Genomic DNA, 96,682 nt, shown 5'->3' on the forward strand with positions numbered 1-96,682 from the left:
CGTCGGCGAGGCCATCTTCACCCTGACCATCACCGGGTGGGACCGGCCCTGAGGCGAGCCGGTCCCGGTCGGACCTGCTAGTCCGGCCACTCCCACCGCACGCACAGGATCCCGGGACCGAAGTCCAGGGCCACGGCGTGCGCCTTGCCGTCCAGGGTGACGTCCAGCTTGCGCCGGTTGGTCACCTGGTCGTCCATGTCGACGGTGTACTGCTCCAGGTACGCGGGCAGCGCCCTGGGGTCGAAGCGCAGCTCGAGGACGAACTCGCGGACCGGCCCGGGGAACTTGCGGCAGTAGCTGTCGTCGCCGCGCGAGTACGGCGGTCCCGGGTGGCGCAGCGCGTAGTCCACGATGGTGGTCTCGCCCCGGTTGAGCGGCTGGTCGAGCAGGATCTCGCCCGCCAGCAGCCCCGCGGTGGCGTCCTGGGCGACCCGGCCGATGCGGCAGGTGTCACCCGCGACGATCTCGGGGAACGGCCTGCCGGGCACCTCCAGGTCGTACACCAGCAGCGTGCGATCGGCCCCGTCCCGCTCGGCGCGGAATACCTGGCGGATGTTGAGGGCCTTCTCGCCGCGGTCGACCGCGATCTCCATCTTGTCGTGCTGGCTGATCTTGGTCAGCGCGCTGTCGCTGGTGAAGTCGATGCGCTTGAGCAGGTGCGAGACCGGCTCGCTGTTGCCCCACAGCGCCTCGACGGTCAGCCGGGAGGACTCCCGGTTGACCCGCCCGCGCGGCCGAGGTGGGCCGAGTAGGGCGATCAACGAGCCGGTGGGCACCCCGAGGACGTCCTCCAGATGGCCGAGCGCGGCCAGCGACTCGGCCCGCTCGGGCCTGCGCCGCCCGGACTGCCAGTAGCTCAGCGCGGTGACGCTGATCGACACCCCCCTGGCCCGCAGCCGGTACTGGATCCGGTCGAGGCTCAGACCGCTGGCCTGGATCGCCGACCGCAACGCCGTGGGGAACGCGTCAGCCGCCAGCGACTCGGGCTGCTCGGCTGTCAACGCATGGCGGACACTCCCGTTCTGGTGAAGCTCACGAACTGGCTCGCGGGTGATACCGCTACCCATGTTCACTCCCTGGGTTACCCCTTACGCCCTGACGGTCACATTACGTCTTAGGGGCCCCGCTGGGTAGCGTCAGTGTTAATTCATGGGTAACCAGATCACTCCTGGCGGTCACCGGATAGCCTGAATGACGCCGGTGCTATACCCCCGAACGGTCCATGAGCACCCTCCATAGGGTCCACCGGGACCGTTCCCGTTCCCAGATGGCGCACCCGTGGGAGACCCCGGGGTCGGTAAGCATAAACCTGCTGGACAGCGGCCTCTGATCGTTGGCTAGCCTGGCTGCCACAACCACGGGTCCGCACCCGCGCACCCGCACGCCAGCACCCTGATCGCGACAGGAGAGCGCACACCGTGATCCGCACGCACGAGGCCGGAACCCTCCGCGCCGAGCACGCCGGGCAGACCGTCACCCTCACCGGGTGGGTGGCCCGCAGGCGCGATCACGGCGGGGTCATCTTCATCGATCTGCGCGACGCCTCGGGCGTGTCGCAGGTCGTCTTCCGCGAGGGCGAGATGGCCGAGCGCGCCCACCGGCTGCGCGCGGAGTTCTGCGTGAAGGTCGTCGGCGAGGTCGCCGCCCGCCCGGCGGGCAACGAGAACCCGGAGATCCCCACCGGCGCGATCGAGGTGCTGGCCACCGAGCTGCACGTGCTCAGCGAGTCAGCGCCGCTGCCCTTCCCGCTCGACGACCACCTCACCGTCGGCGACGAGGTCCGGCTCCGCTACCGCTACCTCGACCTGCGCCGCAGCGAGCCCGCCAGGGCCATCCGGCTGCGCAGCGAGGTCAGCCGGATCGCCCGCGAGGTGCTGCACGCCGAGCGCTTCGTCGAGGTCGAGACCCCCACGCTGACCCGCTCCACCCCCGAGGGCGCCCGCGACTTCGTCGTGCCCGCCCGGCTGCGGCCCGGCTCCTGGTACGCGCTGCCGCAGTCGCCGCAGCTGTTCAAGCAGCTGCTCATGGTCGGCGGCCTGGAGCGGTACTACCAGATCGCCCGTTGCTACCGCGACGAGGACTTCCGGGCCGACCGCCAGCCCGAGTTCACCCAGCTCGACATCGAGATGAGCTTCGTCGAGCAGGACGACGTGATCGCGCTCGGCGAGCGGATCATCGGCACGATCTGGCGCGAGCTGGCCGACCACGAGATCAGCGCGCCGCTGCCCAGGCTGACCTACGCCGACGCCATGTCCCGCTACGGCTCCGACAAGCCCGACATCCGCTTCGCCGTCGAGCTGACCGAGCTGACTGAGTACTTCGCCGAGACCCCGTTCCGGGTGTTCCAGGCGCCCTACGTCGGTGCCGTGGTCATGCCCGGTGGCGCGAGCCAGCCGCGCAAGCAGCTCGACGCCTGGCAGGAGTTCGCCAAGCAGCGCGGCCACAAGGGCCTGGCCTACGTGCTGGTCCAGGAGGACGGCACGCTCGGCGGCCCGGTCGCCAAGAACCTGTCCGAGGTCGAGCGCGAGGGCCTGGCCAAGGCCGCGGGCGCCGAGCCGGGCGACTGCGTGTTCTTCGCCGCGGGCAACCCCAACGACGCCCGCGCGCTGCTGGGTGCCGCCCGCCAGGAGATCGGCCGCCGCTGCGGCTTGATCGACGAGTCCGCGTGGGGCTTCGTGTGGGTGGTCGACGCGCCGATGTTCGAGGAGGCCGCCGCGGCCACCTCCGCCGGTGACGTCGCCGTCGGCGCGGGTCGCTGGACCGCGCTGCACCACGCCTTCACCTCGCCCAACGCCGAGTGGATCGACCGGTTCGACCAGGACCCGGGCAACGCCCTGGCCTACGCCTACGACCTCGTGCTCAACGGCAACGAGATCGGTGGCGGCTCGATCCGTATCCACAACAAGGATGTCCAGGAGCGGGTGTTCGGCATCATGGGCCTCGACCAGGCCGAGGCGCAGGAGAAGTTCGGCTTCCTGCTCGACGCCTTCGCCTTCGGCGCGCCCCCGCACGGCGGCATCGCCTTCGGCTGGGACCGGCTGGTCATGCTGCTGGCGGGCCTGGACTCCATCCGCGAGGTCATCGCCTTCCCCAAGACCGGTGGCGGCTACGACCCGCTGACCGCCGCGCCCGCGCCCATCACCGCGGAGCAGCGCAAGGAGGCCGGGGTCGACTTCAAGCCGGTCAAGCCCACCGAGGCGGCCGCGCCCACCGCGGGCTGAGGTGCTGCACCTGAGGGTCGTCTGCCCGCCCGCGAGCACCGAGCGGGCGCTGGCGGTGCTGCGTGAGCACCCCGGCGCCACCCACCTCGTGCTGTTCGCGGGCGCGGCGATCGACCCGAAGGGCGACGTGCTCGAGGCCGACGTGGCCCGCGAAGCGGCCGACGAGGTCCTGGCCGCGCTGTGCGACCTGGGCATCGACCGCGACGGCGGCATCACCCTCGAGCAGATCGACACCTCGCTGTCGGACGCCGCCGACCAGGCGGAGGCGTCCGCGCCCGGCGACGGGGCCGACGCGCTGGTGTGGGAGGAGTTGGTCGCCCGCACCGGCGAGGAGTCCCGGTTCACCGGCACCTACCTGGCGTTCCTGGTCATCGCCTGCCTGCTCGCCGCGGCCGGGGTGGTCACCGACTCCGCGGTGACGATCGTCGGGGCCATGGTCGTCGGCCCGGAGTTCGGGCCGCTCGCGGCACTGGCCGTCGGGCTGGTCTGCCGCCGGGGCGACCTGGTGCGCCGGGCGGTCACCGCGCTCGCCGTCGGGTTCCCGGTGGCCATCGCGGTCACCGCCGGGTTGACCTGGCTCGGCCACCGGGCCGGGCTGCTCGACGTCGGGGCGATCAGCGGCGACCACGACGTGGACTTCGTCTACCAGGTCGGGGTGTGGTCGCTGGTGGTCGCGGTGCTGGCGGGCGCGGCCGGGATGCTGTCGATGACCTCGGCGAAGTCGGCGGCGCTGGTGGGCGTGTTCATCTCGGTGACCACCGTGCCCGCCGCCGGGTACATCGGGGTCGCCGCGGTGCTCGGGCAGTGGACCAAGGTGGCGGCCTCGGCCGGTCAGCTGGCGGTCAACCTGGTCGGGATCGTGCTCGCCGCTGCCGTCGTGCTGCTCCTGCGCCGCCGCTCGCGGGCCCGCACCCGGCCGCTCTCGCGCGGCTGATCCGTCCCACCCGCTGGGACGCGCCGGTGGGTCGCACACCGAAAACGGGGTGCTCACCGTTATTTCTTTGCGGGTCCCTCGTCGCGACCCGGGTTCGACCACTACGGTCTTCTCGGCGGGATAGCTGACCGGGCCGGTTCGGCCCCCTACGATCGGGAGCAGGGTCAGAGGAGATGAGTGTGGAGATCGCCGCCGATCCGCCGGGCACCGGCGCACCGGACGGCCCCGGCGAATCCGATCAACTCGCGAGCGCGGAGGTGCTGGCCACCGTCGTGGCCGCCGAGTCCGTGCTGAGCAAGCGCTTCGGCGCGCGCATCCACCTGGCCGAACCGGAGGACCTCGGCGGCAGCGAGCGCTCCATCGTGCTGCGGGTGAAGGTCGCCGCCAGCCCGTTCTCCCTGCCGCGCACCCTCGCGGTCAAGCGCTACGTGCGCCCGGCGGGCGGGGCGACCCGCGACAGCTGGGTCCGCGAGGCGGTCAGCTACCAGCTGTTCACCGCGCTGGCCGCCGAGGACCGGATGTGCCCGGAGCTGTTCGCCCACGACAGCGGCACCAACCTGCTGGTCATGGAGGACCTGGGCCGGGCGCCGACGCTGGCCGAGAAGCTGCACGGCGACGACGCCCGCGCCGCCGAGGGCGCGCTGCTGTCCTGGGCCCGCTCGCTCGGCCGCCTGCACGCCTCCACCGCGGGCCGCGAGGCCGATTTCGACGCGCTGCTGCGCAGGCTCAGCCCGCCCAAGTCCAAGGACCCGCTGACCGTGGATGGCCCGGTCGCCATCGAGGCGCTGCCGCTGCTGCTGGCCACCGAGTTCGGCGTCGACACCGACCCGACCGCCCACGACGCGGCCAGGCGCACCCTCGCGCTGCTCGACACCGCGCGGCACCGGGCGTTCAGCCCGTCGGACTCGTGCCCGGACAACAACCTCATCACCAACCGCGGCGTGCGCTTCCTGGACTTCGAGGGCGGCTGCGTGCGGAACATGATGTTCGACGCCGCGTACCTCACCGTGCCGTTCCCGTCCTGCTGGTGCGCCTACGCGCTGCCGCCGGGGATGACCGACGCCATGCTGGCCGCCTGGCGGGCCGAGGTGCGGGTCATGTGGCCCGACCTCGACGACGACGCCGTGCTCGGCCCCCGGCTGCTCGACGCCCAGTTGTTCTGGGTGTGGCTGACCACCTGGCAGTACCTCACCGTGCCCGACGTCGAGCAGTTGGGCTCCGGCGGGTCGGTCGCCAAGCCGCACCAGGCCGACGTGCTGGTGGCCCGCTGGGTGGCGTTGGCCGCCTCGGCGCGGCTGGCCCGCGCGGCTGCGGTCGCCGAGCACGCGCAGGCGGTCGTCACGGCGCTCCAGTCGCGGTTCGGCGCGCGTTCGCTGCCGCTCTACCCCGCGTTCGACTGATACCGAAGTCTTCTCCGGTCCGACCCCGGGCGGACACCGCGATCTCACCGCCGGTGAGTCCTCGCGCCGCATCGTAGTCCGCGTGACCGCGCTGGGGATCGAACGCAGCACACCGCCGACCCGACCAGACCCGCACGCGACCTGGACCGCGAGGACCCTGGCCGTCCTCGGCGACTCGACCGCGGTCGGCATCGGCGACCCGTTGCGCGGCGGCGGGTGGCGCGGCTTCGGCCCGCTGCTGGCCGCCGCGCTGGGCGCGCAGGAGCACAACGTGTCGGTCAACGGCGCCCGGCTCGCCGACGTGCGCGCCGTGCAGTTGCCGCGCGCGCTCGCCGTCCGACCGGACGCGGCCGTGCTGATCGCGGGCATGAACGACACCCTGCGCTCGGACTTCGACCCCGAGGCGATGCGCGCCGACCTCACCGACATCGTCACCTCGCTGCACGCGGTCGGCACCGAGGTGGTGCTGGTGCGCTTCCACGACCACGCCCGCGTGTTCCGGATGCCCGCCTCGCTGCGCCGCGCGCTGCGCACCCGCATCGACCGCCTCAACGCCGTGATCGAGGCCGTCGTGGCCGACACCGGCGCCGCGCACCTCGACCTGGACGCGATGCCCGGCGCCTACCAGACGGCGACCTGGAGCGTCGACCGGCTGCACCCGTCCGAACTCGGTCACCGGATGCTGGCGAAGGCGTTCGCCGAACAGCTGGTCGGCCGCGGCTGCGTCCAGCCCGCCCCGGTGAGCCTGGTGTGCGAGGGCGGCCTGCGGGTCGGCCCGCTCGCCCACCTGGCCTGGCTGGTCCTCAAGGGCATCCCGTGGCTGTGCAAGCGCGGCGGCGACCTGGTGCCGTACGCGCTGGGCATCATGCTGCGCGGGCACCGCGAACCACCCTGTGGACAACTCGCGGCGGAGCCGGTGGCCCGTCCGTAGAGTTCTCGCCATGGCATTGATCGACCGCACCCTGCTCGGCCCAGGACCGTCCAACCCGTACCCCGAGGCGACGGCCGCCCTGTCGGCGCCCCTGCTGGGGCACCTGGACCCGGAGTTCCTCCGCGTGCTCGACGAGACCTGCGCCCGCCTGCGCCGGGTCTGGGGAACGGCAAACGACCGCACCCTCCCCTTGTCGGGCACCGGGTCCATCGGCATGGAGGCGGCGTTCGCGAACTTCGTCCGCCCCGGCGACGTCGTGGTGGTCGGCGTGAACGGGCTCTTCGGCGAGCGCATGGTCGACGTGGCGGGCCGCTACGGGGCGGACGTGGTCCGGGTGGACCACGACTGGGGCACGCCGATCGACGTGGAACGGGTCCTCGCCGCGCACCCGGAGCCGTCGCTGGTGGCCGCCGTGCACGCCGAGACCTCCACCGGCGTGCGCAGCGACATCCGGGCGCTGTCGCTCGCCGTGCACAAGCGCGACGAGCGGGCCCTGGTCCTGGCCGACTGCGTGACGTCCCTGGCGGGCATCGAAGTGGCCATCGACGCCTGGGACGTGGACCTGGCCTACTCCGGAACCCAGAAGTGCCTTGGCGTCGCGCCCGGTCTCGCCCCGTTCACCGTGTCCCCGCGAGCCTGGGACCGGAGGGTGAAGCGCCCACCGACCTGGTACCTCGACCTCAACCTGATCGGCGCCTACGTGGACGGCTCCAGCGGTGGCCGCACGTACCACCACACCGCGCCCGTGGCGATGATCTCCTCCCTGCACGCCGCGCTGGGCCGGGTGCTGGAGGAGGGTTTGGAGCAGGTGTGGGAACGCCACCGCGCCGCCGGTGCCCTGCTGCAGGAAGGCTTGGTGGACCAGGGCTTGGAGCTCTTCGCCGCCGAGGGCCACCGCCTCCCCGAACTCACCACAGTCCGAGTCCCCGACGGCGTCGACTCCGCCCGAGTCCGCCAGATCCTGCTCACCGAGTACGGCATCGAGATCGGCGCAGGCGCTGGCGCCTTCGCCAGTTCGGTGTGGCGCATCGGCCTGATGGGCCACAACGCCCGCCCAGACCGCGCCGAGTTGGTCTTGTCGGCTTTGCGTTCGGCGATCGCCAAGGTCTAAACGCACCATCCACCTGCGACTGTCTACTGTAGATAATTCCGACGAGCGAATGTGCTGCTGCCGGGCGAAGTGTGGGTGCAGGTGTACTTGCTCGCCCTGCTGTCGGCCCTCGCCACCCCGGGTAACACCGTCGTGGTGTCCGGGGTCGGCGCGGTCGGTCTTTGTGCTGTCCTGGCCGCCGCCCGCCTCGGTGCCTCCCGCGTCGTCGCCATGTCCCGCCACGCGGCCCGGCAGGCCCTGGCGGACCGAATCCATGGACCAGTCCCTGCGTTCGGTCCGCCCCGGCGGCCGCCTCGGATATGTCGGTGTCCCGCGGGCGGTCCGGAGTTCCAGGGTCGCTGACGCCTAGGCGGACATGGGCGACCGAAAAGTCGTCAAATCCCTCCTGCGCCCGTAAACGCGAAAGGGTCCCGCGGAAAGAACTCCGCAGGACCCCTGGTGCGCTAACTGACCGGCACCGGTAATACGCGCGAGAAAGTGTCGACAACCGACAACAGCGGCGCTTCCGCGTCCGGGTGCAGCACCACCCCCGTTTCGGAGACCTCGATGTGCCGATCCAGCACGAACCACCCCGGCACGATGTGGTGCGCCCCGAGCGATGACAGCACCGGCCGCAGGGCGTAGTCCAGGGCCAGCACGTGCGCCGGGCTTCCCCCGGTCAGCACCGGCAGCGCGGTCTTGCCCGCGAGGGCGAACTGCGGCAGCAGGTCGAGCAGTGTCTTCAGCAGGCCCGAGTACGCCGCCTTGTACACCGGGGAGGCGACCACCACCCCGTCCGCCGCGTCGATCGCGGCGGTGACGTCCGCGATGGCCGGGTCGGTGACGTCGGCGTGCAGGAGGGCGGCCGGGGGGAGGTCGCGGACTCGGACCAGCCGCACCTCGTGGCCGTGGGCGCGCAGCCGGTCGGCCAGGTGCGCGGTCAGCGCCGCGGTGCGGGAGGTGGCCGACGGGCTGCCGGACAGGACGACGATCGAGGACAACGCTACCTCCGGGGTTCAGGAGTACCAGGTGGGCTCGGGGATCTCGTCGCGCAAGACGAAGGCCCCCACCTCGCGCCGCTTATAGGCGACCGGGTCGTGCAGGGTGTGCGTGCGGACGTTGCGCCAGAACCGGTCCAGGCCCTCGCGGGCGGTGGTGGCGCGGGCGCCGGTGACCTCGAAGACACCGCTGGTGATCTCCAGCGCCACCTCGGTCGCCCTGGCCTTCACGGCGGCGACCCGCACCTCGTGCTCGCCGCGTTCGCGTTCGGTGACCACGTCCGGGTGCTGGTGGATGGCCCACCCCTCGGCCGCGACCTGGTCGGCCAGCGCCTCGACCGCCCACAGCTTCGCGGTCAGGTCGCCGTAGAGGTCGAGCACGTAGGGCTCGTCCACCGCGCGGTCGTGGCCGCCGTGCAGCCAGGCCCGGGACTTCTCGACGGTGTACGCGCGGGCGGTCTCCAGCGCGCCGCGGGCGATGCCGAGGTAGAAGTTGACGAACACCAACTGGATGGTGGGCACGTTGAGCGTGTTGTAGACCCGCGGCGTGAACACCTTGTCGACGTAGCCCGCCGCCGAGGCCCAGTCGACCCGCACCCCGGAGATGGTGACGCTGCCGGACTCGGTCAGCCGCTGCCCGATGTTGTCCCAGTCGTCGTGGAAGGTGAGTCCCTCGGTGGTCGAGGGGACGATGGCGAAGATGTGCTTGTCGGTGCCCGCCAGCACCCCTTCCAGCACGGTCAGATCCGACACCTTGCTGCCGGTGGAGAACGACTTCCGTCCGTTGTAGACGATGGAGGAGCCTTCGTCGGTGATGACGACGTCGTCGTCGCGCGGGTTCACCGCCCCGCCGAAGAAGAAGCGGTTCTTGGTGGCCAACTCCTCTACCGCCAAGACCTGCTCTGGTGTACCGACCAGCCTCGCGGCCCAGAACCAAAGGTAGTGGTACCCGAGCAGTTGGCCTATGGACCCGTCGGCCTTGGCTATCTCGCGCACGATCCGGTACGCGGTGGGCCAATCCTGGCCGCCACCACCGTGTTCGACCGGTCCGAGCAACGTGACCAGGCCGGAGTCCTTGAGGAGTTGGACCTCGGCGTGCGGGGTCTTGCCTTCCCTGTCGCGCGCGACAGCGTCAACCGCCAGCAGGGCGGAGACTTCCGCCGCACGGGCCAACCACCCCGTGGCGGTGGTGGGAGCGGACTTGGCCCAGTCGGCCTCGGCGATCGTCATCAGTCCTGCCTCTCAGTGGGTCGCTGGTTCGGGAACGCCTGCGCCGCGGTCGGCGTCGGCCTCCAGGGCGCGCACGATCGGGAGCACGTGGGTGCCGAAGTACTCGACTTCCTCGTGGTAGTGCAGAAATCCGAGCAGGGCCAGGTCGACGCCGCGGGCGCGGTAGGCGACCAAGCGGGTGGCGATCTGCTCGGGGGTGCCGATGAGTTTGCTGCGGAACCCGTCGTTGTACTGGACCAGGTCCTCGAACGACGAGTCCGCCCACATCCCCTTGCCGTCGGCGGTGGAGCTGCCCGCCTGCTGGACCGCGTCGCGGAACCCGCGCACGGCGTCGGGGTTGGCCTTGGCCACGATCTCGCGCAGCGTCTCACGGGCCTCGGCCTCGGTGTCGCGGGCGATGAGGAACCCGTTGAGCCCGAACCGGACCCGCCGACCGTGCTCCCGGGCGGCGGCACCGACCTCGGCGACCTGCTCGCTGACGCCGTCGAAGTCCTTGCCGTTGCTGAAGTACCAGTCCGAGACCCGCCCGGCCATGGCCCGGGCCGCTGTCGAGTTGCCGCCCTGGAAGATCTCCGGGTGTGGTCGATCCGGACCGGTGAGCGGCTTGGGTTTGAGGTCGAACCCGCGCAGCCGGTAGAAGTCCCCGGCGAACTGGGTGTCGTCGGTGGTCCAACTGGCCCGCAACACCCGGATGAACTCCTCCGCGCGGCGGTAGCGCTCGTCGTGCTCCAGCCACGGTTCACCGAGGGCGGTGAACTCGCCCTTGAACCAGCCGGAGACCACGTTGACCGCGGCCCGGCCGCCGGAGAGGTGGTCGGCGGTGGCGATCAGCTTGGCCAGCACGGCCGGGTGCCACAGCCCGGGGTGCACCGCGGCGATGACCCTCAGCCGCTCGGTGGCCAGCAGCAGCGCGAGGCTGAAGCTGGTCGATTCGTGCTGGTAGGCCGCGCCGTAGCTGGCCAGGTAGCGGACCTGGCTCAGCGCGTAGCTGAAGCCGTTGTTCTCGGCCAGCACCGCGAGGTGCCGGTTGTACTCGTAAGACCAGTCGGTGCGCTGCTCTATGTCGCTGACTACGAGGCCGCCGCTGACGTTGGGCACCCAGTAGGCGAACTGCAGCGGATCGGGCACTCGGTGTTCGGGCTCGGGTGGGCGGGGTTCGGACACGGTGAACTCCACGGGTCGGCCGGGCGCGCTGAAGGGGACCGGCCGCGGTGGCGTACCGGTCGTGGGGCAGTGGCTTCAGCGGCGACAGGCCTGGCTGCAGACCCGGGCGAAATCCACGTGCCTGCGCCTGGTCAGGCTGTGGGCGGGATTCGCGGTGGACACCCACCTATCCGAACACCGGCCACGCACGCGGTCAACCGGACCAGCGGGTGCGTCCAGCGGGTGGGACTACCGGAACAGGTGACCGGGTCAGGCCGTGGCGGGTAGTAGCGCCGGGTCGGTGGCCGCGGCGCGCAGCAGCCGCAGGATGGCCGCGCGGGAGCGGTCGTAGACGGCGAGGTCGTCGTTGAGCACCGAGTTGGCGTTGGCCGTCTCCATGAACGCGATCAGCTCGAAGGCCAGCTGCTCGCTGTCGACCTCGCCGGTCAGCTCACCGGCTTCCCGCGCCTGCTCGAGCGTGTGCGCGATGAGCGCGGCCCACTTGGCCGACAGGGCGGCGAGGGTGTCGCGCACCCGGCCGGGCTGGGCGTCGAACTCGGCGGAGACGGCGAAGAAGAAGCACCCGCCGGGGAACACCCGCCCGCACGAGTAGTCCTGCCAGCTCAGGCACAGCCGCCACACCTTGTCTACGCCTGCGGGCAGGTCGAGCACCGGGGTGACCACGGTGTCGACGTAGATCCGCAACGCCGCGTCGATGGTGGCCAGCTGCAGCTCCTCCTTGGAGCCGAACAGGCCGAAGACGCCGCTCTTGCTGATTTCGAGGTCGCTCGCGAGCCTGCCGAGCGACAGGCTGGTGAGCCCCTCGACCGAGGCGATCTCGACCGCGCGCGCCACGACGAGACCGCGGGTGTGGTTGCCCCGCTGGACACGACCGTCCACTCGAGCCTGGGTCATCGGTGCACCCTCACGGAAGCTGGCACGGGCAAGGACATCTCGGGCGACGGCCTCGTGCGGGTGGTGCCTGGTGGGCACCGCCGCGGTCGGCACTTCCCGGTGGAAGCCGTTGGGCCCGCTGGGAGTCGCGCGGTGTCAGTCGATCTTACCCCTGCCACCACGCGTTTCCGTCATGGTAGCGCGCAGTTTCCGGTTGTCCGCCACCGAAGTGTGTCCGAACGGGAGCATTCGGTGACCGTCCGGGCCGCTACCAGCCGGTACGGTGTACCGAAAATAACCGCACGACCGATCGGACTCTGTGTTAGAGTCGACCCCGTCCGGCCGCCGGGCTGTGACGGGGGACAGCGAGTCGAACCGGTACCCGAGGAGCGTCGTGTCTTCAGACCAAGCCACCAGCAAGTCCTTATCCGAGCGGCCCGCCGAGGACGTGCTCGTCTTCGGCGCGTCGGACATGCAGGACCCGCACGCCGTGTACGACCGCCTGCGCGCGGAGTCGCCGGTGCGCGAGGTGCTGATGCCCAACGGGCTCAAGGTCTGGATGGTCACCAAGCACGCCGACGTCCGCACGGTCATGGCCGACCGGCGCTTCTCCAGCGACCTGGTGCACGGGCGCAAGCTGGTGGAGACCGGCTCCGACGTCCGGCCGACGCAAGAGGACTACGGTTCGCAGTTCGGCAGGCACATGCTTAACGTCGACCCGCCGGACCACACCCGGCTGCGCCGCTTCATGGCCAAGGCGCTCACCCCGCGCCGCATGGAGGGGCTCAAGCCCAACGTGCTGGCCCTGGTCGACGAGCTGCTCGACGCCTTCGACCCCTCCGGTGAGGTCGACCTGATCGGGCAGTTCGGCAGCCCGCTGCCGCTCACGGTCATCTGCGACCTGTTCGGCGTTCCGGCCAGCGACCGCTCCGACTTCCACCGCTGGGCGCTGGCCATCGGCACCGACTCGGCCCCGGTCGCGCTCACCTCCGACAACCGCTCGGACGAGGCCAAGTCCTCGGCGGCGGCGATGGCGGGCTACCTGCTGGAGCTGATCGACCACAAGCAGCGCAACCCCGGCGACGACCTGCTCACCGCGCTGATCACCGCCCGCGACGAGGGCCAGGAGCTCACCGCGATCGAGGTGGTCTCGATGGCCTTCCTCACCCTGTTCGCCGGGCACGAGACCGTGGTCCACCTGATCGGCAACGGCACCCTGGCGCTGCTGACCCACCCCGAGCAGCTCGACCTGCTGCGCGGCGACCTGTCGCTGCTGCCCAACGCGGTCGAGGAGTTCCTGCGCTACGACGGCCCGGCGAACACCTCGATGATGCGGTACTCGATCGAGGACGTGGAGATCGGCGGGGTGACCATCCCGGCTGGCTCGTTCGTGGCCACCATCCTCACCTCCGCCAACCGCGACGACGAGTTCTTCCCGCACGCGGCCACGATGGACATCACCCGGCCGATGGGCGGGCACATGACCTTCGGCCACGGCATCCACTACTGCGTCGGCGCGCCACTGGCCCGCATCGAGGGCAGGGTGGCCTTCGAGCGGCTGCTGACCCGCTACCCCAAGCTGCGCCTGGCCGTCGACCCGGAGCAGTTGGTGTGGCAGTCCAACACGCTCATCCGCGGTTTGAGCAGATTGCCCGTCCTGGTCGGCTGATCCGACCACCACGACACGAAGAAGCGGGTTCATGACACACGATGTGATCGTCGTCGGCGCGGGCGCAGCGGGCTGCGTGGTGGCCAGCAGGCTCTCCGAGGACCCGACCCGCTCGGTCCTGCTGCTGGAGGCCGGCCCGCACTACGCCACCGAGTCGAGCTGGCCGACCGACCTGCTCGACGGGCTCGGCTTCCCGCGCAGCCACGACTGGGGCTTCGCGAGCGCTCCGCTGACCCACGGCGGTCACACCTTCCCCATCCCGCGCGGCAAGGTCGTCGGCGGCTCCACGGCCGTCAACTACTGCGTCGCCCTGCGCAGCAGGCCCACCGACCACCGGGCGTGGGCGGCGCTGGGCCTGCCGCGCTGGGGGTGGGACGAGGTCCTGCCCGTCTACCAGGCCCTGGAGGTGGACCACGACAGCGAGCCGCGCACCCCGCCGGGGCGCACCCCGATCCGCCGGTACCCGCGCGAGGAGCTGACCGACTCCCAGGAGCGCTTCCTCACCGCCTGCGAGAAGGCGGGCTACGCGCTCGTCGACGACCACAACGCCCCCGACTCCCTCGGCGCCGGGCTCACCCCCCTCAACCAGGTCGGCGGCAGGCGCTACAACTCGGCTCTGGTGTACCTGGCCGACGCCGCAGACCGGCCCAACCTCACCATCCGCTCCGGCGCCGACGTCGATACCGTGCTGATCCGCGACGGCCGCGCGGTCGGCGTGCGGCTGGCCACCGGTGAGGAGTTGGCCGCCGAGCAGGTCGTGCTCAGCGCGGGCGCCTACGGCAGCCCGGCGATCCTGCTGCGCTCGGGGGTCGGCCCGGCGGAGCACCTGCGCGAGGTCGGTGTCGACCTCGTCGCCGACGTGCCGGGGGTCGGGGCGAACCTGCTGGAGCACCCGTCGACCCCGGCGATCTTCGCCACCGCCGGGGAGACCCCGGCGCGGCGGCCCGCCCCGCTGCGCACGATGCTCTCGATCAAGACCAGCCGCGACGAGCCGGACGTGGACGTGCACATCCACGCCATGGCGACCATGCCGACGCGGTCCCCGCAGGGGCACCCCACCGGCTACGACCTGCTGATGACCTCGGCCCTGGTCGCCCCGCACTCGGTCGGCTCGGTCCGCTTGCGCTCCCGGGATGCTGGCGAGCTGCCCGTGGTCGACACCGGCATCTACCGCGACCCGCGCGACGCCGCCCGCGTCGCCCAGGGCCTGCGGGTGATCCGCGGGCTCGCCGAGCAGTCCCCGCTGGCGAGCCTGCTGGTCGGCGAGCGGCTGCCGGGGGCGTCGGTGGCCGACGCGGACCTCGTCGACGTGGTGCACGCGACGGTCGGCACCTACAACCACCCGGTCGGCACCTGCCGGATGGGCCGAACGGGTGATGTCGACGCGGTGCTCGACGAGACCTGTCGGGTGAGCGCGGTGCGCGACCTGCTGGTCATCGACGCGTCGGCGATCCCGGTCAGCCCGCGCTCGACCACGACGCTGCCCGTGCTGATGCTGGCCGAGCGGGCCGTGGCGCTCAACTGGCCGAACCCGTGACTCTGTGCACCCGTGCGGTCACCACCCGAACCGTGGGTGAGCGTCGCTAAACCGCTGTCTGGGGAGAAAAACGTACGAACGATCGGCCTTGTTGGGTACACTGACGCCCGAGGTCGACCGGCGGGGCAGGGTCCCGACCGGAGGGCATCGACCACCGGGCGCTGTGGTTGGGGGACTTTCGTGGCGGAGAGTCAGGGGATGGGCGACTTGCTGTGCCTCGAGGACTGGCAACGGGCCGCTCAGGCCCGATTACCGGGGCCGACCTGGGGTTTTCTGGAGGGCGGCAGCGGCGCTGAGGTCACCGTCGCGGCCAACCGGGTCGCCTTCGACCGGCGGGTGCTGCGGCCGAGGGTGCTCGTCGACGTGACCAAGCCGGACCTGGGCACCTCGCTGCTCGGGGACCCGGTGCGCGCCCCGATCGCCATCGCGCCGATGGCCTACCACCGCCTCGTGCACCCCGACGGCGAGGTGGCGACCGCACACGCCGCGGGCGTGTGCGGTCTTCCGTTCGTGGTGAGCATGTTCGCCAGCCGCACGCTGGCCGACATCGCCGCCGCCACCACCGCGCCGCTGTGGCTGCAGCTGTACTGGTTGCGCAAGCGCGACGCGCTCGTCGACCTCGTCCGCCGCGCCGAGGCCGCGGGCGTGCGCGCCCTCGTGCTGACCGTCGACGCGCCGCGCGTGGCCACCCGGCCGCGCGACCTGCGCTCCGGCTTCACCCTCCCGGCCGGGGTCACGGCCGCCAATATCGACCCCGCCGCCATGAACGTGATGGCGCGAACGGGGGAATCCGGTTCGTCGATTCAGAGTCATTCCCGCGAGCAATTCGACGCCTCGATCACCTTCACCGATCTGGCCTGGTTGCGGGAACTGACGCCATTGCCGCTGCTGCTCAAGGGAATTCTCACCGCCGCCGATGCCGGGCTGGCCCTCGACCACGGGGTGGACGGGATCGTCGTGTCCAACCACGGCGGACGCCAACTCGATTCAGCCATACCGGCTATTGACGCGCTCGAAGAGGTGGCCGAGGTGGTTTCCGGTCGGGTACCGGTGTTCGTGGACGGTGGCGTGCGCCGGGGCACCGATGTGCTCAAGGCGCTCGCGCTCGGCGCGGACGCGGTGCTGCTCGGCAGGCCGGTGCTGCACGGGTTGGCCGTCGCCGGTGCTGGTGGCGCGGCCGCGGTGCTCTCGACGCTGCGCGACGAACTGGAAGAGGCGATGGTGCTCTCCGGTGCGCCGCGACTGTCCGATGTCGACGCCGGGCTCGTCCGTTAGCACCTGTCGCGGCCGTACTGTCCCCATTCGACGGATACCACACGATTGGGTTTTTCCGTGTTCGGATCGTCCGATGTATCTACTGCTCGGTACGCGACTCCTGTTGGCAATCGTTGCGCGTTCACGTATTTTCTCGCTGTTCATTCGATCATTGTGTTGTGGTGTGACCGTACCGACGAAACCAGTTGCGCGAATCGCTTGCGGGATCGGGATTGCGCGCAGTAACGTGGTTGTGAGGGGTGAGTTGCCGGGGGCGCTGCCGCGCGGGCGCCGACGGTTTCATCGTCCGATGTAGACATGTGCGCCGGTGTTCGCCGCTGGTGCGACGCGATTGTTCGTCCGCAGACGATATGCGCTGATCTGTCCCATAAGCGATCTTCATTCCCATTGTTGGGCATCGACGTTCGAATGAGGGGGAAACACCATGCCGGGCGAGACCCACTTATCCCTGGTCGCCGAGGCGGCCGGGGCTCCCGCCACCGGGGAGTGGGTGGACGAGCTGCTGCTGGCCGGGGCCGACGGCGAGCTCGCGCTGTGGTTCGGCGCCCCGGTCGAGCGCCGGGCGCTGCGCGCGCTGGTCGACCAGCGCGAACAGGAGCTGCTGGCGGCCGGGCTGGCTCCCGGTGGGAGTGTCTCGCTGCGACTGCCACCCTCGCTCGGCTTCGTCAGCGTGCTGCTCGCCGCCTGGCGCACCGGTGCCCAGGTGTCCCTTTTGGACTACCGGCTCACCCAGCACGAGATCGACCAGGCGGTGGCCAGGCTGCGCCCGCAACTGCTCGTGCAGCCGAGCACGCCGGTCTCCGGTGCGCTGCGCGCGCTGTTCGACGTGGAGCCCGCGTACGTGCCCCAGGCGGGCGGTGAGCGCGCGGCCACCCCGCACTCGTTGATCCAGCTCAGCTCCGGGTCGACCGGCCCCTCGAAGATCATCGGCCGCACCGCGGCCGACGTGATCTCCGAGCTGGACCGCTACAACCGGATCGCGGGCATCCCGCAGCGCGGCGAGCGCGCCGTCGTGCTCGCGTCCATGGTGCACGTCCTCGGCCTGGTCGGCGGGCTGCTGCACGGCCTCAACGCTGGCGTCCCCATGGTGGTGCCGACCAGGGCCACCGTCGACGGCATCCTCAAGGCGCTGGCCGACGGCGACGAGCCGACCACGCTGATCGGCGTCCCGTCGCAGGCCGAGATCCTCGCCGCGGTCGCCGAACCGCCCAAGCTGCCCGGTTTCCGCCGCATGATCACCGGCGGTGAGCTGGTGCGCGCCGAGCTGTGGCGCGCGTTGACCGAGGGCTACGGCATCACCCTGGGCAACATGTACGGGATGACCGAGCTCGGGGTCATCGCCACCGACATCGACGGCGAGCACCGGCCCGCGCTCACCCCGGCCCCCGGCATCGCCGTGCGGGTGGAAGGCGGCGAGGTGCTACTCAGCCGGGAGAGCTCGCCCTACCTCGGCCTGGTCGACCCGTCCCGCTGGGCCGACGGCTGGCTGCACACCCGCGACGCGGGCGAGTTCGACGAGGCCACCGGCCGGGTCACCATCAAGGGCAGGCTCGACTCCCAGGTGTCCATCGGCGGTCTCAAGGTCGACCTCACCGAGGTCGAGCAGACCCTGGCCGAGGCGCCGGGGGTGGACGCCGCGGTGGTGCTCTACGACGAGGGGATCCAGGCGTACGTGTCGGTCTCCGCGCTGGTCGGCCCCGGCGAGATCGACTCCTGGCTGCGCGAGCGGCTGGCCGCCTACAAGCGACCGCGCGCGGTGCACGTGCTCGCCGCGATGCCGCGCACCTCCAGCGGCAAGCTCCTGCGCGACCGGGCCGCGTTGCGCTCCGCGGCCGCCAACAACGACTAGCCACACCGGTCCCCGCCAGGCGCGGCCCCGCCCCGGGTCCGCGCAGGCGCGACCGCGCCCGCACCAGGGCCGGTCGCCAGTTCTGCGACGAGAGGAAAGCCATGAGCAGCAAGGAAGAAGTCCGCGCGTTCGTCATCGAGGCGCTGGTCTCCCTGCAGTACGCGACGCCCGATGTCGCCGGGGACACCCAGCTCGGCCCGGCCGGGTTGGACCTGGAGTCGCTGTCGATGGCCGAGCTGACCGTGCAGCTCGAGGACCGCTTCGGCGTCAAGATCGACGAGGACGAGATCGAGCAGGTCTCGCTGATGACCATCGACGAGTTCGTCGCCGACGTCGCAGGCAGGCTCGAGCCGGTCGCCGAGGGCAGCGTTCGTGAGTGAGACCACCGCGGCACCCACCCGCCAGGACGTCGTGGAGATGATCTCCGGCTACCGCGCCCAGGTGTCCAAGGCCGACACCGAGGACCTCGACTCGCTCGAGCTGGCGTGGCTGCTGCACCAGGCCGAGCAGCGCTACGGCGTCGAGCTCGACCTCGACGACGCCGACCTGTCGCGGATGTACACGGTGGCCGGTGCCGCCGAGGTGCTCGCCGACCTGGTGGGTGGGCGCCGCGATGGCTGAGGGCGGGGTCGGCGTGGTCGTCACCGGGGTGGCCGCGCGCGCGGGCACCGGGTGGGACCTGGCCGCGTTGGGCGAGCGCACCGCGGCGGGTGACCCCGCCTTCACGCCGGTGACCCGCTTCGACGCGAGCCGCTACCGCACCGACCTCGCCGCGCAGTTGCCCGGGGACCCGGTGCTGGCCGACGAGCTGGTCTCGATCGTGGGCGCCGCCTGCGAGCAGGCCGGTCTCGGCGCGGCCGACCGCGTGGTCAGCCCGCTGCTGGTCGCCGTGCACGGCGACCCCGCGGTGGCGCGGCTGCCCGAGTCGGAGCGCACCGGCCCGGGCGCCATCGCCGCCTCGATCGCCCACCGGGCCGGGCTCGGTCCGACGCCCCGGGCGTACATGACCGCCTGCGTGGCGGCCAGCACCGCGGTCGCCGACGCGGCCACGATGATCACCCACGGCCGCGCGCAGCGGGTTGTGGTCGCCGCGGGGTACCTGGTGGAGGAGGACAACTTCGCCCTGTTCAACGCCGGGCGCTCGTTGGCGGGCGACGGGCAGGTGCGCCCGTTCAGCGCGGGTAGGCAGGGCATGCTGCTCGGCGACGGGCTCGCCGCGGTGGTGCTGGAGTCGGCCGAGGAGGCCGACCGGCGCGGCGCGACCCCGCTGGCCCGGATCGCGGGGTGGGGGCGGGCGGGTGACGCCTTCCACATCACCCAGCCCGATCCCGAGGGCGGCGGCATGACCAGGGCCGTCACCGCGGCGCTGCGCAAGGCGGGCCGCGCGCCCGCCGACATCGGCTACATCAACGCGCACGGCACCGGCACCGCGCAGAGCGACGCCGCGGAAACCGCCGCGCTGCACCGCGCGCTCGGCGCGGACGCGGCCCGGATCCCGGTGAGCTCCTCGAAGTCGGTGCACGGCCACACCCTGCAGGCGGGCGGTCTGCTGGAACTGGCGGTCACGGTGCACGCGCTGCGCACCGCCCGGCTGCCGGTCAACGCCGGGTACGTCGGCCCGGACGACAAGTGCGGGCTGAACCTGGTCCTGGACCGACCGTTGGAGCGCGAGGTCGACTACGCGCTCACCGTCAACTCCGCCTTCGGCGGCGCGAACACGGCATTGGTGGTGGCGCGGGTATGACCGGCACCCTGACCTCCACTGTGGACTTGTCCACTGTGGACCTCGTGCTGCTCGCCGAGGCGCGGTGGCCGGGCGCGGACCCGACCGCCGAGCCCGCACCGCTGCCGGGGTTCGTCAACTCGTCCTTCGCCCCGCTGATCGCCCAGGCCGCAGACGACTGCCTGCGCCAGGTGCACGGCGAGGCCCCCGCCCCCGCCGACCGCGGCGACCGCACGGCGGTGGTCGTGGTGAGCACCCGCGGCGACCTCGGCACCGCGAGCGCCGTGGCGGCCGCGGTCGACGGCGGCAAACGGGTGCCGCCGATCCTGTTCTTCCAGTCGGTGGTCAACTCCGCGGCGGGCCGGGTCGCGCTGACCTGGGGCCTGCGCGGACCCGTCGTGTGCACCAGCCCGGTCGACGACCCGGTCGCCGACGCCGTTTCGGTCGCCGACCTGCTGCTGGCCGACGACGCCGCCGACGAGGTCCTGCTGGTGCTCGTCGAGCAGGGCGCCGAAGAGGCGACCGCTCTGCTGCTGGGCAGGGCAGCACCACCAGCAACCGCAGCGCCCACGAACGAGCAGAGGAGTTCGCAGTGACCGTCAAGACAACCCGGGCGCAGCTGGCCGCCGACCCCGACCTGGGCATCGGCAACGTGCTCAGCACGCTCGTGCGCAACGGCTACGGCCTCGACGAGCCGACGCTGAGCTTCGACACCGAGGTCGACGGCCACCCCGCGTGGGAGCCGCTGACCCTGCGGCAGCTGGAGTTCCAGGTCGCCTCGCGCGCCTCGATCTTCCACGCCAAGGGCATCGTCTCGCGCGACCCGGTCGCCATCTACGTGACCGACTCCGCCGACCTGGTGCTCAACTACCTGGCGCTGGCCCGCATCGGCGCGATCCCGGCGCTGGTCAACAAGAACCTGCCCGGCGAGACCGCCGCGCTCTACATCACCAGGGTCCGCCCGGTCGCGGTGATCACCGACGCCGACCACCTGGCCCGCCTCGACGGCCGGGTCGAGGGCGTCGACCTGTTCCTCGATGTCACTGACGTGCTCAACGGCGACCCGTCGGCGGCGCCGCGGCAGTACCGCCACCACGCCGACGACCCGGTGGTGATCACCCACTCCTCGGGCACCACCGGCATGCCCAAGGCCGTCGTCGCCTCGCACTCGAGCCTGTTCGCCTCGGTCCGCCACCGGCTGCGCCTGCCGCGCGCCCAGGGCGTCGACCGGATGCTGAGCGCGCTGCCCGCCAACCACGCGGCCATCGTCATCGCCACCAGCCTGGCGCTGAGCAACCGCTCGCAGCTGCTGTGCCTGTCGGAGCAGTCCGGGACCAAGGTCCTCGAGGCCGTCGACCGCTGGAAGCCGACCTGCGTGCTCGGCTTCGCCGCGACCTGGCCCGAGCTGGTCTCGCACGACCTGACCGGCTACGACGTGTCCTCGGTGCAGTTCTGGTGGAACACCGGCGACTGCGCGCACGAGGCGCACATCCGCAGGCTCATCGCCGCGGGCACCCGCACGGTGGTCACCGCGCAGGGCGTGAGCCAGGTGCCGGGGTCGGCGTTCATCGACGGGCTGGGCTCCACCGAGATGGGCCACTCGCAGTTCTTCATCACCCACACCCCCGACACCGACCGCTACGGCCGCTGCATCGGCAAGCCGCACGCCTTCGCCGACATCGCGGTGCTCGACGACAACGGCGACAAGCTGCCCGTCGGCGAGGTCGGCCAGCTCGGGGTGCGGTCGCCAACCCTGGCGCCGGGGTACTGGAACGACTCGGTGACCACCTACCGCAGCAGGCTCGCCGGGTACTTCCTCACCGGTGACCTCGCCTACCGCGACGCGGAGGGCTACTACTACCACGTCGACCGCGCCGTGGACGCCATCGACCTCGGCGAGGGCAAGCGCTTGTACACCGCGCAGTCCGAGGAGCGGGTGCTCGCGGCCAACCCGGACGTGCTCGACTGCACCGTGGTGGCGGTCAAGGACGACGACGGCCAGGTGGCCGCCGCGGTCCTGCTGACGCTCAACGCGGGCGCCGACACCTCCGTCGACCACACCGCCTCGGTGAAGGCGGCGCTGCCCGAGTACGTCGCCGCCACCATCCGCGAGGTCGTCGTGGTCAACGAGGACGACATCCCGCGCGGCGCCACCGGCAAGGTCCGCAAGGTCGTCCTCCGGCAGCAGCACGCCGACCGGCTCCGCGCGGTGACCGCGTGAGCGCCACGGGCCGCACGGCGGTCATCACCGGCATCGGCATGATCACCCCCGCTGGCCGGGGGCGCACCGAGACCTTCGACGCGCAGTGCGAGGGCCGCTCCGGCATCGTTACCCCGCCGCGCGAGCACGTCGTGGCCACCTGGATCGAGAACGCCGGTGTGGCACCGGAGGTCGACCCGGCGTCCATCTACGACCGGGCCGACCCGTGCCTGGACCGCTACGTGCTGCTCGCGCTGGCCGCGGCCGACGACGCGATCGCCGACGCGGGTCTCGCGGTGGGCGACAACGCCGACCCGCACCGGATCGCCACGGTCGTCTCCAGCGGCGGCGGCGGTCTGCTCACCTACGAGGAGCAGGCCTCGGCGCGCCGGGCCAAGGGGCGCACCGGGATCAGCCCGTACATGATCCCCGGCATCCTGCCGAACATGGCCGCCGCGCGGATCGCGCTGCGGTTCGGCCTGCGCGGCTACAGCGCCGCCGTGGCCACCGCGTGCGCCGCCGGTGCCCAGTCGATCGCCGACGGGCTGCGGCTCATCCGCGCGGGCGACGCGGACGTGGTGGTCTGCGGCGGTACCGACGCGCCGCTGCACCCGAGCATCGCCACCGGGTTCGTCAACGCCCGCGCCACCGCCAACGGCTGGGCCGACCCGACCCAGGCGAGCCGCCCGTTCGACAAGGGCCGCAACGGTTTCGTGCTCAGCGAGGGCTCCTGCGTCGTCGTGCTGGAGAGCGTCGAGCACGCCAACGCCCGCGGTGCGGCCGGGTACGCCGACCTCATCGGCTGGGGCGGCACCACCGACGCGCACCACCTGACCGCGCCGCGCGCCGACGGTGAGGGCGCGGCGGAGGCGATGCGCCGAGCGGTCGCCAACGCCGGTCTCGTCCCGTCCGATGTGGACTACATCAACGCGCACGGCACCAGCACCAAGCGCGGTGACGTCGCCGAGACCAAGGCCGTGCACGACGTGTTCGGCGACCACGCACCCGCGGTCAGCGCGACCAAGTCCGTGATCGGGCACTCGCTCGCGGCCGCTGGCGCGATCGAGGCGGCGGTGACCGCGCTGGCGATCGCCAAGAGCACCCTGCCGCCCACGTTCAACCTGGCCGAGGTCGACCCGCGCTGCGAACTCGACCACGTGCTGGACAAGCCGAGGCAGGGACCGGTGTCGGTCGCGCTGTCGAACTCCTTCGGGTTCGGCGGGCACAACATCAGCCTCGCGCTGGGTCCGGCGAGCACCACGGCGAAGCGGTTCGGCTGATGGACGGGGGCGAGGAGGATTTCGGGCCACCACCGCTGCACGAGTTCTGGTGGCTGCACGACGCGCGCTGGTACCAGGGCGTGTTGCGCCGGTTCGGCCAGGACGCGGCGAACGAGATCAACGCCGAGGCCATCCGGTTCGTGTTCCGCCGAATCGCCCGCTGGTACCGCCACCAGCACGGCCTCGACTTCACCGCGATGTCGCTCGACGAATTCGTCAAGTGGTTCGAGGAAATCCCCAAGGTGTCCTGGAACTCGGAGATGATGACCGCCGAGCACGCGGTGACCGGGGACAACGAGTGGGAAAGCGTCATCACCAAGAACTACTCGCTGCGCATGCTGGCCGCCGCACGTGCGTTGGACGGGTACGAATGCCCGTGTCCGCAGATGCGTGAGGGCTGGTTCGAGGGAATGGGGGTCACCGTGCGTGATTCCCGGGTGTCGTGCGTGCGTACCGGTGGTGAAGTGTGCCGATTCCATGCGGTTATGGACCCCCGGCCATGACGATTGTGGTAAACATGTTCTAGCGCCGGGTCGGCCTCAACAATCGACAAAACACGCGCGGATGATCTCATCACCCGCGTTTATTTCCGGCGCCGTCGAACCCGGTGCCCATCGGTAGCGGAGTCATTCCCGAAAGGGGAAGAAAATGGATATCCAGGACATCGACCACGTCGAGCTCTACGTCGGAGACGTCCAGCAGTCCGCGTTCTACCTGTGCACCGCCTTCGGCTTCCGGGTGGCGGGGCAGGGCGGGCCGGAGACGAGCCTGCCCGACGACCGGTCGCTGCTGCTGCGGCACGGTCGAATACAGCTGCTGCTCACCTCGGGGCTCAACCCGCGCAGCGCGGCCGCCCAGTACGTGGCCCGCCACGGCGACGGCGTGTCCAGCCTGGCCTTCACCGTCGACGACGCCAAGGCCGCCTTCGCCGAGGCCGTGCGCCGCGGCGCGACCGCGGTCGCCGAGCCGGTCACCCACACCGACGGCGACACCAGCGTCACCATCGCCGAGGTCATCGGCTTCGGCGACGTGCGGCACCGGTTCATCGAGCGCCGCGGCGAGCGCGACGAGTTCCTGCCCGGCGTGATCGGCATGCTCACCCACGACGTCGAGGAGGGCGACAGCCTGCTCGACATCGTCGACCACATCGCCGTCTGCCTGCCTGCCGGCACGCTGGCCGACACCGTCCAGTTCTACAAGGACGTCTTCGACTTCGACCAGATCTTCGAGGAGTACATCGAGATCGGCGACCAGGCGATGGACTCCAAGGTGGTGCAGAGCAAGTCCACCAAGGTCACCTTCACCCTGATCGAGCCGGACAGCACCCGCCGCCCCGGCCAGATCGACGACTTCCTGGCCCGCCACGACGGCGCCGGGGTGCAGCACCTGGCGTTCCTCACCGACGACATCGTCGGCTCGGTGGAGACCTTCGCCGCCCGCGGCGTGCAGTTCCTGTCCACCCCGAGCAGCTACTACGACGCGCTGCAGGAGCGGCTGGGCCGGGTCGACCTGGGGGTCGAGGCGCTGCGCCGGACCAACGTGCTCGTCGACCGCGACCACTGGGGTGAGGTCTTCCAGATCTTCACCCGCTCCATCCACGCCCGCGGCACCTACTTCCTGGAGGTCATCGACCGCCACGGTGCCAAGACCTTCGGCAGCGGCAACATCCGCGCGCTCTACGAGGCCGTGCTGCGCGCCTCCGAGAGCCCCGCCACCGCGGGCTGAGCCCGTCCACACCGGGGACAAGCACACAGGGGACAAGAGGGGAACCAGCGTGACCACGCAACTGCGTACGTTCGACCTGACCGACGAAGAGCGCGCGTTACTGCCGACCGACGAAGAGGTCCAGTTCTACGCCGAGCACGGGTGGTACCTGAGCAAGAAGCTGTTCACCGACGAGGAGATCGACACCCTCGTCGCCGCGAGCGAGGCGTACTACGCGGGCCACCGCGACCGCACCCTGCCCGCGCACCCGCCGCGGCTGGCCTACTGGACGCCCGAGAAGGGCGCGGTCCAGCGGCACAACGACTACGTGCACTACGAGGACGACGCCATCGGCGCGATCCTGCGCAAGCCGCTGGTGGGCGCGGTGGCCGCGCGGCTGGCCGAGGCCGAGGAGATCCGGGTCTTCCAGTCGACCCTGATCTACAAGCAGCCCCGGCCCGACGACGTCACCAACATCGTCCCGTGGCACTTCGACAAGCACTACTGGTCGACCTCCACCTCGGAGCGGATGCTGACCGCGTTCATCCCCTTCCACGACTGCACCGAGGAGATGGGCACCATCACCATGGTGGACGGCAGCCACCTGTGGAAGGAGATCGGCGACAACGACACCACCAACCGCCACTTCGCCGACCGCGACCGCTCCGAGCTCGACCAGATGCTGGAGGACAACGCGGCCTTCAACAACGTCGAGGTGAAGAAGGTCCCCATGGAGATCCCCAAGGGGCACATGAGCTTCCACCACTGCAAGACCTACCACGGCAGCGGCGCCAACGTCAGCGACCGCCCGCGCCGCGCGATCTCCCTGCACCTGCAGGACGGCGCCAACGCCTACCGGGACTTCCACACCTCCGACGGCGGCCAGGTCAACTACAACCACGACTTCATCGTGCGCAAGACCGCCGCGGGCACGCCGGACTACGCCGACCCCGAGTTCTGCCCGGTCCTCTGGAAGTCCTGACCGCCCGCCGGTGATCACGTGGGCGGTGGCGCCCCGAGGAGAGGGAACGAGATGGCGTTGAGTGTTGACCCGTCGCGCACCGGTCGGATCGCCGTGTGCGTGGTCGGCATGGGCCCGCGTGGCCTGTCGGTGCTGGAGCGGATCTGCGCCAACGCCAGGGACTTCCCCCGGGTGGAGCTGACCGTCCACGTGGTCGACCCGCACCACCCCGGTGCGGGTGATGTCTGGCGCACCAGCCAGGACCGCCAGCTGCTGTTGAACACCGTCGCCTCGCAGGTGTCGATGTTCACCGACGACAGCGTTGAGCTGGCGGGGCGGTTGGAGGTCGGACCGAGCCTCTATGAGTGGGCGCGGTTCTTGGTGCTGATGGGCAACTCCGAGGGGTACCCGGAAGAGGTGCTGGCTCAGGCCCGCGAGCTCGGACCGGACTCTTACCCCTCTCGGTCGTTCTACGGTCACTACCTCAAGTGGGTGTTCCGCCGCGTAGTGCGGCAGGCTCCCGGGACGGTGCGGGTGGAGGTGCACCGCTCGCGAGCGGTGTCCCTCGAGGACGCCACCAGCACCGCCGACGGGCCGCAGACCGTCTTGCTCGAAGACGGCACCCGACTCGATGACCTTGCCGCGGTCATCTTGGCGCAAGGGCACGTGCGAGTCCGTCCAAGTGCGACAGAGCAGACTTTGTCCGCCTACGCCGCCGAGCACGGCCTTACGTATGTGCTGCCGTCCAACCCGGCTGATGTCGACCTGTCGTCGATCCAGCCGGGTACCGCTGTCGCGTTGCGGGGACTCGGGCTGAACTTCTTCGACCACCTCGCGCTGTTCACCCTGGCGCGCGGCGGGCGGTTCGAGCGGGTCGACGGCCGATTGGTCTACCGCGCTTCAGGGCGCGAACCCAAGCTGTACGCGGGATCCCGCCGCGGCGTGCCGTACCACGCGCGCGGGGAGAACGAGAAAGGCCCGTCTGGTCGCCACGATCCGGTCATCATCACACCCGAGGTCATCGCGGGGCTGCGAGCTCGCGGCGGGATCGACTTCCAGACGGATCTATGGCCGTTGGTCGCCAAAGAGACCGAGACGGTCTACTACACCACGCTGATCACCCAGCGCGAGTGCGGCTGTGTGGCCGATCGGTTCCGCGAGCGCTACCTGGACAAGGCGTGGGGCGACCCGGCAGAGGCTCTATTGCTCGACGAGTACGGCATCCCCACTGCCGACCGGTGGGACTGGGAGCGGATCGCGACCCCGTACCGGGGACAGGTCTTCGCCGACCAAGAGGCGTTCCAGGAGTGGCTGCTCGACTACCTCCGCGCGGACGCCGTGCGGGCGGGGCAGGGCAACGTCACCAACCCGCTCAAGGCCGCGCTGGACGTCATGCGCGACCTGCGCAACGAGATCCGGTTGGTCGTCGACCACAACGGCCTCAGTGGACAGTCGCACCGGGACCACCTGGACGGGCACTACACGCCGCTCAACGCGTTCCTGTCGATCGGTCCGCCCGCGGCCCGCATCGAGCAGACCGTCGCGCTGATCGAGGCGGGCGTGCTGCAGGTGATGGGCCCCGGTGTCAGGGTGCGCGCCGACACCGACCAGCCCGGGTTCGTGCTCGAGTCACCCGCCGTGCCGGGGTCGGTGGTGCGCGCGACCGTGCTGATCGAGGCCCGGCTGCAGGAGATCGACCTGCGCCGGACCGCCGACCCGCTGCTGGGCAGGATGCTGGCTTCCGGTCAGTGCCGCCTGCACCGGGTGGGGGAGTACGAGACCGGTGGTCTCGCCGTCACCGCGCGGCCCTACCGGGTGATCGACGCCGACGACCGTGCGCACCCGCGCCGGTTCGCCTGCGGTGTGCCGACCGAGTCAGTGCACTGGGTGACCGCGGCGGGGATCCGCCCCGGGGTCAACTCGATGATCCTGGGCGATTCGGACGCCATCTCCCTGGCGTGCTTGACCCTGGGCGCCCCGCTACCGCATCAGGTTGAATCCGGCAAACTAACCGCACGGTCGTGCTAGGTTGAGGTCATGACCGAGACACCACTCCGAAGTGGACCGTCGACAGAGCCGGGCACCTTCCGCCACGCCACCCGGGTCTTCTTCGACGAGCTGGACCCGATGGGCATCCTGCACAACGCCAGGTACGCGGTCCACGTCGAGCGGGCCACCGCGGCGTTCTTCGAGAGCAACGGCTTCACCTGGGAGGCCTCGATCGAGGACAACCCGGACAAGTTCCACGCGGTCCGCCGCTTCGAGGTCGACCTGGAGCTGCCGTACCTGGGCACCGGTCCGCTCGACGTGGACCTGTGGCTCGACCACCTGGGCTCCACCAGCCTGCGCTACGGCTTCCGCTGCGTGGGACCCCGGGGCCAGACCCACGCGAGCGGCCTGCGGTCGGTCGTGAAGCTCAACCCCAAGACGTTCCGGCCGGAGCCGTGGACCGACCGGTGGCGCGAGGCGCACCTGTCGGTCCTGGGCCCGGCGCGCTCATCAGGCTGATTGCGGAGGGGACCGTGCCAGGACTGCTCGACGGGAAGCGACTGCTGATCACCGGGGTCATCACCGACTCCTCGATCGCCTTCGAGGTGGCCAAGTACGCCGCCGAGCAGGGCGCCCAGGTCATCCTCACCGGCTTCGGGCGGATGTCGCTGGTCGAGCGCCTGGCCAAGCGCCTCGGGCCCGACGTGCCGGTGGTCGAGCTGGACGTCACCGACGCCGCCCAGCTCGCCACCCTGGCCGACCGGGTCCGCGAGCACAGCGCGTTCGCCGACGGCCTCGACGGCGTCCTGCACGCCATCGCGTACGCCCCGCCCACGTGCCTGGGCGGCGAGTTCAGCCAGGCACCCTGGGACGACGTGCAGACCGCGGTGCACGTGTCGACGTACTCGTTCAACTCGCTCACCGCCGCCTGCCTGCCGCTGCTCGGCCCCGGCTCCTCGGTCGTCGGCCTCGGCTTCGACGGGCAGGTCGCCTGGCCCACCTACAACTGGATGGGCGTGGCCAAGGCGGGCCTGGAGGCGGTCACCCGGTACCTGGCGCGCGAACTCGGGCCGCGCGGCATCCGGGTCAACCTGGTCAACTCCGGTCCGCTGCGCACCAAGGCCGCGGTGTCCATCCCCGGCTTCGCCCAGCTCAAGGCCGACTGGGACACCCACGCCCCGCTGGGCTGGGACCCGCACGACGCGCGCCCGGTGGCCACCTCGGTGTGCGCGCTGTTCTCCGACCTGCTCCCCGCGACCACCGCCTCGGTGCTCATGGTCGATGGCGGCGTGCACGCCATGGGCCTGGCCATGGGCGCCTGAGAGGATCCCGTCATGCCTTTAGACCCTCAGGTCGCCGCGATGCGCGAGCGCAAGATCGCACAAGACACCCCGCCGCTGTACACGCTCACGCTGGCCCAAGCCCGCGCCGATGACCTCGCCTCCATCCAGGCCGCGGGGGGTACGCCGGAACAGGTCGGGTCGGTGGTGGACGACACCTACCCCGGACCGGACGGCGACATCGACATCCGTGTCTATAGGCCGGATGTCGAAGGCCCGCTGCCGGTGCTGTTCTACTTCTTCGGCGGCGGTTGGACTCTTGGCTCCATCGACACCTCTGACGCCATCTGCCGCAGGCTGACCAACGCCGTCGGCTGTGTCACTGTGGTCGTGGGATACCGGTTGGCGCCAGAGCACCGGTTCCCGGCCGCGCTCGAAGACTGCTACGGCGCCGTGGAGTGGTTCGCCGCCAACGGGTCCCGCTATGGCGCGGACGTCACCCGCATCGCGGTAGGCGGGGACAGCGCGGGTGGCAACCTCGCCGCTGTAGTCGCACTGATGGCGCGCGACAGGGGAGGCCCCGCGCTGCGCTGCCAGGCTCTGATCTACCCGAACACGGACTACACGGCGTCCACGGGCTCTATGGCGTCGAACACCGACCCGGCGTTCTTCAACAACCGGTCCGTGGCCTGGTACTGGAGCCACTACCTGGCAGACCCGCCGTCAGAGGGCATGGACCCCCGCGTGTCGCCGCTGCGTGCTCTTGACCACACGGGCCTACCGCCCGCTCTTGTCGTCACCGCCGAGTACGACCCGCTGCGTGACCAAGGCGAGGAGTACGGCCGGAAGTTGTCCGCGGCCGGTGTACCGACGGTGATCAGCCGCTACGACGGTATGGTGCACGGCTTCTTCGCCATGGCGGGCGATGTCGACGCCGGTGCCCGTGCCCAGGAAGAAGTTGCTGCATATCTGCGGAAGTTCCTGTAGTTAAGTGCTCTAGTGGGTGTCCCGACGGCGAGGGGTGCAGGCGTGTCAGTAGAGGCCATGTCGGGGGTGCTGCTGCGGGCGGCCGACCTCCACGGCAGCGTCACCGACCCGGGTATGGAGTCGATGAACTTCCTCAACGAGGTCGTCGGCCGGTTCCCGGACGCGATCTCGTTCGCCCCCGGGCGGCCGTACGAGGGGTTCTTCGAGACCAGCCAGGTGTTCGACTACCTCAAGGCCTACACCGAGTACCTGGCCGACGACCTCGGGTACACCGAGTCCCAGGTGCGGACGAACATCTTCCAGTACGGCCGCACCAACGGGCACATCCACGGCCTGATCGCCCGCACGGTCGCCAACGACGAGGGCATCGAGGTCGACCCGCAAGCGGTTGTCGTCACCGTTGGTTGCCAAGAGGGCATGCTGCTCACCCTGCGTGCCCTCTTCGCAGGCCCCGACGACGTCCTCTTAGTCAGCTCCCCCTGCTACGTCGGCATCACGGGCACCGCGACGGTCCTCGACATCCCCATCCACCCCGTCCCCGAGGGCCCCCACGGCGTCGACCCGGCCGCTGTCGCCGCTGCCGCCGCCGAGGTCCGCGCCGCGGGCAAGCGCCCCCGCGCGATGTACCTGGTCCCCGACTTCGCCAACCCGTCCGGCTCGAGCATGCCGGTGTCCGCCCGCGAGGAGTTGCTCCGGGTCGCGGAGCGGGAAGACCTGCTGCTGCTGGAGGACAACCCGTACGGCTTCTTCCTCCGGGAAGGCAACCCCCGCCCCACCCTCAAGGCCCTCGACCGCGGCAAGCGCGTCATCTACCTGGGTTCCTTCGCCAAAACCGGCTTCCCCGGCGCCCGAGTCGGCTACGTCCTGGCCGACCAACCCGTTCTCGCCCCCGACGGCAGCACCGGCCTGCTCGCCGACTCCCTGTCGAAGATCAAGAGCATGACCACGGTGAACACGGCCGCCCTGAGCCAAGCCGCCATCGGCGGCATGCTCATCCAGGCCGACTGCCGCCTGCGAGACGCCAACTCCCAGGCCATCGCCTTCTACCGCAACAACCTCCAGACCGTGCTGGACCAGCTGGAACACCACTTCCCCGCCGACGTCCGCGCCAACCTGGGCATCTCCTGGAACGCCCCAGAAGGCGGCTTCTTCCTGGTGGTCACCGTCCCCTTCACCGCGGACGACACCGCCCTCAACCGAGCCGCCCGCGACTACGGCGTCCTCTGGACCCCCATGAACTACTTCCACCACGACAACGCCGGCGACCACCAGTTGCGCCTCTCCTGCAGCGCCTTGGACCCCGACACCATTGTCGAGGGCATGACCAGGCTGGCCACCTTCATCAAGGACACCATCCAGAGCTGACGACCGGAAACGAAGTGGAGGGTCCGGGGGCGCGTTCTGCTACCGCGCCCCCGGTCGCCCACGTGGCTTGTGGCGTGCAGGCTGAATCTCGTCTTACGACACCGGTGCCCACCGATGGCGCGCCTTCACGCCATCTTTCGCGCGCCCGACTGGCTAGACCTGTCATTCTCGGAGCGCCGAGTCCTTGGCCGCTTCCCCGTGGGCGATGAAACCCTGACATCCGCCGTACACACCGTCCTCAACAGCGTGGCTGCAACCAACCGGCGACGCCGCCACGCCGGGATACGCCCGCTACTCGTCGGCCGCCGAAAGACCGCACTGCTGGCCCTCCGGCGCGTGGCGGACTACAAGTCAGATCGCCCTACGATGTGGGACGCTGCGGAGCGAGCACAGACGATCCTGGACCTCGACTCAAGCAGCGGAGAGGACGCGGTCAAGGCCACCCTGCACCAGTGGTCCCGCGACGGCGCCGCCCGCTTGAACCTCGTGGACCGTTCCGAGAAAGCCCAACCATGATCGAATCCGACGTCGTCGTCGCCATCAAAGTGGCGGAGTCCCTGAGCCGAGAACTAGACGACGACTACGTAGAGTTCTGGTCACTGCTCTGGCACCTACGCCGAGCCCTACCTGACGCCGACGACCAACTCCTCCGAACGCTGTCCCAAGCAATCCTGACCGCCCTCACCGACTCCAACGTCGCCCTAGGCGACCTGGACGGCAAAACCGGCACATTTCTCCCCTGGGACAACCCATCGACCTCGGTAGCCACAGCAATGTCGATGTGGCAAGACCTCGGCCGCGACCCAAACATGGGCGACATCGGCTGGCTGGCGAGAACCAGGTGAGCAGGGCAGGGGCGACCAGTGCCAGGGCGCCACGTCCACGTAGCCATACTGGAAGGTGTCGAGCGCCAAGGGTGGCACCGGGAGGATCCGGCAATGACTGAGCTGCCCGTCCGCCCTCTCGTCGCGTTCTTGAGGGCTGTGGCGATCCTCGCCCTGGATGCTCCGCACCAGCTGGCCTGGTTGGGCTCTCTGGGGCTGCCTGGTGAACCCGCGATTGCCGACGAACTCGCGCTTGAGTTCGACGATGGTTACCGGTTGTTGCCCCAATTCATTGCGAATGGATGGCTCCAGGCTGATGTGCGGGAACTGCTCGATGCAATCGATGCAGCTCTCTCCACTATGAGCGAAAAGGAGAACCACGATGTTTGGGCGGTGGAGGCCTTGGCCACGGACGAGCGCTGGGAGGATGTCCGTCGCCTAGCTCGGAGCTTCCTGAATCTGTTGACGTAGTCGGCCTCGGTGTTGGGTGCAGTCGGTAATCGGAAGGCCAGGAGGTGAGTGCGCGCAATGGATGCAGGCGACTTCTTTGACTTCTTTGAGTCCCAAGTCAGGCTGTGGCAGCCTGACGCGGCGTTTTCCGGGCTTTCCGATGAGAAGATCGATGAGATCCGTGCCGACCAGGGGGTCGGCCGCCTTCCGTCGTACTACATGGAGTTCCTTCGGAGAATGGGCGGCGGCGCTGGAGGTTTTCTTCAGGGGACTGACGTGTTCTATCCCGAGGTTATAGGTGTTCCTGCGGACACGCGTGAACTGCTGGCTGAGAACGGTGCGGGTCACCTTTTGTCGAGTGATGCTGTGGTCTTCGCAATACATGGAGGCTATCTGGCATACTGGTTTGACGTTGGCTCGGAAAACCCTCCAGTCATCCTCTATCGCGAAGGTAGCTCCGAAATATTGCGAACGTGGGAATCCTTCAGTGTTTTCCTATTGGATGAGCTGGCTCGATGTCTCCGCAGGATTACCTAGCCGGTGGTCTCTGCAGGGTGGCCCTGAGGAAGTAATTTTACTCAGTCGTGCTAGGGGAGAACGGCCGGATCTCTTCCACGCCACCCTGTGTGGTCAGGTAGGTCGATTCAGGTACTTCCCGCCAAGCGCCCCGCAAACTGCCCAGTGGCTCAGAGACGACAAGTCGCGCGTCGTCAGAAAGCAGCTGTAGTTCCCGACTGTCCGGATATTGCTCACGCAGTGTCGAGATGTCGGCACTGTGGAACAGGGAGCGGGAACGGCCCTCGCTGGAGTGGCGAAAAGCCCACGTGGCGTCCCCGTCAGTCGTCGCGACTGTGAGTTGGATCGGGTAGGCGATGCCGTGGCGCTGGCCGACCTGCTCGACGAAACCGATCGCCTGGGCCATGGCGGCGGGCGGGTCGTGTTCCAGGCCCATGGTCAGCGCGAGGTAGAACAGCACCTCCGAGTCCGTCGACCCCTCGATCGCGGGATAGAGATCCGGGTCGACAGCGAGGACCAGGTCGCGTTTGATCTCCGAGAACCCCGCGATCGCCCCGTTGTGCATCCACAGCCAGCGGCCGCGGCGGAACGGGTGGCAGTTGGTCTCCTGCACCGGCGTGCCGGTAGTGGCCCGCACGTGCGCGAACACCCGGCCCGAGGTGACTTGAGCGGCCAGTTCGAGCAGGTTGCTGTCCTGCCAGGCGGGCTGGATGTTGTGGTAGACCCCGGGAATCTCCCGGTCGCCGTACCAACCGATGCCGAAGCCGTCACCATTGGTGGTTTCGACACCGAGTTGTGCCCGTTTGCTTTGCACGATAAGAGAATTCTCAGGTTTGTAGAGCAGGTCCTCCAGCCGCACGGGTGAGCCTGAGTACGCGATCCATCGACACATGCCGACCTCCTTGCGGCCAAGCCCACCACCGCTGTCGCCCCTGGGGCATCGCACACTCTGGATGAGTCCCGGTGGCCGCGCGACAACGGACCACCGTCCGTATACCCTCTCCCTGGTTGTGAGATCGGGGCCTATTTCCGCGCCGAGCATCGGCGACAGAGGGTGATTCTGTGTACTACAAGCTGGACCCGGAGGTTCCGGGTGGAATCGGCGAGCTGAGTGAGCTCGACACCGGGGTTGCGCCTCTCGTGGTCCGTAGACTGCACTACGAGTTCGATTCCTGGTTCGGAGACTGCCTGGGTCAATCCTCCCCCATCTACATCCTGGCCAAGTACGCTGCTGTCGATCTCGAAAGGCACGGATTCAGCGGCTTCAACCTGCGAGAGGTATTGGTCACCAGATCCGAGGTGTGGGAGCAGTTGGACTTGAAGATCACCCTCCCGCAGTTCGTTTGGCTCGATGTCGTAGGGGTGGGTGGCCAACACGATATTGGGCGGGTTGACAAAGCGGGGTTGGTGGTGTCGTCGACGGTGCTGGATGTTCTGAAGTCGCACCGGCTCGATCACTGCAAGATTGTCGAGTTCCCCGGCTGATCTACTTCACCGGCTGGCACAGCACTGGATTCGCCAGGTCCGCGCACGGCTGGTGCCCCTCCACCCGGATGACGTCCCGCCCCACCTCATTCGTCAGGTACCGCAAGAACGCCGCGCCCAGTGAATCTGCGGGCAATTCGTCGAATGTGTACGCGTATTCCGTCTCCCAGAACGGGTACGCGTGGTGGTCGGCTTTCACCAGCTCCGCCTCGTTCCCATCGATCCGTACCGGCACGACTTCTGCCACGTCTGCCGCCGCGTGGGCTTCGCTGTAGCCGATGGCGCCGGGGACGTCCGCGACCGCGCTCAGCACGCTTTCGGTGCTGGGGCGTTCGCACCGGGTGATCTGGTCGGTGGCGAGTTTGTCCAGGGTGCGGCAGTTGGTCGAGTTCGGCGCCGACTCCAGCCGCTGCAGGACGCGGGTTTCCAGGGCGCGGCGGGTGCCGGAGTTGCTCTGCCTGCTGACCAGGTGCACGTCGACGTCGTTGCCGCCCACCTCGGACCAGTTCGCCACCTCGCCCGCGTACAGCGCGCGGATCTGCTCGGTGGACAGGTCCCTGATCCCGGCGTCCGCGTGCACCACCAGGGTGAACAGCGAGAACGCGATCGGGCGACCGATGAGCCTCGGGTACCCATCCGCCTTCGGCCCGTCGGAGAACGCGATGACCGCGGTGGTGCCGCCGGTGCGGTTGAGCCGCTCTATGCCGTCGGCGCTGCCCCCGGTCTCGACCGCGATCCTGGTGTCCCCACAGGTGCGCTCGTACTGCTGGGCCGCGCTGCGCAGCACTGGCGTAAAGGCGGTTGACCCGACCACTACGAGTTGCCCGTGCCCGCAGTCGAGCGGGTCGGGATCACCGAGCAGGCTGCCCACCCCCAACGACGCGATGACGAGCACTAGGAACGCGGTCACCCACCGCGCCCGCCGCGACGGCCCTGTCCGGCTGGCTGTCTCTAGGACCCTCCCGTCACGCACCCCACCCTTGATGGCGCCGACTACGACCGGGTCTGGGTACTGCTCGATCCCGATCCCCTCTAGGACCGCCAACACCTTGTAGTGCGCTTTGCGATTAAGAGGCACCCGCGGCAGATCGATCGTGCTGTCGGCGTAGTCGAGCCCGGACTCTGCGCCGAAGAACTGCTCCAGGTGCGCGTCGCTCAACTCTGTTATGGCCATGTCCACCACGCGCCGCTGCGGGAAGGTGACCCGCAGCCCCACCTTGTCGTCGTCAGGCGCGGCATAGTCACCGCGGTCGACGTTGGTGGCCCCCGCGTTCTCCACCCGCAGCAGCACCAGGGTCGGGTCGGCGAGCACGGTGTCGCTGTCGCCCACCCGCAGCCGCAGCGGTCCTCCGGGGCGTTCGCCCACCCGGATCCTGGTGTCCAGCTGCACCCGGTACCCGAGCCGCTTGCGCCCGACGACCAGCGACTCCCACAGGAAGGTCACGATCGGCACCGCCACACCGATGGCCGCGATGAGCAGCTCCCACATGGCTCCTCCGGGGGTGAGACAGCGCGACCGTACCGATCGTCGAGGTCCGTCCACCCTGGACGCGCGAGCGTGTCGGCCAGTGTTAACCCGGAGTTTGACCCGTTCGTGGTAGGCGCGGGAACACCACGCGGGTCGCGTGCGTTGGACGGGGACCCACCCGCACCCTTCCTGGGAGGCTCGCGCGTGCTTGCGTCTCTTCCGTCACTCGACAAGCAGGTCCAACGGCTCTGGGACCTCGGTATCCCCGAGTTGGCCGGACTCTCTGAGCAGGACTTGGCCATAGAGGGTCCCGACAACGCGTTGCTGGTCGTCCACCCCGAACGCCTTAAGGCGTCAGCGCTGGCTCCCTTGTTGCGGCACAAGGACAAGCCGGGCTTCGTAGTGGTCGACATGGTGGACTTGGACGACTTCGCGCCGACGGTGGAGTTGCCCGACAAGCCCGTCTACCTGGTGACCGACATAGACCGCGGCGATGACATGGCCAACTGGACGCCAGATGAGGCGCTGCCAGCGATCGGCGGTAAGAGCCGCTCGCCGCTGACAGTGGGGGAGGGCATCCAGTGGCTTCTCCACGAGCCCGAGGCGCTCGAGCGCAACCTGTGCTTCATGACCATCGCGTCGCGCCTACGCAAACCGAGCGGCAAGTTCGACACCCGCACCCCCGCGATCTGGATCAGCAACGGCACCGGCCGCGACGGCAGAGCGAACAAGGACGCCCCCAAGGTCGGCTGGTGCTGGTGGGGTAACCGCCACACCTGGCTCGGTTTCGCCTCCGCCGCGAGCCGGGTCTGACCCCGAGGTGGACATCCGTACATTCGACGTACGGATGTCCACCCCTCGGGAGTGCGAGATGCTGGCGTGGGTCTACCTCGGCTTGGCCATCACCTTCGAGGTGGTCGCCACCAGCCTGATGAAGTCGACGCAGGGCTTCACCCAGCTCTGGCCGACCGTGGCCGTGCTCGCGGGCTACGCGGTCGCGTTTTTCATGCTGGCCAAAGCATTGCAACAGGGCATGGCCATCGGCGTCGGCTACGCCATCTGGTCCGCGCTCGGTACCACGGTCATCGTGATCATCGGCGCCCTGTTCCTCAACGAGGCGATCACCCCGGTCAAGGTCATCGGTGTGGTCTTGGTCGTCGCGGGCGTTGTCACCCTCAACCTCGGCGGCGCCCACTGACCCACTACCGCCGCCGTACGGCGCCTGGCGGTTGCTGATAGTTTCCCCTAGCTCAACTGGCTGATCGCCGAGTTGGCCAGGTCGACCAGTTGCGCGAGGTTGTTCCTGCTCATGGTCATCGTGTACTCGCCTGCCTGCCCGAACTGCAGCGTCGCCTGCCCGTTCTCGACGGACTCCAGCCGCATCGGGACGTCGTGCGCGAGGTCGATCCAGGCCTCGACAGAAACGCCCGGTTGGGTGAACAGTGCCATGGGGAACCGCCTTGTGTCGTAGAGTGATCGGGACTTAAGCCCGACTGTCGCCCTGAAGATTAGGGCGACAGTCGGGCATCGACAAGACGCACAATCGGGTGAACCGAAGGGGTCGGCCATGGGCCACGCGCGGCCTACATTCGAACGCAGGCAACTGGGCCTGGTCCTGCGCCGGTTGCGGGAACGCTCCGGCATGACCCAACAGGCCAGCGCCGAGGTCCTCGGCAAGGTCCGCTCCCGGATCGTCCAGTTGGAGGACGGCAGCGCCACCGCCAGCATGGAAGACCTGGACAAACTCCTGGACTGCTACGCCGTCACCGGCGACGAACGCGCCACGGTCGTAGAACTAGGCCAACAAGCCCGCCGCCGCCAAAAGCGCCGCGTCCATGTAGACAATCTGCCAGACGCCTACCGCCGCTTCGCCGACTTGGAAGCCAGCGCGTCGGAAATCAACTGCTTCGAGACCGGGGTCATCCCTGGTCTGCTCCAGTCCGAGGGCTACATCCAAGCTTTGCTTGCCGAAGCGGACGGCGTGCTGTGGTCCGCAGATGACTCCCAAGGCGAAGATCGTTCGGTCTACCGCCTGGATCGCCAGTCTCGGCTGCTGGGCGAAGGGGATCGGCGCATCATGCGTTTCGTCGTTACCGAGGACGCCTTGCGCGCCAACATGGGTGCGCCCGAAGTGATGCGCGAACAGTTGACGCACCTGCTCGCGCTGATCGACAAGATGCCAGACCTGAACATCCGTGTCCTGCAAGCAGACTCCTACGGCAACCCGTTGCGAGGATCTGGCTTGACGATCTTCGGCTTCGGTGAGCGTGGGACATCGATCGGCTACTCATCACCCGTTTTCGGTCCGTCAACTTATTACGACGGTGAACCAGAAGCCACGGCTATGCTTCGAGCGTTCTACCGGTCTTGGGAGGCGGCCTTGAGCCGCGAAGCGTCCCGCCGGTTGATTCAGCACATCGCGAAGGAGTAGCTCCCATGGTTGCCCAGGTCTGGGACACAGGTTGGTTCAAGAGCAGTCGTAGTACGGCGGCTACTGAGAACTGTGTCGAGGTCCGTCTGACCACCACCACCGTCGGCATCCGCGACACCAAGAACCGCGCGGCAGGCGCCCTCTCCGTTCGCCCGGCCACCTGGTCCGCCCTGCTCGCCGACCTCAAGAACGCCTAGCCAACCGCCAGCTCACGTAGTCCCGCGCCAACCCCGCCCGCCGAGACGACCCCTGGCCACTGACTGCGATGTGGGTCCAGAGCCCCGCGACATAAGCCGCCCACGCCGTGAGCACCCGCTCGTCAACCCCGACGAACGTGCCGCGGGCTCTGGCCCATCCCTCAGCGTTCTCCGGCCCGTGCCCCGCCTCGATCAACCGCAAGATCATGAATGCCGTGTCGACCCACCGCGCCCCGGCACCGGGAAACCCCCAGTCCACCACGCGGACGTCCCCACCAGCCCCGATGACGAACTGGTCCCCGTGCAAGTCGGTGTGCAGCAGCCGGTCACCCTCGACCATCGCGGGCACCTCCGCGCTGAGCCGGCTCATCTCCTCGACATCAACGTCGGCGACCACCTCGGGCGCAACCCCCGCAACCCTCTCCCACCAGTCCGTCGGCGCCCACCGATCCCGCAGCGGCCGCATCCCACCGGCCCCCAGCCCGGCGATCCGCTCGACCACCTCAGCCACCACAGGAAGGTCCGGCGACCCCGGCGCCAGACTGGCAGACCGCCCCGGCACGAACTCGAACCCCACGACCAGCCAGTCCTCACCCACCTCGGTCGCGGTGAGGTCAGCGTGGAACAACACCTCTGGCGCCACCCCCACCGCCGCCCCGCTCCCCGCGATCTCGTTCCGCAACCACCGCATCCGCCGACTGATCCCAGCGACCGCCTTCACGAACGCCCGCTCCCCACCCGCGCCCCGCACAACGGTCGCCACATCGCTGGCACTGCCCCCGTCGACTTCCAGCGCCTCGACCACCACACCAACGTGCTGCTCAGCGATGTCCTGAATGGGTCTCGGCAGGTCCTCCCACTTCACTCCAGAGGTCCTTCCACAGTCAGTCCTTCTTGCGGGTGTCTGAGTTCTCGTTGCCGTCCTTGCCCGAGTTGCTGCAGTTGCCATCCTCGTGGCATTGGCCGCACTGGGCGCGTAGTGGCCACAGGGTCATCAGGCACGTGGTGGAGGAACCCACCCCCCGGTCGCCCGCACAGCGTCGCGTACGCCTTGGTGTCCAAGATCAGTTGATCCACCCCAAGTCGACCATCTCACTCGGCACCAACCCGCCACCGGACTCTTGTGCTGCCGCCGCCAGGAACGCCAACGCCCGATCAACGATTCGTTCGGCGAGGTGGGAGACGTGCGGGAGGGATGCGGCCACCCGCACTGCCACTCGGCTGAACAGGTCTGGAGCGACCAGTTCGGTGCTCGAACCGTGGATTCGGACGCTACGCACCTTGGCGGGCTTGTGCTGTGCCCGTCGGGGTGTTCCTGCCCTGGAGCCGTTGAGGTGGCGCCAACCAGCGGGCGAACACGTCGATCAGCCCACACCAGGTAGCGTCGACTCCTGTGGAACAGGAGTTCGATCTCTTCGGCGCCCCCGCCTCCAACGATGCTGTCCGCAGAGCGCAGGCCAACACCCCGCTAGCGGTCCGGATGCGTCCCGCCAGCCTCGACGAGGTTCTAGGCCAGGACCACCTCCTAGGCCCCGGCGCCCCACTACGCCGCCTAGTCGAAGGCGCCGCCCCAGCGTCGATCCTGCTCTATGGCCCACCCGGCACCGGTAAGACCACCCTCGCCACCCTCGTCTCCAGCGCTATTGGCCGTCGCTTTGTGGCCCTGTCCGCGCTCTCCGCAGGCGTCAAGGAAGTCCGCGCGGTCATCGAGGAGGCCCGCCGACGCCTTACGCACTCGGGGGAGTCGACGGTTCTATTCATTGATGAGGTGCACCGCTTCTCCCGCACGCAACAAGACGCACTCCTCGGCGCCGTAGAGGACCGCATCGTTCTCCTAGTGGCCGCTACCACCGAGAACCCGTTCTTCTCCGTCGTCTCCCCGCTGCTCTCTCGCTCGCTCGTCCTCCAACTCCAGCCTCTTACCGACGCAGACGTCCAAGCGCTGGTCCGGCGAGCAGTGGCCGACGAGCGTGGGCTCAACGCCAAGGTCACTCTCGACGACGACGCCGAAGCGCACATCGTGCGTCTAGCGGGGGGTGACGCTCGCAGGGCTCTTACCGCCCTCGAAGCCGCGGCCGACTCGGCTCTCGCCACCCGCGAAGGCTCTATAGACCTCGCCACGGTCGAGGCCACTGTCGACAAGGCCGCCGTGAGGTACGACCGTCAGGGCGACCAGCACTACGACGTCACCTCCGCGTTCATCAAATCCATCCGAGGCTCCGACGTCGACGCAGCTTTGCACTACCTCGCCCGCATGATCGAGGCAGGCGAGGACCCCCGGTTCATCGCGCGCCGCCTGGTCGTGCACGCCAGCGAAGACGTGGGCATGGCCGATCCGACCGCCCTCCAGGTCGCCGTCGCCGCGTCGCAGGCCGTCCAGCTGATCGGCATGCCTGAAGGCAGGCTCGCCCTGGCTCAGGCGACCATCCACCTGGCCACCGCGCCCAAGTCCAACGCCGTCTACACGGCCATCGACTCCGCGCTCGCCGACGTCCGCGCCGGGGGAGCCGGGCAGGTACCACCCCACCTGCGCGACGGCCACTACGCCGGGGCCAAGAAGCTCGGCAACGCCACCGGCTACCGCTACCCCCACGACGTCCCCGAAGGGGTGCTCAGCCAGCAGTACCCGCCGGACGACCTGCGCGGACGTGACTACTACGAGCCCACCCAGCGCGGCGCCGAACGGCACCTGGCCGACCGGGTACCCAAGCTGCGGCGGGTCATCAGGGACGAGTAACCGAGTCGCCCGACACCGCCTCGACCGCTCACACTGGTATGGGAACCGGCACGGTAGCCTGGCGCCGATCAATTCGTGGTCAGGCCAATGAGGAGGGCTCGTGACAGCAGGGCAGATCGCCGCGCTGGTGGCCGCAGGCGCGTTCGTACTGCTGGTAGTGCTGCTGGGCATCGTGCTCGCCAAGCTCGGCCGCACGCTCGACGAGGCCACCATCGCCATCCGCAAGGCCCACGAGAACAGCGACCCGCTGTTCACCGGCGCCAACACCACGCTCAACCACGTCAACACCCAGCTCGAGCGGGTCGACGGCATCACGGCCAACGCGCAGGCCGTCACGGGCAACGTCTCGGCGTTGACCTCGGTGTTCACCGCCACCCTCGGTGGTCCGTTGGTGAAGGTCGCCGCGTTGTCCTACGGCGTCAGCAAGGCCGTCCGCGCTCGGCGTAAGGCCAAGGGCGACGAAGGCAAGCACTCCCGCTCCGGCCGCCGCGCGCGTAAGGGAGCTCGGTCGTGATCCGCCGCGTCTTCTGGCTAGGCGTCGGGATCGCTGCTGGGGTCGCTCTGAGCCGTAAGGCGAAGCAGACCGCCCACGCCATCACCCCCGCGGGGATCGCGGGCAACCTCGGCGACGCCATGCACGAGCTCGCCGGGGCTATAGGCGCGTTCGGTGCCGACGTCCGCGCGGGCATGGTTGAGCGCGAGGAAGAGCTGTCCGACGCCGTTGAGCGCCGCTCCGGTGTCACACCCGGCGCGCGAGCGCGCAGGGCGAACGGCTGACCCAGGCCGTTCGCCGCGCCCAGCCCGCCGAACCCCTCGACCACTAGAGGACGACTCCAGTGCAGACCCACGAGATCTCCAGCCGTTTCCTGGACCACTTCAAGCGCAATGGCCACACCCAGGTGCCTAGCGCGTCGCTGATCCTCGAGGACCCGAACCTGCTGTTCGTCAACGCGGGCATGGTCCAGTTCAAGCCGTACTTCCTCGGCCAGGCCCCCGCGCCGTGGAACACCGCCACCAGCGTGCAGAAGTGCGTGCGCACCGGCGACATCGACGAGGTCGGCAAGACCACCCGCCACAACACGTTCTTCCAGATGGCGGGCAACTTCTCCTTCGGCGACTACTTCAAGGCCGGGGCCATCGAGTTCGCCTGGGACCTCATCACCAACAGCGTCGACAACGGCGGCTACGGGTTCGATCCGGACCGTCTGTGGGCGACTGTCTACAACGACGACGACGAGGCCTTCGACCTCTGGCGCAAGATCGCGGGTCTTCCCGAGGAGCGCATCCAGCGCCGCGACGGCAAGGACAACTACTGGGACATGGGCGTGCCCGGTCCCGGCGGGCCCTGCTCGGAGATCTACTACGACCGCGGCCCCGAGCACGGTCGCGACGGCGGGCCCGTCGCTGACGAGGACCGCTACCTGGAGATCTGGAACCTCGTCTTCATGCAGGACGAGCGCGGTGAGCTGAGCCCCAAGGAGGGCCACAAGCCGATCGGGTCCCTGCCGACCAAGAACATCGACACCGGCATGGGCATCGAGCGCGTCGCCACCCTGCTCCAGGGCGTCGAGAACGTCTACGAGACCGACCTGGTGCGGCCGGTCATCAGCAAGGCCGAGGAGATGTCGGGACGCCGCTACGGCTCCGGCAACGCCGTCGACGACGTTCGGTTCCGGGTCATCGCCGACCACGCCCGCAGCGGCATGATGCTCATCGGCGACGGCGTCACCCCCGGCAACGAGGCCCGCGGCTACGTCTTGCGCCGCTTGCTCCGCCGCATCGTCAGGTCCGTCCGCCTGCTGGGTGTGAACGAGCCCGTCTTGGGCGAATTCGCTGCGGTCGTGCGCGACACCATGTCGCCCTCTTACCCCGAACTGGCCAAGGACTTCCCGCGCATCGAGTCCGTGATGCGCAAGGAAGAGGAAACCTTCCTCGCCACGCTGGCCAGCGGTTCTAAGATCTTCGACCTCGCTGCGGAGCAGATCAAGGCGGACGGTCGCGCGCAGCTGCCCGGCGACAAGGCCTTCCAGTTGCACGACACCTACGGCTTCCCGATCGACCTAACGCTGGAGATGGCCGCCGAGAAGGGGCTGTCGGTCGACGAGGCTGGCTTCCGCGAGCTCATGGCCGAGCAGCGCGCCCGCGCGAAGGCCGACGCCGCTTCCCGTAAGACCGGCCACGGCGACCAGACGGTCTACCGCGACCTCTTGGCCCAGGGTCCGACCGAGTTCCTCGGCTACGAAACGCTGTCTGCTGAGGCCACCGTGCGCGGCCTGGTTCGCGAAGGCGTTCGCGTGCCTAGCGCGTCGGAAGGCGAGATCGTCGAGGTAGTCCTCGACCGCACCCCCCTGTACGCCGAGTCCGGTGGCCAGGAGAGCGACGCGGGCACCATCACCGGTCCCGGGGTGGAGCTAGAGGTCCTCGACGTGCAGAAGGTCGCCCGCAAGCTGTGGGTGCACCAGGTGCGCGTGCGTAGTGGCGAGATCGTCGAAGGCCAGAACGTCGAGGCTCTTGTGGACGCCGAGTGGCGCATCGGTGCGCGTCAGGGCCACTCCGGCACGCACGTAGTGCACGCCGCGCTGCGCGAGGTGCTTGGCCCGACCGCCCTGCAGAGCGGCTCTTACAACAAGCCCGGCTACTTGCGTCTTGACTTCGCCTGGGGCAACGCCCTGTCGGCGGAGACGCGTAGTGAGATCGAAGAGGTCTCTAACCTCGCCGTGCGTAAGGACCTCCCGGTTCGCGTTGTATACACCGATATGGGCGGCGCGCAGGACCTGGGCGCGGTGGCCCTCTTCGGCGAGACCTACGACGAGACCGTTCGCGTAGTCGAGATCGGCGGCCCTTGGTCACGCGAGCTGTGCGGTGGCACGCACGTCGAGCACTCGTCGCAGATTGGCCCGATCACGCTGCTCGGCGAGTCCTCCGTGGGCTCCGGTAGCCGCCGCCTTGAGGCCTACGTAGGCATGGACGCCATGCGCTTCTTGGCCAAGGAGCGCGCTCTTGTCCAGAACCTCGCCGCGATGCTGAAGGTGCCCAACGACGAGGTGCCCGCTCGCGTCGAAGCACTGGTAGACCGCCTGCGCAACGCGGAGAAGGAGCTGGAGAAGCTGCGCGCCGGCCAGCTCTTGTCCGCCGCGGGCGACCTCGCCGGTAAGGCCGAAGAGGTCAACGGGACCGCTCTTGTCGCGCTGAAGGTCCTCGACGGCGTAGGCGGCAACGACCTCCGGTCGCTCGCGACCGAGGTCCGCAACCGCCTCGGTTCGCGATCCGGCGTCGTCGCCTTGTTCTCCACGGATGGCGACAAGGTGAACTTCGTGGTGGCCACTACCTCGGCCGCCCGCGACGCGGGGATCGCCGCGGGCAAGCTCGTCCCGTCGTTCTCCTCGGCCATCGAGGGGCGCGGCGGCGGCAAGCCGGACATGGCCCAGGGTGGCGGTGCCAACGCGAACGGTGTCGACGAGGCGGTGAACGCCCTGCGCAGGGCGTTGGCCGGGTCGTGAACCCCAAACCCGATCGGCCGGGAGCCGACGACCCGGGGCGTGGCCGCAGGCTCGCCGTGGACGTCGGCTCCGTCCGCGTCGGCGTCGCCGTGAGCGATCCGACTCCCATCTTGGCCTCCCCGCTCGTTACGCTGTCCCGCGACGAGCGGTCGGGCAGTGACCTCGACCGGCTCACCGAGCTCGTCACCGAGCACGAGGTGGTCGAAGTGGTGGTCGGTTTGCCCAGGACGCTCGCCGCGCGGCACGGTGCGGCCGCGGAGGCCGCGCGCGCCTACGCGGACGCCCTCGCCGCCCGGGTCGCCCCGGTGCCGGTCCGGCTCGCCGACGAGCGGCTGACCACCGTGACGGCGACCAGGATGCTCAGCGACCGGGGAGTCAAGGGCAAGCGGCAGCGGGCGGTAGTCGACCAGGCCGCCGCTGTGGCGATCCTGCAGTCGTGGCTCGACGAACGCTCGGCAGCGCTCGCACGATCTGCGGAGGCGGACTCATGACCGACGATCTCGACTTCTTCGAGGAACGGGCGGACGACACCGCCAAGCGCAAGCCGCGCCGCGACCGCAGGCGCGTCAAGCTCGCGGTGTTCGGCCTGGTCGTGCTCGCCATCATCGGCGGCGGCGTCTGGTTCGGCCTACGCACCCTCGCGGGGATCGGCGACTACGACGACTACGCGGGCGCGGGCGAGACCGACGTCGTCGTCGAGGTCAAGGGTGGCGACAGCACAGGTGTCATCGCCAACCGCCTTAAAGACGACGGCGTTGTCGCTAGCGCGCGTGCCTTCACCGAGGCGGCCGAGTCCGAGTCCAAGGTCCGTTCCATCCAGCCGGGCTACTACGTCATGCGCACCAAGGTGTCCGGTGCCGACGCCGTCGCTAAGATCGTCGACCCCGCCTCGCGGGTCGGGAACCTCCAGATCAAGGCGGGCACCCAGTTCGACGACGTGACCAATGGCGCGAACGTGACACCGGGTGTGTACTCCCTGTTGTCGAAGGCGTCGTGCGCGCAGCTCAACGGCAAAAGCACATGTGTGCCCGTCGAGGAACTACGCAAGGTCGTGGAAACAGCTGATCTGACCACTCTTGGCGTGCCTGACTGGGCAGTGCCGGACGCGTCGAAGTCCCCAGAGCCCAAGCGCAAGCTCGAAGGTCTGATCATGCCGGACGTCTACGAGGTCCGGCCGGGCTCCACCGCCGAGGAGCTCTGGAAGAAGCTGATCGCCGACTCCTCCGCGGTGCTGCAGAGCGTCGGCATGCCCACGTTGGCCGACGCGACAGGCTTCACCCCGTACCAGCTGCTGGTGATGGGATCGCTGGTCCAGCGAGAGGCCATCGCCGCCGACTTCTCCAAGGTCTCCCGAGTCACCTACAACCGCCTCGCGAAGACCATGAAGCTGGAGTACGACTCGACGGTCAACTACGTCCTCGACCGGCCCGCGATCCGCACCAGGCCCGAGGACCGAGCCAAGTCGGGGCCGTACAACACCTACGCGAACACCGGTTTACCCCCCACCCCGATCGCGGCAGTGAGCCGGGAGGCCATAGAGGCCGCGGCCAAGCCCGCGGACGGAACCTGGGTGTTCTTCGTGCGCTGCCAGAAGGACGGCACGTCGTGCTTCGCGAACACGCTCGAGGAGCACAACGAGAACATCGCATTGGCGCAGCGCAATGAGGCCTACTGACGTTCGAAAGGCCGCCGTTCTCGGCTCGCCTGTCGCACACTCCCTGTCACCGGTTCTGCACGGGGCGGCTTTCGAGGCCCTAGGTTTGCCGTGGACCTACGAACGCCTGGAGTGCGATGAAGCGCGCCTGCCGGGGCTTGTGGCCGGGTTGGGCGACGAATGGGTCGGCTTCTCGGTGACCATGCCCGGCAAGCGTGCCGCGTTGTCCTTCGCCTCTAGTGCCACCCCACGCGCTATAGCGGTCGGCGCCGCGAACACTCTCGTCCGCGACGGCGACGGTTGGCTTGCCGACTGCACAGACGTCGATGGCGTAGTGGGGGCGTTGCGTGCCTCTGGGTTCGCTGGCGGGCCTCTTGGCGTCATCTTGGGGGCGGGTGGGACCGCGTGCGCCGCTCTGGCGGCCTTCGTAGACCTAGGCATCACCTCGGCTGTCGTTGTAGTCCGGGACCTCGCCAGAGCGGCCGACGCAGTCGAGTCCGCCGAGCGGCTCGGACTTTCGCTGGAGCTCGCCCGCTTGGCCGACACCGACTTCGCCGCCCTGGCTTCCTCGGCCGCGGTCTTGGTGAACACCGTCCCGCCCGCCGCGACCGAGCCGCTGACCGCGGCCTTGGCGCGCGCCCCCCACCTCCTCGACGTCATCTACCACCCGTGGCCGACCCCCTTGGCCACGGCGGTCACCGACGCCGGGGGAGTGGTCGCGACCGGCCTCGACATGCTGCTGCACCAGGCATTCGGCCAGTTCACCCACTTCACCGGCCGCGAAGCCCCGCGCCAGGCGATGCGGGACGCCCTGTTCTCGGCGACCGGCGGGATCCTCCCGTTGCCGCTATAACGCTATTCTCGAATTCTGTCAAAAAGTTGTCCCCACCGTATTGAGCGACTGCCGGATCGGCTCCTTTCTCGCTACCTTGGAAAGCGAGAAAGGAGCACATCATGTCAATCCACTCCCCGGTCAGACTTCTCATCGCGCCCGGCGGATCGCCGCCAACACGCCTTGCCGCTGCTGCGCTCTGCCTACCACTGATCGCGTTCCCCGCCGCGGTAATGCCGTCCCTGGGCGCTGCCGCCGGTTACCTGGCCGGTTCCGCCATACGCCGACTGGTGCCGCAGTACGACGTGCCACCCCGGTGGTATGAGATCCCCACGGCCTGCCTCTGGTCCGTGGTCGCCGTCGCCTGGCAAGCCGGTGCTCTTCCCTGGTGGTGGACCCCCGCAATCGCTTTCCTGGCCTGGCTGCTCGTCCCCCTGACCATCATCGACCTCCACCACCGACGACTCCCCGACCGGCTCACTCTGCCCGCTGCCCCCCTCAGCCTCGCCCTACTCACCTTCGCCGCAGCGGCTTCCGATGCCAACCTGCTCCTCGACGCCCTCTTAGGCGCGATAGCGCTTACCGCCTTCTATGGCCTAGTTAGAGTCGCGAACCCTGAAGCTATAGGCCTGGGCGACGTCAAGCTGGCGCCAACCCTGGGTCTCTTCCTGGGAGTCGGCGGACCCAATCTCATCCTCTTAGGCCCTCTTATCGCGTCTTCTCTGACCCTGGTTCTGCATTGTGTCCGGCACCCCAGTTGGCGAAACCGCATTCCCTATGGGCCTGGACTGCTTGTCAGCACCTTCGCCCTCGCCCTACCGGCTTTCGCCTAAGCCTCGGTATCAGCGGTGGACCGGTACCAGGTTGGTGAGGGGGTTGATCCAGGGGACGCGGTCGACGTCGGCGGGGTTGGTGAAGACCAGCACGCATTCGTCGAGCCTGGCGATGGACAGGGTGCCGTTCATGCGCTCCTGCACCTCGCCGGAGACCAAGGAAAGGGGAGTGCCACCGATGACCATGCGCAGTTCGGCGAGGAGTCCGGTCTCACCATCGGCGAGTACGACGACCTCGTCGACGTCGCCGACCGGGAGTTCGGGAAGGGGGCGTCTGCGGTAGATCCTGTCCTTGGGCTGGTACTCGAAGTGGGCTCCGGGCCACGGGAACAGGCCCCAGCCCTCGTCTGCTTGGTAGTCACTGATGCTCAGCGCGTCGCCGTGGTCGAGGTTGGCTTGGAGCCCGTTCATCTGCAGGAAGGGCACCTCTGGGTCGTCGAACTGCGGGCCGAGGCCCTGGAAGTCTTCGCGCAGGGCGAGCTCTTCCCCGACCCACGACTCGATTCGCCTGCCGCGCAGTGCCGCGAACTCCCTAGCCCGCTCGACTTCCCACGGTCTCAGTGTCGTCATCGGCGCAGTATCACCGCGGCACGATCCCCGACGCGATCGCATTTGACGATCACCGGCGAAGGCGGGTGGAGTCCTCTTCGGACCTCGCGGCACGGGAGGTCGGCGGAGGTGCCCGGGGTGCTGACTCGGTGAGTACCCGTGCGGGTGTTGGTTGTCGAACGCGCCGATGGTGGTCGCGGTGTCGAGGCGAGTGGCGGGGCGGTCGAACTACCGGGCGGACAAGGTGTTTCGAGGAGCGAACGCGGGGGGAGTGGGCGGTCTCACGTGGAGGTTGGGCGATTGGCCGGACGCGAGGTGAAGGGGGTGTCATGACAGGATCTGGGATGTGCTGCGTTGGATAACCGCTGGAGAGTCACACGGGCCCGCGCTGGTCGCCGTGCTGGAAGGCATGGTGGCGGGCGTGGAGGTCACCACGAGCGACCTCGCGGGGCAGTTGGCCCGCCGCAGGTTGGGGTTCGGGCGGAGCCCGCGGATGGGCTTCGAGACCGACGAGTTCGAGATCCTGGGTGGGGTCCGGCACGGGCTCACCCAGGGCGGGCCGATCGCGGTGCGGATCGACAACGCCGAGTGGCCCAAGTGGGAGAAGGTCATGGCGGCCGATCCCGTGGACCCGGCCGAGCTGGCCGAGCTCGGGCGCAACGAGCCGCTGACCCGGCCGCGGCCGGGGCACGCCGACCTGCCGGGGATGCAGAAGTACGACTTCGACGAGGCCCGGCCGGTGCTCGAGCGGGCCAGCGCCCGGGAGACCGCCGGGCGGACCGCCCTGGGCACCGTGGCGCGGGCGTTCCTGCGGCAGCTGCTGGGGGTCGAGGTGGTCAGCCACGTCATCTCCATCGGCAAGGCGGTGGCCCCGGACGGGCCCGCGCCGGGGCCGGGCGACCTCGCCGCCGTGGACGAGAGCCCGGTGCGGGCGTTCAGCCAGGCGGGGACCGACGCCATGGTCGCCGAGGTGGAGGCGGTCAAGAAGGCCGGGGACACCGTCGGCGGGGTCATCGAGGTGATCGCCTACGGGCTGCCGCCGGGGCTGGGGTCGCACGTGCACTGGGACCGCAGGCTCGACGCGCGGCTGGCGGGCGCCCTGATGGGCGTGCAGGCCATGAAGGGCGTCGAGATCGGCGACGGCTTCACCACCGCCCAGCGGTGGGGCAGCGAAGCGCACGACGAGATCGACCGGGCCGAGGGCACCGTCACCGGTGTCACCCGGCGCACCAACCGAGCGGGCGGACTGGAAGGGGGGATCACCAACGGTGAGCCGCTGCGGGTGCGGGTCGCCATGAAGCCGATCTCCACCGTCCCCCGCGCCCTGTCCACAGTGGACGTCGTGACCGGTGAGCCCGCCGTGGCCATCCACCAGCGCTCCGACGTGTGCGCGGTGCCCAGGGCCGGGGTGGTCCTGGAGTCCGTGGTGGCGCTCGTGCTGGCCGAGGCGGCGCTGGAGAAGTTCGGCGGGGACTCGCTGGGCGAGAGCAAGCGCAACGTCGAGGGCTACCTCGAAGCGCTGCGCGGGCGCTGGTGAGCCCGGTCGCGGTGGTCGTCGGGCCGCCGGGGGCGGGGAAGACGACCATCGGCGAGGGGCTGGCCGCCGCGTTGGGGGTGGGCTTCCGCGACACCGACGCCGACGTCGAGGCGGGGGCGGGCAAGCCGATCACGGACATCTTCACCCAGGACGGCGAGCCCGTCTTCCGGGCCGCTGAGGCGGCCGCTGTGGCGACCGCGCTGGTCGAGCACGACGGCGTCCTCGCGCTCGGCGGTGGGGCGATCCTGGCCGACGCCACGCGGGCGCTGCTGGTCGGGCACACCGTGGTCTTCCTCAACGTCGGCATGGCGGAGGGGGTGCGGCGTTCCGGGCTGTCCGCCGCGCGTCCGCTGCTGGCCGGGGTCAACCCGAGGGCCACCTTCAAGCTGCTGCTCGACCAGCGGCTGCCGCTCTACCGGGAGGTGGCCACCCTCGAGGTGCCCACCGACGACGGCACGCCAGAGGACATCATCGCCAACCTGGTCGCGGCCCTGGGCGCGCGGACCGGGACGACCCCGGAGGGGGAGCAGTGAGCCAGCAGCCGTGGCGGATCCGGGTGGCCACCGCGCAGCCGTACGACGTGATCATCGGGACCGGGCTGCTCGGTGAGCTGGTCGAGGCGGTGCGCGGGGCGTCCAAGGTCGCCGTCATCCACACCGCGACCCTCGCCGCGACGGCGACCGCGACCCGCGACGAACTGGCCGCGGCCGGGGTCGACGCGCACACGGTGGAGATCCCCGACGCCGAGGACGGCAAGGCGCTGTCGGTGGCGGCGTTCTGCTGGGAGGTCCTCGGGCGGATGGGGATGGACCGGCAGGGTGCCGTCGTCGCCATCGGCGGTGGCGCGGTCACCGACCTCGCCGGGTTCGTCGCCGCCACCTGGATGCGCGGCATCCGGCTGGTCAACGTGCCGACCACGCTGCTGGGCATGGTCGACGCCGCGGTGGGCGGCAAGACCGGGATCAACACCGACGCCGGGAAGAACCTGGTCGGCGCGATTCACGAGCCCTCCGCCGTCCTTGTCGACCTCGCCACGCTCACGACCCTGCCGCGCAACGAGCTCGTCGCCGGGATGGCCGAGGTCATCAAGGGCGGGTTCATCGCCGACCCGGTGATCCTCGACCTCATCGAGGCCGACCCCGCCGCCGCGCTCGACCCGACCGGGGCGGTGCTGCCGGAACTGGTTCGGCGCAAGATCCAGGTCAAGGCCGACGTCGTCGCCTCCGACCTGCGCGAAGCCAGCCTGCGCGAGGTGCTCAACTACGGGCACACCCTCGCCCACGCCATCGAGCGCCGCGAGCGGTACCGGTGGCGCCACGGGGCCGCGGTCAGCGTCGGGCTGGTCTTCGCCGCGGAGCTCGCCCGGCTGGCCGGGCGGCTCGACGACGCGACCGCCGACCGGCACCGGTCGATCCTCACCGCGGTGGGACTGCCGGTCAGCTACGACGCCGACGCCCTGCCGCAGCTGATCGAGGGCATGCTGGGGGACAAGAAGACCAAGTCCGGCGTGCTGCGGTTCGTGGTCCTCGACGGTCTCGCCAAGCCTGCCAGGCTGGAGGGGCCCGACCCGGCCCTGCTCGCCGCCGCCTACTCCGCCGTCGCCACCGACGGCGGCCGGACCGGAGGTGTCCTGCTGTGAAGGTCCTCGTGCTCAACGGCCCCAACCTGGGCAGGCTCGGCCTGCGCGAACCCGAGGTCTACGGCAGCACCACGCACGCCCAGCTCGCCGACCGGTGCGTGCGGGTCGGGGCCGAGCTCGGCCTCGACGTCGAGGTCCGCCAGACCGACCACGAGGGCGAGATGATCGGCTGGCTGCACGAGGCCGCCGACGCGGGCCACCCCGTGGTCCTCAACGGCGCCGCCTGGACGCACTACTCCATCGCCGTGCGCGACGCGGTGTCGCAGCTGACCGCGCCGCTGGTCGAGGTGCACATCTCCAACGTGCACAAGCGCGAGGACTTCCGGCACCACAGCTACATCTCCGCCCTCGCCGCGGGCGTCATCATCGGCCTGGGCATCGACGGCTACTTCCTCGCCCTGCGCTGGATCGCCGACAACACCATCCGCAACGCCTGACCCGGGGACACGCCCGTGGGGGTGTCTGGGAAGTTCTCGTTTGGCCGTACCGCGACTACTCCGTTCGGGCTCGGCGCGGCCGCGGCGAGGGCTTCGGAGTCGACGCCACCGGCGGGCTGTCGGGCTCCTGTGCGCGCTTGTCCAGGCGCGGGCCGACAACGAGGCCCACGGCCGCGGGGACCAGGACCAACAGGGCCGTGAAGGCCGCGCCGCCGGTCAACGCCTGCCCCAGCGCGCTGGATCCGGTCTGGTCGACGAACAGGCCCCGGCCGACCACGCCGAGCACCGCCGATCCCCAGCCCGCGACCAGGGCAGCGAACACCCAGGTCCGCCCCCGGTCCAGCAGGCCGAGCCACCCGTCCACCGCCGCCCACACCGCCGCCACGGCGACCAGGACACCCAGCGCCAGGGCCTCCAGCGCCGTCCAGCCGGTCGGGTCCGTGGCCTTGAGAGCGGCGACGGTCACCGCCGCGGCCGCGTGCACCGCGGCGAGGGCGGCGCCTCGGGTCAGCCAGGTTCGCATCACCCAAGGGTAGGCGGCGGCGCTCTAAGCTCAAGGTCATGTCCGACCCGCACGAGCGGCGACGCGCCGCGTTGCGCAGCACCCTGCGCGACCGCGGCCTCACCGCCCTCCTCATCGGTGACCTGCGCAACCTGCGCTACCTCACCGGGTTCACCGGCTCCAACGGAGCCCTCCTCGTCCACGCCGACGGCGACGACCGCACGGTCTTCTGCACCGACGGGCGCTACCAGGAGCAGTCCGCCGAGCAGGTGCCCGGCCTGGAGCGGCTCATCGACCGCGCCAGCGCCGGTGCGCTGGCCGCTCGGGCCGCCGCCGACCGGATGGCGGTGGTCGGCTTCGAGAGCCAGCACGTCACCGTCGACGGCCTCGAAGCGCTGCGCCACGCCGCCGAGGGGGTGGAGCTGGTCCGGGCGCCGCTGTTGGTCGAGGCGCTGCGGTTGGTCAAGGACGACACCGAGGTCGAGGCGCTGCGGCAGGCGTGTGCGATCGGTGACGCCGCGCTCGCCGAGTTGATCTCCGAAGGCGGCGTCCGGCCGGGTCGCACCGAGCGGGAAGTGGCCCGTGACCTGGAGGATCGCATGCGCGATCACGGTGCGGCCGCCCCCGCGTTCGACACGATCGTCGCAACCGGCGCGCACTCGGCGATCCCGCACCACCGACCCACGGACGGGGTCCTCCGAACAGGTGACTTCGTCAAGCTCGACTTCGGCGCCCAACTGCACGGCTACCACTCCGACATGACCCGCACCCTCGTCCTGGGCACCCCGGCCGACTGGCAGCGCGAGATCTACGACCTGGTGGCCGAAGCCCAGTCCGCCGGGACCGCCGCCCTCCTGCCGGGAACCCCGGTGTCCGCTGTGGACGCAGCAGCGCGGCAGGTCATCGAGGACGCGGGCCGGGGCGCGCAATTCCTGCACGGCCTCGGGCACGGTGTCGGCCTGCAGATCCATGAGGCACCGAGCCTGGCGAAATCCGGCGAAGGTACACTTTCGGCCGCAATGGCGGTCACCGTCGAGCCGGGTGTGTACCTGTCCGGGCTCGGTGGCGTCCGCATCGAGGACACGCTCATCGTGCGGGACACCCAGCCCGAGCTCCTCACGCAGACCACCAAGCAACTCATGGTCGTCTAGACCGGCGGACGGCCACGCGCGGACAACAGGAGATCCTCCAGTGGCCTCGACCAACGACCTGAAGAACGGCCTGGTGCTCAACCTCGAGGGCCAGCTGTGGACCGTCACCGAGTTCCAGCACGTCAAGCCGGGCAAGGGCCCCGCGTTCGTGCGGACCAAGCTCAAGCACGTGCTCTCCGGCAAGGTCGTCGACAAGACGTTCAACGCGGGCGTCAAGGTCGAGACCGCCACCGTGGACCGCCGCGAGATGACCTACCTGTACAACGACGGCGCCGAGTACTACTTCATGGACGGCGACACCTTCGAGCAGATCGGCATCAGCTCCGAGGTCGTCGCCGAGCAGGCGAAGTTCCTGCTGGAGAACGGCACCGCGGTGGTCTCCTCGCACGAGGGCGCGCCGCTGTTCATCGAGCTGCCGACCTCGGTGGAGCTGGTCATCGAGCACACCGACCCCGGCCTGCAGGGCGACCGCTCCACCGGCGGCACCAAGCCGGCGCGGCTGGAGACCGGTGCCGAGATCCAGGTGCCGCTGTTCGTCACCACCGGCGAGAAGGTCAAGGTCGACACGCGCGACGGCCGCTACCTCGGCCGCGTCAACAGCTGACGTGGGCGCACGCAGCAAAGCACGCAAGCGGGCGGTGGACCTGCTGTTCGAGGCCGCCGTGCGCGGGGAGGACCCGGTCAGCCTGCTGGCCGACCGGGTCGGCTCACCCGATGTCCCCCCGGTCAACGACTACACGGTGACCCTGGTCGAGGGCGTGACCGCGCACCGGGCCCGGATCGACGAACTGCTCACCGAGCACGCCGAGGGCTGGTCGCTCAACCGCATGCCCGCCGTCGACCTGGCCGTACTGCGCCTGGGCCTCTACGAACTCCTGTGGGCCCAAGACGTCCCCGACGCCGTCGCCATCGACGAGGCCGTCCAACTGGCCAAGTCCCTGTCCACCGACGATTCCCCCCGCTTCGTCAACGGCGTCCTCGGCCGCATCGGCGGCATCGCCGACCGCCTCCGCGCCACCCTCTGACCAGTCCCCGCCCCCGCCCTGCTCCGCCAACCCCACTCTTTCCGGAGACCGCCCCCGCCGGACACCAGCCCCCCACCACACCACGGGGGGCGTCCCCGAGGCCAGTCTACCGGGGTGGTGGGGGCGGGTGGGGGTGTGCGAAAAGTGGTGGATGGGGCGGGGGGTTGTGGATAACCGCGAGCTGGGGGAACGCGGGGGCGGGCACGAAAAACACCCGACCGAGCAGTATCCCCGTCTGCGCGGTCGGGTGTTGGCCTGGGCGGGAGTCCAGGCGGCAAGGGGGAGGGCGGGTTAGTCCTCCTTGGAGGGGCGCGCCTCGGGGGGCAGCACGCCCCAGTCGATCAGCTGCTCGGTGAGCTCGCCGGGGGTCATGTCGTAGATGATCGCCAGGGAGCGCAGGTCCTCGGTGCGGATCGACAGCACCTTGCCGTTGTAGTCGCCGCGCTGGCTCTGGATGGTCGCGGCGTAGCGGGCCAGCGGGCCGACCTTCTCCGCGGGCAGCTGCTGCAGCCGCTCCAGGTTGATCACGATCTTGGTGGCGGGCTCGGCACCGGAGGGGACCCGGCCCTCGGGGAGGAGTTCCACCACCGGCACGCCGTAGAAGTCGGCCAGCTCGGCGAGCTTCTGGACGGTGACGGCGCGGTCTCCCCGCTCGTACGAGCCGACCACGACGGCCTTCCAGCGGCCACCGGACTTCTGCTCGACGCCGTGCAACGACAGCCCCTGCTGCTGGCGGATGGCGCGGAGCTTGGCCCCTAGCGCCTTGGCGTAGTCGCCCATGCGGCGGTTCTCCATTCGTTCGCCCCGTCGGCGCTAAGAACTGCCGCGGGTAGCTTCAAATCAACACGCAGAGTAATGGTTACCCAGAGTTGTCACCAGGTCAAGCCGGTTCGCCAAGGACACAGTTCCCACCCCGCCCCGACCACCCGGTCAGTGGCCGAAGTCATGCTGGTACGGTCGGGGCGATCCCAGGTCAGAGGGGTCGCTAGACACCTTTAACGACCCGTCCCGTGAGGCGGGGAAGGAGTCCCCCGTGCCGCCACGGCCCCGTGGCGCGCCGGAACCGGCCGAGCGGCGCGAGCTGCTCTCCGCCGGTGACGTCGCGCGCACCATCGCCCGAATGGCCCATCAGGTCATCGAGAAGACCTCGCTCGGCGCGTCCGGCGCCCGGCCGGTCGTGTTGCTCGGGATCCCCACCAGGGGCGCGCCGCTGGCCACCAGGCTGGCCACCAGGATCGCCGACTTCAGCGAGGTCCAGGTCCCCGTCGGCACCCTCGACGTGACCCTCTACCGCGACGACCTGCGCCGCAAGCCGACCCGCCCGCTCGGGCAGACCGCGCTGCCGCCGGGCGGCATCGAGGACGCCCTGGTCATCCTGGTCGACGACGTCCTGTTCTCCGGTCGCACCATCCGCGCCGCGCTCGACGCGCTGCGCGACGTGGGCCGCCCGCGCGCGGTGCAGCTGGCCGTGCTGGTCGACCGCGGTCACCGCGAACTGCCCATCCGCGCCGACTACGTGGGCAAGAACGTGCCCACCGCGCGCTCCGAGGAGGTCCACGCCCTGTTCACCGAGACCGATGGCCGCGACGCGGTCCTGCTGCACCGGACCGGTGAGGGCGCGTGAAGCACCTGCTGGGCACCGAGGGCCTGGACCCGGCGACCGCGCTGGCGATCCTCGACACCGCAGACGGCCTCAAGCGCACGCTGCTGGGCCGCGAGGTCAAGAAGCTGCCCACCCTGCGCGGCCGGACCGTGATCACCTGCTTCTACGAGGACTCCACCCGCACCAGGGTCTCCTTCGAGATCGCCGGGAAGTGGATGAGCGCCGATGTGGTGAACGTCTCCGCCGGTAGTTCTTCGGCGAAGAAGGGCGAGTCCCTGCGCGACACCGCGTTGACGTTGGCCGCCGCGGGCGCCGACTGCGTCGTGGTGCGCCACCCCGCCTCCGGTGCCGCGCACCGGCTGGCGTCCTGGCTCGCGCACACCAACACCAGCGTCGTGAACGCGGGCGACGGCACCCACGAGCACCCGACGCAGGCGCTGCTGGACATGGCCACCCTGCGCGAGCGGCTCGGCAGCGTCGAAGGCCGCCGGATCGCGGTCGTCGGCGACGTCCTGCACAGCCGGGTCGCGCGGTCCAACGTGCACCTGCTCACCTCGTTCGGTGCCGACGTCGTGCTGGTCGCCCCGCCGACGTTGCTGCCGACCGGTGTGGCCGACTGGCCGGTGGGCTCCGCCGGGTCGCTGCGCGTGTCGCACCACCTCGACGCCGAACTGCCCACGGCCGACGCGGTGATGATGCTGCGCGTGCAGGCCGAGCGGATGCACGGCGGGTTCTTCCCGTCGGCCCGCGAGTACTCGATCGCCTACGGCCTCAGCGAGGCGCGCGCGGCGATGCTGCCCGACCACGCGGTGGTGCTGCACCCGGGTCCGATGCTGCGCGGCATGGAGATCTCCGCCGCCGTGGCCGACTCGCCGCGCGCCGCGATCACCCAGCAGGTCGCCAACGGCGTGCACGTGCGCATGGCGGTCCTGTACCACCTGCTGGCCGGAGAGGAGGACGCCGCGTGAGCACCTTCATCGTCAAGGGCGCGCGCCCGTACGGCGAGGACGCCGTCGACATCGAGGTCACCGACGGTGTGATCACCGCGATCGGCCAGGGCCTGACCGGGGACGAGACGGTCGACGCCGCGGGCCTCGTGGCGCTGCCCGGTTTCGTCGACCTGCACACCCACCTGCGCGAACCGGGCCGCGAGGACACCGAGACCATCGAGACCGGCTCCCGCGCGGCCGCCCTCGGTGGCTACACGGCGGTGTTCGCCATGGCCAACACCGACCCGGTCGCCGACAACGCCGTGGTCGTCGAGCACGTGTGGCGCCGCGGCCAGGAGATCGGGCTGGTCGACGTGCACCCGGTCGGCGCGGTGACCGTGGGTCTCAAGGGCGAGAAGCTCGCCGAGTTGGGCACCATGGCGCGTTCCACCGCCCGGGTCCGGCTGTTCTCCGACGACGGACTGTGCGTGGCGGATCCGCTGATCATGCGCCGGGCGCTGGAGTACACCAAGGCGCTGGACGCGGTGATCGCCCAGCACGCCGAGGAACCCCGGCTGACCGTCGGCGCCCAGGCGCACGAGGGCGACCTGGCCGCGCGGTTGGGCCTGGCGGGGTGGCCGTCGGTCGCCGAGGAGGCCATCGTCGCCCGCGACTGCCTGCTGGCCAAGCACGTCGGCGCCCGGCTGCACGTCTGCCACGTCTCCACCGAGGGCACAGCCGACGTGCTGCGGTGGGCGAAGGCGCGCGGCACCAGGGTCTCCGCGGAGGTCACCCCGCACCACCTGCTGCTCGACGACGAGCGGCTGAACACCTATGACCCGGTCAACAAGGTCAACCCGCCGCTGCGCACGACCACTGACGCGGCGGCGCTGCGCCAGGCGTTGGCCGACGGCACGGTCGACTGCGTCGCCACCGACCACGCCCCGCACGCGGCCCAGGACAAGGACTGCGAGTGGTCTGCGGCGCGCCCCGGCATGCTCGGGCTGCAGACGGCGCTGTCCATCGTGGTGGCGACCATGGTCGAGCCTGGTCTGCTGGACTGGCGCGGCGTCGCGCGGGTGATGAGCGAGCGGCCCGCCGAGATCGCCGGGCTGACCGACCAGGGTCGTCCGATCGCGGTGGGGGAGCCCGCCACGTTCACCTTGGTCGACCCGGCCGCGCGCTGGACGGTGCGCGGCGCGGAGTTGGCCAGCATCGCCGCGAACACGCCCTACGAGGGCATGGAGTTGCCGGGCGCGGTCGTGGCCACCTTCCTGCGCGGCAAGCTGACCGCGCGCGACGGGAAGGCCACGGCGTGAACCGGTTCACCCTGACCCTGCTGTTCCTCGCGGTGCTCGCGTTGCTGGTCCTGCTGATGTGGTGGGGCTACCGCAACCGGGCCCGCAGGCAGGCCAAGGTCCTCCCACCGTTCCCCGTCGCGCCCGCCGCCCTCGTCACCGCCATCGGTGAGGGCACGGCCGTGACGCTGCTGCCGCCCAGCACCGGCGTCTACGCGAGCACGGTCACCACCGCCAGCTGGCAGGACCGGGTCGCCGTCGGTGACATCGGCTACCGCGCCGACGCCACCGCGTACCTGGTCACCGACGGTCTCCTGATCGACCGCGTCGGTGCCACCCCCGTGTGGGTCCCCGCCACCTCGGTCCGCGAGGCGCGCACCGAGGCCGGGATCGCCGGGAAGGTCATGGGCGGCGACGGGCTGCTCGTCGTGCGCTGGGCGGTCGACGGCCACGAGTTCGACACCGGCTTCCGGGCCGACGACAAAGACGACTACGACCGGTGGGTGCCCGCTCTGCGCGCGCTGACGTCCAGCAGGACGGGCACCGCCGGGTTGACCCCCACCGACGCACCGGAGGTACGAGACGGTGAGTGAGACGAGCACACGGACCGCGGCCGCGTTGGTCCTCGAAGACGGCAGGGTGTTCCGCGGCGAGGCGTTCGGCGCCGCCGGGACCACCTTCGGCGAGATCGTCTTCTGCACCGCGATGACCGGGTACCAGGAGACCTTGACCGACCCCTCCTACCACCGCCAGATCGTGGTGGCGACCGCCCCGCAGATCGGCAACACCGGCTGGAACGACGAGGACGACGAGTCCGGCCGCATCTGGGTGTCCGGCTACGTCGTGCGCGACCCGGCCCGCGTCCCCTCCAACTGGCGCGCCACCCGCTCCCTCGACGACGCCCTCGTCGACCAGGGCGTCGTGGGCATCAGCGGCATCGACACCCGCTCGTTGACCCGGCACCTGCGCGAGCGCGGTGCCATGCGCGCGGGCGTGTTCTCCGGCGGCGACGTCGCTGCCCCCGAGGCGATGCTGCAGCGCGTGCTGGAGAGCCCGCGCATGCTCGGCGCCGAACTCGCCAGCGAGGTCAGCACCGACAAGACCTACGTCGTGCCCGCTGTGGGCGAGCGTCGTTTCCGCGTGGCCGCGTTGGACCTGGGCATCAAGTCCAACACGCCTCGCATGCTCGCTGCGCGCGGCATCGAGACACATGTGCTGCCCGCGAAGAGCACTCTCGACGACCTCTTGGCCATAGAGGCAGACGGCGTGTTCCTCTCCAACGGTCCCGGCGACCCGGCCACCGCCGACCACGCGGTCGCGCTCACCCAGGGCATCCTGGAGCGCCGCATCCCGCTGTTCGGCATCTGCTTCGGCAACCAGATCTTGGGCCGCGCGCTGGGTCTGGGCACCTACAAGCTGCGGTACGGCCACCGCGGCATCAACATCCCCGTCATCGATGTGGCCACCGGCACAGTCGCCATCACCGCGCAGAACCACGGGTTCGCGCTGGAAGGCGAGCCCGGCAAGGACTTCGACACCCCGTACGGCAAGGCCACCGTCAGCCACTACTGCCCCAACGACGGCTGCGTCGAAGGCGTGCGAGCCCTTGAGGCGCCCGCCTTCTCCGTGCAGTACCACCCCGAGGCCGCCGCGGGCCCGCACGACGCCGCGAACCTCTTCGACCAGTTCGTGACCCTGATGGAGGGCGGCAAGTAATGCCCAAGCGCGAGGACATCAAGCACGTGCTGGTGATCGGGTCCGGCCCGATCGTCATCGGCCAGGCCTGCGAGTTCGACTACTCCGGCACCCAGGCCTGCCGGGTGCTGCGCGAGGAGGGCCTGCGGGTCAGCCTGGTCAACTCCAACCCGGCGACGATCATGACCGACCCGGAGTTCGCCGACGCCACCTACATCGAGCCGATCACCCCGGACTTCGTCGAGAAGGTCATCGCGGCCGAGCGGCCGGACGCCATCCTGGCCACCCTCGGCGGCCAGACCGCGCTCAACACCGCCGTCGCGCTGCACGAGCGCGGCGTGCTGGAGAAGTACAACGTCGAGCTGATCGGCGCCGACATCGACGCCATCCAGCGCGGCGAGGACCGGCAGAAGTTCAAGGACATCGTCGCCGACATCGGCGGCGAGACCCCGCGCAGCCGGGTCTGCCACTCCATGGACGAGGTCCGCGAGACCGTCGCCGAGCTCGGCCTGCCGGTGGTCATCCGGCCCTCGTTCACCATGGGCGGCCTCGGCTCCGGCATGGCCTACACCGCCGACGAGCTCGAGCGGCTGGCCTCCTCCGGTCTGGCCGAGAGCCCGGTCACCGAGGTGCTCATCGAGGAGAGCGTGCTCGGCTGGAAGGAGTACGAGCTCGAGCTGATGCGCGACAAGAACGACAACGTCGTGGTCATCTGCTCGATCGAGAACATCGACCCGATGGGTGTGCACACCGGCGACTCGGTGACCGTCGCGCCCGCGATGACCCTGACCGACCGCGAGTTCCAGCACATGCGCGACGTGGGCATCGACGTGCTGCGCGCGGTCGGCGTCGACACCGGCGGCTGCAACATCCAGTTCGCGATCAACCCGGCGACCGGCCGGATGGTCGTGATCGAGATGAACCCCCGGGTGTCGCGCTCGAGCGCGCTGGCCTCCAAGGCCACCGGCTTCCCGATCGCCAAGATCGCCGCCAAGCTGGCCATCGGCTACACCCTCGACGAGATCCGCAACGACATCACCGGCGAGACCCCGGCCAGCTTCGAGCCGTCGCTGGACTACGTCGTGGTGAAGGTGCCGCGGTTCGCCTTCGAGAAGTTCCCCGGCGCCGACCCCACGCTGACCACGACGATGAAGTCCGTCGGCGAGGCCATGTCCATCGGCCGCAACTTCGTCGAGGCGCTGGGCAAGGCGCTGCGCTCGATGGAGACCAAGGCCGCCGGGTTCTGGACCAGCCCCGACCCCGAGTCGGTGTCGCTGGAGGCGCTGCTGACCCAGCTGCGGCTCGGTCACGACGGCAGGCTCTACACCGTCGAGCGGGCGCTGCGGCTCGGTGCCTCCGTCGAGCAGGTGCACGAGGCCTCGGGCATCGACCCGTGGTTCCTCGACCAGATCGCGTTCCTGGTCGACCTGCGCGGCGAGCTGGAGACCGCGCCGGTGCTCGACGAGCCGCTGCTGCGCCGGGCCAAGCGCTGCGGGCTGTCCGACCGGCAGATCGCCGCGCTGCGCCCGGAACTGGCGGGCGAGGACGGCGTGCGCAGCCTGCGGCACCGCCTGGGCGTGCGGCCGGTGTTCAAGACCGTGGACACCTGTGCCGCCGAGTTCGCCGCGCACACCCCGTACCACTACTCGGCCTACGAGCTCGACCCGGACGCCGAGACCGAGGTGCTGCCGCAGACCGAGAAGCCCAAGGTGCTCATCCTCGGCTCCGGCCCCAACCGCATCGGGCAGGGCATCGAGTTCGACTACTCGTGCGTGCACGCGGCGATGGCGCTGCGCGCGGCCGGGTACGAGACGGTGATGGTCAACTGCAACCCGGAGACCGTCTCCACCGACTACGACACCTCCGACCGCCTCTACTTCGAGCCGCTGACCTTCGAGGACGTGCTCGAGGTCGTGCACGCCGAGCAGACCTCCGGCACCGTCGCGGGCGTGATCGTGCAGCTCGGTGGGCAGACCCCGCTCGGGTTGGCGCGGCGGCTGGCCGGGGTCGGCGTGCCGATCGTGGGCACCCCGCCGGAGGCCATCCACCTGGCCGAGGACCGCGGCGCGTTCGGTGAGGTGCTGACCAACGCCGGGCTCCCCGCGCCGAAGTACGGCACCGCCACCTCCTTCGTCGGTGCCAAGCGGATCGCCGACGAGATCGGCTACCCGGTGCTCGTCCGCCCCTCTTACGTGCTCGGCGGGCGCGGCATGGAGATCGTCTACGACGAGCAGACCCTGGCCGGGTACATCAAGCGCGCCACCGAGGTCAGCCCGGAGCACCCGGTGCTGGTCGACCGGTTCCTCGACGACGCCATCGAGATCGACGTCGACGCGCTGTGCGACGGCACCGAGGTCTACCTCGGCGGGGTCATGGAGCACATCGAGGAGGCCGGGATCCACTCCGGCGACTCGTCCTGCGCGCTGCCGCCGATCACCCTGGGTCGCACCGACCTGGAGGCCGTGCGCCGCTCCACCGAGGCCATCGCGTTCGGCGTCGGCGTGCGCGGCCTGCTCAACGTGCAGTACGCGCTCAAGGACGACGTGCTCTACGTGCTGGAGGCCAACCCGCGCGCCAGCCGGACCGTGCCGTTCGTGTCCAAGGCCACCGCGGCCCCGCTGGCGAAGGCCGCGGCGCGGATCATGCTCGGCGCGACCATCGCCGACCTGCGCGCCGAGGGCATGCTCCCGGCCACCGGTGACGGCGCCGAGCTGCCCGCGGGTGCGCCGGTCGCGGTCAAGGAGGCGGTGCTGCCGTTCCACCGCTTCCGCACCCCGGAGGGGCAGGGCGTCGACTCGCTGCTCGGCCCGGAGATGAAGTCCACAGGCGAGGTCATGGGTATCGACGCCTCCTTCGGCAAGGCGTTCGCCAAGTCCCAGACCGCCTCTTACGGCTCCCTGCCCACCTCGGGCCGGGTGTTCGTGTCGGTGGCGAACCGGGACAAGCGGGCGATGGTGTTCCCGGTGAAGCGCTTGGCGGACTTCGGGTTCGAGGTGCTGGCCACCTCGGGCACCGCGGAGGTGCTGCGCCGCAACGGGATCCCGTGCACCGTGGTGCGCAAGCACTTCGAGGGCGACAACAACATCGTCGACCTCATCCGCGAGGGTGCCGTCGAGATGGTCATCAACACCCCGTACGGCAACCACGGCCCACGGGTGGACGGCTACGAGATCCGCACGGCGGCCGTCTCCCGCGACATCCCCTGCATCACCACGATCCAGGGTGCCGCCGCGGCCGTGCACGGCATCGAGGCGCTGATCCGCGACGACATCGGGGTGCGGCCGCTGCAGGCGCTGCAGGCCGCGCTGCGGGCCGACTGGGACAAGTCCCGGTGACTCGGGCGCCGTTCGGGACCCGGCTGACCGAGGCCGTCGCCGCCCGCGGGTCGCTGTGCGTGGGCATCGACCCGCACCCCGGTCTGCTCGACCAGTGGGGCCTGCCCCGCGACGCGAGCGGCCTGGAGCGGTTCGCGCTGACCTGCGTGGAGGCGTTCGCGGGCGACATCTCGGTGATCAAGCCGCAGTCGGCGTTCTTCGAGTCGTACGGCTCGCGCGGGGTCGCCGTGCTGGAGCGCGTCATCGCCGAGGTCCAGTCCGCGGGCGCGCTGGTGCTGCTCGACGTCAAGCGCGGCGACATCGGCTCGACCATGGCCGCCTACGCCCAGGCGTACCTGGCCGACGGCTCGCCGCTGGCCGCGGACGCGGTGACCGTTTCGCCCTACCTCGGGTTCGGCTCGCTCGACCCGGCCGTCGAGGAGGCCGAGCGCACCGGGCGCGGCCTGTTCGTGCTCGCGCTGACCTCCAACCCCGAGGGCGTGGGCGTGCAGCGCGCTGTCGGGGCCGACGGGGTGAGCGTGGCCCAGTCGATCGTCGACCAGGCCGCCGCCCGCAACGCCGCCCAGCGCGCCGCCACCGGCGCCCCGCTCGGCTCCCTGGGGCTCGTGGTGGGCGCCACCGTGGGCAGCACGGGTCTGGACCTTTCCGAGCTCGGTGGGCCGGTCCTGGCCCCCGGGCTGGGTGCTCAGGGCGCCGGTGCGGCCGAGTTGGCCGAGGTGTTCGGCCCGACCCTGCCGCACGTGCTGCCCGCCAGCGCCCGCGACGTCCTGCGGCACGGTCCCGACGCCGCCGCGCTGCGCACCGCCGCGCTGCGGGTACGCGACGAACTGGCGGCCGCCGCGCGCTAGCACAACCCCCTCGCGAACCCCTCCGGACGCCCGAAACGGGCCGTCCGGGGGGTTTTCGCGCGCCCGCGAGGTGTTCACGCAGGTAGACGGCTATGGGCTGACCGGGTGTGTTCGGGGGGTTCCCGGGAGTGGCGGAGGCGACACTTTCGCGAACCACCGGTGTCGCCATCGCACTGCGTGACCGCGTCTGTGACGGTGGACACGACGGTGTTCGCCCAGGTCAGCCCGGTTCAGATCACGCGTTGTTGATCAACTTCGGCCCGGCTGTCACGGACCGCACATGCTGGACCCGCGTTGTCCCCGCAGGCCAGGGGTCGGTAACGTCGCGGCACCGATCCGGAAGAAATCCCACCCCCACGGAGGAAATCGTGGCCCTTCCCCAGCTGACCGAGGAGCAGCGGGCCGCAGCGCTGGAGAAGGCGGCTGCCGCCCGTCGCGCCCGAGCCGAGCTCAAGGAGCGCCTGAAGCGAGGCGGAACCACCCTCAAGGACGTGCTGGCCCAGTCTGACAACGACGAGGTCCTGGGCAAGATGAAGGTCACCGCGCTGCTCGAGGCCCTCCCGGGCGTCGGCAAGGTGCGTGCCCAGCAGATCATCGAGCGCCTGGAGATCGCGCCGAGCAGGCGCCTGCGCGGCCTCGGTGACCGCCAGCGCAAGGCGTTGCTGGCCGAGTTCAGCGGCGAGTGACCAAGCAGTCGCTAGGCAGTGAGCCGGGACCGGGCACCGCGCCCCGGGCTCGGCTCACTGTCGTATCCGGCCCGTCCGGGGTCGGCAAGTCGAGCGTGGTCGCCGAGCTGCGCAGGCTGCACCCGGACGTCTACTTCAGCGTGTCGGCCACCACCCGGGCCCCCCGGCCCGGCGAGGTGCCCGGCGCGCACTACCACTTCGTCGACCGCGCGGAGTTCGCGCGGATGGTGGGCTCGGGCGAGCTGCTCGAGCACGCCGAGTACGCGGGCAACTGCTACGGCACCCCGCGCGGCCCGGTCGAGGCCGCGCTGGCCGAGGGCAGGCCCGCGGTGCTGGAGATCGAGCTCCAGGGGGCCCGCCAGGTGCGCGTGGCCATGCCCGAGGCCTTGCTAGTGATGCTGGTGCCGCCGTCGTGGGACGCGCTGGTGTCGCGGCTGACCGGCCGGGGCACCGAGGACCCCGAGGTCGTGGCGCGCCGGTTGGCGGTGGCCAAGGACGAGTTGGCCGCCGAGTCCGAGTTCGACGTGGTCCTGGTGAACGCCGATGTGCCGACCGCCGCCGGGGAGTTGCTAACCTTGGTGCTTCCGGACCCCTCGAACCAGGAGTGCACCGAGTGATCACCCCTACCGAGCTTGGCGCTCTCGGCGAGCCGACGACGCAGCTCGAAGGCATCACCAACCCGCCGATCGACGACCTGCTCGACAAGGTCAGCTCCAAGTACGCGCTGGTCATCTACGCCGCCAAGCGCGCACGGCAGATCAACGACTACTACGCCCAGCTCGGCGAGGGCCTGCTGGAGTACGTCGGTCCGCTGGTGGAGCCCGGTCCCCGGGAGAAGCCGCTGTCCATCGCCCTGCGCGAGATCCACTCCGGTCTGCTTGAGCACACCGAGGGCGAGTGACGCACCGCCCCAGGGTCGTCCTCGGCGTCGGTGGCGGGATCGCCGCCTACAAGGCCTGTGAGGTCCTGCGCAGGCTGACCGAGTCCGGTCACGACGTGCGGGTGGTGCCCACCGAGGCCGCGTTGCGGTTCGTGGGTACCGCCACCTTCGAGGCGCTCTCGGGCAACAAGGTGCACACCGGCGTGTTCTCCGACGTGCCGGAGGTGCCGCACGTCCGGTTGGGCCAAGAGGCCGACCTGGTCGTCGTGGTGCCCGCGACCGCGGACCTGCTCGCCAGGGCCGCGCACGGGCTCGCCGACGACCTGCTCACCAACACGCTGCTCACCGCTCGGTGCCCGGTGCTGATGGTCCCGGCGATGCACACCGAGATGTGGGAGCACCCGGCCACCCAGGCCAACGTGGCCACTCTGCGCTCGCGGGGCACCGTGGTGACCGAGCCCGCCAGCGGCAGGCTCACCGGCGCCGACACGGGCAAGGGGCGGCTGGCGGACCCGGCCGAGATCGTCGACCTCGCCCGGCTGCTCCTGCACCGGGCCGACGCGCTGCCGCGCGACCTGGAAGGTCTGCGGGTCGTCGTCTCCGCGGGCGGCACCCGCGAACCGCTCGACCCGGTCCGCTACCTGGGCAACCGGTCGTCGGGCAAGCAGGGGTACGCCCTGGCCCGCACCGCCGCCCAGCGGGGCGCCCAGGTGACCCTGGTGTCGGCGCACACGCTGCCGCTGCCGGAGCCCGCCGGGGTGGACACCGTCCGGGTCGGCACCGCCGCGCAGTTGCGCGACGCCGTGCACGCCGCCGCCGGTACCGCCGACGTGGTGGTGATGGCCGCCGCGGTGGCCGATTTCCGGCCGGTCGCCACGGCCGAATTCAAGATCAAGAAGACCGGGCGGGACCCGGATCCGGTGGCGCTGACCCGCACCGCGGACGTGCTCGCGGAGCTGGTCGAGGCCCGTTCCGCGGGGCAACTCCCAAAATGGCAGGTTATTGTCGGCTTCGCGGCGGAAACCGGCGACTCCGGGTCCGACGTCCTCGACCACGCCCGCGCCAAGCTCAAGCGCAAGGGCTGTGACCTGCTCGTGGTCAACGCCGTCGGCGAAGGGCGGGCGTTCGAGACCGAGGACAACTCGGGGTGGTTGCTTTCGGCCACCGGCGCCGAACGCCCGATCGCACTGGGCTCGAAGGCGCAACTCGCGAGTGAAGTCTGGGACGCCGTTGTGGAATTGGTCCAGTCTTCAAGCAGCCCCTGATTCTGCTTCAGTACAGTTGCCCCGACACAGGGCGGACGATGTGGGGTAACTCGTGAGCGAGAACGGCAGCCGTAGGCTCTTTACTTCCGAGTCGGTCACCGAAGGCCACCCGGACAAGATCTGCGACGCGATCAGCGACTCGGTGTTGGACGCGCTCCTGGCCAAGGACCCGCGGTCGCGGGTCGCGGTGGAGACGCTGGTGACCACGGGCCAGGTGCACGTGGCCGGTGAGGTGACCACCGAGGCGTACGCGGACATCCCGTCGATCGTGCGGGACGTGATCCTGCGGATCGGGTACGACTCGTCGGCCAAGGGGTTCGACGGGAACTCCTGTGGTGTGAACGTGGCGATCGGGGCGCAGTCGCCCGACATCGCGCAGGGTGTGGACACCGCGCACGAGACGCGGGTGGAGCAGGCTTCGGACGAGATCGACCGCCAGGGTGCTGGCGACCAGGGGTTGATGTTCGGGTACGCGACGACCGACACCCCCGAGTTGATGCCGTTGCCGATCGCGTTGGCGCACCGGCTGTCCAAGCGGCTGACGAAGGTCCGCAAGGACGGTGTGCTGCCGTACCTGCGCCCGGACGGCAAGACCCAGGTGACGATCGAGTACGACGGCGACCGGGCGATCCGGTTGGACACCGTGGTGGTCTCCTCCCAGCACGCCGAGGGCGTCGACCTGGAGAAGCTGCTCGGGGTGGACGTGCGCGAGCAGGTGGTGCTGCCCGAGATCGGCGAGTTGGACATCGACACCTCCGACGTGCGGTTGCTGGTCAACCCGACGGGTCGGTTCGTGATCGGTGGGCCGATGGGTGACGCCGGGTTGACGGGTCGGAAGATCATCGTGGACACCTACGGCGGGATGGCCCGGCACGGTGGTGGCGCGTTCTCGGGCAAGGACCCGTCGAAGGTCGACCGTTCCGCCGCGTACGCGATGCGCTGGGTGGCCAAGAACGCCGTCGCCGCGGGTCTGGCGGACCGGATCGAGGTGCAGGTGGCATACGCCATCGGCAAGGCCGCTCCCGTGGGCCTGTTCGTGGAGACCTTCGGCACCGAGAAGGTGGACCCGGCGAAGATCCAGACCGCCGTGCGCGAGGTGTTCGACCTGCGCCCGGCCGCGATCATCCGCGACCTGGACCTGCTGCGCCCGATCTACGCCCAGACGGCCGCCTACGGGCACTTCGGTCGCCCGGAGCTGGACCTGCCGTGGGAGCGCACCGACCGCGTCGACGACCTGCGGACCGCCGCGGGCGCCTAAGAGCACGTGTGTCACCTCTCCTCCGCGGGTAGCCGTGGGGGAGAGGTGATGCTTTATGAGGGCACCTACGATCCACGGCGTGCACTTCCAGCGACCCGGCCCGCTGCGGTGGCTTTGGTACGCCGTCGGCGGCACACTCCCCGACCGCTACCGGCCTTGGGTGCTGTGGGACCTCACCGCCCGCACTTGGGTCTGGCGCCACTTCGCGCGCGTAGTGATGTTGTTCCTGCCGCTGTGGCTGCTGTTGCTGGTGCCTGGGCCGCTCTCATTGCGGTTCTCCATGGTGGCCGCCGGGTACGTCACCGGCCTGTACTTCTCGCTGTCGTTCATGGAGGACGCGTGCGAGAGGCGCCTCATCAAGCACGGCTACCCGCTGGGTCTCAACCGCCGCATACGCGAAGAGGCCGAGACGGGGGACCGTTCCGAGATCGTGGCCCTCTATGCCGCCTACCACCAGGACCGTTCGGACTAGGCGTCTGGTAGACCAGCCCCTATGCCCGAACCCGACCCCGACGCCCTGTTCGACGTCGCGGTGTCGAAGCCCGCACCCGCCCCGGCCAAGGGCAAGCAGGTGGCGGCCACCGTTCTCCCGGTCGCGAAGGTGTGGGTGGACGCCCCCCTCGCGCACCTGGACCGCACCTTCGACTACCTCGTGCCCGACAAACTCGACGCCGACGTGGTGCCGGGGTGCCGGGTCAGGGTCCGGTTCAACCGGCAGCTGACGGACGGGTTCGTCGCCGAGCGGGTCGCTGAGTCCGATTTCGACGCGAACCGGTTGCTGTTCCTCGACAAGGTCGTCTCACCGGAGCCGGTTCTCTGCCCTGAGGTCGCGGGGCTCTGCCGGGCCGTGGCGGACCGCTACGGCGGCACGATGATCGACGTCCTGCGGTTGGCGGTCCCGCCGCGTCATGCGCGGGTGGAAGCCGAAGAGGCACGCGAGCCCGCCGCAGCGCCCGCAACGCCGGACCTAGAGGGGTGGGCGCGCTACCCGCGAGGGGCCGCGTTCCTAGAGGCGTTGAAAACCGGACGTCAGGCGCACGCGGTGTGGCAGGCGCTTCCGGGCGAGGACTGGCCTAAGCGGTTGGCCGAGGTGGCCGCTGCTGCGGCGTCGTCGGGACGTGGGGCCGTGATCGTGGTGCCTGATCACCGCGACGTGACCCGGGTGAACGCAGCCTGCGTCGCGTTGGCGGGCGAGGACGCGGTAGTCGCGTTGTCGGCGGACCTAGGGCCTGCGAAGCGGTACCGCGGTTGGCTGACTGTCCGCCGCGGAGTCGCGCGGATCGTCGTTGGCACCCGCGCGACCGCCTACGCGCCCGTCGCGGACCCCGGTGTGTTGATCGTGTGGGACGACGGGGACGACCAGCACTCCGACCCGAGATCGCCCTATCCGCACGTGCGGGATGTGTTGATCCAGCGGGCGACCCGCACCGGAGCGGCCATGGTCGTCGCGGGTTTCGCCCGCACCGCCGAGGCTCAACTCCTGGTCGACACGGGTTGGGCGCCGGAGATCGTCGCCACTCGCACCGAGGTTCGCGCCGCCGCGCCCCGGGTGACCGCGATCGGCGAACACGACTCGCAGTTGGCCCGCGACCCGGCCGCCAGGACCGCCCGCGTGCCCTCTGTCGCCTTCGACGCGGCCCGTGCCGCGCTGACGGCTGGGCACCCGGTTCTGGTACAGGTGCCTCGGCGGGGTTACGTGCCCGCGTTGACGTGTCAGGACTGCCGGGCTCCGGCGCGGTGCCGCCGTTGCGCGGGGCCGTTGGGCATTCCGCCTGCGGGCAGCGAGGCCCGTCCGCCCGCGTGCCGGTGGTGTGCGGCTACGGAGGCCAACTTCCGTTGCCAGAACTGCGGTTCTCGCCGCCTACGTGCTGCCGTCATCGGTGCTAAGAGGACAGCGGAAGAGCTAGGCCGCGCTTTCACCGGCTTCCCCGTACGGACTTCAGGAGCGCAAGAGGTCCTGGCGACGGTCGATGCCAAGCCCGCACTCGTAGTGGCCACTCCTGGAGCAGAGCCTGTCGCCGAGGCCGGGTACGGCGCCGCACTCCTACTGGACGGCTGGGCGCTTCTAGGTCGTGCGGACCTCCGCGCGACAGAAGAAGCCCTACGCCGGTGGATGACCGCCGCTGCTCTAGTCCGCCCAGCCGACCAAGGCGGCCGCGTCGTGGTCCTCGCCGACTCGTCGATCCAGCCGGTCCAGGCCCTGGTCCGCTGGGATCCCGCTTGGCACGCGAGCATCGAACTCGCCTCGCGTACCGAGCTGGGTTTCCCCCCCGCTGTCCGCATGGCCTCCGCTGATGGCAGCCCAAGCGCTATCGCCCGGCTCCTGGAAGACCTCCCGCTCCCGCCCACCGGTGAGATCCTCGGCCCGGTCCCTCTAGGCGACCCCGACGCCCCAGACGCCCGCGAGCGGGTTCTCATCCGGGTCGCTCGCCCCCATGGCCGGGAGCTGGCAGCGGTGCTGGCGAAGGCCCAAGCCGTGCGGACAGCGCGTAAGGACCCCGACCCGCTGCGGGTCCAGCTCGACCCCCTCGACCTGATCTGACGGGTGGTCGGGCGGGTCCGACCGGGCGAATAGACTGGCCGGACCTGTACCGAGGGGAGACGTGTGACCGTCCAGCAGATCCGGCTCTTTGGCGACCCCGTGCTGCGCACTCCGGCCGCCGAGGTCGTCGACTTCGACCGGGAGTTGCGCAACCTCGTGCGCGACCTGTGGGACACCATGCGCGACGAGGGCGGGGCCGGGCTGGCCGCGCCGCAGCTCGGTGTCGGCCTGCGCGTGTTCACCTACGCGTGCGACGGGGAAGAGGGGCACCTGGTCAACCCGGTGTGGACCTCTGTGGACGAAGAGGTCCAGGAGGGCCCCGAGGGCTGCCTGTCCATCCCCGGCTTCTCCTGGGACTGCCGCAGGCACCGCAACGTGGTCGCGCGCGGGTTCAACGAGCACGGGGAGCCCATCGAGGTCCAGGGCAGCGACCTGCTTGCCCGCTGCATCCAGCACGAGACCGACCACCTCGACGGCGTGCTGTTCCTCGACCGCCTCGACGACGACACGCGCAAGGCGGCGATGAAGGAGATTCGGCAGGCCACCTGGTTCGACGGTGCCGTGCCGAACCTCAAGCAGAGCCCGCACCCGCTGTTCGGGGCCCGCTGATGCGCTTGGTGTTCGCGGGCACGCCCGAGGTGGCGCTGCCCTCGCTGCGGGCGCTCATCGCGTCCCGGCACGAGGTGGCCGCCGTCGTCACCCGCCCTGACGCGCCCGCCGGACGGGGTCGCCACACCTCCCGTTCCCCCGTCGGCGCGCTGGCCGACGAGCACGGCATCGAGGTGCTCACCCCGCACAAGGCGTCCGACCCGGCCTTCCTCGAGCGGCTGCGCGAGATCGGCCCTGACCTGTGCCCGGTCGTCGCCTACGGCGCGCTGCTGCGGCAGGCCGCGCTCGACATCCCGCCACACGGTTGGGTGAACCTGCACTTCTCCGTGCTGCCCGCCTGGCGCGGCGCCGCCCCGGTGCAGGCCGCGATCCGGCACGGCGACGAGATCACCGGCGCCAGCACGTTCCGCATCGTCCGCGAGCTCGACGCGGGCCCGGTCTTCGGCGTGCTCACCGAGCCGATCCGCCCCGACGACACCGCGGGTGTGCTGCTCGACCGGCTCGCCGAGGCGGGCGCCGGACTCCTCACGTCCACTGTGGACGGCATCGAGGCCGGAGCGGTCACCGCCGTCGAGCAGTCCGCCGACGGTGTCAGCCACGCCGCGAAGATCTCCGTGGACGACGCGCGGGTCGACTTCGCCCTCCCTGGGCTGGCCGTCGACCGCCTGGTGCGGGCCGTCACCCCCGACCCGGGGGCGTGGACGGGGTTCCGGGGCGAACGCCTCAAGCTCGGCCCGGTCACCCGAGCCGAGTCCGACACGGCGTTGGCACCCGGCGAGGTGCTGGTGGAGCGCAAACGCGTTCTCGTGGGCACCGCCACCTGGCCGGTGCGCCTCGGCGAGGTCCAAGCACAGGGGAAGAAGCGCATGCAGGCCACCGATTGGGCCCGCGGTAGCCGTATCGAGTCGGGGGAGCGAGTCGGATGACCCAGCCAGGAAAGCGGTCGCACCGCCCGTCGCGCCCGAACCGCGCGCACCCGCCGCGCAGGCCCGCCACGCCGGAGCGCCCGCCGGTCGACGACCCGGCCCGCCGCGCCGCGCTCGACGTGCTGCAGGCAGTGCGCCACGACGACGCCTACGCCAACCTCGTGCTGCCCAAGCTGCTGCGCGAGCGCCGCATCTCCGGTCGCGACGCGGCACTGGCCACTGAACTCGCCTATGGCACCTGCCGTGCCTGGGGTCTGCTCGACGAGGTCCTCGCCGAGTGCGTGGACCGGCCGCTGGGCAAGGTCGAGCCGGTGTTGCTCGACGCGCTGCGGCTGGGCGCCTACCAACTGCTGCGCACCCGAATCCCCGCGCACGCCGCCGTCGCGTCCACCGTGGACCTGGTGCGCCGCGACCTCGGCCCCCGGGTCACCGGGTTCGCCAACGCCGTGCTGCGCAAGGTCACCGAGCGCGACGAGGCTGGCTGGCTGGAGGTCATCGCCCCCTCGCGGGAAGAGGACCCGATCGGGCACCTCGCCGCGCACACCAGCCACCCCCGCTGGATCGCCCGCGCCTTCGCCGACGCACTCGGCGACACCGGCGACGAGCTGGCCGACGCCCTGCGCGCCGACGACGAGCGCCCGGCCGTGCACCTGGCCGCCCGCCCGGGTGAGGTCACCGCGGAGGAACTGGCCGCGATGACCGGCGGCGACCCCGCGCCGTACTCGCCCTACGGGGTCCGCCTGGAGCCCGGCTCGGGAGACCCGGGCGACCTGGACGCGATCCGCGAACGCCTCGCTGGCGTGCAGGACGAAGGCAGCCAGCTGTGCGCGGTCGCCCTGACCAGGGTCCCCGTCGAGGGGGCTGACAGCCGCTGGCTGGACCTGTGCGCCGGTCCCGGTGGCAAGGCGGCGATGCTGGGCGCGCTGACCGCGATCAACGGCGGCACCCTCGACGCCGTCGAGATCGCCCCGCACCGGGCCAGGCTGGTCGAGCAGATCACCACCGGGCTGCCGGTCACCGTGCACGTCGCCGACGGCAGGGAACCCGGGTTGGCGGGCACCTTCGACCGGGTCCTGGTCGACGCCCCGTGCACCGGCCTCGGCGCGCTCCGACGCAGGCCGGAGGCCCGCTGGCGCCGCCACCCCGAGGACGTCGGCGACCTCACCAAGACCCAGCGGGAGCTGCTGACCAGCGCGCTCACCCTGGTGCGCCCCGGCGGGGTCGTGGCCTACGTGGTGTGCTCGCCGCACCTGTCGGAGACCGAGGGCGTGGTGTCGTCGGTGGCCAGGGCGACCGGCGCGACCGTGCTCGACGCGCGACCCAGCTTCCCCGAGGGGATGCCCGGTCTCGGCGACGGCCCGTTCGTGCAGTTGTGGCCGCACCGGCACGGCACCGACGCCATGTTCTGCGCCCTGCTCCGGCGATGATCCTCGGGGTGGTGGCCGCCGCGGGTGGTGGCCTCGACCAGCGGTTGCGGGTCGAAGTGGCGGAGCCCGCCGCCGCGCGCGGCTGGCGGTTGGCGATCACGTTCACCCCGACCGCGGGCCAGTGGATGGACGCGGCGGGGGAGACGACGCGGTTGCGGGCGCTGACCGACCTGCCGGTGCGCAGCCTGCCGAGGCTGCCGAGCGAACCGAAGCCGTACCCGGTGCCCGACGCGTTCCTGTTCGTCCCGGCCACGGCCAACTCGCTGGCCAAGCTGGCCCTGGGGATCGCCGACAACCAGGCGCTGACCGCGCTCGGCGAGGCCGTCGGCACGCCGGGGCTGCCGGTGGTGATCCGCCCGCAGGCCAACGCCGCGCAGCGGGCGCACCCGATGTTCACCGCGCACCTGGAGACTCTGCGGTCGGCGGGGTGCGTCGTGTCCGACGCCGACCCCGCCGAACCGTGGCAGCCGCTACTCGACCTGCTGGAGGGACCATGACCCGCGTCGCCGTGATCGGGATGGGCGGGACCATCGCCATGGCACCCAGTGCCGCGGGCGGGGTCGTGCCCGCGCTCGACGCCGCCGACCTGATCGCCGCCGTGCCCGGTCTCGCCGAGCTCGGCCTGGAGATCACCGCGCGCGGGCTGCGGTCGCTGCCCAGCCCGTCGTTGGGGTTCGCCGACCTGGTGGCGCTCTCGGCGGCCGTGCGGGCCGAGATCGACGCGGGCGCGGCGGGGGTGGTGGTCACCCACGGCACCGACACCATCGAGGAAACCGCCCTGTTCCTGGACCTGACGGTCGATTCGGACGTCCCGGTCGTGGTCACCGGCGCCATGCGGCACCCCACCTCGGCGGGCGCCGACGGGCCCGCGAACCTGTTCGCCGCGATCCGGGTGGCGGTGTCGGCCGCAGCGCGCGGCCTGGGCACCCTGGTCGTGATGTCCGACGAGGTGCACGGCGCCCGGTTCGTCCGAAAAGGACACACGAGCAGCACGGCCGCGTTCGTCTCGCCCGGCTTCGGCCCGCTCGGCCTGGTCGTGGAGGGCGAGCCCCGCCTTCGCGGCACCCCGAGGGTCCCGCTGCACCTGCCCGCCGCCGACGCGGTCTCCCGGTTGCGCGTCGGCCTGGTGACCGTGGCCCTGGGCGACGACGGCGAACTGCTGCGCCTGGGCGGGCCCGCCTTCGACGGCATCGTGCTCGCCGGGTTGGGCGCCGGGCACGTGCCCGCCGAGATGGTGCCGGTGGTCGCCGACCTCGCTGCCCGGATCCCGGTGGTGCTGGCCTCGCGCACCGGTTCGGGACCTGTGCTGCGGCACACCTACGGCTACCCGGGTTCGGAACGGGACCTCTTGGACCGAGGACTTCTGCACGCGGGCTTCCTTGACCCGGCCAAGGCCCGCGTCCTGTTGCTCTTGCTGCTAGCGGATGGCGCGGACCGGGCTCGGATCGAGAGTGCCTTCGACCACTACCGGTGACCTGACGACCGCGTTCGGCTTAGATGGCGCTCATGGACATAGTCTCCCCGGCGCTGAGCGACTACCTGCTCGCCCACTCCTCCCAGCCGGACGACCTGCTGCGCGAACTGGCCGCCGAGACAGCCGCGGAGTTCCCCGACTCCGCCCAGATGCAGATCAGCCATGACGAGGGCGAACTCCTCACCATGCTGGTCCGCTTGGTCGGCGCCAAGAACGCCGTGGAGGTGGGGGTCTTCACCGGGTACTCGTCGCTGTGCATCGCCAGGGGCCTGCCCGCTGACGGCACGCTGGTGGCCTGCGACGTCAGCGAGGAGTGGACCAAGATCGCGCGCAAGTACTGGGACCGCGCGGGGGTCGCGAACCGGATCGACCTGCGGATCGCCCCGGCGCTGGAGACCCTGCGCGACCTGCCCGAGGCGCCGACGATCGACTTCGCGTTCGTCGACGCGGACAAGACCGGATACCTGTCCTACTACACCGAATTGGTGCCGCGGTTGCGCCCTGGCGGGTTGCTCGTGCTGGACAACGTGCTGCAGGGCGGCCGCGTGGTCGACCCGGCGGCGACCGACCGGAACACGGTGGCCATCCGGGAGATCAACGCGCACGTCGCGGCCGACCCGCGGGTCGAGGTCGCGATGCTGCCGGTGCGGGACGGGGTCACGCTCGCGCGCAAGCGGTAGCGCTCACGGGGAGGTGAGCTGGGCCCGCAGTCCCGGCCGGAGCAGGACCGCGAGCAGATCGGGCTGATCCGAGAAGATCGCCTCCGCGCCGGGGCGCGTGCTGTAGCGGACCATCGCCTGCACCACGTCCGCGAACGGCTGCTCGCGCACCGTCCGGACCACCTGCCGCATCGTCGCCTCGTCGTCCTCCAGGTGCGCGGTTTCCCAGCGCTCAAAGAGGAACCCCAGCGTCAACCGAGCCTCTTGCCGCCCCCGCGTCAAGATGTCCCGGTTGAGCCCGCACACCTGCGCGGTCACTTCACCTCTTTCCGTAAGAGGCCGATACCGCCCCAGGGTCAGCGACAGCGCCAAGTGCTCGAAGGGGTCGTCGACGGTGGGGTCCAACAGCAGGGCGCGGCCACGGGAGTCGCGGGGGAACAGGTCGCGCTTGTGGTGGCTGTTGCACACAGAGCACGCCAGCAGGTGGTTGGTCCACGCGAAGGTCAGCAGCGGAGTCAGTGCCACCGGCGAGAAGTGGTCGATGTCGGTGCCTTGGTTGTCGCCGCAGTACATGCAGCGTTCCCGGCCTGGCGCGAACTCGCGTAATCGGCCACCGATCGCGGCGCGCAGTGTCGCGCGGGAACGCCAAGAGGTGCGTGCCTTGGCGGGCAATTCCTTGCGCGGGGTCGCCCGCAGCACGTCGGTCGCGCGCTGCAGCGACTCCGCCAGCTCATCGGCGAGCGGCGGCCGGACCAGGCGGATCATCGGTGGTCGTCACCGGCGATGAGGCGGGCGGCCACCTCGGTGACCCGCGCGGACGGCGAGCTGGTGAGGGTCTGCTTGAGCTGGTGGTAGCTGGCCCGCTCCTGCTCGTCGGCCACGCCGTCGAGGACCTTGAGCTCCAACTCGACCAGCAGGTGCCGCAGCTCGATGGCGCGGTTGGAGTACGCGGTGTCGAGGCCGAACAGGTCCGAGAGCACCGCGTCGTCGCCGGTGCCGTAGACGATGCGCTCCCACAGGTCCGGGTCCACCGTCTGCGGGCTGGTGTCCTGGTCGGGGCCGGGCAGGCGGATCAGGCCAGCCGGGTCGGCCGACTGGCAGATGTAGGGGCTGTGCGTCGTCACGAGGAACTGGACCTGCGGGAAGTGCTGCTTGAGCCACTCGCCGATGCGCTTCTGCCACGACACGTGCAGGTGCGCGTCGATCTCGTCGATGATCACCACGCCCGGCACGCCGACCACCGTGCCCCCGGCGTCGAGGTGTAGGTCCCCGTAGCTCTCGTAGAGCTGCTTGAGCAGGTCTACGACCAGGGCGACCACCGTGCGATAGCCGTCGCTCATCTCCCGCAGCGGGAAGCGGTGGCCGCCGTCGGAGACCCACAGGCCCTCGGAGTCGACCTCGTCGATGCTGTAGTCGTCGGGCAGCAGGCCATCGCCGAGGATGCGCAGCGCGGACTCCTTGAGGTACTTCGCGCCCTCCCGCCGCTCCAGCGCCCGCAGGTGCTGCTCGATCAGCCAGGCCACGCCCTCGGCCAGCGAGGCGTCCTCGTGGAACAGGCTCGCCATCCGCGCCACGCTGCCCGCGCCCAGCATCAGCCGCTGCACGTCGCCCGTGCCGCCGATCAGCCGCCGGAACGGGCCGTACGCGGCGCAGAACCAGCCCGAGGGGTTGTCGTGCCACGGGCCGTTGCGCGGCGCGGTCTTGGCCCGGCCGTCCTCGCTGTGCTCCTCCAGCGACGGTTGGACCGGCCGCCGCGCCCAGGCGGTGTCCTCGGCGTCGGCCGCCGTCCAGCGCAGGCCCGCCCAGAACGGCCGCTCCGGGGGCCGCCCCTTCTTGAACCGCTCGAAGTTGAGGTCGAAGGTGAGCTGCACGGCGGCCGTCGCGTCCGACTTGCCCACCGAGATCCAGTTGTCGAAGTCGGCGACCAGCGTCCGCGCCGCCGCCGGTCCGCCGACCGCCAGGGCGATCCCGCGCAGCAGCGACGTCTTGCCCGACCCGTTGCGGCCCGCCAGGACGGTCCACCCCGCGTAGGTGTTGTCCGGCCTGCGCAGGTCCAGGTCGACGATGCGCCCGTCGTGGAATCCCCGGACGTTGACCAGCCGGACCCGCGAGACGTACATACCCCGATTCTACCGCCTCGCACCGACAAACACCCCCGGTGACCTGGCCGTTCCCCGCGCGGGGACGGCCCATCGGTGGGAACCTCCCGCTGACCGCTCCGGGAATCGCCATCCAGGAGAAGTCCATAATGGACCACGGGGGTATTTCCGCCCGGTTTCCGAATGCGCGCCGCACCTTGTCCACAGGGCGATCTCGGCTCTCACATGGTGAACAGCGGCCCTCCCACGTGGCGCGGAGATCTAGCATCGCCGCGTCAACCACGCGCCAATCCGTGGAGTTCCCGTGACCGCCTCCCCGCCGAAACCGCCGCCGGAAGCCGAATTAGCGAAACCCCTGCAAGAAACGACCGACGAGCTGGTCGCGAAACTCGCCTCCCGCGAAGTCGTGCCGTTGCGCCACCCGTGGCGGTGGGCGGCGGCCGCTGTCGCGCTGGTGCTGCTCGCGCAGGCGGCGCACGCCCTGGTCACCAACGACGCCTTCCAGTGGGACGTGTTCTTCTACTGGTTCTTCCGCCCGGTCGTCCTCGAGGGTCTGCTGCTCACCTTGCAGCTCACCGGTTTGGCGGCGGTGTTCGGGCTGCTCGGCGGTATCGCGCTCGCGTTGATGCGCCTGTCGCGCAACCCGGTTCTGCAGTCGGTCGCCTGGGGCTACATCTGGTTGTTCCGATCGATCCCGCTGATCGTGCTGTTGCTGTTCCTGGCCAACGTCACCGCGCTGTACCACACGCTCAGCCTCGGAATCCCGTTCGGTCCGTCGTTTGTGGAGTTCAGCGCCAACGACCTGCTCAGCTTCTACTTCGTCGCCGTTCTGGGGCTGAGCCTCAATGAAGCCGCCTACGCCGCCGAGGTCGTGCGGTCCGGCATCATCTCCGTAGACCAGAGCCAATTGGAGGCCGCCGCCGCTCTCGGTCTGCCGAAGTCGCGGCAATACCGGCGGATCATCCTCCCGCAAGCCACCAGAGCGATCATCCCCGCTTACGCCAACCAGCTCATCGGCCTGCTCAAGGGGACGTCGGTCGTCTACATCACCTCGCTGCTGGAGCTGTTCGGTGTGGTGCAGAGCCAAGCCAGCGTGAACAGCGGGCAGATCATCCCGCTGCTGATGGTCGGCACGATCTGGTACATCGTCCTGACCAGCGTTCTGTCGATCATCCAGTACTACCTGGAGCGCTACTTCTCCCGCGGCGCGCTGCGAGTCCTGCCCCTCACTCCGTTCCAGAAGTTCCTACGCGCGACGGGAGTGGCGCGATGACTGCGGCGGTCACGGTAAGAGGCGCGGTCAAGACCTACGGGCCGCACCGCGTGCTAGACGAGGTCGACTTCACTGCGCGGGCAGGCGAAGTCACCGCCATCATCGGGCCGTCTGGCTCAGGCAAGTCCACCTTGCTGCGGGCCGTCAACCACCTGGAGCCGTTGGACAGCGGTTTCGTCACCGTCCACGACGAGCTCATCGGCGTACGGATCCACCGGGGCAGGCTCCGCGAACTCAGCGAGCGAGCCATCTTGCGCCAGCGGTCCCGTATCGGCTTCGTGTTCCAGAGCCTCAACCTGTTCCCCCACCTGTCCGTGGTGGAGAACGTCATAGAGGCTCCTGTTGTCACCCAAGGTGTGCCGAGGCGGGAAGCCATAGCGCGCGCCAAGGAGCTGCTCGCCAAGGTCGGCCTATCGGACAAGTTCGACGCGTACCCGCGCCAACTCTCCGGCGGCCAGCAACAACGGGTCGCCATCGCCCGCGCGCTCGCGTTGGAACCCAAGCTCATCCTGTTCGACGAGCCCACCTCGGCGCTCGACCCCGAGCTCGTCGGCGAGGTGCTCACGGTCATCCGCGATCTGGCCGCCGCGGGCACGACGATGGTCGTGGTGACGCACGAGATCGGGTTCGCGCGCGAAGTCGCCGACCACGTCGTGTTCCTCGACGCCGGTCGCGTAGTCGAAGAGGGGCCGCCCAGCGCGGTGTTGTCCGCCCCGCGCGAGAGCCGGACTCGGGAGTTCCTCGGCAAGCTCGTCTGACCCGTTGTGCCGAACGGGTTTCCCATCATTGTGAACCAAAGGAAGAAGAGGACAGCCATGCCCAGATCCGCCCGGTCAGCCTTAACCGCCACTGCTGCCGCTGTGGCACTCGCGAGCCTCAGCGCTTGCGGGTCGTCGGAGGCCCCACCAGCCGCAGCAGTGGACGCCAGCGGGAACACCGTGGTCACCGTCGCCGCCAACACCGACTTCACCACCCCCGTCCAGCTGACCGTGCCGAAGGTCGAGGCGATCCGGGCGAAGGTGCCCAAGGCGATCCTCGACCGGGGCACCCTCGTCATCGGGGTCGGCGGTCTGCCCAACAGCACCCCGCCGCTGGACCTGATCGGGTCGGACCAGAAGACCCTCACCGGCAGTGAGCCGGACCTGGGCCGCCTCGTCGCCGCCGTGCTCGGGCTGACCCCGGACGTGCAGAACGCCTCTTGGCAGAACCTGTTCGTGCGGCTGAAGTCCGGCCAGTTCGACGCGGGGTTCTCCAACATCACGGTCACCGAGGAGCGCAAGACCCAAGGGCTGGACTTCGCCTCTTACCGCAAGGACAACCTCGGGTTCGAGGTGAACAAGAACAGCACCTGGAACTTCGACGGTACCTACCAGAGCCTCGCGGGTAAGACGGTCGCGGTGAACACCGGCACCAACCAGGAGAAGATCCTGCTGGAGTGGCGCAACAAGCTCCAAGCCGAGGGCAAGACGCTGGAGATCCGGAACTTCGCCGACATCACCAGCACCTACCTGGCGCTGTCCTCTGGTCGCATCGACGCGTACTTCTACCCGAGCCCCACCGTCGCTTATCACGCGGCCAAGACCGCCTCAACGCCCAACCCCACCCGTAGCGCGGGCTCTTACTCCGGTGCGGGCGCAACGCTGCAGGGCCTGATCGCCGCTACCACCAAGAAGGACAGCGGCCTGGTCGAGCCTCTTGCAGAGGCGCTCAACTACCTCATCGAGAACGGCCAGTACGCCAAGCTCCTCGCCGCCTACGGCCTCTCCGACGAGGCTCTTCCGCGCGCAGAGGTCAACCCGCCGGGTCTCCCCATCAACAACACCTGACATGAGAAGGCCCTGGCTCCTATAGGAGCCAGGGCCTTTGCTCTTAAGCCGGTTGGGTTGCTGGCACCTGTACGCCGGTGAAGCGCACATGCCTCCGGAGCCGGAACCCGAGTGCTTCATAGAGGCGGATGGCGTTGGTGTTGGCCGCACCGGTGTGGAGGAACGGCACGTCGCCTCGCGCACGAATCCCCGCCGCGACAGTGAGGACCAAGCGGGTCGCCAGACCCTGCCCCCGGTACGCGGGGTCGGTGCACACGGCGCTGATCTCGGTCCAGCCCGGCGGGTGCATCCGCTCGCCCGCCATCGCGACCAACGCGCCTTCGCGCCGGAAACCGAAGTAGTCGCCCAACAGGATCGTCCTGGGCAGGAACGGCCCCGGCTGGGTCCGCTCGACGAGCTCGATCATCTCCGGGACGTCGGCGTGGGTCAGCCGGATGGCCTCCACGTCCACCTCCGGCTCCAGGTGGTCGTCGACCAGTTGCACACCCGCGAGGTCGAAGGTCGTGTCCCAGGCCTCCTCCGGGCGCGGCAGCCCAGGGGAGACGACGACCTGCGCGCCCGGCCCGGCGGCGGCGGCGATGTCCGACCAGATCTGGGGGCCCGGCTCGTCGGCCGCCCCCAGGAAGGGCGCCACGTCCTCCGGGTACCTGGCCGCGTCACCGTGGCGCACGGCCAGGTGCGCGTGCGCGCCGGTCAGCGACGCCCACACCACGTTGTCCAGGACAGACTCGTCAGCGCTCACACCTGCTCCTCGATCGGCCGGGGAATCCAAACACAGCAGGCGTCCTGACCGCCGCGGATATTCCACCACCGGGGCGGCTTCCCACATGCTGGGTGCGCCTCCCGGCGCTCTCTAGCCTCGAAATCGAGGACTGGGAGGGAACATGGCGTTGTTCTTGGCGGTCGAACTCGACGGTGCGGGCGCGCACCCGGCCGCGTGGCGGGCCAGTGGGGCGGACCCTGCCGCGGTGATCCAACCCGGCCCGCTCCGCCAGATCATCGCGGCAGCCGAAGAGGGCGGTTTCACCCTCGCCACCTTCGCCGACTCACCTGTGCCGCCGAGCATCGGGGTCGACGTCGCGGGCAGGCTGGAAGCCGTCGGCCGCGCCGCGTTCGCGAGCACTACGACCACGCGGATCGGCCTAGCGCCGTCGGTGCCGACCGCGACAACCGAGCCGTTCCACGTTGCGGCGCAGATCGCGAGCCTCGACCACGCCACCCACGGTCGTGCCGCCTGGGTCGTCGAGGGCTCCGACTCCGCCGAGCTCGCGACGGTCGGCACCGATGGACCGCCGGGTGAAGCCGCCGAGGTGGTCGCGGCCGTGCGCGCGCTGTGGGACTCCTGGGAAGACGACGCGGTCATCAAGGACGTCGCCACGGGCCGCTACCTCGACCCGGACAAGGTCCACCACGTCGACTTCGCCGGGTCCTCCTTCAGCGTGAAGGGCCCGTTGATCACGCCGCGGCCGCCGCAGGGCCAACCGGTCGTGCTCGCCGCCGACACCCTGGGCGTGGCGGCCGACATCGCGCTGGTCGGCGGGCAGGATCGGCTGCGGGAACGGGCGGCAGCGGCACGGGACACCGGGGCCGGGCTGGTGTTCGCCGAGGTCGAGGTGGTCCTCGACGCGCACCGACCCGCCGCGTCGCGGCTGGCCGACCTGAACCGGGCGACCCCGTGGACCACGCGCCGCACCCGCTACACCGGGTCCGCCGAGGGGCTGGTGGCGCTGCTGTCGGACCTCGCGGACACCTTCGACGGCGTGCGGCTGCACCCCGCTGTGCTCGCCGTCGACCTGCCGCTGCTGGTCGAGCACGTGGTCCCCGCCCTGGACCGGCCCGCCCCCGGCGACACGCTGCGGGCGAGCCTCGGGCTGGTCAAGCCCACCAACCGCTTCGAGGGGAGCACCCGATGACCGGGCCACGCCTGCACCTCGGCGTCTTCTACACCGGCGTTGGCCAGCAGTACGCCTGGTCGGACCCGGGCAACGCCGACCACACGTCCATCGACACCGTGGTCCAGATCGCCCGCACGCTCGAGCGCGGCCTGTTCGACGCCTTCTTCCTCGGCGAGGGGCTGCGGGTGCGGGAGAACCGCGGCCGCGTCCTGGCCACCGACGTGGCCGGTCGACCCGACGCGATCACCCAGCTCGCCGCGCTCGCGGGCGCCACCACCCACATCGGCCTGGTCGCGACCCAGAACGCGACCTACAACTTCCCCGCCGACCTGGCGCGCCGACTGGCCACCCTCGACCTGCTCTCCGACGGCAGGGCGGGCTGGAACGTCGTCACCACCGACAACGCCTGGACCGGCGAGAACTTCCGCCGCGGCGGCTGGCTCGCCCACGACCGCCGCTACGACCGCGCCGCCCAGTTCGTCGAGGCCGCCAAGGCGATCTGGTCCTCCTGGGCCGATGACGCCATCGACGGCACCGACTCCTGGGCCCGACCCGGATCCATCCGAGCGGTCGAACGGCACACGGATCTCGTCGAGTTGGCTGTGGTGCCGACCTTGCCGCGCAGCCGCCAGGGTCGCCCGGTGCTCTTCCAGTCAGGTGATTCACCTGGCGGTCGCGACCTCGCCGCCCAGCACGCCGATGTCGTGTTCTCCGCCAACACCGAGTACGACAAGGCGGTCGCGTACGCCGAAGACCTACGCCGCCGCCTTGCCTCTTACGGCCGCTCCCCGGATTCCCTGCGCATCCTCCCCGGCGCTGGCGTGGTTCTAGGCGCCACCGACGCCGAAGCGACCGAACGAGCGGAGTGGCTTCGCCGGGAGCAGCTCAACCCACAACGCGCTATTGGCTTCCTGGAGCAGTACTGGGGCAAAGACCTGTCCGCCTACGACCCCGACGGCCCACTACCCGACATCGATCCTGAAGAGGGCGAACTCGATCCTTCGCGCGGCACGATCTCCATAGCCAACCGCACCGGCAAGCTCGACCGCATCCGCGAGTGGCGCCAACTCGCCGAGGACAAGAACCTGTCCATCCGCGAGCTCGTCCTGGCCATCCACCCCCGCGAGCGTGTCTTCGTGGGGACCCCAACCCGCGTCGCCGACGAATGGGCCCACTACGTCCGCACTCGCGCGGTCGACGGCTTCAACCTCACCCCGCACCGCCTCCCGGGCACCATCGACGACGTCGTCACCCACCTGGTCCCCGAACTCCAGGAACGCGGGATCTACCGGACCCACTACGAGGGCACGACGCTGCGCGAGCACCTGGACCTCCCGCCGGTCGCCTGACGCCGCGTGGCCCCCGATGTGGCGGCGTTCACGATCGGGGGATAGTGGATTGAGTGGTTTTGCATGAACGTGCATACTCATCCACATGACGGTGCGGACAGCGGTGGCCGGGGCGAGCGGCTACGCCGGGGGCGAGGTGCTCCGGCTCCTGCTCGGCCACCCCGAGGTCGAGATCGGCGCGCTGACCGCGGGCGGCAACGCGGGCACGCGACTCGGGCAGCTGCAACCGCACCTGCTGCCGCTGGCCGACCGGGTCCTGGTGGAGACCACCGCCGAGACCCTGGCCGGGCACGACGTCGTGTTCCTCGCGCTCCCGCACGGTCACTCGGGTGAGATCGCCGCGCAACTCGGGCCGGACACCCTGGTCATCGACTGCGGCGCCGACCACCGGCTCACCAACGCCAACGACTGGGAGCGGTGGTACGGGTCCCCGTACGCCGGGCACTGGCCCTATGGCCTGCCCGAGCTCCCCAACGGGCGCGACCAGCTCAAGGGCACCAAGCGCGTCGCAGTGCCGGGGTGTTACCCAACGGTCAGCTCACTGGCTCTTGCGCCGGCTGTCGAGCACGGGCTCATCACCGACGATGTCGTAGTGGTCGCGGTGTCGGGAACTTCCGGCGCGGGTAAGAGCCTGAAGACGCACCTCTTGGGGTCCGAGGTCATGGGCTCCCTCAGTGCCTACGGTGTTGGTGGTCTGCACAGGCACACGCCCGAGATCATCCAGAACCTCAGCGCCATCGCAGGCCGCAGGGTCAACGTCTCGTTCACGCCAGTCCTCGCGCCTCTCCCGCGCGGCATTCTCGCCACCTGCACGGCCCCGCTGACAGGCACCGGCAACGTACGAGAGGTCTACGAGCGCGCCTACGCCAATGAGCCGTTCGTCCACCTCTTGCCGCAAGACCAGTGGCCGACCACCGCGGCTGTTCTCGGCTCTAACGCCGTGCACCTCCAGGTCACCGTTGACGAAGACCTGCAGAGGTTGGTCGTGGTGGCCGCCGTCGACAACCTGACCAAGGGCACCGCTGGTGCCGCTGTGCAGTCCATGAACATCGCACTCGGCCTCCCGGAGACGGCGGGCCTGTCTTCAGTGGGGGTCGCGCCGTGAGCGGGAACATCAACCGGGACCACGGGGTGGCCGCGGCCGCCGGGTTCCGGGCGGCCGGGGTCGTCGCGGGCATCAAGTCCAACGGCAAGCCCGACCTGACCCTCGTGGTCAACGACGGTCCCTCGACCGCGGCCGCCGGGGTGTTCACCCGCAACAAGGTCAAGGCCGCGCCCGTGCTGTGGTCGAGCCAGGTCCTCACCTCCGGCTCCCTTAAGGCGGTCGTCCTCAACTCCGGTGGCGCCAACGCCTGCACCGGCCCCGAGGGCTTCCAGGACACCCACGCCACCGCCGAGAAGGTCGCCGATGTGCTCGGCGTCGGTGCGATCGACGTGGCGGTGTGCTCAACCGGTCTCATCGGTGAGCGCCTCCCCATGGACGCGGTCCGCTCCGGGATCGACCTCGCCACGAAGGAACTCGCGCCCGGCGCGGACGCGAGTCTCGCCGCGGCGACGGGGGTGATGACCACCGACACCGTCCCCAAGCAGACCGCTCTCACCCACCCCGACGGCTGGACCGTGGGCGGCTTCGCCAAGGGCTCGGGCATGTGCGCGCCCAACATGGCCACCATGCTCAGCGTCATCACCAGCGACGCGTCGGTCGACGCGAGCGCGGTGGACGCCGCCCTGCGCACTGCCGTCGAGTCGACCTTCAACCGCCTGGACGTCGACGGCGGCACCTCGACCAACGACACCGTGCTGCTCCTGGTCTCCGGGGCCTCCGGCGTCGAGGTAACCCCCGCAGCCTTCGCCGAGGCTCTTACCGCAGTTTGCGCGGATTTGGTCGCCCAGCTTCAGGCGGATGCCGAGGGCGTCACCAAGCACGTCACCATCACCGTCCGAGGCGCTGCGACCGACGCCGAGGCAGTCGCCGCCGCCCGCACGGTCGCGGTCGACAACCTGTGCAAGACCGCGTTCTTCGCGGGTGACCCGAACTGGGGCCGTATCGCTATGGCCGTGGGCAACGCGCCTACGCAGTTCGACCCTTCCAAGCTCGACATCACCCTCAACGGCGTCGAGGTGTGCCGCGCAGGTGGCCGCGGTCAAGACCGCTCTGAGGCTGACCTCTCCGGCCGCGACATTCTCGTGGAAATCAACCTGCACGCGGGTGACGGCACAGGAACCATCCTCACCACCGACCTCTCGCACGCCTACGTCGAAGAGAACAGCGCTTACTCGTCATGACCACCCCAGCCGAAAAAGCACGCGTCCTCATTGAGGCCCTGCCATGGCTGAGGCGCCTACACGGCGCACTGGTCGTAGTGAAGTACGGCGGCAACGCCATGGTGGACGACGAACTCAAGCGCGCCTTCGCCGAGGACATGGTCTTCCTCCGCCTGGCGGGCCTACGCCCGGTCGTCGTGCACGGTGGCGGCCCGCAGATCGGTGCCATGCTCAATACGATGGGCATCGCCAGCGAGTTCCGCGCGGGACTGCGGGTCACCACCCCGGAAGCGATGGACGTCGTCCGGATGGTTCTCACCGGGCAGGTCAGCCGTGAACTGGTGAGCCTGCTCAACCAGCACGGCCCCTACGCCGTAGGCATCTCCGGCGAGGACGCCCACCTCTTCACCGCGGAACGGCGCACCGCGGTCATCAACGGCGAAGAAGTGGACCTCGGCCTCGTAGGCGACGTCGTCGAAGTCAACCCTGCCGCCGTCCTCGACATCGTCGACGCGGGCAGGATCCCGGTGGTGTCCACTGTGGCCGCCGACCGCGATGGCGTGACCCACAACGTGAACGCCGACACCGCGGCCGCCGCCCTGGCGATCGCACTGCGCGCGGAGAAGCTCGTAGTGCTCACCGACGTCGAGGGCCTCTACGCGAACTGGCCCGACCGCTCGTCCCTGCTGCACGAGATCCGCGCGAGCGAATTGGCCACTCTGCTGCCGGGGCTCGAAAGCGGCATGGTCCCCAAGATGGAGGCCTGCCTGCGCGCGGTCACCGGCGGCGTCCCGCGCGCGCACGTCATCGACGGCAGGCTCGCGCATTCGGTTCTGCTCGAAGTGTTCACCAGCGGCGGCGTCGGCACCATGGTGCTGCCGGACGAGGGGGAGTAGCGATGATCGAGTCCAACCTGGACGGGCAGGCGCGGTGGAAGTCCGCGCTGATGGACAACTACGGCACACCCGCGCTCACCATCGTGCGCGGTGAGGGCGCCTACGTGTGGGACGCCGAGGGCACCCGCTACCTGGACCTGCTCGGCGGCATCGCGACCAACGCGCTCGGCCACGCCCACCCCGCCGTCGTCGCCGCGGTCACCGCGCAGATCAGCACGATCGCCCACACGTCGAACCTCTACGTGAACCCGGTCGCGGTCGAGCTCGCCGAGGCGCTGCTCGACATCGCGGGCCTCACCGGTGGCGCCAAGGTCGTGTTCAGCAACTCCGGCGCCGAGGCCAACGAAGCCGCCTTCAAGCTGGCCCGGCTCACCGGCCGCCCCAAGGTCATCGCCACCCACGGCGCCTTCCACGGCCGCACCATGGGATCCCTGACCCTCACCGGCCAGCCCCCCAAGCGCGACCCGTTCAAGCCGCTGATCCCCGGTGTCGAGCACATCGCCTTCGGCGACGTCGAAGCACTGCGTGCCGCCGTCGACAGCGACACCGCTGCGGTGATCCTCGAACCCGTCCTCGGCGAGGGCGGCGTCGTCCCGGCCCCCGACGGCTACCTGCAGGCCGCCCGCGAGATCACCAGCGCCGCCGGGACGCTGCTGATCCTCGACGAGGTGCAGACCGGCATCGGACGCCTCGGCAGCTGGTTCGCCTTCCAGCAGGCGGGCATCACACCGGATGTCTTCACCCTGGCCAAGGGGCTCGGGGGAGGGCTGCCGCTCGGTGCGTGCGTGGCCGTTGGCGCCGCCGCCGACCTCTTCGCCGCAGGACACCACGGCACCACCTTCGGCGGCAACGCCGTCTGCGCCGCAGCGGGTCTCGCGGTACTACGCACCATCGCCGCCGACGGCCTCCTCGAGCACGTCTCCGCCCTAGGCAAAGACATCACCGCGGGCATAGAGCAGCTCGACCACCCTCTTATCGCTGGCGTTCGCGGTAGCGGCCTACTGCTCGGGGTCGCGCTAAAGGCGCCGATCTCCGGCGCGGTCGCCAACGCCGCCGCGGCCAAGGGCTACCTGGTCAACAACGTCCAGGCCGACGCGATCCGCCTCGCCCCGCCGCTGATCCTCACCGACGAGCAGGCCGACGAGTTCATCGCCGACCTCCCCGCGATCCTCGACACCGCGGCCGCCAACACCCCGGCGGAGGCCTGACATGCCCAGGCACTTCCTCCGCGACGACGACCTGACCCCCGCCGAGCAGCGCGAGATCCTCGACCTCGCCGACCGGCTCAAGGCCACCCCGCTGGAGCACCGCCCCCTGCAGGGCAAGTCCGTCGCGGCCATCTTCGAGAAGAACTCCACCCGCACCCGGGTGTCCTTCGAGGTGGGCGTCGCCCAGCTCGGCGGCACCTCGGTGATCGTCGACGGCCGCACCATGCAGCTCGGCCGCGAGGAGACCATCGAGGACACCTCCCGGGTCCTGTCCCGCTACGTCGACGTCGTCGTCTGGCGCACCTACGCGCAGAAGCGCATCGAGGCGATGGCCTCGGCCTCCCGCATCCCGGTCGTCAACGCGCTCACCGACGAGTTCCACCCCTGCCAGGTGCTCGCCGACCTGATGACCATCCGCGAACGGCACGGCACGCTCGCGGGCGTCACCGCCACCTACCTCGGCGACGGCGCCAACAACATGGCACATTCCCTGCTGCTCGGCGGCGCCACCGCTGGCATGCACGTGCGCGTCGTCGCCCCGGCGGGCTTCGAACCGCGCCAGGACATCCTCGCCGACGCCACCAAGCGCGCCGAGGAGACCGGCGGCTCGGTCACCGTCCTCGACAACCCGCACGCCGCCGTCGACGGCTCCGACGTGCTGGTCACCGACACCTGGACCTCCATGGGCCAGGAGAACGACGGCCGCGACCGGGTCAGCTCGTTCCGCACGCTGCGCATCGACGCGGCCCTGCTGGCCAAGGCCGCCCCCGGCGCGATCGTGCTGCACTGCCTGCCAGCCCACCGCGGCTGGGAGATCACCGACGACGTGCTCGACGGGCCTGCCAGCGCCGTGTGGGACGAGGCGGAGAACCGGCTGCACGCGCAGAAGGCCCTGCTGAGCTGGCTGGTGACCCACCCGTGACCACCTCGGCCGCCACCAGGGCCGCCCGGCAGGCCCGCATCGTCGAACTCGTCAGCGAACGCGCCATCCGCAGCCAGACCGAGCTCGCCACCCTGCTGCACGCCGAGGGCATCGAGGCCACCCAGGCCACCCTCTCGCGCGACCTCGACGAACTGGGCGCGGTCAAGCTGCGCGGCGCCGACGGCGGCGCCCCGGTCTACGTCATCCCCGAGGACGGCAACCCGGTGCGCGGCGTGCAGGGCGGCACCTCCCGGCTCACCCGCCTGCTCACCGAACTGCTCGTCTCCGCGGACGGCTCGGCGAACCTGACCGTCCTGCGAACCCCGCCCGGTGCCGCGCAATTCCTGGCCAGCGCGATCGACCGGGCCGCACTGCACGAGGTCGTCGGCACCATCGCGGGCGACGACACCCTCATGGTCATCTGCCGGGAACCGGTGACCGGCCTGGAACTGGCCGACCGGTTCACCGCGATGGCCGCCCGCACGGGCAGCAACGACGTGGCAAAACGAGGAGAGAACAATGAGTGACAGGGTGGTACTGGCCTACTCCGGTGGGCTCGACACGTCGGTGGCCATCGGCTGGATCGCCGAGGAGACCGGGGCCGAGGTCGTCGCGGTCGCCGTCGACGTCGGCCAGGGCGGCGAGGACCTCGACACCATCCGCAAGCGGGCACTGGAGTGCGGCGCGGTCGAGGCCGTCGTCGCCGACGCCCGCGACGAGTTCGCCGAGCAGTACTGCCTGCCCGCGCTGCAGGCCAACGCCCTCTACCAGGACCGCTACCCGCTGGTCTCCGCGCTCTCGCGGCCGGTGATCGTCAAGCACCTGGTCGAGGCCGCCAAGTACCACGGCGCGAGCACCGTCTCGCACGGCTGCACCGGCAAGGGCAACGACCAGGTGCGCTTCGAGGTCGGCATCGGCGCCCTCGCCCCCGACCTCAAGGTCATCGCCCCGGTCCGCGACTTCGCCTGGACCCGCGAGAAGGCCATCGCCTGGGCCGAGGACCGCAACCTGCCCATCGACGTGTCCAAGAAGTCGCCGTTCTCCATCGACCAGAACGTCTGGGGCCGCGCGGTCGAGACCGGCTTCCTCGAGGACATCTGGAACGCGCCCACCGAGGACGTCTACGACTACACCGCCAACCCGGCCGAGCCGCGCGACGCCGACGAGGTGGTCATCACCTTCGACAAGGGCGTCCCGGTCGCCATCGATGGCGAGACGGTCACCGTCCTGCAGGCCATCCAGGAGCTCAACCGGCGCGCGGGCGCCCAGGGCGTCGGCCGCCTCGACATGGTCGAGGACCGGCTGGTCGGCATCAAGAGCCGCGAGGTCTACGAGGCGCCCGGCGCGATCGCGCTGATCACCGCCCACCAGGAGCTGGAGAACGTCACCGTCGAGCGCGACCTGGCCCGCTTCAAGCGCGGCGTCGAGCAGCGCTGGACCGAGCTGGTCTACGACGGCCTGTGGTTCTCCCCGCTCAAGGAGGCCCTCGACACCTTCATCGCCCGCAGCCAGGAGTACGTCACCGGCGACGTCCGGGTCGTGCTGCACGGCGGCCGCGCCGTGGTCAACGGCCGCCGCTCCGAGCAGGCGCTCTACGACTTCAACCTCGCCACCTACGACGAGGGCGACACCTTCGACCAGTCGCTGGCCAAGGGCTTCGTCCAGCTCTGGGGCCTGCCGTCGAAGATCGCCGCCAAGCGCTCCCTGCACCACTGATCCCGACCCGGGCGCGGACAGGTCCGCCTGCCGCGCCCGGGTGCGCCCGTCCAGGAAGGACCCTTCGTTGAGTCAGCAGGAACCCACCGCTCTGTGGGGTGGGCGGTTCAGCTCCGGACCCGCCGAGGCCATGGCCGCGTTGAGCTTGTCGACCCACTTCGACTGGCGACTGGCCACCTACGACATCGCCGGTTCCCGAGCGCACTCGATGGTCCTGCACCGCGCGGGCCTGCTCACCGACGCCGAGCTGACCGGCATGCTCGCCGCTCTGGACACCCTCGAGCGCGACGTCCTCGACGGCACCTTCACCCCCGTGGCCGCCGACGAGGACGTCCACACCGCGCTCGAACGCGGCCTGATCGACCGCGCGGGCACCGACCTGGGCGGCAAGCTCCGCGCGGGCCGCTCCCGCAACGACCAGATCGCCACCCTGTTCCGCATGTACCTGCGCGACGCGGCCCGGCTGGTCGCGGGCGGCACCCTCGACGTCATCGCGGCACTGGTCAGCCAGGCCGACCGCCACCCGGGCGCGCCGATGCCCGGCCGCACCCACCTGCAGCACGCCCAGCCCGTGCTGCTCGCGCACCACCTGCTCGCCCACACCCAGGCCCTGCTGCGCGACGTCGACCGCCTGCAGGACTGGGACCACCGCACCGCGATCTCGCCCTACGGCTCCGGCGCGCTCGCAGGCTCGTCGCTGGGCCTCGACCCGGCCGCGGTCGCCAAGGAACTCGGCTTCGACGCCCCCACCGAGAACTCCATCGACGGCACCGCCGCCCGCGACTTCGCGGCGGAGTTCGGCTTCGTGGTCGCCATGCTCGGCGTGAACCTGTCCAGGATCGCCGAGGAAGTGATCATCTGGACCACCGCCGAGTTCGGCTACGCCACCCTCGACGACGCCTGGGCCACCGGCAGTTCGATCATGCCGCAGAAGAAGAACCCGGACGTCGCCGAGCTCGCCAGGGGCAAGTCCGGCCGCATGATCGGCAACCTCGCCGGCCTGTTGGCCACCCTCAAGGCCCAGCCGCTGGCCTACAACCGGGACCTGCAGGAGGACAAGGAGCCGGTCTTCGACTCCATCGCCCAGCTCGAACTCGTGCTGCCCGCCATGGCGGGCATGCTCGGCACGCTGACCTTCGACACCGACCGGCTCGCGGCGCTGGCACCGGCGGGCTTCACCTTGGCCACCGACATCGCCGAGTGGCTCGTGCGCGCGGGTGTGCCGTTCCGCGTCGCGCACGAGGCGGCGGGGGAGTGCGTGCGCCGCGCTGAGGCGCGCGGAGTCGGTCTTGAAGACCTCTCCGACGACGAGCTCGCGGCGGTCAACCCGGCGTTGACTCCCGAGGTGCGGGACGTGCTGACGGTCTCCGGTTCGATCGCCTCGCGCGACGCGTACGGTGGGACCGCGCCCCAGCGGGTCGCGGAGCAGCGCGAGCGGGTCGTGCGACGAGTCGAGGAGTACCGGACGTGGTCGGAGCAGGTCATCCGGAAGTAACCCGCGTCCTCTTCGTCGGCAACAGCTTCACCTACTTCCACAACCTCCCCGAGCTGGTGGTCGCCTTGGCGCGACCCGACCGCGCCGTGGCCGTGGCAACGATCGCCACACCCGGCGCGGTCCTCGGGGAGACCTGGGCGTCAGGCGCACCCGCAGCCGCCTTACGCGACGGCTTCGACTACATCGTCCTGCAGGAACAAAGCACCCTTGGCGGCGAGTTGCTGGTCGACGGCATACCCCGACCACAAGACTCCGCCAAGTTCCACGCGTCTGTCCGCTCCGCCATAGCCGACGTCGCCGGCACTAGCGCGACCCCAGTGCTCTACATGACCTGGGCCAGGCAAGACGACCCCGACGCGCAGCACGCCTTGGCACACGCCTACACCTCTATCGGCAAGGAGCTCGATGTCGCTGTGTCGCCGGTCGGCACTGCGTGGCGCACCGCGTTGACCGAGCGCCCTGACCTGGTCCTCCACGACGAAGATGCCAGCCACCCCGCTCCAGCGGGCTCTTACTTGGCCGCGTGCGTGCTCACTGCCACCCTCTTAGGGCTGGATCCGCGGGGACGCTCCCGACGCATCACCGGTCAAGCCATCGACTCAGAAGGCGTCCTAGGGGAACTCGACAGCACGTTGGTCGACCTGTCCGAGGCAGACGCCGCGTACCTCCAAGACGTCGCCTGGCGCGCCGCGTGCTGACCCGCGAAGACCTCGCCGTCGACCCCGTCGACGCCTCGAAGCTCCTCCTCAACGCCACTCTTAGAGCCGACAGCGCCGAAGGCACGGTCGAAGTCCGCATCGTCGAGGTCGAGGCGTACCGCGGCGGAGACGATCCGGCCTCCCACTGCTACCGCGGTAAGACCCCGCGCAACGAGGTCATGTTCGGTCCCGCCGGGCACCTCTACGTGTACTTCGTCTACGGCATGCACTTCTGCGCCAACGTGGTGTCCCTGACCGATGGCGTGCCCGGTGCGGTTCTACTACGCGCGGGTGAGGTCATCAGCGGCCTAGAGCTCGCCCGCGCCCGGAGACCCGCTTCCCGCTCGGATGCCGAACTCGCCAAGGGACCCGCCCGCCTCACCTCCGTGCTCGGCCTCAAGGCGGACCACAACGGCATAGACCTGACCGACCCGAGCTCTCCCGTTCGCCTCTATAGGGGCGACCCCGTCCAACCCGACCAGATCCGCGTCGGCCCACGCGTAGGTGTTGCCGTGGCCATCGACGTCCCCTGGCGGTTCTGGGTCGACGGCTCCAAGGCCGTGAGCTCCTACCGCCGCGGCGGTAAGAGGGGCGTTGTGCGGGTGGTACCCACCCGGTAGCGCAAACCCGGTGGTCGGCGACCGTAAGCGGCAGGGAAGATAGCGGCCGTGAGTGAACACATCCTCGACGAGCTGACCTGGCGCGGTCTGATCGCGCAGTCCACCGACCTCGACGCACTGCGCAAGGACCTCGACGCGGGCCCACTCACCCTCTATGCGGGTTTCGACCCCACCGCGCCCAGCCTGCACGCGGGCAACCTGGTGCCCCTGCTGATGCTGCGCCGCTTCCAACGCGCGGGGCACCGGCCGATCGTGCTCGCGGGCGGGGCCACCGGCATGATCGGGGACCCCCGCGACACCGGTGAGCGGACCCTCAACACCCTCGACGTGGTCGCTGAGTGGGCCGACCGCATCCGCGGCCAGCTCGAGCGGTTCGTCGACTTCGACGACTCGCCCACCGGTGCCGTCGTGGTCAACAACCTCGACTGGACCCGCGACGTGTCCGTCCTCGACTTCCTACGAGACACCGGCAAGCACTTCTCGGTGAACGTGATGCTCGCCAGGGAGACGGTCAAGCGCCGCCTCGAGTCCGACGGCATGTCCTACACCGAGTTCAGCTACCTGCTCTTGCAGTCCCACGACTACCTGCGCCTGCACGAGGCATACGGCTGCAAGCTCCAAGTAGGCGGCTCCGACCAGTGGGGCAACATCATCGGCGGCGTGGAACTGACCCGGCGGGTGGCGGGCACCTCCGTGCACGCGCTGACCGCGCCTCTTGTCACCGACGCCGAAGGTCGCAAGTTCGGCAAGTCCACCGGCGGTGGCAACGTGTGGCTCGACCCCGCACTGACCTCCCCGTACGCGTGGTACCAGTACTTCGTGAACGTGGGCGACGCCGACGTCTTGCGCTACCTGCGGCTGTTCACCTTCTTGAGCCAAGAGGAGATCCAGGCCCTCGAACAGGACACCGCGGAACGCCCCCACCTGCGAGCCGCCCAGAAGCGGCTCGCGGAGGAGTTCACGACCCTCGTGCACGGGGCGCGTGAGACGACCCAGGTGATCGCTGCGAGCCAGGCCCTCTTCGGCAGGGGCGAACTCGCCGAGCTGGACCTCTCGACGCTCGACGCCGCGATGGCGGAAGCGCCTAGTGGCACGGTCCGGCTCGCTGACGGGCCAACGATCGTTGACCTGCTGATCGCCTCTGGGCTGGCCGACAGCAGGGGAGCGGCCAGGCGCACAGTCAACGAGGGTGGCGCCTACGTGAACAACGCGAAGGTGACCGACGAGGCCTGGGTACCCGCCAAGGAGGACCTGCTGCACGACAAGTGGCTGGTCCTGCGGCGGGGCAAGCGCAACACCGCAGGGGTGCAGGTCCACGCCTGAGCCCATCCGAGTGGTCCTCCAGTGACCCGCAGTGGCCGTCGTCCTCTCCTGGGCGGCGGCCACTGCTGTTTCCGCAGCTCAGCGGGGTGTGCGCCGGGGCGGACGGGCAACCTTCGAGAAAGTTCGAGTGACGGCGGTCACATACACAGGCGTTGGAGGGTGGGTTACGGTGGTTTTGCGGCCCGACACAGGGGTGGTGACCTGCGGTTTCACCCTGTGGTGGGTAACTGGGGGTG

100 protein-coding genes (1 of these 100 only partly in view) are annotated in these 96,682 nt (G+C 70.2%); 84 read left to right on the forward strand and 16 right to left on the reverse strand.

Going from position 1 to position 96,682, the window contains the following annotated elements; translation table 11 throughout:
- Positions 1–52: the final stretch of a COG1470 family protein gene (locus JOD54_RS15720; protein ID WP_204451246.1), read on the forward strand. The gene continues 644 nt to the left of window position 1, outside the view; only the last 52 of its 696 coding nucleotides appear in the window; its start codon lies beyond the left edge, outside the window; its stop codon occupies positions 50–52.
- 25 nt (positions 53–77) lie between these two features.
- Here JOD54_RS15720 and JOD54_RS15725 read toward each other — a convergent pair whose 3' ends face one another.
- A complete protein-coding gene (locus JOD54_RS15725; protein WP_204451247.1) occupies positions 78–1,001 on the reverse strand; it encodes a helix-turn-helix domain-containing protein in 924 nt (307 codons plus the stop codon).
- 417 nt (positions 1,002–1,418) lie between these two features.
- Between JOD54_RS15725 and aspS the strand changes: the two genes are divergently transcribed.
- From aspS to JOD54_RS15750, 5 genes are all read left to right on the forward strand, one after another.
- Entirely contained in the window at positions 1,419–3,221 is a 1,803-nt protein-coding gene (gene aspS, locus JOD54_RS15730) for an aspartate--tRNA ligase (protein WP_204451248.1), read from the forward strand.
- A gap of 1 nt (position 3,222) precedes the next feature.
- Positions 3,223–4,155, forward strand: a complete 933-nt coding sequence (locus JOD54_RS15735) for a DUF389 domain-containing protein (RefSeq protein ID WP_204451249.1) — start codon at positions 3,223–3,225, stop codon at positions 4,153–4,155.
- Positions 4,156–4,328: 173 nt separating this feature from the next.
- Positions 4,329–5,555, forward strand: a complete 1,227-nt coding sequence (locus JOD54_RS15740; protein WP_204451250.1) for a hypothetical protein — start codon at positions 4,329–4,331, stop codon at positions 5,553–5,555.
- Positions 5,556–5,637: 82 nt separating this feature from the next.
- On the forward strand, positions 5,638–6,486 hold the full coding sequence (locus JOD54_RS15745) for an SGNH/GDSL hydrolase family protein (RefSeq protein ID WP_204451251.1): 849 nt from the start codon (positions 5,638–5,640) through the stop codon (positions 6,484–6,486).
- 10 nt (positions 6,487–6,496) lie between these two features.
- Complete coding sequence (locus JOD54_RS15750) at positions 6,497–7,597, forward strand: pyridoxal-phosphate-dependent aminotransferase family protein (protein ID WP_204451252.1); 1,101 nt, start codon at positions 6,497–6,499, stop codon at positions 7,595–7,597.
- Positions 7,598–8,040: 443 nt separating this feature from the next.
- Here JOD54_RS15750 and ssuE read toward each other — a convergent pair whose 3' ends face one another.
- The 4 genes from ssuE to JOD54_RS15770 form a co-directional block, all read right to left on the reverse strand.
- Complete coding sequence (ssuE, locus tag JOD54_RS15755; protein WP_204451253.1) at positions 8,041–8,577, reverse strand: NADPH-dependent FMN reductase; 537 nt, start codon at positions 8,575–8,577, stop codon at positions 8,041–8,043.
- A 15-nt stretch (positions 8,578–8,592) separates the two neighbouring features.
- On the reverse strand, positions 8,593–9,804 hold the full coding sequence (locus tag JOD54_RS15760) for an acyl-CoA dehydrogenase family protein (protein WP_204451254.1): 1,212 nt from the start codon (positions 9,802–9,804) through the stop codon (positions 8,593–8,595).
- 12 nt (positions 9,805–9,816) lie between these two features.
- Positions 9,817–10,932, reverse strand: a complete 1,116-nt coding sequence (sfnG, locus tag JOD54_RS15765) for a dimethylsulfone monooxygenase SfnG (RefSeq protein ID WP_204456305.1) — start codon at positions 10,930–10,932, stop codon at positions 9,817–9,819.
- A 285-nt stretch (positions 10,933–11,217) separates the two neighbouring features.
- A complete protein-coding gene (locus JOD54_RS15770) occupies positions 11,218–11,862 on the reverse strand; it encodes a TetR/AcrR family transcriptional regulator (protein WP_204451255.1) in 645 nt (214 codons plus the stop codon).
- A 373-nt stretch (positions 11,863–12,235) separates the two neighbouring features.
- Here JOD54_RS15770 and JOD54_RS15775 point away from each other — a divergent pair, with 373 nt between their 5' ends.
- The 22 genes from JOD54_RS15775 to JOD54_RS15880 all read left to right on the forward strand — a co-directional run bounded on the left by JOD54_RS15775 (position 12,236) and on the right by JOD54_RS15880 (position 33,471).
- Positions 12,236–13,510 (forward strand): cytochrome P450 family protein, encoded by a 1,275-nt coding sequence (locus JOD54_RS15775; protein ID WP_307860083.1) that lies wholly within the window; start codon positions 12,236–12,238, stop codon positions 13,508–13,510.
- A gap of 31 nt (positions 13,511–13,541) precedes the next feature.
- Positions 13,542–15,047 (forward strand): GMC family oxidoreductase, encoded by a 1,506-nt coding sequence (locus tag JOD54_RS15780; protein ID WP_204451256.1) that lies wholly within the window; start codon positions 13,542–13,544, stop codon positions 15,045–15,047.
- A gap of 198 nt (positions 15,048–15,245) precedes the next feature.
- Positions 15,246–16,322 carry an alpha-hydroxy acid oxidase gene (locus JOD54_RS15785; protein WP_204451257.1) on the forward strand — a complete coding sequence of 359 codons (1,077 nt, stop codon included), beginning with the start codon at positions 15,246–15,248 and terminating at the stop codon, positions 16,320–16,322.
- Between the two features lie 424 nt (positions 16,323–16,746).
- Positions 16,747–18,171 carry a class I adenylate-forming enzyme family protein gene (locus JOD54_RS15790; protein ID WP_204451258.1) on the forward strand — a complete coding sequence of 475 codons (1,425 nt, stop codon included), beginning with the start codon at positions 16,747–16,749 and terminating at the stop codon, positions 18,169–18,171.
- A gap of 101 nt (positions 18,172–18,272) precedes the next feature.
- Positions 18,273–18,551: an acyl carrier protein gene (locus JOD54_RS15795; RefSeq protein WP_204451259.1), complete on the forward strand. Its 279-nt coding sequence runs from the start codon at positions 18,273–18,275 to the stop codon at positions 18,549–18,551.
- The gene (locus tag JOD54_RS15800) at positions 18,544–18,792 is read left to right on the forward strand and encodes a hypothetical protein (protein ID WP_307860084.1); all 249 of its coding nucleotides are present in this window, start codon (positions 18,544–18,546) and stop codon (positions 18,790–18,792) included. Before JOD54_RS15795 ends, JOD54_RS15800 begins: the two co-directional genes overlap by 8 nt.
- The gene (locus JOD54_RS15805) at positions 18,785–19,915 is read left to right on the forward strand and encodes a beta-ketoacyl-[acyl-carrier-protein] synthase family protein (RefSeq protein ID WP_204451260.1); all 1,131 of its coding nucleotides are present in this window, start codon (positions 18,785–18,787) and stop codon (positions 19,913–19,915) included. The genes JOD54_RS15800 and JOD54_RS15805 overlap by 8 nt, the downstream gene beginning before the upstream one ends.
- The gene (locus JOD54_RS15810; RefSeq protein WP_204451261.1) at positions 19,912–20,490 is read left to right on the forward strand and encodes a beta-ketoacyl synthase chain length factor; all 579 of its coding nucleotides are present in this window, start codon (positions 19,912–19,914) and stop codon (positions 20,488–20,490) included. Before JOD54_RS15805 ends, JOD54_RS15810 begins: the two co-directional genes overlap by 4 nt.
- On the forward strand, positions 20,487–22,115 hold the full coding sequence (locus tag JOD54_RS15815) for a class I adenylate-forming enzyme family protein (protein WP_204451262.1): 1,629 nt from the start codon (positions 20,487–20,489) through the stop codon (positions 22,113–22,115). Before JOD54_RS15810 ends, JOD54_RS15815 begins: the two co-directional genes overlap by 4 nt.
- The gene (locus JOD54_RS15820; RefSeq protein WP_307860085.1) at positions 22,112–23,374 is read left to right on the forward strand and encodes a beta-ketoacyl-[acyl-carrier-protein] synthase family protein; all 1,263 of its coding nucleotides are present in this window, start codon (positions 22,112–22,114) and stop codon (positions 23,372–23,374) included. Before JOD54_RS15815 ends, JOD54_RS15820 begins: the two co-directional genes overlap by 4 nt.
- Positions 23,374–23,877 (forward strand): hypothetical protein, encoded by a 504-nt coding sequence (locus JOD54_RS15825; RefSeq protein WP_204451263.1) that lies wholly within the window; start codon positions 23,374–23,376, stop codon positions 23,875–23,877. The genes JOD54_RS15820 and JOD54_RS15825 overlap by 1 nt, the downstream gene beginning before the upstream one ends.
- A 145-nt stretch (positions 23,878–24,022) precedes the next feature.
- Positions 24,023–25,099 (forward strand): 4-hydroxyphenylpyruvate dioxygenase, encoded by a 1,077-nt coding sequence (gene hppD / locus JOD54_RS15830; protein WP_204451264.1) that lies wholly within the window; start codon positions 24,023–24,025, stop codon positions 25,097–25,099.
- A gap of 49 nt (positions 25,100–25,148) precedes the next feature.
- The gene (locus JOD54_RS15835) at positions 25,149–26,060 is read left to right on the forward strand and encodes a phytanoyl-CoA dioxygenase family protein (protein WP_204451265.1); all 912 of its coding nucleotides are present in this window, start codon (positions 25,149–25,151) and stop codon (positions 26,058–26,060) included.
- A 51-nt stretch (positions 26,061–26,111) separates the two neighbouring features.
- Positions 26,112–28,067, forward strand: coding sequence for an FAD/NAD(P)-binding protein (locus JOD54_RS15840; protein ID WP_204451266.1), 1,956 nt, complete (start codon positions 26,112–26,114; stop codon positions 28,065–28,067).
- Positions 28,068–28,076: 9 nt separating this feature from the next.
- Positions 28,077–28,547 (forward strand): acyl-CoA thioesterase, encoded by a 471-nt coding sequence (locus tag JOD54_RS15845; protein ID WP_204451267.1) that lies wholly within the window; start codon positions 28,077–28,079, stop codon positions 28,545–28,547.
- Between the two features lie 14 nt (positions 28,548–28,561).
- Positions 28,562–29,350 (forward strand): enoyl-ACP reductase FabI, encoded by a 789-nt coding sequence (fabI, locus tag JOD54_RS15850; RefSeq protein WP_204451268.1) that lies wholly within the window; start codon positions 28,562–28,564, stop codon positions 29,348–29,350.
- Positions 29,351–29,362: 12 nt separating this feature from the next.
- Positions 29,363–30,295 carry a LipP1 family hormone-sensitive lipase gene (lipP1, locus tag JOD54_RS15855; protein WP_204451269.1) on the forward strand — a complete coding sequence of 311 codons (933 nt, stop codon included), beginning with the start codon at positions 29,363–29,365 and terminating at the stop codon, positions 30,293–30,295.
- Positions 30,296–30,337: 42 nt separating this feature from the next.
- On the forward strand, positions 30,338–31,660 hold the full coding sequence (locus JOD54_RS15860; RefSeq protein ID WP_307860087.1) for an aminotransferase-like domain-containing protein: 1,323 nt from the start codon (positions 30,338–30,340) through the stop codon (positions 31,658–31,660).
- 114 nt (positions 31,661–31,774) lie between these two features.
- The gene (locus JOD54_RS15865; protein ID WP_204451270.1) at positions 31,775–32,176 is read left to right on the forward strand and encodes a hypothetical protein; all 402 of its coding nucleotides are present in this window, start codon (positions 31,775–31,777) and stop codon (positions 32,174–32,176) included.
- Positions 32,173–32,505 (forward strand): hypothetical protein, encoded by a 333-nt coding sequence (locus JOD54_RS15870; protein ID WP_204451271.1) that lies wholly within the window; start codon positions 32,173–32,175, stop codon positions 32,503–32,505. The genes JOD54_RS15865 and JOD54_RS15870 overlap by 4 nt, the downstream gene beginning before the upstream one ends.
- Positions 32,506–32,598: 93 nt before the next feature.
- Complete coding sequence (locus JOD54_RS15875; protein WP_204451272.1) at positions 32,599–32,955, forward strand: hypothetical protein; 357 nt, start codon at positions 32,599–32,601, stop codon at positions 32,953–32,955.
- A 57-nt stretch (positions 32,956–33,012) separates the two neighbouring features.
- Complete coding sequence (locus JOD54_RS15880; protein WP_204451273.1) at positions 33,013–33,471, forward strand: SMI1/KNR4 family protein; 459 nt, start codon at positions 33,013–33,015, stop codon at positions 33,469–33,471.
- 37 nt (positions 33,472–33,508) lie between these two features.
- Here the strand turns inward: JOD54_RS15880 and JOD54_RS15885 are convergent, their stop codons facing one another.
- A complete protein-coding gene (locus tag JOD54_RS15885) occupies positions 33,509–34,309 on the reverse strand; it encodes a class II glutamine amidotransferase (RefSeq protein ID WP_204451274.1) in 801 nt (266 codons plus the stop codon).
- Between the two features lie 203 nt (positions 34,310–34,512).
- Here JOD54_RS15885 and JOD54_RS15890 point away from each other — a divergent pair, with 203 nt between their 5' ends.
- On the forward strand, positions 34,513–34,935 hold the full coding sequence (locus JOD54_RS15890; protein WP_204451275.1) for a hypothetical protein: 423 nt from the start codon (positions 34,513–34,515) through the stop codon (positions 34,933–34,935).
- 1 nt (position 34,936) lies between these two features.
- On the opposite strand, the gene JOD54_RS15895 is transcribed toward JOD54_RS15890, so the two are convergent.
- Positions 34,937–36,424 carry a substrate-binding domain-containing protein gene (locus JOD54_RS15895; protein WP_204451276.1) on the reverse strand — a complete coding sequence of 496 codons (1,488 nt, stop codon included), beginning with the start codon at positions 36,422–36,424 and terminating at the stop codon, positions 34,937–34,939.
- A gap of 183 nt (positions 36,425–36,607) precedes the next feature.
- Here JOD54_RS15895 and JOD54_RS15900 point away from each other — a divergent pair, with 183 nt between their 5' ends.
- The gene (locus JOD54_RS15900; RefSeq protein ID WP_204451277.1) at positions 36,608–37,216 is read left to right on the forward strand and encodes a DUF5701 family protein; all 609 of its coding nucleotides are present in this window, start codon (positions 36,608–36,610) and stop codon (positions 37,214–37,216) included.
- Between the two features lie 34 nt (positions 37,217–37,250).
- The gene (locus JOD54_RS15905; protein ID WP_275592661.1) at positions 37,251–37,601 is read left to right on the forward strand and encodes a DMT family transporter; all 351 of its coding nucleotides are present in this window, start codon (positions 37,251–37,253) and stop codon (positions 37,599–37,601) included.
- 47 nt (positions 37,602–37,648) lie between these two features.
- On the opposite strand, the gene JOD54_RS15910 is transcribed toward JOD54_RS15905, so the two are convergent.
- Positions 37,649–37,852: a hypothetical protein gene (locus tag JOD54_RS15910; protein WP_204451278.1), complete on the reverse strand. Its 204-nt coding sequence runs from the start codon at positions 37,850–37,852 to the stop codon at positions 37,649–37,651.
- A gap of 118 nt (positions 37,853–37,970) precedes the next feature.
- Here JOD54_RS15910 and JOD54_RS15915 point away from each other — a divergent pair, with 118 nt between their 5' ends.
- On the forward strand, positions 37,971–38,834 hold the full coding sequence (locus JOD54_RS15915) for a helix-turn-helix domain-containing protein (RefSeq protein ID WP_204451279.1): 864 nt from the start codon (positions 37,971–37,973) through the stop codon (positions 38,832–38,834).
- 5 nt (positions 38,835–38,839) lie between these two features.
- Positions 38,840–39,031, forward strand: coding sequence for a DUF397 domain-containing protein (locus JOD54_RS15920; RefSeq protein WP_204451280.1), 192 nt, complete (start codon positions 38,840–38,842; stop codon positions 39,029–39,031).
- On the opposite strand, the gene JOD54_RS15925 is transcribed toward JOD54_RS15920, so the two are convergent.
- On the reverse strand, positions 39,018–39,896 hold the full coding sequence (locus tag JOD54_RS15925) for a hypothetical protein (RefSeq protein ID WP_307860089.1): 879 nt from the start codon (positions 39,894–39,896) through the stop codon (positions 39,018–39,020). The two genes, JOD54_RS15920 and JOD54_RS15925, sit on opposite strands and share 14 nt — an antisense overlap.
- A 199-nt stretch (positions 39,897–40,095) precedes the next feature.
- Positions 40,096–40,311: a hypothetical protein gene (locus JOD54_RS15930; protein ID WP_204451281.1), complete on the reverse strand. Its 216-nt coding sequence runs from the start codon at positions 40,309–40,311 to the stop codon at positions 40,096–40,098.
- Positions 40,312–40,424: 113 nt separating this feature from the next.
- On the opposite strand from JOD54_RS15930, the gene JOD54_RS15935 reads away from it, so the two are divergent.
- From JOD54_RS15935 to JOD54_RS15970, 8 genes are all read left to right on the forward strand, one after another.
- Positions 40,425–41,768, forward strand: coding sequence for a replication-associated recombination protein A (locus JOD54_RS15935; RefSeq protein WP_204451282.1), 1,344 nt, complete (start codon positions 40,425–40,427; stop codon positions 41,766–41,768).
- 100 nt (positions 41,769–41,868) lie between these two features.
- Positions 41,869–42,282: a DUF948 domain-containing protein gene (locus tag JOD54_RS15940; RefSeq protein ID WP_204451283.1), complete on the forward strand. Its 414-nt coding sequence runs from the start codon at positions 41,869–41,871 to the stop codon at positions 42,280–42,282.
- Entirely contained in the window at positions 42,279–42,545 is a 267-nt protein-coding gene (locus JOD54_RS15945; protein ID WP_372440320.1) for a hypothetical protein, read from the forward strand. The genes JOD54_RS15940 and JOD54_RS15945 overlap by 4 nt, the downstream gene beginning before the upstream one ends.
- A gap of 59 nt (positions 42,546–42,604) precedes the next feature.
- The gene (gene alaS, locus JOD54_RS15950) at positions 42,605–45,268 is read left to right on the forward strand and encodes an alanine--tRNA ligase (RefSeq protein ID WP_204451284.1); all 2,664 of its coding nucleotides are present in this window, start codon (positions 42,605–42,607) and stop codon (positions 45,266–45,268) included.
- Entirely contained in the window at positions 45,265–45,759 is a 495-nt protein-coding gene (ruvX, locus tag JOD54_RS15955) for a Holliday junction resolvase RuvX (RefSeq protein WP_204451285.1), read from the forward strand. The genes alaS and ruvX overlap by 4 nt, the downstream gene beginning before the upstream one ends.
- Positions 45,756–46,943, forward strand: coding sequence for an endolytic transglycosylase MltG (mltG, locus tag JOD54_RS15960; protein WP_204451286.1), 1,188 nt, complete (start codon positions 45,756–45,758; stop codon positions 46,941–46,943). Before ruvX ends, mltG begins: the two co-directional genes overlap by 4 nt.
- Positions 46,930–47,775, forward strand: coding sequence for a shikimate dehydrogenase (locus JOD54_RS15965; protein ID WP_204451287.1), 846 nt, complete (start codon positions 46,930–46,932; stop codon positions 47,773–47,775). Before mltG ends, JOD54_RS15965 begins: the two co-directional genes overlap by 14 nt.
- Before the next feature lie 101 nt (positions 47,776–47,876).
- Positions 47,877–48,587 carry a prepilin peptidase gene (locus JOD54_RS15970; protein ID WP_204451288.1) on the forward strand — a complete coding sequence of 237 codons (711 nt, stop codon included), beginning with the start codon at positions 47,877–47,879 and terminating at the stop codon, positions 48,585–48,587.
- A 9-nt stretch (positions 48,588–48,596) separates the two neighbouring features.
- Here JOD54_RS15970 and JOD54_RS15975 read toward each other — a convergent pair whose 3' ends face one another.
- Positions 48,597–49,157 (reverse strand): hypothetical protein, encoded by a 561-nt coding sequence (locus JOD54_RS15975; RefSeq protein ID WP_204451289.1) that lies wholly within the window; start codon positions 49,155–49,157, stop codon positions 48,597–48,599.
- Positions 49,158–49,482: 325 nt separating this feature from the next.
- Between JOD54_RS15975 and aroC the strand changes: the two genes are divergently transcribed.
- From aroC to aroQ, 4 genes are read left to right on the forward strand one after another with little or no spacing between them, the layout of a single operon-like run.
- A complete protein-coding gene (gene aroC, locus JOD54_RS15980; protein ID WP_204451290.1) occupies positions 49,483–50,673 on the forward strand; it encodes a chorismate synthase in 1,191 nt (396 codons plus the stop codon).
- A complete protein-coding gene (locus JOD54_RS15985) occupies positions 50,670–51,206 on the forward strand; it encodes a shikimate kinase (RefSeq protein WP_204451291.1) in 537 nt (178 codons plus the stop codon). Before aroC ends, JOD54_RS15985 begins: the two co-directional genes overlap by 4 nt.
- Positions 51,203–52,312 carry a 3-dehydroquinate synthase gene (gene aroB / locus JOD54_RS15990; protein ID WP_204451292.1) on the forward strand — a complete coding sequence of 370 codons (1,110 nt, stop codon included), beginning with the start codon at positions 51,203–51,205 and terminating at the stop codon, positions 52,310–52,312. Before JOD54_RS15985 ends, aroB begins: the two co-directional genes overlap by 4 nt.
- Entirely contained in the window at positions 52,309–52,749 is a 441-nt protein-coding gene (gene aroQ / locus JOD54_RS15995; RefSeq protein ID WP_204451293.1) for a type II 3-dehydroquinate dehydratase, read from the forward strand. Before aroB ends, aroQ begins: the two co-directional genes overlap by 4 nt.
- Positions 52,750–52,804: 55 nt before the next feature.
- Here the strand turns inward: aroQ and JOD54_RS16000 are convergent, their stop codons facing one another.
- Positions 52,805–53,272 (reverse strand): B-4DMT family transporter, encoded by a 468-nt coding sequence (locus tag JOD54_RS16000; RefSeq protein WP_204451294.1) that lies wholly within the window; start codon positions 53,270–53,272, stop codon positions 52,805–52,807.
- Between the two features lie 38 nt (positions 53,273–53,310).
- Here JOD54_RS16000 and JOD54_RS16005 point away from each other — a divergent pair, with 38 nt between their 5' ends.
- From JOD54_RS16005 to nusB, 3 genes are read left to right on the forward strand one after another with little or no spacing between them, the layout of a single operon-like run.
- Positions 53,311–54,402, forward strand: coding sequence for a M24 family metallopeptidase (locus tag JOD54_RS16005; protein WP_204451295.1), 1,092 nt, complete (start codon positions 53,311–53,313; stop codon positions 54,400–54,402).
- 40 nt (positions 54,403–54,442) lie between these two features.
- On the forward strand, positions 54,443–55,006 hold the full coding sequence (gene efp, locus JOD54_RS16010) for an elongation factor P (RefSeq protein WP_204451296.1): 564 nt from the start codon (positions 54,443–54,445) through the stop codon (positions 55,004–55,006).
- 1 nt (position 55,007) lies between these two features.
- Positions 55,008–55,427 carry a transcription antitermination factor NusB gene (nusB, locus tag JOD54_RS16015; RefSeq protein WP_204451297.1) on the forward strand — a complete coding sequence of 140 codons (420 nt, stop codon included), beginning with the start codon at positions 55,008–55,010 and terminating at the stop codon, positions 55,425–55,427.
- Positions 55,428–55,718: 291 nt separating this feature from the next.
- Here the strand turns inward: nusB and bldD are convergent, their stop codons facing one another.
- Complete coding sequence (bldD, locus tag JOD54_RS16020; RefSeq protein WP_018686187.1) at positions 55,719–56,207, reverse strand: transcriptional regulator BldD; 489 nt, start codon at positions 56,205–56,207, stop codon at positions 55,719–55,721.
- A gap of 253 nt (positions 56,208–56,460) precedes the next feature.
- On the opposite strand from bldD, the gene pyrR reads away from it, so the two are divergent.
- The 20 genes from pyrR to JOD54_RS16120 all read left to right on the forward strand — a co-directional run bounded on the left by pyrR (position 56,461) and on the right by JOD54_RS16120 (position 76,882).
- Entirely contained in the window at positions 56,461–57,051 is a 591-nt protein-coding gene (gene pyrR, locus JOD54_RS16025; protein WP_204451298.1) for a bifunctional pyr operon transcriptional regulator/uracil phosphoribosyltransferase PyrR, read from the forward strand.
- Positions 57,048–57,998 carry an aspartate carbamoyltransferase catalytic subunit gene (locus JOD54_RS16030; protein ID WP_204451299.1) on the forward strand — a complete coding sequence of 317 codons (951 nt, stop codon included), beginning with the start codon at positions 57,048–57,050 and terminating at the stop codon, positions 57,996–57,998. Before pyrR ends, JOD54_RS16030 begins: the two co-directional genes overlap by 4 nt.
- The gene (locus JOD54_RS16035) at positions 57,995–59,278 is read left to right on the forward strand and encodes a dihydroorotase (protein WP_204451300.1); all 1,284 of its coding nucleotides are present in this window, start codon (positions 57,995–57,997) and stop codon (positions 59,276–59,278) included. Before JOD54_RS16030 ends, JOD54_RS16035 begins: the two co-directional genes overlap by 4 nt.
- Complete coding sequence (locus tag JOD54_RS16040) at positions 59,275–59,850, forward strand: PH-like domain-containing protein (RefSeq protein WP_204451301.1); 576 nt, start codon at positions 59,275–59,277, stop codon at positions 59,848–59,850. Before JOD54_RS16035 ends, JOD54_RS16040 begins: the two co-directional genes overlap by 4 nt.
- The gene (carA, locus tag JOD54_RS16045) at positions 59,843–60,973 is read left to right on the forward strand and encodes a glutamine-hydrolyzing carbamoyl-phosphate synthase small subunit (protein ID WP_204451302.1); all 1,131 of its coding nucleotides are present in this window, start codon (positions 59,843–59,845) and stop codon (positions 60,971–60,973) included. The genes JOD54_RS16040 and carA overlap by 8 nt, the downstream gene beginning before the upstream one ends.
- Complete coding sequence (gene carB / locus JOD54_RS16050) at positions 60,973–64,287, forward strand: carbamoyl-phosphate synthase large subunit (protein ID WP_204451303.1); 3,315 nt, start codon at positions 60,973–60,975, stop codon at positions 64,285–64,287. Before carA ends, carB begins: the two co-directional genes overlap by 1 nt.
- Entirely contained in the window at positions 64,284–65,135 is an 852-nt protein-coding gene (gene pyrF / locus JOD54_RS16055; RefSeq protein ID WP_204451304.1) for an orotidine-5'-phosphate decarboxylase, read from the forward strand. Before carB ends, pyrF begins: the two co-directional genes overlap by 4 nt.
- Positions 65,136–65,503: 368 nt before the next feature.
- The gene (mihF, locus tag JOD54_RS16060) at positions 65,504–65,821 is read left to right on the forward strand and encodes an integration host factor, actinobacterial type (RefSeq protein ID WP_018686179.1); all 318 of its coding nucleotides are present in this window, start codon (positions 65,504–65,506) and stop codon (positions 65,819–65,821) included.
- Positions 65,818–66,438 carry a guanylate kinase gene (gene gmk / locus JOD54_RS16065; RefSeq protein ID WP_204451305.1) on the forward strand — a complete coding sequence of 207 codons (621 nt, stop codon included), beginning with the start codon at positions 65,818–65,820 and terminating at the stop codon, positions 66,436–66,438. Before mihF ends, gmk begins: the two co-directional genes overlap by 4 nt.
- Positions 66,435–66,722, forward strand: a complete 288-nt coding sequence (gene rpoZ, locus JOD54_RS16070; RefSeq protein ID WP_092776269.1) for a DNA-directed RNA polymerase subunit omega — start codon at positions 66,435–66,437, stop codon at positions 66,720–66,722. The genes gmk and rpoZ overlap by 4 nt, the downstream gene beginning before the upstream one ends.
- Entirely contained in the window at positions 66,719–67,966 is a 1,248-nt protein-coding gene (coaBC, locus tag JOD54_RS16075) for a bifunctional phosphopantothenoylcysteine decarboxylase/phosphopantothenate--cysteine ligase CoaBC (protein WP_204451306.1), read from the forward strand. Before rpoZ ends, coaBC begins: the two co-directional genes overlap by 4 nt.
- Positions 67,967–68,018: 52 nt before the next feature.
- A complete protein-coding gene (gene metK, locus JOD54_RS16080) occupies positions 68,019–69,224 on the forward strand; it encodes a methionine adenosyltransferase (protein WP_204451307.1) in 1,206 nt (401 codons plus the stop codon).
- 55 nt (positions 69,225–69,279) lie between these two features.
- A complete protein-coding gene (locus JOD54_RS16085; RefSeq protein ID WP_204451308.1) occupies positions 69,280–69,696 on the forward strand; it encodes a DUF5313 family protein in 417 nt (138 codons plus the stop codon).
- Between the two features lie 21 nt (positions 69,697–69,717).
- A complete protein-coding gene (locus JOD54_RS16090; RefSeq protein WP_204451309.1) occupies positions 69,718–71,766 on the forward strand; it encodes a primosomal protein N' in 2,049 nt (682 codons plus the stop codon).
- 63 nt (positions 71,767–71,829) lie between these two features.
- Complete coding sequence (gene def, locus JOD54_RS16095) at positions 71,830–72,375, forward strand: peptide deformylase (protein WP_204451310.1); 546 nt, start codon at positions 71,830–71,832, stop codon at positions 72,373–72,375.
- Positions 72,375–73,301 carry a methionyl-tRNA formyltransferase gene (gene fmt / locus JOD54_RS16100; RefSeq protein WP_204451311.1) on the forward strand — a complete coding sequence of 309 codons (927 nt, stop codon included), beginning with the start codon at positions 72,375–72,377 and terminating at the stop codon, positions 73,299–73,301. The genes def and fmt overlap by 1 nt, the downstream gene beginning before the upstream one ends.
- Positions 73,298–74,728 carry an RsmB/NOP family class I SAM-dependent RNA methyltransferase gene (locus JOD54_RS16105; protein WP_204451312.1) on the forward strand — a complete coding sequence of 477 codons (1,431 nt, stop codon included), beginning with the start codon at positions 73,298–73,300 and terminating at the stop codon, positions 74,726–74,728. The genes fmt and JOD54_RS16105 overlap by 4 nt, the downstream gene beginning before the upstream one ends.
- Positions 74,725–75,225: a flavoprotein gene (locus tag JOD54_RS16110; RefSeq protein WP_204451313.1), complete on the forward strand. Its 501-nt coding sequence runs from the start codon at positions 74,725–74,727 to the stop codon at positions 75,223–75,225. The genes JOD54_RS16105 and JOD54_RS16110 overlap by 4 nt, the downstream gene beginning before the upstream one ends.
- Positions 75,222–76,202: an asparaginase gene (locus tag JOD54_RS16115; RefSeq protein WP_239573393.1), complete on the forward strand. Its 981-nt coding sequence runs from the start codon at positions 75,222–75,224 to the stop codon at positions 76,200–76,202. The genes JOD54_RS16110 and JOD54_RS16115 overlap by 4 nt, the downstream gene beginning before the upstream one ends.
- A gap of 32 nt (positions 76,203–76,234) precedes the next feature.
- Positions 76,235–76,882, forward strand: a complete 648-nt coding sequence (locus JOD54_RS16120; RefSeq protein ID WP_204451314.1) for an O-methyltransferase — start codon at positions 76,235–76,237, stop codon at positions 76,880–76,882.
- Positions 76,883–76,885: 3 nt separating this feature from the next.
- Here the strand turns inward: JOD54_RS16120 and JOD54_RS16125 are convergent, their stop codons facing one another.
- Both JOD54_RS16125 and JOD54_RS16130 read right to left on the reverse strand, forming a co-directional pair.
- Positions 76,886–77,626, reverse strand: a complete 741-nt coding sequence (locus tag JOD54_RS16125; RefSeq protein WP_204451315.1) for an HNH endonuclease family protein — start codon at positions 77,624–77,626, stop codon at positions 76,886–76,888.
- Entirely contained in the window at positions 77,623–78,981 is a 1,359-nt protein-coding gene (locus JOD54_RS16130) for an AAA family ATPase (protein WP_204451316.1), read from the reverse strand. Before JOD54_RS16130 ends, JOD54_RS16125 begins: the two co-directional genes overlap by 4 nt.
- Positions 78,982–79,264: 283 nt before the next feature.
- Here JOD54_RS16130 and JOD54_RS16135 point away from each other — a divergent pair, with 283 nt between their 5' ends.
- The 3 genes from JOD54_RS16135 (at position 79,265) to JOD54_RS16145 (ending at position 82,059) form a co-directional block, all read left to right on the forward strand.
- On the forward strand, positions 79,265–80,233 hold the full coding sequence (locus tag JOD54_RS16135; RefSeq protein WP_204451317.1) for an amino acid ABC transporter permease: 969 nt from the start codon (positions 79,265–79,267) through the stop codon (positions 80,231–80,233).
- Positions 80,230–80,991, forward strand: a complete 762-nt coding sequence (locus JOD54_RS16140; RefSeq protein WP_204451318.1) for an amino acid ABC transporter ATP-binding protein — start codon at positions 80,230–80,232, stop codon at positions 80,989–80,991. Before JOD54_RS16135 ends, JOD54_RS16140 begins: the two co-directional genes overlap by 4 nt.
- 159 nt (positions 80,992–81,150) lie before the next feature.
- The gene (locus JOD54_RS16145; RefSeq protein WP_307860094.1) at positions 81,151–82,059 is read left to right on the forward strand and encodes a transporter substrate-binding domain-containing protein; all 909 of its coding nucleotides are present in this window, start codon (positions 81,151–81,153) and stop codon (positions 82,057–82,059) included.
- A gap of 43 nt (positions 82,060–82,102) precedes the next feature.
- Here JOD54_RS16145 and JOD54_RS16150 read toward each other — a convergent pair whose 3' ends face one another.
- Positions 82,103–82,801 (reverse strand): GNAT family N-acetyltransferase, encoded by a 699-nt coding sequence (locus JOD54_RS16150; RefSeq protein WP_307860096.1) that lies wholly within the window; start codon positions 82,799–82,801, stop codon positions 82,103–82,105.
- 142 nt (positions 82,802–82,943) lie between these two features.
- On the opposite strand from JOD54_RS16150, the gene JOD54_RS16155 reads away from it, so the two are divergent.
- From JOD54_RS16155 to tyrS, 13 genes are all read left to right on the forward strand, one after another.
- Positions 82,944–83,972, forward strand: coding sequence for an LLM class flavin-dependent oxidoreductase (locus JOD54_RS16155; RefSeq protein WP_204451321.1), 1,029 nt, complete (start codon positions 82,944–82,946; stop codon positions 83,970–83,972).
- Positions 83,969–85,303, forward strand: a complete 1,335-nt coding sequence (locus JOD54_RS16160) for an NtaA/DmoA family FMN-dependent monooxygenase (protein ID WP_204451322.1) — start codon at positions 83,969–83,971, stop codon at positions 85,301–85,303. The genes JOD54_RS16155 and JOD54_RS16160 overlap by 4 nt, the downstream gene beginning before the upstream one ends.
- A gap of 85 nt (positions 85,304–85,388) precedes the next feature.
- Positions 85,389–86,408 carry an N-acetyl-gamma-glutamyl-phosphate reductase gene (gene argC / locus JOD54_RS16165; protein ID WP_204451323.1) on the forward strand — a complete coding sequence of 340 codons (1,020 nt, stop codon included), beginning with the start codon at positions 85,389–85,391 and terminating at the stop codon, positions 86,406–86,408.
- A complete protein-coding gene (gene argJ, locus JOD54_RS16170) occupies positions 86,405–87,589 on the forward strand; it encodes a bifunctional glutamate N-acetyltransferase/amino-acid acetyltransferase ArgJ (protein WP_307860097.1) in 1,185 nt (394 codons plus the stop codon). Before argC ends, argJ begins: the two co-directional genes overlap by 4 nt.
- Entirely contained in the window at positions 87,586–88,464 is an 879-nt protein-coding gene (gene argB, locus JOD54_RS16175; RefSeq protein WP_204451324.1) for an acetylglutamate kinase, read from the forward strand. Before argJ ends, argB begins: the two co-directional genes overlap by 4 nt.
- 2 nt (positions 88,465–88,466) lie before the next feature.
- Positions 88,467–89,672 carry an acetylornithine transaminase gene (locus tag JOD54_RS16180; RefSeq protein WP_204451325.1) on the forward strand — a complete coding sequence of 402 codons (1,206 nt, stop codon included), beginning with the start codon at positions 88,467–88,469 and terminating at the stop codon, positions 89,670–89,672.
- A gap of 1 nt (position 89,673) precedes the next feature.
- On the forward strand, positions 89,674–90,594 hold the full coding sequence (gene argF, locus JOD54_RS16185; protein ID WP_204451326.1) for an ornithine carbamoyltransferase: 921 nt from the start codon (positions 89,674–89,676) through the stop codon (positions 90,592–90,594).
- Positions 90,591–91,121 carry an arginine repressor gene (locus JOD54_RS16190; protein WP_204451327.1) on the forward strand — a complete coding sequence of 177 codons (531 nt, stop codon included), beginning with the start codon at positions 90,591–90,593 and terminating at the stop codon, positions 91,119–91,121. Before argF ends, JOD54_RS16190 begins: the two co-directional genes overlap by 4 nt.
- Entirely contained in the window at positions 91,114–92,310 is a 1,197-nt protein-coding gene (locus JOD54_RS16195; protein WP_204451328.1) for an argininosuccinate synthase, read from the forward strand. Before JOD54_RS16190 ends, JOD54_RS16195 begins: the two co-directional genes overlap by 8 nt.
- Before the next feature lie 67 nt (positions 92,311–92,377).
- Positions 92,378–93,805, forward strand: coding sequence for an argininosuccinate lyase (argH, locus tag JOD54_RS16200; RefSeq protein WP_204451329.1), 1,428 nt, complete (start codon positions 92,378–92,380; stop codon positions 93,803–93,805).
- On the forward strand, positions 93,778–94,503 hold the full coding sequence (locus JOD54_RS16205; RefSeq protein ID WP_204451330.1) for a hypothetical protein: 726 nt from the start codon (positions 93,778–93,780) through the stop codon (positions 94,501–94,503). Before argH ends, JOD54_RS16205 begins: the two co-directional genes overlap by 28 nt.
- Positions 94,497–95,123: a DNA-3-methyladenine glycosylase gene (locus JOD54_RS16210; protein ID WP_307860099.1), complete on the forward strand. Its 627-nt coding sequence runs from the start codon at positions 94,497–94,499 to the stop codon at positions 95,121–95,123. The genes JOD54_RS16205 and JOD54_RS16210 overlap by 7 nt, the downstream gene beginning before the upstream one ends.
- Positions 95,124–95,171: 48 nt before the next feature.
- Entirely contained in the window at positions 95,172–96,446 is a 1,275-nt protein-coding gene (gene tyrS, locus JOD54_RS16215; protein ID WP_204451331.1) for a tyrosine--tRNA ligase, read from the forward strand.
- Positions 96,447–96,682: the final 236 nt, after the last annotated feature.

Origin of the sequence: Actinokineospora baliensis (assembly GCF_016907695.1) — a bacterium.
Lineage (GTDB): Bacteria > Actinomycetota > Actinomycetes > Mycobacteriales > Pseudonocardiaceae > Actinokineospora > Actinokineospora baliensis.

Coding starts and splice junctions, on each gene's coding strand:
- JOD54_RS15740 (WP_204451250.1), top strand. CDS start 4,329: ATGAGTGTGGAGATCGCCGCCGATCCGCCGGGCACCGGCGCACCGGAC.
- JOD54_RS15750 (WP_204451252.1), top strand. CDS start 6,497: ATGGCATTGATCGACCGCACCCTGCTCGGCCCAGGACCGTCCAACCCG.
- JOD54_RS15760 (WP_204451254.1), bottom strand. CDS start 9,804: ATGACGATCGCCGAGGCCGACTGGGCCAAGTCCGCTCCCACCACCGCC.
- JOD54_RS15770 (WP_204451255.1), bottom strand. CDS start 11,862: ATGACCCAGGCTCGAGTGGACGGTCGTGTCCAGCGGGGCAACCACACC.
- JOD54_RS15780 (WP_204451256.1), top strand. CDS start 13,542: ATGACACACGATGTGATCGTCGTCGGCGCGGGCGCAGCGGGCTGCGTG.
- JOD54_RS15785 (WP_204451257.1), top strand. CDS start 15,246: ATGGGCGACTTGCTGTGCCTCGAGGACTGGCAACGGGCCGCTCAGGCC.
- JOD54_RS15790 (WP_204451258.1), top strand. CDS start 16,747: ATGCCGGGCGAGACCCACTTATCCCTGGTCGCCGAGGCGGCCGGGGCT.
- JOD54_RS15795 (WP_204451259.1), top strand. CDS start 18,273: ATGAGCAGCAAGGAAGAAGTCCGCGCGTTCGTCATCGAGGCGCTGGTC.
- JOD54_RS15805 (WP_204451260.1), top strand. CDS start 18,785: ATGGCTGAGGGCGGGGTCGGCGTGGTCGTCACCGGGGTGGCCGCGCGC.
- JOD54_RS15810 (WP_204451261.1), top strand. CDS start 19,912: ATGACCGGCACCCTGACCTCCACTGTGGACTTGTCCACTGTGGACCTC.
- JOD54_RS15825 (WP_204451263.1), top strand. CDS start 23,374: ATGGACGGGGGCGAGGAGGATTTCGGGCCACCACCGCTGCACGAGTTC.
- hppD (WP_204451264.1), top strand. CDS start 24,023: ATGGATATCCAGGACATCGACCACGTCGAGCTCTACGTCGGAGACGTC.
- JOD54_RS15840 (WP_204451266.1), top strand. CDS start 26,112: ATGGCGTTGAGTGTTGACCCGTCGCGCACCGGTCGGATCGCCGTGTGC.
- JOD54_RS15845 (WP_204451267.1), top strand. CDS start 28,077: ATGACCGAGACACCACTCCGAAGTGGACCGTCGACAGAGCCGGGCACC.
- lipP1 (WP_204451269.1), top strand. CDS start 29,363: ATGCCTTTAGACCCTCAGGTCGCCGCGATGCGCGAGCGCAAGATCGCA.
- JOD54_RS15865 (WP_204451270.1), top strand. CDS start 31,775: ATGGCGCGCCTTCACGCCATCTTTCGCGCGCCCGACTGGCTAGACCTG.
- JOD54_RS15870 (WP_204451271.1), top strand. CDS start 32,173: ATGATCGAATCCGACGTCGTCGTCGCCATCAAAGTGGCGGAGTCCCTG.
- JOD54_RS15875 (WP_204451272.1), top strand. CDS start 32,599: ATGACTGAGCTGCCCGTCCGCCCTCTCGTCGCGTTCTTGAGGGCTGTG.
- JOD54_RS15880 (WP_204451273.1), top strand. CDS start 33,013: ATGGATGCAGGCGACTTCTTTGACTTCTTTGAGTCCCAAGTCAGGCTG.
- JOD54_RS15895 (WP_204451276.1), bottom strand. CDS start 36,424: ATGTGGGAGCTGCTCATCGCGGCCATCGGTGTGGCGGTGCCGATCGTG.
- JOD54_RS15905 (WP_275592661.1), top strand. CDS start 37,251: ATGTCCACCCCTCGGGAGTGCGAGATGCTGGCGTGGGTCTACCTCGGC.
- JOD54_RS15910 (WP_204451278.1), bottom strand. CDS start 37,852: ATGGCACTGTTCACCCAACCGGGCGTTTCTGTCGAGGCCTGGATCGAC.
- JOD54_RS15915 (WP_204451279.1), top strand. CDS start 37,971: ATGGGCCACGCGCGGCCTACATTCGAACGCAGGCAACTGGGCCTGGTC.
- JOD54_RS15920 (WP_204451280.1), top strand. CDS start 38,840: ATGGTTGCCCAGGTCTGGGACACAGGTTGGTTCAAGAGCAGTCGTAGT.
- mltG (WP_204451286.1), top strand. CDS start 45,756: ATGACCGACGATCTCGACTTCTTCGAGGAACGGGCGGACGACACCGCC.
- JOD54_RS15965 (WP_204451287.1), top strand. CDS start 46,930: ATGAGGCCTACTGACGTTCGAAAGGCCGCCGTTCTCGGCTCGCCTGTC.
- JOD54_RS15970 (WP_204451288.1), top strand. CDS start 47,877: ATGTCAATCCACTCCCCGGTCAGACTTCTCATCGCGCCCGGCGGATCG.
- JOD54_RS15975 (WP_204451289.1), bottom strand. CDS start 49,157: ATGACGACACTGAGACCGTGGGAAGTCGAGCGGGCTAGGGAGTTCGCG.
- JOD54_RS16000 (WP_204451294.1), bottom strand. CDS start 53,272: ATGCGAACCTGGCTGACCCGAGGCGCCGCCCTCGCCGCGGTGCACGCG.
- JOD54_RS16005 (WP_204451295.1), top strand. CDS start 53,311: ATGTCCGACCCGCACGAGCGGCGACGCGCCGCGTTGCGCAGCACCCTG.
- bldD (WP_018686187.1), bottom strand. CDS start 56,207: ATGGGCGACTACGCCAAGGCGCTAGGGGCCAAGCTCCGCGCCATCCGC.
- carB (WP_204451303.1), top strand. CDS start 60,973: ATGCCCAAGCGCGAGGACATCAAGCACGTGCTGGTGATCGGGTCCGGC.
- JOD54_RS16085 (WP_204451308.1), top strand. CDS start 69,280: ATGAGGGCACCTACGATCCACGGCGTGCACTTCCAGCGACCCGGCCCG.
- JOD54_RS16090 (WP_204451309.1), top strand. CDS start 69,718: ATGCCCGAACCCGACCCCGACGCCCTGTTCGACGTCGCGGTGTCGAAG.
- fmt (WP_204451311.1), top strand. CDS start 72,375: ATGCGCTTGGTGTTCGCGGGCACGCCCGAGGTGGCGCTGCCCTCGCTG.
- JOD54_RS16105 (WP_204451312.1), top strand. CDS start 73,298: ATGACCCAGCCAGGAAAGCGGTCGCACCGCCCGTCGCGCCCGAACCGC.
- JOD54_RS16110 (WP_204451313.1), top strand. CDS start 74,725: ATGATCCTCGGGGTGGTGGCCGCCGCGGGTGGTGGCCTCGACCAGCGG.
- JOD54_RS16115 (WP_239573393.1), top strand. CDS start 75,222: ATGACCCGCGTCGCCGTGATCGGGATGGGCGGGACCATCGCCATGGCA.
- JOD54_RS16120 (WP_204451314.1), top strand. CDS start 76,235: ATGGACATAGTCTCCCCGGCGCTGAGCGACTACCTGCTCGCCCACTCC.
- JOD54_RS16125 (WP_204451315.1), bottom strand. CDS start 77,626: ATGATCCGCCTGGTCCGGCCGCCGCTCGCCGATGAGCTGGCGGAGTCG.
- JOD54_RS16130 (WP_204451316.1), bottom strand. CDS start 78,981: ATGTACGTCTCGCGGGTCCGGCTGGTCAACGTCCGGGGATTCCACGAC.
- JOD54_RS16140 (WP_204451318.1), top strand. CDS start 80,230: ATGACTGCGGCGGTCACGGTAAGAGGCGCGGTCAAGACCTACGGGCCG.
- JOD54_RS16155 (WP_204451321.1), top strand. CDS start 82,944: ATGGCGTTGTTCTTGGCGGTCGAACTCGACGGTGCGGGCGCGCACCCG.
- JOD54_RS16160 (WP_204451322.1), top strand. CDS start 83,969: ATGACCGGGCCACGCCTGCACCTCGGCGTCTTCTACACCGGCGTTGGC.
- argC (WP_204451323.1), top strand. CDS start 85,389: ATGACGGTGCGGACAGCGGTGGCCGGGGCGAGCGGCTACGCCGGGGGC.
- argB (WP_204451324.1), top strand. CDS start 87,586: ATGACCACCCCAGCCGAAAAAGCACGCGTCCTCATTGAGGCCCTGCCA.
- JOD54_RS16180 (WP_204451325.1), top strand. CDS start 88,467: ATGATCGAGTCCAACCTGGACGGGCAGGCGCGGTGGAAGTCCGCGCTG.
- argF (WP_204451326.1), top strand. CDS start 89,674: ATGCCCAGGCACTTCCTCCGCGACGACGACCTGACCCCCGCCGAGCAG.
- JOD54_RS16195 (WP_204451328.1), top strand. CDS start 91,114: ATGAGTGACAGGGTGGTACTGGCCTACTCCGGTGGGCTCGACACGTCG.